The following is a 115343-nucleotide window of genomic DNA, read 5'->3' as shown; positions in this document are numbered from 1 at the left end:
GTCCGGCCTGACCCAGGCCGGGCGGCCCACCGCGACTCCGCCCTGCCCCGCTGGACTCATGAAGAGGCCATCCCGATCCGGGATGGCCTTTTTTTCGTGCGCATTCAAGCAGACGTTTCGAAACATGGGAAGAACGTTACGTAACAAGTGCCAGCTTTCCAGCGGGAAACCCTTGTTGTGTCCGGCAAAAGCGCTCCGAAAAACACGAGCAAGGCCCGTCAAGCCGCGAAAATCCTACGATGGAGCCGGTATATCACCCCCCCACCCCGACGCTGGAGTGCTTCTTGCAGTAACCCCTGGACTTACGACTCAATGACGACAGGGAGAACAACATGACGCTCCGAACAGCGGGCACCCGACCCTCCGGCGACACGAAAGGCCGCATTCTGGACGCCGCGGAAGATCTTTTTATCGAGCATGGTTTCGAGGCCATGTCGTTGCGGCAAATCACGTCTCATGCCGACGTCAATCTCGCCGCAGTCAACTACCACTTCGGCAGCAAGGAATCGTTGATTCACTCGATGCTCGCGCGCCGACTCGACAAGCTCAACGAGGAGCGGCGGCTGCTGCTCGACCAGTTCGAACGACGTTTTGCCGACAACGGCAAAGGCAATGGCCTGAGTTGCGAGCACGTGCTCGGCGCCTTGTTCATCCCGGCACTGCGCCTCTCACGCGATCCGCAGAACGGCGGGCGCGCCTTCCTGCGGCTGCTCGGGCGCGCCTACACCGATCCGTCGTCGTTCGTGCGGGCGTTTCTCGCGGCGCACTATGCATCGGTCTCCGACCGGATTTTCGAGGCTTTCGCACGCGCCTTGCCGCATTTGCCAAAGGAGGAACTCGGCTGGCGCCTGAATTTCTCGATCGGCGCGCTCTCGGGCGTACTCGCGGGCAGCGACCCCACCAAACTGCTTGCACCGTTTGCGCGCGGCGAACCGATGAACGACCTCCATCTGATTTCCCGGCTCGCTTCGCTGATGGTGCCCGCGCTCAAGGCGCCGCTGCCCGACGAGACCGCGTTCGCCACGCTATCCGCCGTGCTCGACGACGCGAACGCCATCGAGGCCGAGGCGGCTATCGAGGCCGCTGCAGCTCGGGAAAGCGAGCTTGAAACCGAACGTAATGCGCAGGGTTTGAACTCCACGCCGCCTGGCGCCGTCAATCACCCGGGCAGTGCGGAGTCGCGCAAACCGGACCGTGCCGATCGTGTGGACGCGGGCGCCTCATCCCATGGCAACACGCCGCGGGAGCCCGGCGGCGGCTCACGGTCGGCACTCAGTTGGCCCGGCGGTACGACGGCGGGCGGCTTCCGTTATCGGGTGTTCTGAGCGTACTGCGGCCGGCGCGTGCGCACATCGCGTTCGACTCCTGTCCTGCCCGCGGCCCGCGGCGCCTTGTGAAGAGGCGCGCGCGGACGCACACTGACGGCATGAACAGGCATCGGGAGCGGATATGGCGTGGTTTGCTGGACGGGCCGTGGGTATCACGGCCAGCGGAGCGCCCGCATGGGCTCGTGCGTACGCCCACGCGTGGGTCTGCTCGTGGGCTCGTGCGTGGGCCGCTCTGGCCGCTCTGGCCGCTCTGGCCGCGCTGGCCCTGCTGGCACTCTGCACGACTCTGCCGGCACACGCGCAGGACATCCCCCCGGGACTGTCGGCGATGGACGCCCAGGCCCAGGCCGACTGGCTTACCCAGGCCGCTCGCGACGGCCGGCTCGAGGCGCTCGACGATACCCAGCTCGTGAGCCTGTTCAGGTCCGTCTCCGCCGACGGACTCGCGGCCTACGTCAAGCAAGGGGTCAGCAATCTCGACGAATACGAGTTCGAGATGTGGCGCCAGGAACGGATCAACCAGCGCTGGGCGGCCCGGCCCGAACATCTGGAGGTACGCTACCGCCGCTCGCCGATGCAGATCTATGCGAAGTGGCTGCCCGACGGCCCGCACAAGGGGCAGGAAGTCATCTACGACGAAACCCAGAGGCCCGACCAGATGTATGGCCATCTCGGCGGCCTGCTGCGCGCGCTGTCCTTCTGGATCTCGTTAGACGGCGCCATGGCGCAGACCCAGTCGAACCATAGTCTGCGCGACATCGGCCTTCAGTATGTCGCCGACAGCTTCGGGGCCGAACTCGCGAAGTTCCAGGCAGCGGGCATTCATGCTCCGTCGCAGATCGATATCGAGGAGCAGCGCGGCACACGCCTCGTCGTCTTCACTTGGGAGTCGCCCACCGGCCGCCCCGCGTTCTATGCGAAACGCGAACGTGTCGGCATCGACCTTCGGCATCCGTGGATTCGCCTGGTCGAGTCGTTCGACAACGATGGCGAGCCGTTCGAAAAGATCTTCTACGACAAGGTCGTCGCGCGCCGCTTCGGCGACTTCGCCTTCGACCCGAAGAACCCCGACTACCGGTTCTAGCGGCCGGCCAACCCGGCGACCACGCTCAGCAGTTCGAGCGGATCGACGGGCTTGGCCAGATGCGACTGGAAGCCCGCCATCAGCGCGCGCTTGCGATCCTCGCTTCGAGCCTGCGCGGACAAGGCGGCGGCCGGCGTCAGGCCGCCGAGCACCGCATCGCGAATCCGCACCTGGCGAATCAGCTCATAGCCGTCCTGCCCCGGCATGTCGAGGTCGCTCACGATCACATCGGGGCGCTCGCGATCGAACGCGGTGAGCGCCTCGAACGTGTTCGAGGCCACCCATACCTGCGCGCCGGACGCTTCGAGAATCTGGCGGGTGAGATCGCGCGCATCGTCCTCGTCCTCGATGACCAGGATGCGCAGGCCTGCGAGCTTCGAAGGATCATCGGGCTCGGGATCGGCCGCGGGCACCACCGCACGCGCCGAGCGCGCGACCGGCAACACGACGTGAAAGGTCGCGCCGCGGCCCTGGCCTTCGCTGTCGACGCTGATCAGGCCGCCATGAAGCTCGGTCAGTTGCTTGGCGATCGACAGCCCGAGCCCGAGTCCGCCGAACTGGCGCGTCGTGCTTGCGTCTGCCTGCCGGAAACGCTCGAACACATGAGGCATGAACTCGGGCGAGATACCGAGCCCCGTATCCTTCACGGCGATCTCGACCGAGCCTTGGTGTTCGAACAGCTTGACCGTCACGCTGCCCTGCCGGTCCGTGAACTTGATTGCGTTCGACAACAGGTTCCACATCACCTGCTGAAGTCGCGACGGATCGCCCTGGATCATGCCGGTCTCGCCGAGTTCGGTCGTCACGACGATTTCCTTCGCGTCGGCGGCCGGCTGCAGCGAGCTGATTACATCGTCGATGACCTGGTGCAGATTGACCTGCTGGATGTCGAGTCGCAGCTTGCCCGAAATGATCCGGCTCAGGTCGAGCAGATCGTCGACCATCTGGGCCTGCAGGCGCGCATTGCGATCGATGACCTCGAGGCCCTTGCGCACGCGCTCGGGGTCGCTTGCATCGCGTAACAGGAACTGCGCCCAGCCGACGATCGCATTGAGCGGCGTGCGCAGTTCATGCGAGAGCGTCGCCACGAATTCGTCCTTGACGCGCGCCGCGCGCTCGGCTTCCGAGCGGGCCGCACGTTCGGCGTTCAGCAGCCCCTCGCGTTGCTCGGCGACACGGCGCTGTGCGTCGATGTCCGTGCTCGTGCCGAACCACTTCCTGATGCGGCCTGCCTGATCGCGCAATGCGCGCGCGCGCGAATGGAACCAGCGGAATTCTCCGTCCGCGCCGCGCAGGCGATGCTGACATTCATACTCGTCGCGGGTCGCCACGGCATTGAGCCAGTTCCGCATGGTGCCGTCGAAGTCGTCGGGATGGAGCAGCCAGCGCCCCCAACCGTGGCCAAGCGCTTCGATCTCCGGGCGGCCCGTGTAGTCCACGAACTGCTTCGACACGTAGTCGATGGTGCCATCGGGCTCGGTGGTCCAGACGAGTTGCGGAATCGCCTCGGCCAGCAGGCGATAGTGCTGTTCGCGCTCGCGCACGCGTTCGGCCTCGGCGAGTTCGCGCTGCAACCGCACCTGGGCCAGCACGCGATCGATCGCTTCAGGCAGGAAGTCGAAATAGTCGGGCGTCTTCGGCACGACATCGCCGACCCCCGCGCGCAGCGCCTCGATCACGCGCGCCTCGTCGGCAAAGCCAGTGGCAAGCACGGCGGGCACATTGATGCCCTGAGAACGCAGCGAGCGCAGGAATTCGAGTCCGGTCTCATGGCCGTCCAACTGGTAGTCGACCACCATGACATCGGGCGCGGCTTCGGCGATAGCAGCGCGCGCCTGCGCGATCGTCGCCGCGGCCGTCACATAGTGGCCGCAGCGCTGAAGCGCACGACCCGCGAGTTTCAGCAAACCCTCGTCGTCGTCGATGAGCAGGACATGAACGGCTTCGTGGACAGCGGTATGAACGTCAATCATGCGCAAGGCGGACCACCCGCACCTGTTCGGACAGCGTCATGCCGCGGCCTCCGCGGCCGCGGCCGGAGAAGCAGCAGCGGACACCGCCGGTAGTGTCATATAGAAAGTCGAGCCTTTGCCCTCCGTCGATTCGACCCAGAGCCGGCCCCCATGTTTTTCGATGAGACGCCGCGCGAGCGCGAGCGCCACACCCTCGCCTCCGCCTTGCGCCCGATAGAAGGTCGCGAAGACCCTCGGCAATTGCGCGGCCGGAATGCCGCGGCCATTGTCGGCCACATACAGCGTCAGCGCGGCAGGTTCCCTGTCCCGCGGGTCGAGACGTTCGCGGTAGTCGCCGCCATCTCTCACGCCGATCTCGATGCGCGGGGCACGGCCATGCTCGACGTTTTCGAGCGCGTGATCGATGAGCCCGGTCAGCACCTTGTCGAGCGCGACCGGATCGGCCTCGACGGTCGGCAACGGATGCACCACGAGCCGCCCGTCGAGCGCCTCGAGCCGCGCCTGGTAACTCGCCGCGGTTCGCTGCACGAGCATACTGAGATCGACCCATTCGGAGCGGTATTCCGCGCGGCCCGCGCGCGACAGGGTCAGCAGGGCGTCGATGATATCGGCTGAGCGCATCACGGCCGTCTGCAGGAAATGCAGCGACTCCGCGATCTCGTCGTCGACGAGCTGCCGGATGTGTTCGCGCTCGGCCTGCGGCAGCTCGAAGCGTTCCATCCGGTCGCGCAGGATGTCGCAGGCCTGCGCGAGCTCGCGAGAGAAGCCTTGCAGATTGACCAGCGGCGAGCGCAGATCGTGCGAGACACTGTAGATGAACATCTCGTTGTCAGCGGTCTGCTGGCGCAGATGCTCATTGGCGCGGTCGAGCTGCAGGGCGCGGCTTTCGAGATCGCGTTTGGCGAGGTCGCGCGCGCGGTCGGCCGCCGTGAGGCGGCGGCTCGTCGTGTGCAACACCTCATCGAGCTCGGCGACTTCGTCATCGCCCTCGAGTACCGGCGGCAGCGGGCTGTTGTCGGCGAGACGCCGGGCGTTTTCGCCGAGCGCCAGCAGCCGGCCGCGGAAACCCCGGACGAACAGATACAAAGCGATGCCCGCGACCAGGATCGAACCCAGTACCGCGCTGAACAGGAGGCTGCGCTGGCGTTCGCGCGCCTCTCGCACGGTGTTCGCGCGGGCATCGTCGAGGCGCCATTCCTCGCGCTGGAAGGCGTGGAGTTCGGTTCTGAACTGGTCGACGAGCCACATGGCGCCGGGATCGCGGAACTGCGCAATCAGCTCGTCGCGCTGGCCGCTCTCCATCAGTTCACACACGTGCGTCGACCACTGGCGGAACTGCTGGATAGTGTGGCGGATCCTGGCCGCGCGTTCGACCTGCAGCGGATTGTCGGCAACGAGTTCGGAGAGACGGTCAATGCGCCGGTCGAGCTCGGTCCACAGCGCCGACTCGTCGATCGCGGCGGGATCATTGGCCAGCACCGCCTCGCGCACGTGCACGGCCTGCATGAGCATCGGCTCGAGCACCTCGTTGGTCTGGCTGATCACCAGCTTGCTGTAAGCCGCCCAGTCGCCCGCGACCTCGCTCTCCCGGTGGGTGCTGTATACGAGGCCCAGCAGGCCGATTTCGACCACGCTTGGAATAGCGATCAGCAGCAGGCCTTTCGTGAACAGTCTCATGCGTTGGACGACTTCCCTATGCGTGGCTCATGAATGACCGCAATCGAATCCGCGTGTGCTGCCCGTCCGGCAAGGACGCCGCGGGACGGCGCCGTCGAAGCCGCCCGCGGGTGACGCACCACCCGGCCACGCGCCTGTGTGCGGTGCCGCATATTATCCCGTGCTTTGCCTGATTTGCAAAAGCGCCCGCCAATTGGCGCATAAAGCCTGTCTGAAAAGCCTAGGTACTCATCATAGGCCCACCACGCCTTGGCGTCGCACCGGCGACTGCCACCCAGGATCTCGTGCGCGCAAGACACGAATTGTCAAGCTTACGAATCGTAATTTCTCGAAAGAATGCATTGCTGGACGATGCCCCCTTACGGACGTAGCATCTCGTGATTTGACCCTTCCTGCCATGCGGGAGGACCGTTGACGCAATAGGCTGGCACGTGTACCGGTTCGGCGTATCTTGCCGTACCGCGCGAGTCCGACGTACCGGCGCCTGATAAAGGCGCCCTTTCGACGCCCCTTACGACGCCTTTTCCCCGATGGACGACAAAGACCGCAAGCCCGCCGTACCCCCCCAACCTCCCGCAGCGACGTCGCCGCGGCCCCGGCGCCGCGGGGTCTGGATTGTATTGGTCATCCTGGTCGTCATCGCCGTCGCGCTCTGGCTGCACTGGCGCCATACGGCGCAGGCCGCGGCAGCCGAGAGCGGGGCTGGGGCAAGGGGAGCGTCATCGGCATCATCGGAGTCCGCCGCATCGGCCGGGGCCCATGCCGGCCGAAGCCGCGGGGGCGGCCGTTTCGCGTCCGACCAGCCACAGGCCGTCGCGGTCGCCAAGGTCGTGACCGGTGAAATGCCGGTGACGCTCAACGCGCTCGGCACGGTGACACCGCTTGCGACCGTCACGGTCCGCACGCAGATCGCCGGCACCCTGGTCGACGTCGCGTTCCGCGAGGGCCAGATGGTCAAGAAAGGCGATTTCCTTGCCCAGATCGATCCGCGTCCGTACCAGATCCAGTTGCAGAACGCGCAGGGCGCGCTCGCGCGTGACCAGGCCCTGCTCGAACAGGCCCGCAACGATCTCGCGCGCTACCAGGTGCTGATCAAGCAGGACTCGATCTCCCAGCAGCAGGTGGACGACCAGGTTTCCCTCGTCAAGCAGTACGAAGGCACGGTCCGCACGGACCAGGCCACGATCGACACCGAGAAGCTCGACCTCGTCTACGCGCATATCACCGCGCCGGTGTCGGGTCGCATCGGGCTGCGCCAGGTCGATCCAGGCAACTATGCGCAGACGAGCGACACGAACGGCATTGTCGTCATCACGCAGATGGAGCCGATGAGCGTGCTGTTCACGCTCGCCGAGGACAACCTGCCCGCGGTGCTCAAGCGCGTGAACAGCGGCGCGCGGCTCTCGGTAACCGCATACGACCGCAGCGGTTCGACCGTGCTCGAGAGCGGCCATCTCGACACGCTCGACAACCAGATCGATACGACGACCGGCACGGTCAAGCTGCGCGCGCTGTTCGATAACAAGGAAGGCTTGCTGTTTCCGAACCAGTTCGTCAACACCAAGCTGCTCGTTAATACGATCGAAAACGCCCTGATCGTGCCGAGTGCCTCGGTACAGACCGGCTCAGTCGGCCAGTTCGTCTATATCGTCAAGCCGGATGACACCGTCACGGTGCGCGTGGTCAAGGTCGGACCGATCGACGGCGAACGCACCAGCATCACCTCGGGCCTGCAGGCCGGCGAGACCGTCGTGATCGACGGCGCGGACCGCCTGCGCGAGAACGCCAAGGTCGTCATCCCGGCGGCGCACGCGGCAAACGACGTCGGCGGGGCCAGCGGTGCTTCCGCTGCGCACGCGCACCGGCACCACCACGCGAGCGACGCTCAGTGACGAGTCGCGCATGAACCCCTCTCGCCTGTTCATCCTGCGCCCGGTCGGCACGGCGCTGCTGATGGCCGCGATCATGCTCGTCGGCCTTGTCGCGCTGCGCTTTCTGCCGCTCTCCGCCCTGCCCGAAGTCGACTATCCGACCATCCAGGTGCAGACGTTCTATCCGGGCGCGAGCCCCGACGTCATGACCTCGTCGGTGACCGCGCCGCTCGAGCGCCAGTTCGGCGAAATGCCGAGCCTGAACCAGATGTCGTCGACGAGTTCGGCCGGCGCATCGGTGATCACGCTCCAGTTCGCGCTCGACCTGCCGCTGGACATCGCCGAGCAGGAAGTGCAGGCCGCGATCAACGCGGCGGGCAATCTGCTGCCGGCCGACCTGCCGGCGCCGCCGATCTACGCGAAGGTCAATCCGGCTGATGCACCCGTGCTCACGCTCGCGCTGACCTCGCGGACCATGCCGCTCACGCAGGTCGAGGACCTGGCCGAGACGCGCCTCGCACAGAAGATCTCGCAGGTGTCGGGTGTGGGTCTCGTCAGCATCAGCGGCGGCCAGCGACCGGCCGTGCGGATCCAGGCCAATCCGCGCGCGCTCGCCGCCTACGGCCTGAATCTCGACGATTTGCGCACCTCGATCGCCAACCTCAACGTCAATACGCCGAAGGGCAATTTCGATGGCCCGAGCCGGGCCTATGCGATCAACGCGAACGACCAGCTCATGAGCGCGGCCGAGTACCAGAGCGCGGTGATCGCCTACAGGAACGGCCGGCCGGTGATGCTCACGGATGTCGCGACGATCGCCGCCGGGGCCGAAAACGAACGTCTTGGCGCCTGGATGAACGGTACGCCCGCCGTGATCCTGAATGTGCAGCGGCAGCCGGGCGCGAACGTGATCGCGACGGTCGACTCGATCCAGAAGCTCCTGCCGCAGCTGCGCCAGACACTGCCCGCGGCACTCGAGGTCACGGTGCTGACCGACCGGACGACGACGATCCGCGCCTCGGTGCGCGACGTCGCGTTCGAGCTCTGCATGTCGATCGCGCTCGTCGTGCTCGTGATCTTCGTGTTCCTGTCGAACGCCTACGCAACGATCATTCCGAGCCTGTCGGTCCCGCTCTCGCTGGTCGGCACGCTCGGTGTCATGTATCTGTGCGGCTTCTCGCTCGACAATCTCTCACTGATGGCGCTGACCATCTCGACCGGCTTCGTCGTCGACGATGCGATCGTGATGATCGAGAACATCGAGCGCTACGTCGAGGCAGGGGATCCCCCGCTCGAAGCGGCGCTCAAGGGCTCCAAGCAGATCGGCTTCACCATCATCTCGCTCACGGTCTCGCTGATCGCGGTGCTGATTCCGCTGCTCTTCATGGGCGATGTGGTCGGCCGGCTGTTCCATGAGTTTGCGATCACACTGGCGGTGACGATCGTGATCTCCGCGGTGGTGTCGCTGACGCTCGTGCCCATGATGTGCGCGCTGCTGTTGCGCCGCAACCCGCATCGCGACCAACGCAGCTTCGAGTCGCGCACGCGCGCCTTCTTCGAGAACGTGATCGCGATGTATGGCCGCGCGCTCACGGTCGTGCTCGATCACCAGCGGCTGACCCTGTTCGTCGCGCTGCTCACCGTGGTCGTGACCGCCCTGCTCTACGTACTGATTCCGAAGGGCTTTTTCCCGGTACAGGACACGGGTGTGATCCAGGGCATCTCGCAGGCCACGCAGTCGACTTCGTACAAGGCCATGGCCGACCGCCAGCAGGCCCTCGCCGCCGAGATTCTCAAGGACCCCGACGTCGAAAGCCTCTCGTCGTTCATCGGCGTCGACGGTGCGAACGTCACGCTCAACAGCGGCCGCTTCCTGATCAACCTGAAACCGTTCGATGAACGCGAGGCCAACGCGAGCGACATCATCCGGCGCATCCAGCAGCGCACGAGCCAGGTCCCCGGCATCACGCTCTACATGCAGCCGGTGCAGGACCTGACGATCGACTCGACGGTCAGCGCGACGCAGTATCAGTTCATCCTCGAGGATGCGAACGCGGCCGACTTCAACACCTGGGTGCCGAAACTCGTTGACCGGCTCAAGCGGGTGCCCGAGCTCGCCGACGTCGCGAGCGATCTCCAGCAGAGCGGCCGCTCGGTGTTCGTCAACATCGATCGGCAAACAGCCGCGCGTTTCGGCATCACGCCAGCGACCGTCGACAGCGCGCTCTACGACGCGTTCGGTCAGCGGATCATCTCGACGATCTTCACGCAGACGAACCAGTACCGCGTGATCATGGAAGCCGACCCCAAGCTCCAGCACACGATCGCCTCGCTCGGCGACCTCTACCTGCCTTCGTCACTCTCGACCACGGGCCAAGTGCCGCTGTCGGCGATGGCGACCTTCACCGAGCAGACCGCGCCGCTCGTCGTGAGCCACCTCGGCCAGTTCCCCGCCTCGACCATCTCGTTCAACCTTGCACCGGGCGCTTCGCTTGGCGCGGCGGTCGAGGCGATCCAGCAGGCGGAGCGCGAGATCGGCCTGCCGGCCTCGTTCGCGACGCGCTTCCAGGGGGCCGCGCTCGCGTTCCAGTCGTCACTGTCCAATGAACTGTTCCTGATCCTCGCGGCCATCGTCACGATGTATATCGTGCTCGGCGTGCTGTACGAGAGCTTCATCCATCCGATCACGATTCTCTCGACGCTGCCTTCGGCGGGTGTCGGTGCCCTGCTCGCGCTGATGATCGCCGGCAAGGATCTCGACGTGATCGCGATCATCGGGATCGTGCTGCTGATCGGCATCGTCAAGAAGAACGCGATCATGATGATCGACTTCGCGCTCGAGGCCGAGCGCGACCAGGGCAAGTCGCCGCGCGAGGCGATCTACCAGGCCAGTCTGCTGCGCTTCCGGCCGATCCTGATGACGACGCTCGCGGCGCTGCTCGGCGCGCTGCCGCTGATGCTCGGCTGGGGCGCGGGTTCGGAGCTCCGGCATCCGCTCGGGATCGCGATCGCGGGCGGCCTGATCGTGAGCCAGCTGCTGACGCTGTTCACGACACCGGTGATCTATCTGGGCTTCGACAGCCTGGGCCGCCGCCTGCGGGCCCGCTTTGGCGGCGGCCCGCGCTCGGCGGACGCCGATGCTTGAGGCGCGCGCGATGGCCATGAACGCGATGCCGGAGGCGATGCGCAAGAGGGAACCGGCACGCGTGCCGGCCGGCCTGGCAAGGCCACGCCGATGAATATCTCGAAGCTGTTCATCAGCCGCCCGGTCGCGACCACCCTGCTGTCGATCGGTATCGCGCTGGCTGGCGCCTTTGCCTTCGTCAAGCTGCCGGTCTCGCCGCTGCCCCAGGTCGACTTCCCGACCATCTCGGTCCAGGCGAGCCTGCCGGGCGCGAGTCCGGAGACGGTTGCGACCAGTGTGGCGAGCCCTCTCGAACGCCACCTCGGCTCGATTGCGGACGTCGCCGAGATGACCTCGATAAGCTCGCTCGGCACGTCGCGGATCACGTTGCAGTTCGGGCTCGACCGCGATATCGACGGCGCGGCGCGCGATGTACAGGCCGCGATCAATGCGGCGCGCGCCGACCTGCCGACCGCGCTTCGTTCGAACCCGACGTACCACAAGGTCAACCCCGCGGATGCGCCGATCATGGTGCTCGCGCTGACTTCAAAGACGCGGACCCGCGGCCAGCTCTACGATTCGGCCGCGACGGTCCTGCAACAATCGCTGTCGCAGGTCGCCGGCGTCGGCGAAGTCGACGTGAGCGGCTCGGCGAACCCCGCGGTGCGCGTCGAGCTGCTGCCCCATGCGCTGTTCCACTACGGGATCGGCCTCGAGGACGTGCGAGCGGCGCTTGCCTCGGCCAATGCGAACGCGCCGAAGGGTTCGTTCGAAGATGGCACCAGTCATTTTCAAATCTACACGAACGACCAGGCACGTCAGGCGAGCCAGTATCGCGATCTCGTGGTCGGCTACCGCAACAATGCGGCCGTCCACCTGACCGACGTCGGCGAAGTCGTCGACTCCGTCGAAGACCTGCGCAACCTCGGCCTGTTCAACAGCGAGCCGGCCGTGCTCGTGATTCTGTACCGGCAGCCGGGTGCCAACATCATCGAGACGATCGACCGGGTCAAGGGCATGCTGCCGCAGCTCAAGCAATCGATGCCGGCCGACGTCGACATCACGCCCACGGCCGACCGGTCGATCACGATTCGCGCGTCGCTGCGCGACACCGGGATCACGCTGATCGTCGCGATCGCACTCGTGATCCTGACGGTGTTCGCCTTCCTGCGCAGCGTGCGCGCGACGCTGATTCCGAGCGTCGCCGTGCCGATCTCGATCGTCGGCACCTTCGGCGCGATGTACCTGCTCGACTACAGCATCGACAACCTCTCGCTGATGGCACTGACGATCGCGACCGGCTTTGTCGTCGACGATGCCATCGTCGTGCTCGAGAACATCTCGCGCCATATGGAAAACGGCATGTCGCGCATGAAGGCCGCCTTGCTCGGCGCGAAGGAAGTCGGGTTCACGGTCGTCTCGATGTCGCTGTCGCTGGTGGCCGTGTTCCTGCCGATCCTGCTGATGGGCGGCATCGTCGGGCGCTTGTTCCGTGAGTTCGCGATGACGCTGTCGCTCGCGATCGGGGTATCGCTGCTGGTCTCTCTGACGACCACGCCGATGATGTGCGCGCTGCTCTTGCGCGTGCCGCTCAAGAAGGGCGTCGAGCCCGATGCGGACAATCACGACGGGCACTTCAACGAAAAACCGCCGGGCCGGCTGTCGCGCGCCTTCGAGGCGGGCTTCGACCGGCTCCAGAACGGCTACCGGCGCACGCTCGAGCTCGCACTGCGCGTTCCGCTGCTGGTCATGCTGATCCTGCTCGCGACCATCGTGCTCAATGTCTACCTCTATATCATCGTGCCAAAGGGCTTTTTCCCACAGCAGGATACCGGCAACATGGTCGGCGGCATCCAGGCGGACCAGAGCATTTCGTTCCAGGCGATGAAGGTCAAGTTCAGCGAGCTGACCAAGATCGTCACGTCGGACCCTGCGGTCGAGAGCGTGGTCGGCTTCACCGGCGGGCGCGCGACCAACGCGGGCTTCATGTTCATCACGCTCAAGCCGCTCAGCGAGCGCAAGCTCTCGGCGGACCAGATCAACGCGCGCCTGCGGCCGAAGCTCGCGCGTGTCGCCGGCGGCCAGACCTTCCTGGTCCCCGTCCAGGACATCCGGATCGGCGGCCGCCAGAGCAGTGCACAGTACCAGTTCACGCTGCTCGGCGACTCGAGCACCGAACTCTATGAGTGGTCGAACAAGCTGGTGCTTGCCCTGCAGAAGAATCCCGTGCTGGTCGACGTCAACTCCGACCAGCAGCAGAAAGGCCTCGACATCCAGCTGAATATTGATCGCGCGACCGCCGCGCGCTACAACATCACGCCGAGCCAGATCGACAATACGCTCTACGACGCATTTGGTCAGCGGCAGGTGTCGACCATCTACAATCCGCTCAACCAGTACCACGTCGTGATGGAAGTCGCGCCCCAGTACTGGCAGAGTCCCGAAACGCTCAAGGACATCTATGTGAGCACGTCGGGCGGCAATGCGACGGGCAGCCAGACCACCAATGCCCCGGCGGGTACGGTCACGCGACCGCCCTCGTCGTCGGGCGGCACCGGTTCCGTGACGGCCGGGGCGGCAGGCTCCGCAGCGAATTCGGCAAACTCGGCGGCCTCGATCGCGGCCGATTCCGCGCGCAATGCGGCAATCAACTCCATCGCAACGAGCGGCAAGTCGAGCAGCTCGAGCGGTTCGCCGGTCAGCACGGCGCGGGAAACGATGGTGCCGCTCTCCGCATTCGCGAGCTATGGGCCCGGCAATACCCCGTTATCGGTGAGCCACCAGGGCCAGTTTGTCGCGACGACGATCTCGTTCAACCTGCCGCCGGGAAAATCCTTGTCCGACGCGACTCAGGCCATCGACGACACGATGAACGAGATCGGCGTACCGGCGACGATCAACGGCCGCTTCAGCGGCGCCGCACAGGCGTTCCAACAATCCCTGCAGGACCAACCGGTGCTGATCCTCGCTGCGCTCGCGGCCATCTATATCGTGCTCGGCATGCTGTACGAAAGCTACATCCATCCGATCACGATTCTCTCGACGCTGCCGTCGGCAGGCGTCGGCGCCCTGCTCGCGCTGCTCGTGTTCAAGATCGAGTTCAGCATCATCGCGTTGATCGGCGTATTCCTGCTGATCGGGATCGTCAAGAAGAACGCGATCATGATGATCGACTTCGCCATCGACGCCTCGCGCCGCGGCATGAACTCGCGCGACGCAATCTTCGAGGCGTGCATGCTGCGCTTCAGGCCGATCATGATGACGACGTGTGCCGCGTTGCTGGGCGCCTTGCCGCTCGCCTTCGGCCACGGTGCGGGATCCGAGTTGCGCGAGCCGCTCGGGATCTCGATCGTCGGCGGCCTGATCGTGAGCCAGGCGCTCACGCTCTACACGACGCCGGTCGTCTATCTGTATCTCGACCGCGCACGCAGCTGGGCCGCGCGGCGGCGCGAGAGCCGCAACCTGCGGCGCACCTGACACGCGGCCGGCAGGTCCGGCGGCAACACTCGCCGCTCCGCCCTTCAAAGCCCTCCCCTCGCAGTCGGGGATCTTGAAGGGCGCCAGCTACGAAGCCGCGCCTTATTCCACCCTGCCCCGTCTTGCCAGTACGGCCTTGAGTTCGGCGATCATCAATGGAGCGGCTTGCGTCGGTTGCAGGGTTATCAGGGGTCGAGGCTGAACGAGTTTCGGTGCTTCCACGACTTGCCCGGCGAAGTTGATCGCAGGCTCTGAAGCCGCCCGCCGTATGTCGCGGGGCGCGAGTGAAGTGCGCACATGTTGAATCGAGGGCGCGTCGGCAAAATCCTCCGGGGTTGGTAATAGCGGCCCGTCGTCGGAAATCTCCGGAGGTGTGGCTAAAGCGCTGTCGGTGGGGGGGGCCCAGAAGACGGGAAGGCAATAGGTGAACACTGGCCTGGGAATGCGGAATATACCTAGGGCCTCGATCGGGGACGGTATGTCGCCGGACGCGATTGAAGTGCGCGCAGATTGCATCGAGGACGCGTCGGCAAAATCCTCCGGAGGGGGTAATAGCGGCCCGTCGTCGGAAATCTCCGGCGGTGCGACTAAAGCGTGCCTCCTGGTCGGGAGCGGTGTCGATGCAAGGCGGGGAAGAATTTGCATCGACACGTCCCTTGTAGCGCGTCGGTCGATGTCCTCAATCGAGGGCGTCGAGCTGGCGAGAGACACCCGCGACTCTCTGACAGTCAGGCTTGCGAAATGCTTTTCGAGTTCCCAAGTCACGCATTTCCGCACCAGTGCCATCAGTTCTTCGCGACTCGCCATCATCCTGTGCGAGTCGAGTGAAGACTCCAGGGGAGAAGTCTCAAGGGCAGCCTCGCAGTCGGCACGGCTGGCATTGCAGTCGGCACAGCTGGCATCGCGGTCGGCACGGCTAGCTTCGCAGTCGGCACGGCTAGCCTCGCAGTCGGCACGGCCAGACTCGCGGCCGGTCCTCCCAGGCGAGGGTAGCAGATAGAAAGCGGACCCCCTTGCCAGTCTGGCTTCCACGTACGGAAATTGCACATTGTCCTGCTTGAGATACTCGCGGAAAAAATGTCGCGCGTAAGAGTCCTCCTTGAGCACCGTCTTCAGCCGACTGATCGTCGCGTCCCATTTGCCGACGGCCACACGACCGCCCCAGATCGACGATCCCGGCACGCTCGTCGCTCGCAGCGGCGCGGCGCGACTGACCGCTTGCGAGACCTGGACCAATTTGCGGAGCGCCCGGTCGGCCTGCTGAGGATGCAGCAACGCCGCGAACGCGCCGACCCCGCGCAGCACGTTGTACTTGTTGAGCAGCACGACATTGTTGGAACGGTACAAATCCGTCATTCTTAGGAGATCGAGGCGAGACATTCAAGTGGCTCCTGTTCAATTGAACGCCTTCGGCTCATCACAGGCGAGGCGGCGACGCCAACTATCGCCGCTGTACGCCAATCCCGCTTTCAATTTCCACTCATGATGACACTGAAGCAGCCGAATCTCGTAGAATCCATTACCCTCCCCGCGCACGGCGTCGCGCGAGCTTGGGCTGCCTCACCCACACTGGAGCCCCCTTGATGCATTGCCCCCGCATTGAAATCGCCCCGCAGGGCCCGATCCTGTCCTGCGTCACTGCCGGCATGTGGCGGCTCGGTGAATGGCAGATGAACCCCGCGCAGCGTCTCGATTACATCGAACGTTCGATCGAACGCGGCGTGACAAGCTTCGATCATGCGGACATCTATGGTGGCTACACCGTCGAGGCTCTGTTCGGCGAGGCCATCGCGCTCAAGCCTTCGGTGCGCCAGCAGATCGAACTGGTCGGCAAATGCGGCATCGCACTGCCAGGCCCAAACCGTCCCTCGCACACACTCAAGCACTACGACACGAGTACCCAGCACATCGTCGCCTCGGTCGAACAGTCGCTGCAATCATTGCGCACTGACCGGCTCGACATGCTGCTGATTCACCGGCCCGATCCCCTGCTCGATCTGGACGAGGTCGCCGAAGCCTTCCAGCGGCTGCGACGCGAAGGCAAGGTGCTGCATTTCGGCGTATCGAACTTCACCCCCTGGCAATATCAGGCACTCTCGACCAGCGTGCGGCTCGTAACCAACCAGGTCGAGTTCTCGCCGCTGCGGCTAGACCCGCTGACCGACGGCACCTTCGATCAATTGCAGTCGCTCGGCACCTCGCCGATGATCTGGTCGGCGCTTGGCGGCGGCCGCCTGTTCGGGCCCGACTGTGAGACGGCCACGCGCGTACGCGCAGCCGTCGACACGCTTGCCGGCACGCTCGGCGTCAGCGCCGCGACGGTGGTGTATGCGTGGATCTTCAGATTGCCGAGCAAGCCCGTCGTGCTCACGGGCTCGCAGCGACTTGGCGTGCTCGACGAGGCGATCGCGGCGACCGGCCTGAAGCTGACCACACAACAATGGTTCGCGATCTATGAGGCCTGCCTCGGCCACGAAGTCCCCTGAGGCGCACGAACCGCAACCTCACGGTTCACCTTGCGGGAGCGCTCAGGGGCTCGGTCGTCGACTCCAGTGCCACGGAGCCGCCTCCCGTGTTTGCGACTACCCGATGGAAGTCCCGGAGCAGCGGCTCGATCTCATCGAGAAAATAGGCCGCTGTCGCGCGTTCGTCGAGAAGTGAGACAACGTGGTCAATCGAACCGAGGCGCGTGACGGTGACGCTCCCGTCGAATTCAGTCGACACGACAGCCAACAGCAGGTTCTTTGCGCATTGCCCGCAACGGCCATACTGTTCTTCGTCGAGACTTGTGAGGGCCTGCATCCACGTCACGAACGGCCGCATGACCGTATTCGTGAACGAGGCGTCCGCCAACCTGAGCTCGCCGGTGACGACCGCGCGGTAATGATCGCGGATCAGATTCAGCCGCCTGAGATTCATATCAAGCGGCGTGGGCAGCGCCATATCGACCGCGGACAGAACAAGCATGCGCTGCAGGGTCGGTGCCGCGGCGTCCGCCCCATTCACATTCGGGGCGATATTCCCCCCCGGCTCACCCATGGCCTCATAGACGGGTTCGTACCGGTCGTCGGGTGAGGCGGGAGACAGTGCGCTCTCGCTCGAGGCGTGCCTCAATTGCTGCACACCCGCGGCCTCACCGAGCGGTTCGCGGAAGTTTGTAGGAACCGGCCAGCAACTCCTGCGTATTGTCGTCGATGATGCTCGGCCAACGCCAAACGCCTCGTGCTCCGACACGTTCCTGACACCCAGCAGTGTGACAGGAGATTCGAGCGATGCTCGGCGCGCCAAGTCATTCGCATCGAGGCGCGTTCTGAAGAACAGATGGATTCTGTCGATTAGCATGATTGTTCCCGGTGGCGCCACCTGCGACCCCATGCGAATGCCCGTCGGCATTTGCCGGTGTGGACGGCAACGTGCAGCTAACTCTAGGCGTACGGGGCCGATCGCGCATGCACAAAGCGGCTCAAACGAAATCCTTCGCCCCCCCCCAAAAAAACGCGCCCGCCATGCAAAACACCCCAAACGTTGGATATATGTCCAACTTTTGGGGTGCTGTTCACGCGAGGGCGCCCTCCAGGGTCAGCCAAGCTCCAGCCGGCACACCGTCAGAATGGCGAATCCGGGAAGTAATACTCTTTCGCGTTGTCCTTCGTCACGAGCGGTGCACTGAGAATGTAGGTACCGCGCACCGGCAGTTTGCCGGTGAGATTCGACGCGGTGATGTTCATCGCCGTGGCGACCATGCCGGGCGGATAGAGCACGTCGACCGGGATCATCTTGTCGCCGTCGGCGACGCGCTTGATCATGTCCTTCATGCCCGCGCCGCCAACCACGAACTTGATGTCGGTGCGATTCGCCTGCTTGATCGCCTCGAGCACGCCGACCGCGATGTCGTCGTCCTGGCACCAGACCGCGTCGATCTTCTTGTGCTTGGACAAGAAATCCTGCATCACCTTGAAGCCGTCGTCGCGGTTCCAGTTCGCGTACTGCATGTCGATGATTTTGATCTTCGTACCCTTGATCGCCTCCTGGAACGCTTTCACGCGCTGGTCGTCGATCACCGTCGCGATGCCGCGCAGCACGACGATGTCGCCCGACGGCAAGTTCTTCTTGAAGTACTCGCCCGCCACGCGGCCGAGTTCGGGGTTGTTGCCGGCCACGTAGAGATCCTGGATCGACGTGTCCTTCAGGCCCCGGTCGACCACCGTGATGAAGACGCCCTTCTTCTTGACGTTCGCGAGTGTCGAAGTCAGTTCGTCGGAATTCTGCGGCAGCACGACCAGTGCGTCGATCTTCTGGGTCGAGGTCATGTCCTCGATCGCGCTCGCCTGGTCCGCGCCCGACGGCGAGGTCTTGACGATGATCTTGAGGTTCGGATAGGCCTTGCGCAGGGCGTCAGCCTCGCGGTTGGTAAAGTAGACGACGCCGCCGGTCCAGCCGTGGTCGGCCGCCGGGATTGAGACGGCCATCGTCTGCGCGTTGGCCGCCGCGGCCGGACCGAAGCCGAGTGCGAGCCCGACGCCCACGCTCAGTGCTGCACCTGCGATCGCCTTGCTGTATCGATTCTTCATAGTCCCCTCGCAATGAGTTGTGTATGGGGTCCCCTCCAGTCCCGCAACCGCGGACCCCCGGCGGCCAGATTCGTGTTCATGTCTGCCTGCGGTGCAGCGCGCGCTGCGCGAGCATCGCGACGATGATGATGATCCCCTGCACCGCGCCGATCAGGTACTCGCTGATATGGGTCGAGAGCACCATGATGTTGCCGATCACCTCGAGGATGATCGCGCCGAGCACGGTGCCCCAGATCCGCGCCGAACCACCGCGCAGCGCCGTGCCGCCGATCACCACGGCAGTGATCGCCTGGAGTTCCCAGAGCAGGCCCGTGGTCGGCGTCGCGGAGCCCAGCCGCGGCACGTAGATGATGGTCGCGATGCCGACGCACAGCCCCTGGATCACATAGGTCAGGGTCCGCACGCGCCAGATCGAGACGCCCGAATACCGCGCGACGTCCTCGCTCGAACCGATCGCGGTCACATGGCGGCCGAAAGGTGTGCGGTACATCAGCAAGGAGGCGATCAGCGCAACGATCACGAACACGAGCACCGGAACCGGCACACCGAGCACATTGCCGAAATACACGGGCCGATAGAAGTCGCGGAGCGCCTGCGTGTTGATCGAGATCGTCCCGCCGTCGCCGAGATAGGTGATCAGCGCGCGAAACACGCCCATCGTACCGAGCGTGACGATAAACGGCTCGATGCGGCCGAAGGTCGTGATCAGCCCGTTGGCGAGGCCGCACCCCGCTGCGAGCGCAACTGCCACCAGCATCGGCAGTGCGAGCGTGCCGATAGCCGGCTCGCCGCTGCCCGCGTTCATCGTCATGATCATCACGCCAGCGACGAACGCCGTCATCGAGCCAACCGACAGGTCGAGCCCGCCCGCGCCGATCACGAAGGTCGCGCCGATCGCGACCAGCGCAATGAATGCGCATCGTGTGACGACATTGAGCAGGTTGTCGACGCTCATGAAATTCGGATTCACGAGCGTGCCGACCACCAGCAGCAGCAGCAGCGCGATCAGCGGTGCCAGTGACGCGAGATCGGGACGCCAGCGCCGCCGTACGGTCGTCGTAGCCGTTGCGGGCGCGCCCATCATTGCACCGCCTCGTCCTGCGCGGCTCCCGTTGCATACACCACGATTCGATCCTCTGTCATGTCGTCTCCCGAGACTTCGCCCACGATCCGGCCGGCCCGCATCACGAGGATCCGGTGGCACAGCCCGATCAGTTCCTGCATTTCCGATGAAATGACGATGCACGCCTTGCCGCTCGCGGCGATCCCGGCAATAAAGGCGTAGATCTGGCTCTTGGTGCCGATGTCGATGCCGCGCGTCGGCTCGTCGATCACGACGATCGACGGCGAGAGCAGCAACATCTTCGCGAGCATCAGTTTTTGCTGGTTGCCACCCGACAGCTGGCGCGCAAGCAAGTCGCGCCGTCCCGCGCGGATATCGAAGCGGCCTTGTGACTCGGTAAAGCCCTGCTGTTCCTTGGCGCGATCGATCAGCGGCCCGCTGCAAAAGTCGTCGAGCGCCGCCAGGGTCAAGTTCGGCACGAGCTGCTGGTTCAGCATCAGGCCCTTGCCCTTGCGGTCTTCGGTCAGATAGGCGAGACCCGCATCGAATGCATCGCGCGCGTCGGAGAAGTGGCAGCGTTTGCCAGCGATCTTGAGTTCGCCGACCCGCGAGGGGCGCAGCGCAAGCAGCCCTTCGAACAATTCGGTGCGGCCGGCTCCGATCAGGCCGGCGAAACCGAGCACCTCGCCCTGGCGCAGCGTGAACGAGGCCTGCTCGACATGCCCCGGCACGACGATGTCGGAGACCTCGAGCACATGGGGCGCCTGCGCCGCCGGCAGTGGTGGCTTGGGCGGATAGAGTGTCGACATGTCGCGGCCGACCATGAGCCTCGCCATGTCGAGCTGGCTGAGGCCCGCAGCCGGTCGCGTCGCGACGTGGCGGCCGTCGCGCAGCACCGTGACGACATCCGCGATCTGTTCGATTTCGTTGAGACGGTGCGAGATATAGAGCACGGCCGTGCCCGCGCGCTTGAGCTTCGCGATGATCGCGAACAGAGCCTGTGCCTCGTGCGGCGTGAACACCGCCGTCGGTTCGTCGAAGATCACGACGCGGTGCGGCTCGAGCAAGGCGCGCGCGATCTGGACCAGTGCGCGGTCGGCAATCGGCAGGTCGCGCACGCGTGCATCCGGCGACGCGCGGCAGCCAAGTTCATCGAGCTGCGCGGCGGTGATACCGCGCATCCGGCGATCGTCGACAAAAGGACCGCGCCGCATCTCGCGGCCCAGAAACAAGCTTTGCGCAACGGTCAGGCTTTCGGCGAGCAGGATTTCCTGATGAATCAGCACGACGCCATGCTGCTCGGCCTCGACGGGCGTGCGAAACACGATCGGCTTGCCGTCGAGCCAGATCGCGCCGGCATCGGGTTGGTAATGGCCCGAGAGGATGCGCATCAGCGTCGACTTGCCGGCGCCGTTTTCGCCGAGCACCGCATGGACTTCGCCAGCGCGGACTGCGAGGTCGATATCCCGCAGCACCGTCACGGGTCCGAACGACTTGGCAATGCCCTCGGCGCGAAACAGCGCCTCGGCCGTCGCGGCCGGGGAAATCGCCACCGGGGAATCAAGGTCGCCCATCGTGTCTCCGCTCGCGTGCGAGGCTCGTCGACGGTTGGGAACCGTCCTTGACGTCGCTTTCAGTTGTGCTACTCAGTGCGGTGGGTTTCGCTACTCCTACGGCTACTCCGTGCCATTGGGCCGGCTTGCGCAAACACAACCAAACCTCTGCCCGCGCGCGAGCCGGCCGCGCGGGCAGCTTTCAAGCTGCTACAGCTTCACCCAGGTGCCACCCTTGCCGGACGACTTGACCGCCGCCTCGATAAACGCGACACCCTTCAGGCCGTCGTCGACCGTCGGGAAGGTCACGGCGGGGTCGAGCCGGGGCGCCTTCTTGCCCTTGCCACGCTTCCCACCCGAATCGTCACCGCGGTGCGCACGAATCGCGCGGGCGATCTCGGTGTAGATATTCGCGAATCCTTCGAGATACCCTTCCGGATGACCCGCCGGTACCCGCGAAACGCGCGCGGCCGGCGGCAGCGCCGCGCCGGCGCCCCGCCCGATGATCTGGGGCGGCTGGCCGAACGGCGTATACAACAGGTGGTTCGGCTCTTCCTGGCGCCACTCGATGCCGGCCTTGCTGCCGTACACGCGAATCGACAGATTGTTCTCATTGCCCGGCGCAACCTGGCTCGCCCAGAGCATGCCGCGCGCGCCGCTCTTGTAGCGCAGCAGGATCTGCGTGTTGTCGTCGAGCTTGCGGCCCGGCACGAAGGCGCTGAGGTCCGCGAGCAGCGACTCGACCTCGAGGCCGGTGATGAAATCGGCAAGATTGAATGCATGCGTACCGATGTCGCCGATGCAGCCGCCGGCACCCGAGCGTTTCGGATCGACACGCCACTCAGCCTGCTTCTGGCCCGAAGCCTCGAGCGATTCGGTGAGCCAGTCCTGCGCGTACTGAACCTGCACGACACGGATATCGCCGAGCTGGCCGCGCCGGATCAGCTCGCGCGCATGGCGCACCATCGGATAGCCCGTGTAGTTGTGCGTGACACCGAACACGAGCCCGCTCGATTCCACGAGCTTCTTGAGCTTCTTCGCATCCGCGAGTGTCGTGGTCAGCGGCTTGTCGCAGATCACATGGATACCCGCTTTCAGGAATGCTTCGGCAGCCGCCGCGTGCACGTGGTTCGGGGTCACGATCGCGACCGCCTCGATGCCGTCCTCACGCTGGCTCTCTGCCTTGGCCATGGCCGCGAAGTCGGCATAGGTGCGCTCGGGATCGAGCCCGAGCGCGAGCCCCGAAGCCTTGGCCTTCTCAGGTGTCGACGAGAGCGCGCCGGCCACCAGTTCATACTCGTCGTCGAGGCGGGCCGCGATCCGGTGCACCGCCCCAATGAATGCTCCCTCCCCGCCGCCGACCATACCAAGCCGGATCCTGCGGCCGCGCGTACCGGCGCCGCTTGCTTCAATTGCCATGAACACTCCTTCCCTGATGGGATGTTTGATGTTGTAGCGTCCCGCGCGCTCGGCCGCCAATAGGGGTAAGCGCGCAGCGAGCCGCAAGGAGCAAGCGTACGCGAATCCGTTACACAAATCCGCGCGCTCATGCTTCGCGCACTCGCGATGCGGGATTCGCCCCGCTTAGTCAGATTCCGAGCATGCGCCGGTTCGCCGCGTCGTCGACGCCCGAAGCCGCGAAATCGTCAAACGCGCGTTCCGCTACCCGGATGATATGGTCGGCGATGAAGCGCGCGCCTTCGGCTGCGCCGTCTTCCGGATGCTTGAGTGCGCACTCCCACTCGAGCACGGCCCAGCCCTCGAAGCCGTATTGCGCGAACTTCGAGAACAGCGCGGGGAAATCGACCTGGCCGTCACCGAGCGAGCGGAACCGGCCGGCCCGATCGACCCAGCCCTGATAACCGCCGTAGACGCCCTGCCGGCCGGTCGGCCGGAACTCGGCATCCTTGACGTGAAAAATGCCGATGCGCTCGTGATAGATATCGACGTAGTCGAGATAGTCGAGCTGCTGAAGCACGAAATGGCTCGGATCGTAGAGCAGCCGCGCGCGCGGATGGTCGCCCACGCGCTCGAGGAACATCTCGTAGCTCACGCCGTCGTGGAGGTCTTCGCCCGGGTGGATCTCATAGCAGATGTCGACGCCCGCTTCATCGAACACATCGAGAATCGGCTTCCAGCGTTTGGCGAGTTCGTCGAACGCGGCCTCGACCAGGCCCGCCGGACGCTGCGGCCACGGATAGACGTACGGCCAGGCCAGCGCGCCCGAGAAGCTCGCGTGCGCGCTCAGGCCGAGACGCCGGCTGGCCTGCGCCGCATACTTGAGCTGCTGGACCGCCCACTGCTGGCGTGCCGCGGGATTCCTGCGGACCGACTCGGGCGCGAACCCGTCGAAGGCATCGTCATAGGCGGGGTGCACCGCGACAAGCTGGCCCTGCAGATGGGTCGACAGCTCCGTGATCTCCAGACCGTGCGAGGCCAGCTTGCCCTTGACTTCGTCCGCGTAGGTCTGGCTCTCGGCCGCCTGCTTGAGGTCGAACAGCCGGCCGTCCCAGCTCGGCAGCTGGACGCCCTTGTAGCCGAGTCTCGCGGCCCATTTGCCGATCTCGTCGAGCGAATTGAACGGTGCTTCGTCGCCGGCGAACTGAGCCAGGAAAATGGCCGGACCCTTGATCGTTTTCAATGCCACTTCGTCTCCTCCGACACGATCCCGCCGGTGGCGGGGCCTGTCTCCAATTAGTGTGGGTGCGCAACGACATGCTGGGCTTCCTGAGAAACACGCAGCGCCGAGCTCAGAACTATCCTCTCCCGCCGGCCGTCGAGACGCCGCCAGCCAAGCATCGAAGCCCTGCACGCGCCGCGGCTAATCTTACCGCCGCGCGCGCGGGGCATCGATGCCTGCGAAAAATCGCAGCGCCTCAACGTGATTTTCGCAACAGGGTCAACCCGAGATCGGAACGTAGAAAACCCTGATCATCAAATGAGAATTGTTTGCATTCAATACCGAGTTGAGGCATGCTCTCGTCCATTCCTTAATCGTCCCTTACAAAGGAAGCGCGCAGTCCGGCGTGCCCTGCGTGGGTGGACGCCTGCCTGGACCGATGTCGTGCATCTGACGTTTCGCCATCCGAGTTTCGAATTAACCGGTGCAACGCAGCCCACCGCACTCTGGACTGCATCGCCGGCCGCCGTCGCCGTGTTGAGGCACATTGCCACGCGCGAAACGCGCGCGCAGTTCGCGAAGCGCTGGTCGGTGCCGGCGGCGCTCGTCGTCGGGCTGCATATCGTTGCCGGCATCGCCGTGCTCAGGCTGGTCGACCGGCCGCCGCAACCGCCGGTGGCTGTGCCCGAACTGACCATCGCGCTGATCGCGCCGCCCGCCCCGCCTGCCCGGGTCCCGGTGGCGCCCCCCGATCCGAAACCCGTACCGAAGTTCACGCCCAAACCCGTCGTCAAGCATGTGACGCCGCGCCCGCAGCCCGTCGTGCCGCCAAGCCCCGTGCTCGCCACTCAGGCTCCCGCGCCGACGACGGTCGCCGCACCACCCGCTGCACCGGCTGCGCCCGCGCCGGCCGAGGCCAAGCCCGACGCCGCGGCCGCGCCAAGCACGGCGCCGAGTCACGCAAGTACTGGCGCGCCGCTCAGCGTGGCGCATCTCACCTGCGACGGCGAAGCACCCGCCTATCCGATGCTTTCGAAACGGCGTGGCGAAACCGGCACGGCGGTCATCGCGATCACCGTCGACACGCAGGGCGTGGTCCGTTCCGCGAGCTTGCGCACGAGCAGCGGCTTCCCGCGCCTCGACGACGCCGCGCTGCAGGCCGCGCGCGCGCGCAGTTGCCAGCCTTACGTCGAGAACGGCACCCCGGTCGTCGCGACCGCGCTGCTTCCGTTCGCCTTCCATCTGCAGGACTGAAACTGAACCTGTTTCGATTCAACTGATTTTCTATCTGGAGCACCGATGCAATCGTATGGAATCGCCCATGTCTGGGCTGAGGGTGACATCGTGACGCACGCCATTGGCATCCTGCTGGCCGCGATGTCGATCATCTCGTGGACGGTCATCGTGCTGAAGCTGGTCCAGCTCTGGCGCGTGCAGCGGATCACGCAGCGCACCGAAGCGCAGTTCTGGAATGCGAGCGACTACACGAGCGGCCTGCAGGCGCTGGACAGCGTGCCGAACAATCCGTATGCAGCGCTGGCCTCGAGCGGCCACGACGCGGCGGTACATCACGCGGCCAGCGCACCGCAGTTGCGCGACCGCCACGATATCAGCGAATGGGTCACGCGGGCGCTCAAGAATTCGATCGACGACACGATCGCGCGACTACAAGGCGGCCTCGCGGTGGTCGGCTCGATCGGCAGCGTCGCGCCGTTCGTCGGGCTGTTCGGCACGGTCTGGGGCATCTACCACGCGCTGCTGTCGATCGGCGCGAGCGGACAAGCGTCGCTCGACAAGGTTGCCGGTCCGGTCGGCGAGGCGCTGATCATGACGGCTTTCGGCCTGTTCGTCGCGATCCCCGCCGTGCTCGGCTACAACATGCTGACGCGCGGCAACAAGAGTTTTGTCACGCGACTCAATCGCTTTGCGCATGCCCTGCACGCGCTGCTCGTCACGGGCGGCCATGTCGGCAGCGAGAACTTCGGCGTCAGCGGGAATCTCGGGCTGAACTTGGGCATCGGCAAGCCGGCCGGCGCAGGCGGCATGGGCGCGCACGGCGCGAAGCGCGGTGTGTCCGCGGCGAAGCAGGCCACGAGCGGAACGTCTGGAACGTCGGCGACATCCGCAACATCCGCGACTCATTAGGCTCCGGCAAACGAGACAGACAATCATGGCAGCCTCAAGCTTTTCGTCGGACGACGACGACGCACTGATGACCGAGATCAATATGACGCCGCTCGTCGACGTCATGCTGGTGCTGTTGATCGTGTTCCTCGTGACGATTCCCGTGCTCAACCACGCGGTCAAGGTCAATCTACCGCAGGCGGTCAGCCAGCCTCAGGATCTCAAGCCCGAGCACGTCGACCTGAGTGTGCAGGCGGACGGCAGTGTCTGGTGGAACAAGAAGGAGATGAACCCCGCCGAACTCAAGGCCGCGATGGCGGCAGCCGCGACGCAGACGCCGCAGCCCGAGATTCATCTCTATGCGGACCGCGCAGTCCGCTACGAAGCGGTGGCCGACGTGATGTCGGCAGCCCAGGCCAACGGCCTGTCGAAACTCGGCTTCGTCACGCAGCCGGCCGGCGCGGCGCAATAGCCCCGCGGCCAGATCGGTTTTGCTCGCCTTTCAAGCTAGGTCGTAGGGCGTTATTAAATCGCCCCGCATGCGCGACCGATGAAGATTCTCCTGGCTGCTGCCCTGAATATTTTCGATAGACCAAATCAGCGCGCACCGGATATGAATAAACTCCGAAAACGCGCGAGTTTTATCGTTTCAGGCTTGAAACGATAAGCGATATTTCCGCGTCCCCAATCCTGTCGCGCACCGCTTCGGCATTCACGCGCCGATTCGCCATGTACGGCATTCGCCGGTGTGCCACCCCTCTTCGACCTCTTCCCCCGCTCTGGTCCGAGTCTTGCTCTTGCTTCTAATCTCGAGCACGGCTTGAGGGCCGGGCGTGTTCCCAAAAAAGAGCGGATTGCCACCGGATGCGGCGATCTATTCCCAATGGATGCACAAGAACTGCCGGACGTGGCTCAGCTTGACGCGGTGTCCGGACGGAGCGAGACCCTATCGAACAATTCTTGGAAATACTGAATATGAAAAGTAACGACTCGGCATTTGCGTCGCCCCTAAATTTTCCCTTACAGCGGCCGTTAGTCATGGCATGACCTTTACCGTGTCGTGAGCCCAAATATTAAAATGAAATCCCTCAAGAACCTCAAGGTCGGTACCCGTCTCGGTGCCGGATTCGGCATTTGCCTCGCCCTGCTCGCCGTCGTGTCAGTCTCGGCGTTCGTCATGATGACGCGCCTGCGCGACGACGTCACGATCATCACCGACGACCGCGTGGTCAAGGTCGTCGAACTCCAGCAAACGCAAGATCAGATCAACGCGGTCGCGATTGACATGCGCAATGCGCTGATCACGGGCGACATCGACGTGGCGGCTGTCGGCAAGGCCCGCACGGCGATCGCGAACCGGCTCAAGCAGATCCGCGCAACGCTCATGTCACCGGAAGGTATCCGTCTGTTCGACCAGATGGCTGCGCTCGGCCGCCAGTACGACACCAAGATCGACGCGGTCACGCCGCTGATCGAACAAGGCCGCCTCTACCAGGCGAAGCCAGCGCTGACGGAGGACATCCTGCCGATCCAGCGCCGCTATTTCAAGGCGATCGACGACATGATCGCGTTCCAGATCACGCTCAACAACAAATCGGCCGCGAGCGCCAAGGCGGCCTATACGATGGGGATCAGCATCATCTCGGGGGTGAGCGCACTCGCCGTGCTCATCGGCCTGTTCTTGGGGATAGGGATCTCGCGCTCGATCACACGGCCGCTTCTCGAGGCCGAGCAGGCGGTAAGCGCGCTCGCGCGCGGCGAATTGACCACGCGCATGAGCGCGCACTCGGATGATGAAGTCGGCAAGCTCATGAGCGCGCTGGCCATCGCGATCGGTAACCTGTCATCGCTCGTCTCGCGGATTCAGAACGCCTCGACGACGATCGACGGCGCATCGGGCGAGATCGCCGCGGGCAATACTGATCTCTCGCAACGCACCGAACAACAGGCGGCGTCGCTCGAGGAAACCGCGTCTTCGATGGAAGAACTCGCAAGCACCGTGCGCCAGAATGCGGACAATGCACGACAGGCAAGCCAGCTCGCGATGGGGACCTCGAGCGTCGCGCAACGCAGCAGCGATTCGGTCACAGCGATGGTCGGCACGATGAACGAGATCGCGTCTTCGTCAGGCAAGATCTCCGAGATCATCGGCGTGATCGAAGGCATCGCATTCCAGACCAATATCCTGGCCTTGAACGCCGCGGTCGAGGCCGCGCGCGCGGGCGAACAGGGCCGCGGCTTCGCGGTCGTCGCCGGCGAAGTGCGCACGCTCGCGCAGCGCTCGTCGGTCGCGGCCAAGGAGATCAAGGACCTGATCACCGGTTCGGTCACCCGCGTGACGGCAGGCGTCGACCAGGCCCAGTCAGCAGGCAAGACCATGGCCGATGTGCTCGCCTCGGTCAAGCGTGTCGATAACCTGCTCGCCGAGATCGCCGCCGCATCGAGCGAACAATCGAACGGCATCGAGCAGGTCAACCGCGCGGTCACCCAGATGGACGAAGCCACCCAGCAAAACGCCGCACTCGTCGAGCAGGCGGCTGCCAACGCCCATTCGCTCAGCGAACAGGCGAAGGACCTCAAGCAGGCAGTGGCTGCGTTCGTAGTCTGAACGCAGACCCCGACAGACTGAATGCAGCCTGCCGCGCGCGCGACAGGCTGCGTAACTCGTGTCCGAACGCGACGACGACCTGCAGCGTGATACTCTCGCCACCACTCAGATCACCGCCTGCCGTCGATGTCGCACTTACCACCCGATGAACACCATCCCCGTACACGCCTGCTGTTCGCACTGACAGCAGAACGGCTTTCGGCCTACTACGAACATGGCGTCTGGATCTCCGATGTCCAGACGGTGCAACTGGCGAGCGTCTGGCAGACGAGCACACGCATCGCGCTGACGGTCAAGGAGAAGCGATCGATCGCCGAACTCAGCGCCGCGTTTGCACACGAACTCGCGGCGACGGTCTCGCGCGAGGCGGGACTGTTCATTTCGCATGAACTCATGCAGGCGCTCGACCCCTCCTATCAGTCGGCGATCGCGATCGACGTGCTCAACGAGTGCGATGCCAAACTCCGTGAGGCGGGGCTGCTCGGCACCGCGCAGGCGGAATAGAGCCTGCGGGGGATTGCCCGCCGGCGCGTGTCGCAGGCCCGGCGCAATTTGGCAGACCGCCCGCCCTTCCAGGCATATTTTTTGCGCTCCCTTTTGTCAGAGCTTTTGTAAGAGCTTTTGTCAGAGCTTTTGTCAGCGCTTTTGTCAGCGCTTTTGTAAGGCATTTTGTAAGGCGGCCAGCAGACAATCAGCCTCGACGGCAACGTGGCACATGGGGCCCGAACAGGCGATTTGTCAGTCTTGCCCGTCTCCGAACCGACTTGTAAGATGCGCGCTGACCTGCGGCCGGACCCCGCGGTCGGGCAGGTGCCGGGGGTCGCGGGCCGCGGCGAACACGAAATTGCGGGGTGGACAGGGCTGGACGTCCACCCGGTGTTTGAAACGAAGGACCTGACGCCTGACCCAGCGATAGCCCTGCCCATGAGCCAATGTATAACCGACATGGCAGCGCGTCCCGCGCTGCGCAGTCCTCGATTTTCGGTGCCCTATTGAACGCCATGCCTAAGCGTCCCGCACTGGAGAGCCGATCCGCCAGACCGCGGCATTCAAACCGGATGCCGCCCGCCCTCGTGGCACTGGCTGTCGTGCTCGCCGGCTGTGCGCTCTATTCATTGACCCGCGGCCTGCTGTCGCACGGGTCCCAGCAGGGGACCCCCATCGCCGCCGGCCTCTGGCAGACACTCGTCGCCGTCGCGCCGCCGGTCGCCTTCCTGCTGATCGCGATGCGCGGGCTCACGGCGCGCTGGCGCTATGCCGGCATGCTCAGCGTGCTGGCGGCGGCCATCGCCGCCGTCTGGATCGCGCATGCCGACGGCACCTTGCGCTATATCCGGCTCGCCTATCTTGCCGACCATGTGGTCGCGAACCTCACGTTCGCTCACTGGTTCGCCCGCACGCTGCGCCCGGGCGTCGAACCGCTGTGTACCGAGGTTGCCCGGCGCGTGCACCGCAATCTGACGCCCCGCGTCGAGCGCTACACGCGCGGCGTGACCGCGACATGGACCGCCATGTTCGCCGCCGTCGCGATGGCATCGGTGATCCTGTATATCGCGGAACCGTTTCAGGCCTGGACGCACTTCGTCTGGTTCTCGACTGCGCCTCTGACGGCCGCCTTCTTTGTCATCGAATATGCAATCCGCTGCATGGTCATTCCGGCAAGCGAACGGTCGGCCGCCATCGATACCTTCCGAGCGCTGGCGATGATGCCGCCGCCAGGTACGCCAGATCCATCGCGCGCCGGCTCACGTTGAGGTGGCGGATGCGAGATTTCCCGCTGATTTCCCATACCCATGGCGAGGCAGTCGTCGCCTGGCGCCACGGCGAGCCGATTCGCGCCGCCCGCTTCATCGCGGACGTCCGGACGGTTGCCGCTGCATTGCCGCCGGGCCTCCATCTGCTCAACGCCTGCAGCGATCGCTACGCGTTCGCGGTGACGCTCGCTGCCGCCATGATCGGGCGCCGCATCACCTTGCTGCCGTCGACCTACACGGCCGAGGCCGTGCGCAAGCTCACCGAGTTCGCACCCACCGCGTTCTGCGTGGCCGATTCGGACAACGACGGCATTCCCTTGCCGACGATTCGCTATCCGCTGGCTACGCTTGATACGCCCGATTCGCCTGGCACGTCCGACGTGCCCGATACGATTGACTCGCGTGGTGGTCCCAACGCACTCGATGTCCCCGGCGCGCCTGCCATAGCCTCCCCGTCCGAAACGCTCGGGCGAACCCTTGCTGGCCACCGCAGCCAACCGTTCGAGGTGCCACGGATCGAAGCTGACCGCGTGGTCGCGTACGTGTTCACCTCCGGCTCGACCGGGGTGCCCGTTCCGCATCCGAAGACGTGGGGGCGCCTGGTTCACTGCGTCCATGTCGCGATGACGGCGCTCGGCCTCGACGCGGAGCGTCCATGTACCCTTGTCGGCACCGTCCCTGCGCAGCATATGTTCGGCTTCGAGTCGACCGTGCTGCTCGCGCTGATCGGCGCCCAGGCTTTCGATGCGTCGCGGCCCTTCTATCCGGCCGACGTCACCGCCGTGCTCGAGGCCGCCCCGCGGCCCCGTGCGCTGATCTCGACACCGGTCCATCTGCGCTCGCTGCTGTTGAGTCTCGATGGGCAGGACGCGCGTCTGCCCGAACTCGACCTCATCCTCTCCGCGACCGCCCCACTCTCCCAGGAACTTGCCGTGCGGGCCGAGCAGGCCTTCCACGCCCCGCTCATGGAGATCTATGGCAGCACCGAGACGGGCCAGATCGCGACTCGCCGCACCACGCAGGGCGATACGTGGCAACTGATGCCGGGCATTCATCTCGAATGGCGCGAGGGCCAAACCTGGGCTTCGCAAGGTCATATCGAAACGCCCACTGCGCTCGGCGACCTGCTCGAACCGCGCGGCACGCTCGATGCGCAAGGCCATGCGACTCAGTTTGCCTTGACCGGCCGCACCGCGGACCTCGTCAACATTGCGGGCAAGCGAACCTCGATCGGCTATCTGAATCACCAGATCACCGCCATCGAGGGCGTGCTCGACGCGGGCTTCTTCATGCCCGACGACGAACGACCCGGCGTCGTCACGCGGCTCGCGGCCTTCGCCGTCGCACCCGGGATGACTGTGTCGACGCTGCTCGCGAGCTTGCGGGAACGCATCGAACCGGCATTCCTCCCGCGTCCGCTCGTACTCGTCGATGCGCTGCCTCGCAACGACACCGGCAAGCTCGTGCGCGCCACCTTGAAGTTCCTTTACGATCAGCACGTCGCGTCGCGGCGGCATAGCGTCAATACGCTGTCCGTCCCGGTCGATCATCCCGCCTATGCGGGTCACTTTCCCGGGCGGCCGGTCTTGCCCGGCGTCGTGCTGCTCGACGAAGCGTTGAGTGTGATCAGTGCTTCGACCGGTTTGCCGCTGTCGGCTTGCGAGCTCGCCTCGGCCAAATTCCTGAGCCCGGTGACACCCGGCGAGCCGCTTACGCTCGAACAGCGCACGCTGCCTTCAGGCTCGATCGAATTCGAGATCCGTGCCGTCGAGCGCCTCGTCGCGCGCGGCACGGTCGTGCCATGAAGCCGCTCGCAGGTCGCACACTTCAGCGTGGCCGACGTCAAGTCTTATGTGGCTGTTTGAATCTGTTGGCACATTCGGCAAGAACTTGTTACACCCATGCGCCGATCGGCAGGGTATGTTGAGGACATGAGTTCGACCCCCGATATCCACCCCCAGCCGCAGGCCGGCCGGCCCTCACGCGAGGATCCCGCCGCCCCTGCCCAGGCCCCGCAGGCGCCCCGCGCGACGCCAAGCGACGGCCTGCACGCCGATTCGCCTTCCCGTGCCCCACGTGCCTCGATCTGGGCGCGCAGCCCGGAGCGCAGCACCTTATGGGCGTTGCGGACGATGGCAAGACTGTCGCTCCTGATCGGCCGGCCGCTCTCGCGGCTCGCGATCTATCCGATCACTGCCTACTTCATGTGCTTCGCGCCCAGCGCACGCCGTGCCTCGCTCGATTATCTGCGGCGCGTGCTCGGTCACGGGGCTTCGCCGCTCGATGGGTTCCGCCAGGTCTCCACGTTCGCGGGAACGGTTCACGACCGAATCTTCCTGATCAACGATCGCTTTCATCTGTTCGATATCCGCATCCATGGCGGCGCAGTCATGCAGGCCCAGCTCGCGCAGCGGCGCGGCGCCTTCCTGATCGGCGCGCATCTCGGCAGCTTCGAAGTCCTGTCGGCCGTTGGTCGGCAGATGGCGGGCATGCGGGCATCGATGCTCATGTATGAGGAGAATGCCCGCAAGATCAATGCGACGATCGAGGCGATCAATCCGAAGGCCCTGCTCGACATCATCCCGATGGGGCGTGTCGACTCGATGCTCAAGGTGCGCCAGCGGCTCGACGACGGCGAGATGGTCGGCCTGCTGGCCGATCGCACGCCGGCCGACGAGACGACGGTCGAACTGCCGTTTCTCGGCGCACCCGCACCGTTCCCGGTCGGGCCCTTCCGGCTGGCCGCGCTGATGCGCCGGCCGGTGATCTTCATGACCGGCATCTATTCGGGCGGGAACCGCTACGATGTCCACTTCGAAACGCTCGCCGATTTTTCGGCGGTCTCGCGCGCCGACCGCGATGCCGCGATCGAGGCCGCGATGAAACGATACGTGGCATTGCTCGAAAAGCACTGCCGGGCCTCTCCCTACAACTGGTTCAATTTCTTCCCGTTCTGGTCGGAGCAGTCGGACAACGATCTTTTTTGCGAGAACCTCTGATGCACCTTGCGTCGCATGAAGCTGTGTCGCGTCCCCTGGCAACGCGGGCGATGGCCACGTTGATGCTGGCCATGGGCGTTTGTGTGGGAACCGGGGTGGGGCTCTGTGCCGCGAGCGGACCCGCATGGGCGGCAACACCTGCCGCCGGGGCAGGCGCCAATGCAGCGGACAATGCGACGGCCGACACCGCATCGTTCAGCGTCGATACGCTGATGCATGCCTTCGCTCAACGCAAGTCGGGCGAGGCGCACTTTACCGAACTCAAGTACCTGTCGAACCTGAAGGGTCCGGTCGAATCGTCGGGCACCCTCATGTTCCGCGCGCCCGATCATTTCGAACAGCAGACGCTCACACCGCGCGCACAGTCCCTGGTCGTCGACGGCGATACCGTGACGATGTCGCGCGGCGGCAACCAGCGCGTCGTATCGCTTTCGCAGTACCCCGAGATCGCGATGCTCGTGGACAGTATCCGTGGCACGCTGACTGGCGACCGGAGCAGCCTCGAGCGCGTCTACACGCTCACGCTGGCCGGCGCCCCCCGCGCCTGGCAGCTGACGCTCAAACCGTCCGATCCATCGCTCACGAAGAGCGTCGACCGTATCGTCGTCAGCGGGGGGGAAGGCACCGATCATGTCGCGCAGATTCATACGATCGAAACCTTCCAGGCCGACGGCGACCGCTCCGTCATGACGATCGAGACCGACACGCCATGAGTGCACCCGCGCCGCGCCTGCCCGGCCGCCGCGTCGGGGTGGCACTGACGCTTTGGGTCATCTTCCTCGCGGCCTGCCTGCTCGTCGTGGCCCGCACGACGTTCACGACCGACTTGTCGGCCTTCCTTCCGCGCAACCCGAACGCCGAGCAACGGGTGCTCGTCGAACAGCTCAAGGACGGCGTGCTGTCGCGAACCCTGCTCGCTGCCGTCTCGGGCGGCACCCCGCAGCAACGTGCGAATGCATCGCTTGCCCTCGGCACGCGACTGCGCACCGATGCGCAGTTCGAGTCGGTCGTCAACGGCGCGCTCGATCCCGCACAGCGCGATCGTGACGGCGCGCTGCTGTTTCGCTATCGCTACCTCCTGAGTCCGGCGGTGACTCCCGCGCACTTCACCGTCGACGGACTTAAAGCGTCGTTCGCCGATACACTCGATCTGCTAGCGTCGCCCGCGGGCCTGGCGCTCAAGCCGCTCGTCAATCGCGATCCGACCGGCGAGATGCTGCGCCTCGCCGATGTGCTCGATGCGGGCGGCCACCCGCCTGTCGCCTATGGGGCCTGGTCATCGCGTGACGGCCAGCGCGCGATGATGCTGCTGACCACGGTCGCGAGCGGTTCGGACACCGATGCGCAGGAGCACGCGATCCAGACCTTGCGCACCACCTTCGACGCGCTGCATTCCGGACTGACGCTCGAGATCACGGGTGCGCCGACCTTTGCGGTCGACAGTCGCGCGATGATCAAGCACGAGGTCGCACGCCTCTCGATCGTCAGCGCGGTGCTGATCGTCACGATCCTCCTGTTCGCCTACCGCTCGGTGACGATGCTCGGCCTGAGCCTGTTGCCGGTCCTGAGCGGCGCGCTCGCGGGTGTTGCCGCGGTCAGTCTCGGCTTCGGCAGCGTCCATGGCATCACGCTAGGCTTCGGAACCACGCTGATCGGCGAAGCCGTCGACTATTCGATCTACCTGTTCATCCAGTCGGGTGATGCCACGCGACGCGGCGAGCCTCATCCCGCCGCGCGCCGGGCCAATCGCGATGCGCGGCTGCGCCGCTGGGTCGCACGTGCATGGCCGACGGTCCGGCTCGGTATGCTCACGTCGATCTGCGGTTTCTCGGCGTTGACCTTCTCGAGCTTCCCGGGGCTTGCACAGCTCGGCGTGTATTCGATCGCGGGCCTTGTCGTCGCAGCTGCGGTCACGCGCTGGGTGCTGCCGGCGCTCATGCCGCTTTCGCTGACCATGCGCGACATGAGCGGCATTGGCGACCGGCTCGCACGTATCGCGAACGCCGCACGGCGCTTTCGTTGGATCGCGATCGCGGCGCTGTTCGCCTGGGTACTCGCGGCGGTGCTGTTTCATCCGAAACCCTGGCTCAACGACCAGCTCAACGCACTGAGCCCCGTGACGCCCGAGGCGCAGGCACGCGATGCCGCACTGCGTGCGCAGATCAACGCGCCCGATGCACGCTATATGGCCGTCGTCTCCGCGCCCACACTCGATGCCGCGCTCGAGGGCGCCGAAGCCGCCGCGCCCATGCTCGACCGGCTGGTCGCCTCCCATGCGATCGGCGGCTACGAGACCCCTGCCCGTTATCTGCCGAGTGAAGCCGCCCAGCGCAGCCGGCAGGATGCCCTGCCGGCTGCGCCCGATTTGCGGGCACGGGTCGCACGGGCAGTCCAGGGCACGCCCTTCGATCCAAAATCGCTCGAGGCATTCATCAGCGATGTCGACACGGCACGCAACGAGCCCCTGCTCGATGCCGGATGGCTGCGCGGCACCTCGCTCGGCGTCGGCGTCAACGCCCTCGTCAATTGCTCGCCGGGTCGCTGCGACGCCCTGCTGCCGCTGCGGCTGCCCAATGGGCCGGGCGCTCGCGAAATCGATGCCCCGGCGGTCCGCGCCGCGCTTGCCGGTCTGAACGACACGCCCGCTCGCATCACATTCGTCGACCTCAAGGGCGCGAGCGACTCGATGTACGATAGCTACATGCATGAGGCGGTCAAGCTTTCGCTCGCGGGGCTGGTGCTGATCCTCGCGCTGCTCGCACTGATGCTGCGCTCGGTCGCGGGACTGCTGCGCGTGATCGGGCCGCTTGCCGCGGCAGTCATCGCGGTAATCGCCGGGCTCGCGCTCGCGGGGATTTCGCTGACCCTGCTGCACGTGATCGGCTTGCTGCTGATCGTCGCGGTCGGGTCGAACTACGCCTTGTTCTTCAACCGGAACTTCGATCGCGATATGCCCGAGGCCATCACGTTCGCATCGCTCGCCGTCGCAAACCTGACGACCGTCGCCGGGTTCGGCGTGCTCGCACTGTCATCGCTGCCCTTGCTGCGTGCGTTCGGTGAAACCGTCGGCCCGGGCGCGATCCTCGCACTCTGGATGTCGGCACTGCTTGCGCCGCGACATACTGTCGAGCAGCCGGCCGCGCGAGAGGCAGGCACGCTGCCTGCGGACGACCCGCCTGCCCGCTCTGTTCCATCGGCGCGCTCCGATCAACCCAATGCCGCCCGCGAGGTGTGAACATTCCGATGACTGCCGCTCACTCAACTCCGCAGACACCGCAGACACCGCACCGGCGCGTCCGGCAGACGCCGCTCGTCAGGGGTTCGGTCGGCTTTCATATCGGCGCCGGCATCGTGACGATGGCCGTGCCGCAACTCTGGCCGTGGACGCTCGGCGCAATCGCCGTCAACCATGGGCTGCTTGCGTTCGGCGGCCTCTGGCCGCGCTCGCGATGGTATGGCAGCAACTGGGTGCGGCTGCCCGCCGAGGCGGCTGCACGACGGGCGATCTCGCTGACGTTCGACGACGGCCCCGACCCGGCGGTCACCCCGCGCGTGCTCGACATGCTCGACCAGGCGGGCGTCAAGGCGACCTTCTTCTGCATCGGCACGCGGGTGCTCGAACACGCCGCGCTCGCGCGCGAGATCGTCCAGCGCGGCCATGCGCTCGAAAACCACTCGCACCGGCACGTGCACACCTTCTCCCTCTCGGGGCCGCGTGCGATGCGCCGCGAGATCGTGGGCGGGCAGCAGATCATCTCGGACGTCACGGGCACCGAGCCGCGCTGCTTCCGCGCGCCGGCCGGCCTGCGCAATCCTTTTCTCGATCCCTTGCTCCAGCAACTCGATCTGCAGCTCGTGAGCTGGACACGGCGCGGCTTCGACACGCGCGAGCGCGATCCGGCGCGTGTCGCGGCGCGCCTGCTCGACGGCCTCGCGGCACGCGACATCCTGCTCTTGCACGACGGCCATGCGGCGCGTACGCAGAGCGGCCAGCCGGTCGTGCTCGACGTCCTGCCGGGCCTGCTCGACGCCGTGCGGCGCGCGCAACTCGAACCTCTTCTTCTGCGCGAACTATTATGAGCGGCATCTATCGCCCCGCCCAACTGCCCTTGCTGGTATCGCACTACACGGCGACGAGTTGCGCGGGCATCGGCAACGAAGCGCTCGCCGAGTCGCTCAGACAAAGGCGTGGCGGCCTGGTCCGCGACGCCTTTGCGGAAACCGATCTCGACACCTTCCTCGGTCCGGTCGCGGGTGTCGACGACATCGTGCTCGATGCGCCGCTCGCGCCGTTCAACTGCCGCAACAACCGGCTTGCCCAGTTGGGCCTGCTCGCCGACGGCTTTCTCGACCAGGCGCGCCTCGCGGTCGCGCGTTATGGCGCACAACGCGTCGGCGTGATCATCGGAACCAGCACCGGCGGCGTACTCGAGACCGAACTCGCTTACCGGCATCGTGTCCCGCAGACCGGCGCGCTGCCATCGGGCTTCGACTATGGCGCGACGCACAGCCCCTATTCGGCCGTCGACTTCGTGCGCAGGCTCACCGGCGCGCGCGGCCCGAGCACGGCGATCTCGTCGGCATGCTCGTCGAGCGCCAAAGTGTTTGCGTCCGCGGCACGCATGATCGCGGCCGGACTCATCGACGCGGCGATCGTCGGCGGAGTCGATTCGCTGTGCCAGACGACGATCTACGGTTTCAATTCACTCGAACTGCTCTCTGCGCAGGCCTGCCGCCCCTACGATCCCGATCGCAACGGCATTTCGATCGGCGAGGCGGCCGCTTTCGTGCTGCTCGAACGCTGGCCCGGGCGCCCCGACGCCGGCGGAATGGCGCTCGTGGGCTATGGTGAGTCGAGCGATGCGCATCACATGTCGACGCCGCACCCCGAAGGGCTCGGCGCGCAGATTGCGATGCGCGGCGCGCTCGTAAGCGCAAACCTCGACGCCTCCGATATCGACTACATCAATCTGCACGGCACGGCCACGCCCAGCAACGACATCGCCGAAGGGCTCGCGGTCTCGAAGGTGTTCGGCATGACGCCCTGCAGTTCGACCAAGGGTGCGACCGGCCATACGCTCGGCGCGGCCGGGGCCCTCGAAGCCGTGGTGTCGATCCTCGCGCTGCGCGAAGGCATGATGCCAGCCGGAATCAATTCGCGGCGTGTGGATCCGACGCTCAATGTCAACTATCTGCTCGAGAACCGACTCGCCGAAATGCGCTATGTGCTAAGCAATTCCTTCGGCTTCGGCGGGACCAATTGCAGTCTCGTGTTCGCCAATGTCGCGGGCGTTTCCGACTTGCTGCGCGAACGCGACCAGGAGGCGCCATGACCGTGCTCAGCGCTTATGTCGAAGCGATCGGCGTGCGCGGTCCCGGGCTCGCCGACTGGCCGTCGACGGCCGACATCCTGCGTGGCGCCGCGTCCTACGACAACGTACCCACCGAGTTGCCGCCGCCCGGGCAATTGCCCCCGGCCGAACGGCGGCGCGCGGTACCGGTCGTGCGCATCGCGTTTGCGGCAGCGGAAGAGGCCATGCGCATGCTAAGGGCGAGGCCGGAGCTTGCGCGGCAAGACGCGTCGGAAGCAGAATCAAGAGCCGAATCACAAGCTGGATCGCCAGCCGAATTGCAAAGCGATCCGCACCGCGAATCGCGCAATACGCCGCGAGACGGACTGGCCGACGAAGGTCCCTTGCCGACGGTGTTCGCCTCGTCGGGCGGCGACGGCCTCAACTATCACCAGATCTGCGAGACGCTCGCGTCCGACGACAAGAAAATCTCGCCCACACGGTTTCACAACTCGGTCCACAACGCGCCGTCCGGCTACTGGAGCATCGCGACACGCGACATGGCGAGCTCGAACGTGCTCTGCGCGCACGACGCCAGTTTCGGCGCGGGCCTGCTCGACGCGCTCGCGCAGATCGTCTGCGAGGGCACCCGCGTGATGCTCGTCGCCTACGAGTCGGACTACCCCGAACCCCTTCATTCCGTGCGGCCGCTTTCCGCCACGTTCGGGGTGGCGCTCGTGCTGGCCGCCGAGCGCTCGGCGCAGACGCTCGCGCGCCTCGACGTGACGCTGACCGACGCGCGTCCCGACACCCTGGCCGACCCGGGGCTCGAGTCACTGCGGCGCGGCGTGCCGTCGGCGCGCAGCCTGCCCTTGCTGGCCGCCCTCGCGGCACTTGCCGCAGGCGATACCCGTGGGCCCGTCGAACGCGTCATCGAATATCAGCCGGACGGCGCCCTGCATGTTACGGTGAGGCCATGCTGAAGTTCCGCACCTCACTTCCGGAAATCAGTCCTGACGATCCGGATGCCGCGTCGCCCGTCGCGATCCTCCATGATCATGACTGGATCGCCGCGCATATTCCGCATCAGGGTGCGATGTGCCTGCTCGACTCGGTGATCGAGTGGGACGCGCAGCATATCGTCTGCCTGGCAAGCAGCCATCGCCGCGCCGATCATCCCTTGCGTTCGCGCGGCCGGCTGTCGGCCGTCGTCGCCATCGAATATGCGGCACAGGCGATGGCCACGCATGGCGCCGTGCTCGCGCATCGCAATGCGGCGCCGGGCGCGGGCTTTCTGACGGCGGTACGCAGCGTCCACTATGGCGTCGATCGGCTCGACCCGCTCGACGCGGCCCTGCGCTGCGAAGCGACGCGCCTGTCGGGCGATGCCCGCAATATTCTCTACGCCTTCGAAGTCAGCGCAGGCACGCACTTCATAGCGAGCGGCCGGGCAACCGTCATGCTCGACGCGGGCCCCGCTTCGGGCGGCCGCCCCAACCCTTCAAGGAACTGACATCATGCATCCGCTCGCCCAGGCCGCTGTGCATACCCCGTCGAGCACGGTCCATCAGGCCGAAGCGATGCTGTTCCTGATCCTGCTGCAACTGACCATCATCGTCCTCGCGGGCCGCTTGGGCGGCGTGCTCGCGCGACGTTTCGGCCAGTCCGCGGCGGTCGGTGAAATCATCGTCGGCCTGATGCTCGGACCGTCGCTGTTCGGCGCGCTCGCACCTGAGACCTTCGGGTATGTGTTCCGCACCGCGCCGCCAGGGCCGATGCAGATGCTCTCGCAGATCGGGCTGCTCCTGCTGATGTTCCAGATCGGGCTCGAATTCGATTTCATGCACCTGCGCGCATCGCGCAACCGGACCACGACCCTCGCCGTCGCGATGGCCTGCATCGCGCTGCCCTTCGCCCTCGGCCTCGTGCTCGGCTATTACAGCGCACCGATCCTGTCGCCGGCCGCCCCGCCGCTCGCCGCAGCGCTGTTCGTCGCGGTCGCGCTGTCGATCACCGCGCTGCCGATATTGGGCCGAATATTGATGGAACTCGATATGACGCGCGCGCCGCTTGGCGTGATCGCGATCAGCGCGGCGGCGATCAACGACGTAATCGGCTGGCTGCTGCTCGCGCTGATCACCGCGCTCGTATCGACCGGGCTCGAGTGGAAAAGCTTCGCACTGCGCGTGGCCCTGGTCATCGCATTCGCCACTGTGAGCCTGGTGGTCGTGCGGCCGCTGATGAAACGCTTCGTACGGCAATTCCACGCATCGCTCGAGCGCACCGGACAGCTCGACCCCACGCTGATGGGCGGCGTACTCGCAGCAATCTTCCTGTCGGGCATGGCGACCTATCGGCTCGGCATCTTTGCAATCTTCGGCGGCTTTCTGATGGGTGTGCTGCTCCATGACGAGCAGGCCTTTGTCGACGCGTGGCGCGAGACGGTCGGCCGCTTCGTGCTGGTGTTCTTCCTGCCGATCTTCTTTACCTACACGGGGTTGCGGACCAATATCGGCGGACTCGACTCGCTGGCGCTCTGGGGCTGGTGCGCGCTGACGGTCCTGCTGGCCACGGTGGGAAAATACGGCGGCGCCTGGCTTGCGGCGCGCGCCTGCGGGCATGATGCCCGCGAGTCCCATATTCTCGGCGTGCTGATGAACACCCGCGCGCTCATGGAACTCATCGTCATCAATGTCGGCTACGACCTCGGGGTGATCTCGCAGAACGTCTTCACGATGCTCGTGATCATGGCGCTCTTCAGCACGGTAATCCCGATGCCCTTGATCCGCCGTGCCCTCGCACGAGGCGTGCGCGATGCGAAGCAGGCATTGCACACGCGATGAGCCCGTGGACTACGTTTGTCCGTTCGCGTGTGTGCCGCGGCTCCGGTTGCGTCTATTCAGCAACTGCGGCAGGCGCACGATAAAACCCGCGAACAAGCGCAAGTGCATGCGCATCAGTAACAGATTGTCGCGTATGTAGTTGAAATGCGAGACGCCACCCTCGTCTGCCCGGAAGTAGCGCACCGGCGCGCTGAGGCTGATCGGCCGCACGCCACTCCAGCAGAGCCGCACGGCGGCCTCGGGATCGAAGTCGAAGCGCCGCATGCCGCGCTGGCCCTGCATCACGCGACGCAAAGGCTCGACGGGATAGACGCGAAAGCCGTAAAGCGAGTCGCCGATACCGGCCCAGAGTGTTTCGAGATCGGTCAGACCGTTCGAAATCTTGCGGCACAACACGCGTTCGAACGGCGCGCTCGAATCGAAGACCGGCCGGCCCAGCACCATGGCATCGGGTGCCTTGGCCGAAGCCTGCATGAACTGGGGAATCAGATCGGCCGGGTGCTGACCATCGGAGTCCATCGTGAGCGCATGCGTATAGCCTGCGTGGGCGGCACGCTCGAGCCCGTGCAGCACGGCTGCGCCCTTGCCCGAATTCTCGGCCAGCACCACGATCTCGAGCCCGTCGTCGACTTCGGCAAGCGCGGCCAGTTGTTCGGCGGTGCCGTCCGTGCTGCCGTCCACGATGACCCAGACCGGGTTCCACTGCCGGCGCGCCGCCCGCACGGTGTCGAACACCTTGCGGCCCGGGTTGTAGCTGGGGATCAACACCAGATGTGTGCTCGAGCGGATCGTGCTCGCCATGGCTGCGAACGGTTCGGTCATGTCATTCATGATGAATCGCCGGGCGCGGCGCGCCCTGCTCCACTTGCCTCGATTTCGACCAGCAGATCGGGCCGGCAAATATCCCCCCGCACCTCGTGATGCTGGATGGCGCCAAGCTGCGTCTCGACGACCGCGCGCACCGCCGCGAAATCGGATGCCCGGCGAATGTAGATCCGGTAGGCGAGACGATCGAGCGAGAACGACGCCTTGCCGACGCGCTCGTTCGCTGCGGCCACGAGCGCCGACAGGTTGGCGATGGTCTCGCGGGTCTGGGCGGCGACATCGCCGGGATGCACGGTCTGGTGACCGACGATGCTCGCGGTGCCCGAGATCAGCAGCAAGGGCGCCGGCTCGATCGGCAGCACGACCGCTCGTGCAAAAGTCGGGCTTTTCGGCCCGTACTGCGGCGGGTAGTGAAATGCGCTGACCTGACGTGGGTTCTCGATCGGCAGGGCTCGGATGCGCGATGCGATGAAGTAGATCTGGAGCCGATGCGGGACAAAACCGGCGACGGGTTCGGCGTCGGAGTCCACGCCGGGGTTCACGCAGGAACCCTCGTCGGAATCCGCATGAGCCTCCGCCCTTCCGCTCCCGCCGCGATCCGCGTCCAGACCGATCCCCGTCGCGGCCGGCACATCCCCCGTCACCGTGCGGCCCGCGGCGGCGAAGGCCGCCTGCCGCGCGACATTGAACAGGCGATAGCGCTCCTGGCCGCCCTGCTCGCCGATGATGTCGGGAATGAAGTTCCAGATGCGCGCGAGATAGGGAAAGCCTTCCGCCGCCACGCAGGCGAACAGTGCATCGTAAGCCTGCCGGGTGACCGCCTCAACCGGCAGCACGCGAGCAGGCGCTCCCGGTTCGGCGGCCGCGCGGACGAACCCCGCGGTCAGTGGCGCCTCATCGAGTTCGATCACGCCGAACAGCACAGTGTCATTGCGCACAAAACGCACGCAGCCCCGGCGGCCTTCGACAGTCGCATCGAGCCGCTCGGGCAAGCCCGTCGCGAATCGGTCCAGCACGCCATGTGCGACCCAGCGCGGGTCCCGCAAAACCTCCATCACACACTCCTGCCCAGCGGCTCCGCGACCTCGCGGATATTGTTGCGGCGCCGCCGGTACGCGGTCCAGGTGCGCTTCGGATGAAACGCCGACGCCAGGTAGTACACAGTCTTGAACGCGAAGATCGAAGGCCAGATCGGCGTCTTGCCAAAAATATCGCCGGCCAGCACGGACAGCAGCGCCTCTTTCATGCGCAGACTGTTCCTCGGGTCCATGAACAGCTCGCGCATGGTCGGATTCGTGACCCGATAGATAAACCACGAGAACGCTTTCGGACCGTGCTCGAGCATACGGTCGAAACGTCGGAACGCTGCCGGCGCGGACGCGGGTGAGGTAAGCCATGCATCGACCGCATCGGCGGCCGCGAACGCACCGTTCATCGCCAGCATCACGCCCGACGAGAACACCGGGTCGATAAAGGTGAACGCGTCGCCGACGAGCAGGTAGTTCGGGCCGCGCAGGCGATCGCATTTGTAGGCGAAATTGCCGGTCGCCTCGGGACCGCTGACGAGCGTCGCCTCGGACAGGCGCGCGGCGAGCGGCGGACACATCGCGATCGTCGCGCGGAAGAATGTCTCGAGCGAGGTTTTCCGCGATTGAAGATAGTACGGCCAGACCACCGCGCCAACGCTCGTGGTGCCGTCCGAGAGCGGAATGAACCAGAACCAGCCGTGTTCGAACCAGAAGACGGTAATGTTGCCGGCGTCGCTGCCCGCGTTCAGCTCGGCATTCACGAAATGGCCGTAGAGCGCGGAACTGTTGTGGCGCGGATTACGGACCTTCGCCTTGAAACGGCTGCCGAGGAAGGTATCGCGACCCGAGGCGTCGATGACATAACGGGTGTGGAATTCGAGCAATTCGCCATCTTCGCGGCAGGCCTTCACCACCGCGCCGCTCTCGTCCTCGAGAAAGCGTACATCGGTCACGCGGCAGCCGTCGAGCGCGGTCGCACCGACCGTGCGTGCGCGCCGGAACAGGATCTCGTCGAAGTCCGCGCGGCGAACCTGATAGGCCGCCGGCATCGATTTGTCCCAGGCCTCGGCGAAATAGAACGTCTGTTTGTGTTCATGCCATGGCGAGACAAATTCGGCACCCCGCTTGTCCATGCCGATCGCCCGGATCTCGTCGCCCACGCCGAGCTGGTCGAACAGCGGCAGGTTCGCGGGCAGCAGCGACTCGCCAATATGAAAACGCGGATGGCGCGCCTTGTCGAGCACCACGACCCGATGGCCGCGCTGCGCGAGTCGGATCGCGGAGGTCGCACCTGCGGGGCCACCGCCGATCACGAGCACGTCGCAGGGCGGCTGCAAGGAGGGTGTCCCCTGCGTTTCGGTCCGCGCCCCCCCCTGCGCCCCTGTGGGGAGCCGTTCGCCCGGCGAAGCTGGCTGCGCGCCCGATGCGCGCTCGACGTCGTCCATGCCTGTCCTATGTGGCCCGGTGCGCGGCAACATGCGCCGCAAGTCGGCCGAGGGAGCTGAAGATCACCTTGTTGTCCGGGTTGTCGGAACGCAGTTCGAATCCGTACTTCTTCGAAATCAGCAATGCGATTTCAAGAATATCGATTGAATCGAGGCCGAAGCCTTCTCCATATAAGGGTGTCCGTGAATTGACGTCGGCAAGCGTCACGTCCTGCAAGTTCAGTTCGCCGATGATCAGCGCGGCCAGTTCGGTTTCAAGTTCGTTCATATCGTCTTGGGGATCGTTGCGTGCCGGGGACAGCATGGATTCGATTATACGGACGCCCCTTTGCCGAGCAATCACCGAAGCATTTGGATACGTCCGGTAAAACTGGCTACAGTATGCGCAAGGTATGTGCCTGATGCGTCTTGCCGAAGATCCTTAAGGGATCGTCCCGCAAATCCCATGGCTTCCCGGGCCGATCCGGTGCCTGAACGTGCGCAGGGCGACCGAATCGGACACAATGGTACGACGCATCTTTCATCCGGCTTCCAGTTCGAGCTACCACCTTGGCGAATAACGGCGCACCCCCGGGGCTTCGGCACGATGGCAATGTGAGCTGGCTGCCGGTTACCCCCGTAGGACAAACAAGGAGACACGATGGCAATCCAACGCATCGGCGCGGTGATCGGCATCGATCCGCACCAGATCGAAGAATACAAACGCCTGCATGCGACTGTCTGGCCCGATGTGCTCGCGGCCAACGAACGCGCCAATATCCGCAACTATTCGATCTTCCTTCGCCAGATGCCGGACGGTAGGCCCTACCTGTTCAGCTATTTTGAGTATGTCGGGAAAGATCTCGATGCGGATATGGAGATGCTTGCGCAAGACCAACGGGTCCAGCAGTGGTGGAGCATTTGCAAGCCGATCCAGCGCCCGCTTGCCGATCGCAACGAAGGCGAATGGTGGGCATCGATGGAAAGCGTGTTTTACGCGCCCTGAGGGGCATCCTGAAATACCCCCGACACGCCCCACAACCGGCCGCGCGTCCTGATGCCAGTGTGCGGGCGCCGCCCCCCGGCCCGCCTCGAATGTCCGGGCGTGCCGGGCGCTCTCAATTGAGACTGAAGTCGACCCGTGTCGTCGGGCCCTGGTCCGTGATGCCGTCCGCATCGAGCTTCGGCGAGACGATGTAGACGCGCCCAAGGTCAGTCTTGCCCTGGAAGTATTGAAGCACCACCGATGCCCGGCGCTGGGCAAGCTGGCGCAGTTGCTCGGCGTCGACCGTCGTATGGTCGAGCAGCATCTGCTTCATAGTGTCAGCGGGTTGGGATTTCGTCAGTCCGACGAGGTTGGTTTCTTTCTTGAAATCCGCCTCCTTCCAGGCGCGCGTCAGGTACTTGTCGTATTCGTCGGGGGCGATCGTGATTTCGTCGGTATCGATGCTCTCGCCCTTGCCGACGACATCCTTGATCTTCTGCGCCTTGATCTGCCGATCGACCGACACCTGCCGCAACGCCGGCTCGTCGACCTTCGGATCGACCCGGCCGATCAGGTCGAGCTTGATGCTGGTCTTGTCGTTGAGCACCTTCGCGACGGTGTCGAGTTTCGTCTTCTGCTCATCGGACAGTTTCGCGCGACCAGGCGGGAATTCGACGTAGCCGAGGTCCTCGCCGTGGCCGCCGCCGCCGCTGCCGCCGAATGCGTTCGCGATCAATGAGAACGGCGCCGTGATCGCCTTCTGGAGCAGGTTCAGCACGGCCTGCCAGATCAGCGCACCGACGCTGAACTCCGGGTTCGACAAGGAGCCCGACACCGGAATATTGACGTCGATCTCGCCACGCGAATTCGACAGCAGCGCGACCGCGAGCTTGACCGGCAGCTTGGTCGCCGTGTCGTTGTCGACGTGGTCGCCGAAGGTCAGCTGATCGATGAACAGATGGTTGTCGGCTGACAGGTGATCGTTGTCGAGCACGTAGTGGAGATCGACATTGAGCTTGCCCTTGGTGATCGGGTAGCCCGCATATTTCGTCGAGTATGGCGTGAGATGGGTCAGCTCGACGTCGTGGGCCGCCGCGGTCACGTCGAGTGCGGGAATCCGCGTGAGCGGATTGATCGAGCCTTTGATCGTCACCGGTCCGTTGGCGGCGAGCTTGGCCTCGATGTCGACCGGCGCGGGCGTGGTCGAGCGCGTGCCGAATGCACCGATGGTGCCGTTGATATCGACCAAGCGCGCGGTGAAGTTGGGCTGGATGAAATTGTCCGCGTAGACGGCCCGGCCCTTCTGCAGCACGAGCTGGTTGAAGCGGAGGTCGAGGTCGGGTTTGGCGACATTCGCTACCTGCACCGGCGTGCCGGGGGTAGCCGCCGCGGTACCAGTTGCAGTACCCGTTGCAGTAGCGCTCGAGGCAAGGGGCGCGGCGGCCACCGGGGCCTCCACTGAGCTTGTCGCCGGACTTGCCTCGACGCGCGACGCAGCCCCCGCGGAGGACACCACCTTCGATTCCGTCTCGCGCGAAGGCTTCGAGTCGGCCCGGGTCGACGAAGCCGAAGCGGCCACGTCGGTCGCCATCGACTTCTTCGGCGCACCCGGTTCGGCAAGCACGTCCTTCAGATTCAAACGCCCTTGTTTGTCGAGCACTACGCTTCCGTAGAAGCTCGCAAAGGTCACGAGCCCCGCCGACACGCTGGTGTGCTTTTCGTCATGGCTCACCGCGAGTTTCGAAAACGACAGCGTGCCCCAGCCGCCGAACGGCTGCGAGGTGAGCTTGTCGAGCATGCGCACATCGATCATCGCGGCATCGCCCTTGTAGCCCGTCTTCATGGTCGGACCGCTGCCCGACAGCGTGAGCTCGCCGCTCGCGTTGACACGCGCGCTCGCGACGGTCACGTTGAGGTACCGCCCAAAATAGGGCTCGACGGCCGCCACATCGAGCCGCTTGCCGTTCAGACGGAGGGCGACATCGAGCGGCTCGAGCGAGACGCGGCCGTCTGCATCGAAGGTTCCACTGCGATTCAGCGTGCCCGCCGTCGAGATCTGCCACGGCTTGCTGAAGTCATCGCTGAGTCCCTTGAGCGTGAAATCGAGCGGCTCGATCATGACAACCACGGGCTTCGCCGTGGTCCGGTCGGTGAATTCGACACTGGATTTCCGCAGCGCCAGCGAGTCGATCCGGTAGTGCCAGGGCTGTTGCTCGGGTGCGCCCTTGACCGCCTTCGCTGCCGCTTGCAGGGCCGGCGCCTGTGCGGGTCCGGGCGCCGAAGCGCCGGAGCGCTGGAGCTTCATCAGGTCGATCGTTCCATCGCTCAGGCGCTGGCCCTTCACTGCGAGACCATCGAGCTCGACGGAGGTCACGACAGCCTCCCGCGCGCCGAGATCGACATGATCGATGTGCGCGAGCGCATGGCCGATTCCGAGCACGGGCTGCCTGCTCTCTTCCGCGACGAGCTGCAGATCGTCGAGACCGACCGAGGCGTTGCCGACATGCAGCGCGAGCGGCGCCTTCGACCAGTCGACATCGAGCGGTGCGCTGAGATCGAGCGTGCCTTTGGTAACCGTGCCCGCGAGAAAGGGGCTCAGATACGGCTGCTGGGGAGCGAGCGCGATTCGCTTCGCATCGAACTGGAGGCGCGTGCGGCCGGCGCCGAGCCAGAGATCGCCCGCCGCCTTGATCGAGGCACCATCGTTGAAGCCGCTCGTGAGCGTGTAGTGGGCGGGGTCCTTCGACAGCGTGGCGAAGCGGGTGACGCCGACATCGAGGTTCGTCACCTCGAAGCGCATCGGGCCGTTCGTGGGCAGCTTGTCGACGACGTGAATCACGGCATCGTTGATCGACAGCTTCGCGACAGCAAAATCGACCGGTGGTGGTGTGGCGGCGTCCTTGCTCGCGGAAGCGGAGGATGCCGAAGCGGAAGCGGAAGCAGAAGCCGACGCCGCAGCAACGACCGAGGCGGAGGAAACGGGCGCGGCCGCCTGCGAAGCTGACTGCGCCGGTGACTGTGACGGTGACTGTGAAGCAGGAGCCGGGACCGGCGCCGCAGCCGCAGTGGAGTCCGATGCGGGCGCGGCCGCTCTCGCGGCCACGGGCGGCGGCGCAGGCAGGGACAACACGTTGAGCTTGCCTTGCGCGTCGCGTGACAGATTGACGACTGCCTTGTCGAGCCGGACCTCGTCGAAATGAAACACCCGCCGCAACGGTTCGACCGATGCGGCGGCCACGTGGATTGCCTCCGCGTTCGCAAGCGCGGTGCCGGCATGGTCCGTCACCGCGAGACCTGTGAGATCGACGGTGCCCGTCACGGTCAGGATCGGCCCGTTTTTGTCGATGAGGAAACGGATGTCCAGATCCGACGACAGCGCCCCCTTCGTGACCGCCACGGGCAGCGGCGCCGGCGAATAGGAGAGCAGCTTCGGCACATCGAGCCCCTGGAACTGCAAGGCGATATCCGATTCGCGCGAGCTCGCGAAAGGCTTGGTCTTGCCGGTGATCGATAGAGGACTGCCGTCGATGCGCATCTTCAGCAGCGGCTGGACGTAGATATCGGTCTTCGACTGCAACGTCGCGATAAACGGCACGCCGAGCTGCCAGTCATCGATCACATGCTGTGCATCGAGCACGCGGTCGTCGAAATCGATCCGGCCGTCGACCAGCTTGATGTTCGAGACGGAGAATCCAAGCGGCTTGACGGCGGGCTGCGGCGATGGCTTCGAGAACTTGTCGACGAGATCGGAAAAGTTGAAGCGTTGCGGCGCGGTCCGCACGATATGGAAGTGCGGTGCCTGGATCGTCAATTCGTTGACGACCGGCGCAAGCCTGAACAGCGAGCCCCATGAAGGCCGCATGATCAGCTTGTCGAGCGAGATGAACGGTCCTGTGTTGCCGCGCTCCGCGATCGCGACCCGGTCGGCCTCGAAATTCAGCGTATAGGGGTTCAGTGCGATGCGCCCGATCGATACGGGACGCTCGAGCATCTTGCCGAGCTGCTGTTCCGCGACATGCCGAATCAGCGGCGGTGCGGCGAAGAAGCCGAGCAGTCCGAAGACCGCGATCGCGATGAGAACTCCGAGCAACCAGCGATGCGTACGGCGAGACTTACCGATCCGGACCAGATGCTGTTTGACTTCGGCAGGCGATAGCTTGTGCGTCGTCGACATGAAATGGCTCGCGGACAGATCGGGGAGTCGTCTCCTCTCGCGAGTATAACAACCACCCGTATCCGTGCGTGCCTAGAATGTAACGCCCGCGATCAGCACCAGGTTCGCATAGGGAGTGCACTCGCCCGTGCGGATCACGGCGCGCGCATGGTAGGCAAGCTTCTTGATCTCCTCATGTGAAACGATCTGCCGCGTGCCGAGTTGAGCAGCCGGCAGCCGTTCGAGCCAGCCGTCGTTGCGTGCGAATGTTTCGTGCGCAACGATATGCGACTCGACCTGCATCTCCGTCAACAGCACCTCGGTCGTCACGACGAGACCCGGCATGCCGGGCGCCAGCGCGAGATCGATGATCTCGACCGGGGTGCCATGTGGCGTGGGCATGCCCGCATCGCTCACGAGCACCATGTCGCCATGACCCAGGCTCGCGATCAGGCGCGAGAGCGCGGCATTCAACAATTGGGTTTTCTTCATGGCACGGGCACGCCCGGGGAGCTCTCGATTTCATGCAGATAAGGAATCGAGGGCTGCGCACCCGCACGCGTGACCGACAGGGCCGCCGCGGCAAGACCGAAACGCACCGCATCGTCACTCGCGCGTCCGGCTGCGAGCGCGGCGCAGAAGCCACCCACGAAGGTATCGCCGGCCGCGGTCGTATCGATCGCCTCGACGCGGCGCGCGGGATAGTGTCGCCCGCCCTCCCGGCCCTCGTCGGCGCCGAGCACGAATACGCCCTGCGCGCCAAGCGTGACGATCACATGACGAGCACCCTGTTCGCGCAAGGCCCAGGCAGCGGCGCGCGCGGTCTCCGGGGAGACGACCTTGACGCCCGAGAGTTCAGCCGCTTCGATCTCGTTCGGAATCAGGAAGTCCACCGTCTCGAGCCAGGCTCGCGTGAGCGGGCCGGTCACCGGGGCGGGATTGAGCACGACGACACAGCCGTTGCGGCGCGCGATCTGCATCGCCTCGAACACGGTCTCACCCGGCGATTCGAGCTGACAGACCACCACGGCAGCCTGTGCAATGGTCTGCTCATGTTCCGCGACCGCCTCCGATGTCAGCGCGCCATTGCTGCCCGCGACGATCACAATTGCGTTCTGGCTTGCATCATCGACGGTGATCACCGCCACGCCGGTGGGCAGATGCGGATCGCCCGACACACCGGTACAGTCGATCCCTTCTTTCTCGAGCCCCTGCTTGAGTTGATTGCCATTCGCGTCGTTACCGACGCGTCCGATCATCGATACCTGCGCGCCGAGCCGCGCGGCGGCGACGGCCTGATTGCCGCCCTTGCCGCCAGGCACTTGCGCAAACGATTCACCGACCAGGGTTTCACCCGGATGGGGCATGCGTGCAGCGCGCACGACGAGGTCCATATTGAGGCTGCCGATCACGACGACCCGGCCGTGGCCGCTATGGGTTGATGTGTTGTTGTTCTTGTTCATTGCTTCGAATCATGCGTTGTGAAAAAAGGAATGCCCGGCGGGGCGCTCGACTCGCGCACCACCAGGCGCGGCTCGATCATATGCTTGCGCACGGGTCCCGTGACGGTACCATCGATGCGGTCGAGCAGCGTCCTTGCGGCCATCTCGCCAAGCCGCAGGATCGCCTGCCCGACAGTCGACAGTGAAGGGTAGACATAACGGCTCAGCTCGACGTCGTCGAATCCGACGATCGAGCAATCGGCCGGCACGCGTATGCCGCGCTCGGCCGCGGCGCGCAGCGCACCAATGCCCATCAGGTCGTTGCCCGCGAAAATCGCACTCGGCGCGATCCCGTCGAACAGGATCGACGCGGCCGCATAGCCGCCCGGGCTCGAGAAGTCGCCTTCGACGACCGCGCCGGGGGGCACCTCGAGACCGCGCTCGGCCATCGCGAGCCGGAAGCCCGCGACACGCATCGCGCTGACTGCCGTCGTCGCGGGCCCCGCGATACAGCCGATCCGCGTATGGCCCAGATCAACGAGATAACGCGTGGCCAGCGCGGCCCCCGCCTCGTGGTCGATCTGCACTAGATCCGCCGGCAAGCCCGCGATGGGACGGTCGACGATCACGACGGGCACGCCCGCATGGCTCAACGCATACGAGGCGTGTTCATCGTCGCCCGCCGATGCGACGATCAGGCCGTCGATGCGCTTCTCGTGGAGCACGCGCAAGTATTCGCGCTGGGTGGCGACGTCGTTGTCCGAGTTGCAGAGAAACACGCAATAGCCATGGCGCCGGAAATACCCCTCGATGCCCCGTGCGATTTCGGCAAAGTAGGGATTCGTGTTGTTCGGCACGAGCAGGCCGATCGTCGCGGTCGCCTGGGCCTTGAGCGATCGCGCGACCGCCGAGGGCACGTAGTTGAGCTCGGCGATCGCCGCCAGGACGCGCACGCGCTTGTCGTCGCTGACAGGCCGCGAGTTGTTCACGACGTGCGACACGGTCGTATACGACACGCCCGCACGCACCGCAACGTCCTTGATGGTCGACATAAATCCCCTGCTCCGCCGCGCCGTTCAGGCGCTGCGTTTGGCGCGATGGCTGCGGTAGGTGTCGAGCACCACCGCGACCACGATCACCGCGCCCGTAATGATCCGCTTGGTCGGTTCGTTCGCGCCGATCTGCGCAAGTCCTGCCGCCAGCACCGAGATGATCAACACGCCGAAGAAGGTGCTGATCACCGAACCGCGGCCGCCCATCAGGCTCGTGCCGCCGATCACGACCGCCGCGATGACCTGCAGTTCGACGCCCGAGCCCGCATTCGGGTCGGCGGCCTCGAGCCGCGAGATCTGAAACAGCGCCGCCAGTCCCGCGAGTGCACCCATCAGTGCGAACACGATGATCTTGTACGGCCGCGGGTCGATGCCCGCGAGACGCACCGCTTCCTCGTTCGTGCCGATGCCGATCAGGTAGCGGCCGAATACGGTGCGCGTCAGCACGAGCTGGGCGACGATCATGACGAGCACGGCGATGATGAAGGCGGGCGAGATCCCCACTGCGATCGGATTCGCGAGCCAGTCGAAGGCATCGCCGATATACGAGGTCCGCGAGTTCGTCAGCTGATAGGCCAGGCCGCGGGCCATCTCGAGCACCCCGAGCGACACGATGAACGAGGGGATCCTCCAGGCGACCGTCACGGCGCCCGTCAGGCTGCCCGCGAGCGCGGCGATCAGCAGGCCCGCGAGGGCGGCCGGGATCGGACTCCAGTGCCATTGCAGCGACGCGACGCTGACCGCCGACGCGGCGAGCGCGAGCACCGAGCCGACCGACAAGTCGATGCCCGCGATGATCAGCACGAAGGTCATGCCGACAGACATCACGACGAGATCGGGAATCTGATTCGCGATCGTGATGAAGGTGTCGTAGGTCAGGAAGTGCGAGCTCAGCGTCGAGAACAGCGCGATCATCGCGAGCAGCGCGCCCGCGAGGCCGAGATAGCTCGTGAGCCCCATGCGGGTACCGGCGTTGACAGTACGCGCCGGCGGAGGAACCACCGCTTCGGCCGGCTTGTTGGAGGAGGTCGTCATGATGTTTCTCTTGTCAGTAGTTCTTCACGCTTCGCGTAGCCGGAAAAGGCCGCGGCCAGCAGACTGTCCTGCGTCCATTCGTCGCGGCCGAAGGTCTCGACCATCCGGCCGGCCGACATCACGCCGATCCGGTCGCAGATCAGCATGAGCTCGCGCAGATCGCTCGACACGACGACCAGGGCCTTGCCGCTGCGGGCCTGGGCACCGAGCAGGCCATAGATGTCGAACTTCGCGCCGACATCGATGCCGCGCGTCGGCTCGTCGAACAGCAGCACCTCGCAGTCGCGTTCGAGCCAGCGGCCAATCACGACTTTCTGCTGGTTGCCGCCCGAGAGCTCGCCCACCGGCTGCTGCCAGCTCGAGGAGCGGATATGCATCGCATCGATCTGGCGATGCGAGAGCGCGGCCTCGCGCTCGCCGTCGACGACGCCGTATCGCGACACGGCGTCGAAATTGCCGAGCGCAAGGTTGGCACCGATCGACTGCGTGAGCAGGAGGCCTTCACCTTTGCGGTCTTCGGTGATCATCGCGATGCCGTGCCGGACCGCATCGGACGGCGACTTGATCTTCGCGGGTACGGGCGGCTCGCCGAGCGAGACCGTGCCGCTGTCGGTCGGGTCCGCGCCGAAGATCATCCGCAGCAGCTCGGTGCGGCCCGCGCCGATCAGACCGCTGATCCCGAAGATCTCGCCGCGCCGGACTTCGAACGACACGTCGCGCACGACCGTGCCGCGCGTGAGCCCGTCGACGCGCAATACCGGCGCGCCGATGCGACGCTCGCCGAGATCGATCTTCTCGCCGATTTCGCGCCCGACCATCAGCGTCACGAGGCGGTCGGTCGCGTAGTCGGCAATCGCGCCCACGCTCACGAGCTTGCCGTCGCGCAACACGGCAATGCGATTCGCGATCCGCGCGAGCTCTTCGAGCCGGTGCGAAATATAGATGATCGCGACGCCCTCGCGCTTGAGCCGTTCGACCTGTTCGAACAGCAGGTCGACCTCACGACCCGTCAGCATCGCGGTCGGCTCATCGAGAATCAGCACGCGGCAGTCGCCGATCAGGTTGCGGGCGATCTCCACCATCTGCTGGTGGCCGATGCCCAATGCGCTCACCGGCGTATCGGGATCGAGCGAATCAAGACCCACACGCGCCATCGCGGCTCGCGCGTCTTCACGCAGCTTGCCGCGCGAGATCCAGCCGAGACCTTTGATCCTCGGCAACTGATTGAGGAACAGGTTCTCGGCGATCGTCAGCGTAGGCAGCAGGTTGAGTTCCTGCATCACCATGCGCACACCTTGTGCCTCGGCGTCGCTGCGGCTCACCGGCGCGAACGGCGCGCCCTGATAGTTCATCGAGCCGTGCGTCGGCGAAACAAGGCCGCCGATGATCTTCGACAAGGTGCTCTTGCCCGCGCCATTCTCGCCGGTCAGTGCGAGCACTTCGCCGGAAATCAGTGTCAGGTCGATGTCCGACAGGACCGGTTCGACATAGGTCTTGCCGACTCCGGCAACCGTGAGCACCGGCTCGCCGGGCTGCGGTTCGCGTGGTCCGGTATCGCGCGCTTGCGTACCGGCCAGGCGGGAAGATGCCACTGCACTCATGCCGTCTCCTTCAGCCCGGAGCAGCGCCGACTTCGGCATGCCGCCCCGGTTTCACGTCAGATCAAACGCATTTGCTTGCTAGATACAGCTTACTTCTTGGTAACGAGTTCGACCGGCGTCTCGACGATGTCCGAGAGATCGTTCTGCTTCTTGTGATCGTGAATCGCCTTGAGCGCCGTGTCGATACCAAAAACGGCCTGCTTCGCGGCGAACTGGTCGGCGGTCGCGAGCACGCGGCCGTCGGCGAGCATCGGCTTGATCGCCGCGATGTTGTCGTAGCCGACGACGGCGACCTTGCCCGCACGCCCCGCCGCGCGCACGGCGGAGACCGCGCCGATCGCCATATTGTCGTTGCCGCAGAGAAGCGCCTTCATGTTCGGATATTCGTTGAGCATCGCCGACGCGACGGCATTGCCCTTGTCGATTTCCCAGTCGCCCGATTGCAGTGAGACGACCTTCGCGTTGACCGTGGCCATCGCATCCTTGAAGCCGGCCGAACGCTGCTGCGCATTGGTCGTGGTCGAGACGCCCTCGACGATGCCGACTTCATCGCCCGCCTTCAGCGTCTTGGCCAGATAGTCGCCGACCAGGCGCGCGCCCTTGCGGTTGTCCGGGCCGACGAACGGCACCTTGATGCCCTTCGACTGGACGACCTCGGGGTCGAGCCGGTTGTCGATGTTCACGACGATGATGCCCGCGTCGACCGCCTTCTTGATGACGGGCACCATTGCCTTCGAGTCCGCGGGAGCGATCACGATGGCATCGACTTTGGAGACGATCATCTGTTCGACGATGCGGATTTGCGCACTCGTGTCGGTCTCGTTCTTGATCCCGTTGGTGATCAGGTCGAAATCGGCGGTGTGCTGTTTCTGATAGTCCTTCGCGCCGTCTTCCATGGTGAGGAAGAACTCGTTGGCCAGCGACTTCATGACCAGGGCGACCTTGGGCTTATGGTCCTGCGCCTGCGCGCCGAGCGGCAGCATCGAGGCGGCGGCCAGCGCGACGCCGGCGGCCAGAATACGACGGCGGATGAGGTGGTTCATGAAGCGTCTCCTGTTTGAGTGAGTGCGGTCCGGCTTTGCCGTTGGCCGCAGTCACATATTGTGGCGTCCGCGCGCGGAATACGCGACGTACGCAATGACAAAATTTCCGCAAACGTTTGCGAATGGGATGATCGTGCGGAATATGGAGAAAGTCAATCGGGGGATGTTTTGCGGCGCATCAGATTCGAGGCTGCTCGTTGACGACATTCTGGACACGAATTTCAGAGAGTGCTCCGCCCGACGGGCGTCGGCGGAAATCGTGCCGCGTTTCGGGGTGCGATCGACCGGACACGCCCCGCCGTTTCCTCGGTATTTCCCCTAGGGAAGTCGTGGCGCGGACATGCGACACGTGAACACGGTCGGCCCTCATGTTCGCACTACTGATACGTGACGGTCAGTGAGGTCACGGCGGTCAGGGCACCGGGCTTGACGGTGGTCAGGGTCTGGTAGTAGCGCGCACTGAACGTGAGGGTCGCTGTCGCGTTGACGTCGCCGCCCACGTCATAGCTGGCACCGATCTGGACCATAACGGGCCAATTCATCGATCCATTCGATCGATATGTATTTAACAATCGTACAAATAAGGATCACGAAGAATACTCAGCATGGAGTTCGGTGGCTTGCCATCCGCGAACGGCCTTCTCTACGCAAAAAGACGCCTGAAACCAGCGATCACTTGCACGAATCCCATCAGCCCGACTCCAAACGCGGAAAGCACCGCGATTGCCGCGATCCAGTGCGCGGGAATGCGCGTGCGCAGCAAGGCGCTCGCCCCGCTCAGGCAGAGCCACCATGCGGCGGACCCGGCAAAAACCCCGGTCACCATGATCGCGGGTGCGAGCCACGCCCCCGCCGAGCTGGACGACACACTCGCCCCGAGCGCGGCGAACATCGCGACGAAGGACAGAATCGTCATCGGATTCGACAAGGTCAGCACAAAGGTCGACGCGAAAGCGCGCCGGCCGCTCGCCACAACCGGTACAGGGGCGTCCCGCCGCGCCCGGCTCCGAAAAATCGTCCATCCGAGCCAGACCAGGAACGCGCCGCCGCCGATCTGAAGGAAGTCCGTCAAGACCGGGAACCGCATGACGATACCCGCGACGCCGACCGCGCCCAGCAGGCCATAGACGGCGTCCGCGCAGGCCGCGCCGAGCCCTGTCGCGATGCCCGGCCTGAAGCCGCCGCTGAGGCTGCGCTGGATGCAAAGCATGCCGATCGGCCCCACGGGCGCGGCGATACAGAACCCGATCAGCAACGCGTTCAGAAACAACATGGCCCGCTACCCCGATGGCTGAAAAAGATGGCTGACAAAGCCGGGTCATGAATTGCCCCGACAGCTCCGCCTCGCGACGCGGGCGAGGTCTTGATACGCCCCCATAGGCAAATCCCGCACACTACGCCTATACTCAATTGAGTTCCTACAAGTATGCATTCAGCGAGGCTCGTCACCATGTCTACCATGACCCGACGCCAGTTCCTGAAAGTATCGGCGACCACCTTGGCCGGCTCGAGTCTCGCCCTGATGGGCTTCTCGCCGGAACCTGCGGTCGCGGAGGTCAGGGCCTACAAACTGACGCGCACGACGGAAACGCGCAACACCTGTCCCTACTGTTCGGTCGGCTGCGGCATCCTGATGTACAGCCTCGGCGACAACGCCAAGAACGCCAAGTCGAGCATTATCCATATCGAAGGCGACCCCGACCACCCGGTCAACCGCGGCACCCTGTGCCCGAAGGGCGCGAGCCTGCTCGACTTCATTCACAGCCCGAGCCGGCTCGAATACCCCGAATACCGCGCGCCAGGCTCCGACAAGTGGGAGCCCATCAGCTGGAACGACGCTCTCGGGCGCATCGCGAAGAAGATGAAAGAGGACCGCGATGCGAACTTCATCGAAAAGAACGAAGCGGGTGAGACGGTCAACCGCTGGCTCACGACGGGCATGCTTGCCGCGTCGGCTAGCAGCAATGAAGTGGGTTACCTGACTCACAAGACCGTCCGCAGTCTCGGGATGCTGGCATTCGACAACCAGGCGCGTGTCTGACACGGTCCGACGGTGGCAGGTCTTGCCCCGACGTTTGGCCGTGGTGCGATGACGAATCACTGGGTCGACATCCGCAATGCGGATGTGATCCTCGTGATGGGCGGCAATGCCGCGGAAGCGCACCCGTGCGGGTTCAAGTGGGTCACTGAAGCGAAGGCGCATCGCGGCGCGCGGCTGATCGTGGTCGATCCGCGTTTCACGCGTACCGCGTCGGTCGCCGATTTCTACGCACCGATCCGGACCGGCAGCGACATCGTGTTCCTCGGCGGCGTGATCAACTACCTGCTGACCCAGGACAAGATCCAGCACGAGTATGTCCGCAGCTACACGGACATGAGTTTTATCGTGCGCGAGGACTTCGCGTTCAACGATGGCTTGTACTCCGGGTACGACAAAGACAAGCACATGTACGTGGACAAGTCGTCGTGGGACTACGACATCGGCGAGGATGGCTTCGCCAAAGTCGATCCGACACTTCAGGATCCGCGCTGCGTCTACCAGTTGATGAAGACGCATTACTCGCGCTACACGCCGGAGATGGTCGAGAAAGCCTGCGGCACGCCGAAGGAGAAATTCCTGACCGTCTGCGAGATGCTGGCGAGCTGCTCGGTGCCGAGTCGTGCCGCGACGATCCTCTATGCGCTCGGCTGGACCCAGCATTCGGTCGGCTCGGAGATGCTGCGCACCGGCGCGATGGTCCAGTTGCTGCTCGGCAATATCGGCATCTCGGGCGGCGGCATGAACGCGTTGCGCGGCCATTCGAACATCCAGGGGTTGACCGATCTCGGCCTGCTGTCGAATGCGCTGCCCGGCTATATGACGCTCGGGCTCGACCGGGAACAGAACTTCGACGACTACATCAAGACGCGTGCGCCGCAACCGCTGCGGCCGAACCAGCTCAGCTTCTGGAAGAACTACAAGGCTTTCTTCGTGAGCTTCATGAAGAGCTGGTGGGGCGAGCACGCCAACGCCGACAACAACTGGGCCTACGATTACCTGCCGAAGTACGACCGCCTCTACGACCTGCTCAACACGATGGAGGAGATGCACAAGGGCAAGATCAACGGCTATATCGCGCAGGGCTTCAACCCGCTCGCCGCGGTATCGAACAAGCAGAAGAACATCGAGGCGCTGTCCAAACTCAAATGGCTCGTCATCATGGACCCGCTTGCGACTGAGACCTCTGAGTTCTGGAAGAACTATGGCGAGTTCAACGATGTGAAATCCGCCGATATCCAGACCGAGGTATTCCGCCTGCCGACCACCTGTTTCGCCGAGGAATTCGGTTCGCTCGTCAGTTCGAGCCGGGTCCTTCAGTGGCACTGGCAAGGAGCGGACGGCCCGGGCGAATCGCGCAGCGATCTCGCGATCATGGGTGAGCTGTTCATGCGGATCCGTGCGATGTACCAGAAGGACGGCGGCAAGTTCCCCGACCCGATCGTCAACTTGAGTTGGCCCTACGCCAACCCGAACAGCCCGACGCCTGAAGAGCTCGCGAGAGAGTTCAACGGCAAGGCGCTCACCGAGCTGACCGATCCGAAGGATCCCGCGAAAGTGCTGGTCAAGGCCGGCGAACAGTTATCGGGCTTCGGACAGTTGAAGGACGATGGTTCGACGGCGAGCGGCTGCTGGATCTTCTGCGGCGCCTGGACCCCGGCCGGCAACCAGATGGGCCGCCGCGACAACAATGACCCGACCGGTAACGGCCAGACGCTGAACTGGGCCTGGGCATGGCCCGCGAACCGGCGCATCCTGTACAACCGGGCGTCGTGCGATACGAGCGGCAAGCCCTTCGATCCGACCCGCAAGCTGATCGCCTGGAACGGCAAGGCCTGGACCGGCTCCGACACGCCCGACTACAAGGCCGACGAACCGCCCGAGAATGGCATGGGTCCGTTCATCATGAACGCCGAGGGCGTCGCACGCTTCTTCGCGCGCGACGGCATGGCCGAGGGTCCGTTCCCCGAGCACTATGAGCCGTTCGAGACGCCGCTCGGCTACAACCCGCTGCATCCGGACCATGCCGAAGTCACCAACAATCCGGCCGCGCGGATTTTCCCGGACGACAAGGCGTCGCTGGGCAAGGCCGCGGACTATCCACACACCGCGACGACCTACCGGCTCACCGAGCATTTCCACTACTGGACCAAGCATGCGCGGCTCAATGCGATCATCCAGCCGGAGCAATTCGTGGAGATCGGCGAGGATCTCGCGAAGGAAGTCGGCGTCGTCGCGGGCGATCGCATCAAGGTCTCGTCCAAGCGCGGCCATATCATCGCGGTCGCGGTCGTGACCAAGCGGATCAAGCCGCTCATGATTGACGGCAAGAAGGTGCAGACCGTCGGCATCCCGCTGCATTGGGGATTCAAGGGTTTGACCAAGCCCGGTTACCTGGTCAATACCCTGACGCCCGCAGTCGGCGACGCGAATACCCAGACGCCTGAGTTCAAGTCTTTTCTGGTCAAAGTCGAAAAGGCCTGACACCCAAGGGAGCCCGATATGGCATTGCAATCGCTCGATATCAAACGCATGTCGGCCACGACCGTCCCGGAGACGTCGATCCGCGAGCCGGCCACCGGCGCGGTCGCGAAGCTCATCGACGTGACCAAGTGCATCGGCTGCAAGGCCTGCCAGACCGCGTGCATGGAGTGGAATGACCTGCGCGACGACATCGGCACGACCACCGGCATCTACGACAATCCGCGTGACTTGAGCGAGCACTCGTGGACGGTGATGCGCTTCGCGGAATACGAGAACTCGAATGGCAACCTCGAATGGCTGATCCGCAAGGACGGCTGCATGCACTGCGAGGACCCGGGCTGCCTGAAGGCCTGTCCGTCGCCGGGCGCCATCGTCCAGTACACGAATGGCATCGTCGACTTTCACGAGGAAAACTGCATCGGCTGCGGCTACTGCATCGCGGGCTGCCCGTTCGACGTGCCGCGGCTGTCGAAGAAGGATCACCGTGTCTATAAGTGCACACTGTGTTCGGACCGGGTCGCGGTCGGCCAGGAACCCGCATGCGTCAAAACCTGCCCGACCGGCGCGATCATGTTCGGCACCAAGGTCGACATGAAGGTGCACGCCGAGGAACGCATCGTCGATCTCAAGGACCGCGGCTTCGAGCATGCGGGACTCTACGATCCCGCGGGCGTCGGCGGCACGCACGTGATGTACGTGCTCCATCACGCGGACCAGCCGGGGCTGTATAGCGGCCTGCCGAAAGATCCGCACATCAGCCCGATGGTATGGATCTGGAAAGGTATCGCCAAGCCGCTCGCGCTGGCCGGCATCGCGTTCGCGGCCTTGGCCGGGTTCTTCCACTACACGCGGGTCGGGCCCAACGAAGTGGGAATCAACGACGAGCTCGACGCGCAGGACGACCTGCGCCGTGCCCGCGAAGACGACAATGGCGGTGTGCGCCGCGATGAGGAGCGCTACGATGTCTGACCCCTTGCACGACCCGGAAGCCCCGCCTCGCGCCGGCCACCGCCGCTATCGCGACCGCCCCCGCGTGGTCGAGGATTCGATCGTGCGCGATGCATCGCTCGACGGACGCGATCTCATCGTCCGCTATACGCCGAACGACCGCAGCAACCACTGGATCACCGCGATTTCGTTCATCCTGCTCGCGCTCTCGGGTCTCGCGATGTTTCATCCGGCGATGTTCTGGCTGTCGTCGCTGTTCGGCGGCGGCCAGTGGAACCGGATCCTCCATCCGTTCATCGGCGTCGTCATGTTCGTATCGTTCGCGCTGCTCGCGATGCGCTTCTTTCACCACAACCTGCTCGACCGCGACGACATCCAGTGGCTCAAACGGATGGACGATGTGATCGTGAACCGCGAGGACAGGCTGCCCGAAGTCGGGCGCTACAACGCCGGGCAAAAATTGTTGTTCTTCACGATGATCGTGTGTCTGTTGCTGCTTTTGCTCAGCGGCATCGTGATCTGGCGCCGCTATTTCTCGTTCTATTTCCCGATCGAAGTGATCCGGTTTGCCGCGGTGGTTCATGCGGCGACCGCGTTTGTGCTGATCGTGGGAATCATCATCCATATCTATGCGGCGATCTGGGTCAAGGGCTCCATCGGCGCGATGGTGCGTGGCACCGTCACGCCCGGCTGGGCGCGCAAGCATCATCCGCGCTGGTTCCGCGAGGTGGTCAAGTCGGAACGGCGCTGAATCGAGCGTTGGCCCCCGGGGTGCTTCCGGCATGACTTCGGGGGTGCCTCCGGGTTGACCCCGAGGGTAGACCCAGGGGGGTGGACCCGGCTAGCGGTCCGCGTGCACTTCACGTAGGATTCCATACAGGCCAACGCCTGCTCGCGAGCATGGGTGAGTGAGCTTCCTGGACTCAGGAAGCGGTGCACAGGTGAGCGGGATCCGTGCGGGTTTCGCGCGTACGAACCTGACGTTGTCGTTCCTGAAGGGACCTCATGCAACGTATCCTTGAACCGGGCGAGATCCAATCGCTCGATGCGACCGCCCTGCCACGCGTGCGGCTGCCCCAGCGCGCGGACGTATTCGCCGCGCGTGCGCGGCGTCTGCGAGAGCTGGCCGGCGGCAATGCGATCGGTGGTTATCTGCGCCTCATGGCAATCCTGGTCGACGCGCAGCAGCAGGTCCTCTCCGGACTCGACGAACCCGTGTTCGACGTCGCATCGACCCTGCTCGCGCAGCGGCACGGCATGCCGATCGTACCGGCCGTGGCCCCATCGCTCAGGCCTGAATGGCGCACCGTACTCGGCGAACTCGTCGAACGTGTTGCGACACAAGTCGCGGCGGCGGACAAGCTCGCGGCAAGCGCGGAGATCGCAACGGGGACCCCGGCAGGGACCTCATCGGCCCCGACAAAAACAGCCGCGGCAGCCGCCACACCCCCTTCGTTCATCGCCTTGCTAGCGCGGCTTCGAGACACGTCCACGGCCGAACTCGATGCACAGGCATCGGCCCTGCTGGAACGGCAACTCGATGAAATCGACGCGGGCACCGCCCCGCTCATCTACGCCGCCCTGCAGATCGTCTGGACGCAGCGCGCCTGCGCGCTCGCGAACGAAGACATGCCCTACCTCGATGCGCCGGGCTTGTGCCCAGTCTGCGGATCACCGCCGATTGCGAGCATCGTGCGGGTCGGCGGCGCCTATGACGGCTATCGCTATCTAGAGTGCACGCTCTGCGCGACACAAACCCATTTCGTGCGCGTCAAATGTTCGCATTGCGCGTCGACCAAGGGGATCGCCTACCAGAGTATCGAAGGCAGTTTCGAGGGAACGCGGGCGGAATCGTGCGAAGAATGTCACTGCTATCGGAAGATCTTCGCCCAGAACAAGCTCTTCGACGCAGAGCCGTTTGTTGATGACCTCGCAAGCCTGTCCCTCGACCTCATGATGAACGAGGCCGGTTATCACCGCCCTAACCCTCATCCGTTTCTCTGGCCCGCCCGGGACGAGGGGGAGCACGCGTGAGTGAGGACGGAGGCAAGACCCTGGACGGCCTCGCGCGAATTCCGTCGGTCGAGCGGCTGATGTCTTCTGCGCCGTTCGAGTCCTTGATCGCCGTGCATGGACGAATTCAGACGATCGCCACGCTCAGGCGCGTGCTCGATCAGTGCCGTGAGGCCGCGCAAAGCACGCCCACCTCCCTCGCGCAAACGAGCTACGAATTCTTCGCGGCCCAAACGTCTGCCTTGCTCGACGCCGACGCCCGCTTGCGTCTGCGTCCCGTTTTCAATCTCACGGGCACCGTCCTCCACACGAACCTCGGCCGTGCGTTGCTTCCCGATAGCGCGGTGCAGGCCGTCGTCGACGCACTGTCGCGGCCCGTCAATCTCGAATTCGATCTCGACACGGGGGCACGCGGCGACCGTGACGATCTGGTGGTGCCGGTGCTGCGGGAACTCACGGGCGCGCAGGCGGCCACGGTCGTCAACAACAATGCGGCTGCCGTCCTGCTGATGCTCGCAGCGCTGGCACCGGGAAAGGAAGTCGTCGTCTCGCGCGGCGAACTGGTCGAAATCGGCGGCGCATTCCGCATTCCCGACATCATGTCGCGTGCCGGCGCCAGGCTCCGCGAAGTCGGTACGACCAATCGCACCCATCTGCGTGACTACGCCGAGGCGATCGGTCCACGTACCGCCCTGCTCATGAAAGTCCATGCGAGCAACTACGCGATCGAAGGCTTCACGCATGAAGTCGAACTCGGTGCCCTTGCGAGATTCGGACGCGAACACAGTCTGCCCGTCGCAGTCGATCTTGGCAGTGGCTCCCTCGTGGATCTCGCGCATTACGGCTTGCCGAAGGAGGCCACGGTCCGCCAGACACTCGAGGCCGGCGCCGACCTTGTCGCGTTCAGCGCGGACAAGCTGCTCGGCGGTCCACAGGCCGGCCTCATCGTGGGGCGCAAGGACCTGATCGCAAAGATCAAGAAGCATCCGCTCAAGCGCGCGCTGCGCGTGGGCAAGCTCACGCTTGCCGCTCTCGAACCCGTGCTGCAACTGTACCGAGCGCCCGAATTCCTGCGCGAGCGCCTGACCACACTGCGTCTGTTGACACGTCCCACAACAGAAATGCAGGCCGCGGCCGAGCGTCTGCTGCCGGTGTTCGAGCGGGCGATCGGACCGACCTACACCGTACGGGTCGAACCGATGCTCAGCCAGATAGGCAGTGGCGCGTTGCCGGTCGACCTGCTGCCGAGCGCCGGACTGGTCGCGCGGCGCGCGGACGGCAAAGCGGGAGAACGCGTATTGCTCCGACTCGAGGATGCGCTGCGTGCCCTGCCGCGCCCCGTGATCGGCCGCATCGCGGACCATGCGCTGCGGCTCGATCTGCGTTGTCTCGAAACGGCCGACGAGGCGGTGTTCGCTGCCCAGCTCGCGTCGCTGCGGCTCTAGACAGTCTCGTACGAACGTCCTTCGATGATCATCGGAACCGCGGGCCATATCGATCACGGCAAGACTACGCTGGTGCGCGCGCTGACCGGTGTCGACACCGATCGCCTCAAGGAAGAGAAGGCGCGCGGCATCTCTATCGAACTCGGTTATGCCTACACGCCGCTCGCCAATGGGGAGGTACTCGGCATCATCGACGTACCCGGGCATGAACGCTTTATCCATGCGATGGCGGCCGGCGCCTGCGGAATCGACTTTGCACTGCTCGTCGTCGCGGCCGACGATGGCGTGATGCCGCAGACGCGTGAACACCTGGCGATCCTGCAATTGTTAGGCATCACGTCCGGCGTGGTCGCCATGACGAAGGTCGACCGGGTAGATGAGGCGAGGCGCGCCGAGGTGCGCGCGGAGATCGGGCATCTGCTCGAACCTACGCCGCTAGCCGGCGCTCGCATCTTTGAAACCAACGCGAACATGGCCGGCGACCCCGGTGTCGCCGCGCTCGATGCCGCGCTGCGCGAAGCGGCTGTCCATTGGCAGGCGCGGCGCGACGACGGTCTGTTCCGGCTCTCGGTCGACCGCGTCTTCACGCTCGCGGGTCATGGCACCGTCGTCACCGGCACAGTCTTCGCAGGCCGCGTCGCCAGCGGCGACACGCTGCGGCTCGCCCCTTCGGACGAACCGGTTCGCATCCGCGGTATTCATGCGCAAAACCAGCCGGCCGACAGCGGGCATGCGGGCCAGCGCTGCGCGCTGAACCTCGCGTCGATCGACAAGGACCGGATCCATCGCGGCGACTGGATCGTCGATCCGCGCCTTGCTCAGTCATCCGAACGCCTCGATACCGAACTGACGCTGCTCGCGGATGCGCCCTCGCCGCTTGCGCACTGGGCACCGCTGCACGTGCACATCGGCACCTCGCATCAAGTTGCGCACGCAGCTTTGCTCGAAGGCGAAACACTCGCACCGGGGGCGACCGCGCGCGTGCAGCTCGTCTTCGAACAGCCGGTCTGCGCGGTACCTGGGATGCGCTTTGTCGTTCGCAATGCGCAGGCCACGCGGACCCTCGGCGGTGGCCGCGTGCTCGACCCGTTCGGGCCGGAGCGCAAGCGACGCTCGTCCGAGCGGCATGCCTGGCTCGATGCGATGACGGCCTGGCTCGACGAGGGTCGTTTCGAGGTGTTGCTCGAAGCCGCACCGCTCGGCTTGCCACATGCGCGCGCCGTTCATCTCGCCGGCACGGCGATCGGCGAAATGCCGAACGCACAGATTCTTCCCGGCAGCACCGCTGACGATGCCGTCCTGATCCTCGACGAACATCGGGACCGGCTCGCGCAACGCGTGCTCGCCGCACTGCGCAGCTTCCACGAGCGCAGCCCGGACGAAGCCGGCCCTGACAGCACCCGGCTGCGGCGCATCGTCGCACAGGTCTGGCCTGATCCGCTCTGGAATGCCGTGCTCGACACCTTGATCCGGACCGGCGTGATCCAGCGCTCGGGCCCCTGGCTTCACCTTCCCGGACATACACAGGACGTCGGCGAGGATCAGCGGCGACTCGCTCAGCGCCTGCTGCCCCTGGTGCTCGCCGGCGGCTTCGATCCACCGTGGGTCCGCGATCTCGCCTCAGCGGCCGGCGCGGACGAGGAGCCGGTGCGTGAGGCCTTGCGGCGTCTCGCCCGGGAGGGGGCGCTTTATCAGGTGGTGCGCGACCTGTTCTACCATCCGGCATCGATCGGCAAACTTGCGGCGATTGCCGGCTCAATCGCGGGTTCCATCGCAGGCCCGGTTGGCGGCTCAGTCACCGGTGCAGTCACCCAATCGGATAGTGACTCGATTGGCGATTCAGTTGGCGATTCAGTCGGCTCCTTAGCCGCCCATTCAATCGCCGGCCGCCCCTCACGGCCCATCAATGCGGCCGCCTTCCGCGATGCAACCGGTCTAGGGCGCAAACGCGCGATTCAGGTTTTGGAGTTCTTCGATCGGCTTGGCTATACTCGTTTCCACCGCGACGCCCATTGGTTGCGCGGACCGCGCGGAACCCATCCGCTCGAACAACTGGACCCCGCGCATCCGGTCCGGTAACAGTTTCAGCGTTGGCGAAGGAAGGCATCCGCATCCGGTGGTGCGGCTGGGCTTCAAACTCAGTGGGGGGTGTCAGACACTCCCAGGTAGGTTCGACTCCTGCTGCCTTCCGCCATCAAGATTCCGGGGATCACCAACCGTGTTGTGGTGTGTCGACTTACCAGCGACTGCGCTTTCTTCGAAAGTGCGGTACGCCTCGATGGAGCCCAGAGTGGCTTTCCCTTGCTGGCGTATCGATGTGACCCGTCGCGGCGACGACCCTACTGCGAACTGCGAACTGTGAACTGTGCAGCTCAAGCAGTTCCAGCAGGCGCGGGGCCGCGACTGGCTTTCTGAGAAACGCCGCCACCCGAAGATGAGGCGGCGGTGTCGCCACCGAAGAGTTCAGAAGAACAGGAATCGTTGCAAACTCTGGCTCGGCTGCGAGCGCGCTGATGAGGGCGGGACCGTCCATGACCGGCATCATGAAATCCGAGACAACGATGTCTGGTCGCTTTCGGCGCGCTGCATGCAGTGCCTCGTCCCCGTTCGACGCAGTCATGACCTCGTAACCTTCCCCGCAAACCAACGTCTCAAGCGCTTGAAGCTGGTTTGTGTCGTCGTCGACCAGTAACACCATCACCATGATCCATCCCCAATGCGGTGATTTTTCACTTCGTCTGTTTGCCGGTAACCGCTATTGCGCTGCTCGCCCGAGTTGATAGCAGTCCGTTGGACGGGAGCGTTCTCGCGGCAGCTGACACTGCCGATAGCACCGTCTGTGCTCTCGTCGTCATCAGACGCGCGTGTTTGCCGGTGGGTCGCGCGCAATACCGCGACAAGCGATGCCCGACGTTCCGACGCTGACTTTCCGCCTGCGAGCAATTCCTGTTCGAACGCTCGTTGCAGAAACTCGGGGACCGCGTCGCTTAGCGCCTGCGACAGACGGTCGAGCATAGGCTTCCTTCTGTCGTCGAGAACGCCTGCCAACAGCGCCGCGAGTTCTTCCGTCAGTGCGGTGGAAATGGGCGCGAGCTGTGTTTTGAGGTCGTCAAGCGGAGGAGGCGTTCCCGGTTGGTTGATGCTCCTCAATGCAGACTTGCGCTTTGCGGCCATTGTGGGCTTCCCAAAATCTTTCGGTAGCGTGCGCCTGCGCGTTGAGTCCGTGTCAGGAGCCATAAAAATGCCAACAACCTGCACAACAGGGATTCACAGCACGCGACCCGAGGTCGGATCATCCCTCTTTGCGCTGTCATAACGGCGAGTGCTGCCTCGATGAGAGAAGAGTAAGTTTGGACGAAGGGCGAATCTACTCTACGGTAGGATATGTCGATGCCGCGTTGGTGTAGCTTGCCTATACGGGCGTATAACCGGAACGTTGATTTCCGAGCGGAGTCGATCTGCGAAACACCGTCCGTCGGCTAACGCGAAGGGACGACGGCCGCATGTCGCCGCGTCGAGGGGCGAAGTTAAAGACGAAACCGGCAACGTGAATCTGATTGTCCGACTATTCACGAGGCTAAACGAACGGGTTATCAACCGTACCGGTCGGAGCCGGCGGCTCGTCGACGATGTGTTCCGGCAACGACGGGTCTGCCTGCAGCACATCGACGACGCTTCCGATGGCCTGCTGCAGCGCGAGTGCGGCCTTCAGTCCAACCCTGTCGCGAGTGAGTTCCAGTGTGCCCGTTATGACAATGCGTACCGGGTCGTTGGTGACGGTCAACGCGTCACCGTGAATGTTCAGGACGTCCGTGTCATTCCCAAATGCCTCAAACACCATTCAGCCCTCCGATTCGCTTGTCCTTCAGGGACTCCGGAATGCCGGGGAAACGCAGACCGCTCGCCGCTTCGAGTTCGTGAACGCTCTCCACGTCGTACCGATTCGTGGCTTCATTATTCACCACAATGGCAAACGCGAGCTGCTGCGACTGGACGTATACGACTTTGAACAGCTGAGTGGGTACGAAGACGCCTGTTGCACCGATAGTCTTCAGTTGACGACCCGTGAACATGGGGCCGGTGACAACATAGGTATCGCCTCCATCGATGGCCATACGGCGAACCGCTTCTTCAATGTGAGCCCACAAGCGACGGTTATTCGTCGGATTCTGTGGGACCATGTTTGCGAGCGTGAACGATTCCGCCATGGCTTCGTCATTCCACTGGTCGCCGGCGGGACTCATGTGACCCCGGTCATAGCCGCTCTTTCGGTAGTCGGCGAGTGTCGCACCCTCGCCTTCCGGTAAGGTCGTCTCCGCATGAAACCTGTTTGTACGGAGTTCGCCTTTGGCCGCCATCAGGTGAGCTCGCGTCAGATACTCGGCCGACCACAGCGGCCCGTGCGTCACGCCGGAATGAAGCACCGCGAAGTCGGAGTAACAAAGCATCCGCGTTTTTGCCGCCAATTTGGCGTTCGCGAGTACGGGGGGTTGCCCACTAGGGCTGAACTGTCGACATTCCGGGGCGGCAGAAGCATAGGTTGCCACTGCAACCAGGAGAACAGCTAAGAGTCTCTTCATTCGCATTGGGTATGCAGTGATGGCACGGGCAAGTATCGCCAAGCAATAGTTGAACTCAAACGCATGTGGGAGAGATGCCATTAGTGTCTTGTTATCGGTACGCCATCGCATCCATGATTGCATGAAGCATGCGCATCCTTCCGGTCCTGCGAGTTTGCGAATGCTTCATGAGCGTGTCGTTTTCGAGCAGCCTATCTCACCATGCTGTTTGTTTACCGGAATCACTAAAGGATTCAGTCGTCGTTGCCGTAAAACCATGTGCCGCGCGCGGCTTACCGCCCATAACAACGACAGTAGGTCGAGTTCATTTTTGGTGACGAGGAGTAGACAGTTGATTCAGCGAATTTCCGCTTTTTTTACTCAGGTGGTGCACAGGATTTTGCCCGACCCCCTGATATTTGCCATCCTTCTGACCGTCGTGACCTTCGCGCTCGCGCTTGGTTTGACGCCTAAGGCTCCAGCCGATCTCGTGATGCTATGGGGCTCCGGCTTCTGGAATCTGCTCGCATTCTCGATGCAGATGGCGATGATTCTTGTGACCGGTCACGCTTTGGCGAGTTCGGGCCCGGTCAAGCGAATGCTGTTTGCTTTGGCGAGCTCCGCGCGTACACCGGGCCAAGGCGTGATGCTGGTGGCGTTCGTAGGCGGGGTTGCCTGCGCCATCAACTGGGGATTCGGTCTGGTCCTTGGTGCGATGCTTGCTCGTGAAGTCGCTAGACGCGTTCCGGGAACGGACTACCGCCTCCTCGTCGCAAGCGCCTACATGGGGTTCCTGACGTGGCACGGTGGCTTGTCCGGGTCGGTCCCGCTCGTGGCAGCGACCAAAGGCAATCCCATGGAGAAGACAGTCGGGCTGATTCCGGTCTCCCACACAATTTTCACGGGTTACAACGCGTTTATTACCATTGGCCTCATCATTCTTTTGCCGATTCTGGCGAGACTCATGATGCCGAAACCTGAGGATGTCGTCACAGTTGACCCAGCCCTTTTGCAGGACCCACCGAGCGTTGAGCGCAAACTTTCTCCTAACGCAACGACGGCCGAGCGGATGGAGGAAAGCCGTGTACTAGCGTTCCTCGTGGCCGCACTGTGCGCCGCGTTTCTGGTGATCCGATTCGTCAAGAAGGGCTTTGTACTCGATATCGATACCGTCAACCTCGCGTTTCTCGCGGCAGGTATCGTGCTTCACAAGACGCCGATGGCATACGCGCGCGCTGTAGCCGGTGCAGCGAAGGGCGCGTCCGCCATCATGATCCAGTTCCCCTTCTACGCGGGTATTCAGGCCCTCATGGACCATTCGGGGCTGGCCGGCGTCATCACGAAGTGGTTTGTCGACATCGCGAACGTCCACACCTTTCCGCTTCTGGCGTTCCTGAGCTCGGCACTCATCAATTTCGCCGTGCCATCAGGGGGCGGTCATTGGGTCGTGCAGGGACCATTCGTCATGCCGGCGGCGCAAGCGCTCGGCGCGGACCTCGGCAAGTCCGCGATGGCAATTGCTTATGGCGAAGCGTGGACGAATATGGCGCAGCCGTTCTGGGCACTGCCTGCGCTTGCGATCGCCGGTTTGGGCGTTCGAGACATCATGGGCTACTGCGTGACAGCGCTTCTGTTTTCAGGCGTGATTTTTGTGGCGGGCTTGTACTTGTTCTGAAGGTCGCGGTCCGCCTCAAATGAGGTGGGCCGCCCAGGAAGGCAAGTCTTCTTCCGTAGCGGACCGGCTCGCTTCACTCGCGATAACGAGCCGGTGTCGGACGGTGTCTATTTTTCCGACGCACGCGCCGGGAGCGCTTCTTCAAGTACTACGCGATGCCGCGTCAAGCTGGTCAAGACAATCTCGCTGAGGCCTTCCCCTGCGCCCCGGTCCAGATGATCCACCATCGCTTGCCGCATGCGTGGTTCCCAGAATTTTCGCATGTGATCGACGATATCCGCCATCGCGCGATCCCGGTTTGGCATTGCCTCAAAAAAGTCGCCAATGCGATTGGCCATACGGACCAGGCTCTGGCTATCCATCTTCTTCCCCTCATTACCCTTTTCAGTCGTATGCCGGCATGCGCCGGCTCCACCCGCCTCGCGACTTCTCGCAAGCGGATCACTCCCCTGCTGCGGTCGGTACGCGCGCGCGCTCCAGCAATTCCTCCTGGATCTGCGTGAAACGCGAGTACTCGCGTTGCCACTCCGAGGGCTGCGTCACCGGCATGACCTGCACCGCCGTGACCTTGTACTCGGGACAGTTGGTCGCCCAATCGGAACTGTCCGTCGTAATGACATTGGCCCCCGACTCGGGGAAATGGAACGTGGTGTACACGACGCCGGGTTGCATGCGCTCAGTCACGAGCGCTCGCAATACGGTCGAGCCGGCACGGCTTTCGATACCGACCCAGTCACCATCGACAATCCCACGATCCTCCGCATCGACCGGATGAATCTCCAACCGGTCCTCGGCGTGCCACGCGTTATTCTCGGTGCGACGCGTCTGGGCTCCAACGTTGTATTGCGACAGGATCCGGCCGGTGGTAAAGAGCAGCGGGTACTTGCGCGTGACTTTCTCGTCCGTGGGTACGTACTTCGTGATCAGGAAACGGCCTTTGCCCCGCACGAAGCGATCGACGTGCATCGTGTCCACGCCTGCTTCCGGCGTGTCGTCGTTACAGGGCCACTGGACACTACCCAGGCGTTCAATCCTCTCGAACGATACCCCACGGAACGTGGGTGTCAGCGCGGCTATCTCGTCCATGATCTCGCTGGGATGCGCGTAATTCATCGGCAGGCCGAGTGCGTTGGCAAGTTTGACTGTCACCTCCCAATCGGCATAGCCCGCCAGCGGCGGCATCACCCGGGTTACGCGCGAAATGCGGCGTTCCGCGTTAGTGAACGTGCCATCCTTCTCGAGAAAGGACGAGCCAGGCAGGAATACATGCGCGTACTTTGCGGTCTCGTTCAAGAAGATGTCCTGCACGACGATGCACTCCATTGCCATCAATGCCTCGGCGACATGCTGCGTATCGGGATCGGACTGCACAATGTCCTCCCCTTCGCAATAGAGTCCGAGGAAGCTGCCCGACACCGCGGCGTCGAACATGTTGGGCAATCGCAGACCCGGCTCCGGATCGAGCGTCACACCCCAAGCCGCTTCGAATTCGGCTCGAGCCGTGCTGTCCGAAATATGGCGATAACCCGGCAGTTCATGCGGAAACGATCCCATGTCACAGGATCCTTGCACATTGTTCTGGCCTCTGAGCGGGTTCACCCCCACCCCTTCCCGTCCAATATTGCCGGTCAGCATGGCCAGGTTCGCGATTGCCATGACTGAGGTCGCACCCTGGGCATGCTCGGTCACGCCGAGGCCATAATAGATGGCCGAATTCGGTCGATGCGTGGCGACATCAGCCGCCGTACCTTCGCTTTTTCCTGTCGAGTAGAGTCTCGCCGCGGCACGAATCGTTGCCGCTGGCACGCCACAGACCGACTCCATCGCTTCCGGCGAACTCTCCGGCTGACGAACGAACTCGAGCCATTCGGAAAAACTCTGCGCGTCGCAACGCGCGGCAACGTAGGCTTCGTCCCACAGACCCTCGGTCACGATGGTGTGCGCCATCGCTGTCAACACAGCGACGTTGGTCCCGGGCCGCAACTGCAGATGATGTTCGGCACGAATATGCGGCGACTTCACGAGATCGATCACCCGTGGATCGATGACGATCAAGCTGGCCCCTTGGCGCAGCCGCTTTTTCATGCGCGAACCGAATACCGGGTGGGCATCCGTCGGGTTGGCACCAATGACGAGCACCACGTCCGACTTTTCGATCGACTTGAACGTCTGCGTTCCCGCCGACGTGCCATACGCCTGCCCCAACCCGTAACCGGTCGGTGAATGGCAAACCCGTGCGCACGTGTCGACGTTGTTGTTGCCGAACGCAGCGCGCACGAGCTTCTGCACGAGATAGGTCTCTTCGTTCGTACAGCGCGATGACGTTATGCCGCCAACCGATTCGCGACCGTGCTTCGCCTGGATCCTTTTGAACTCGCTCGCCGCGTAGCCAATCGCCTCGTCCCAGCTGACCTCCCGCCAGGGGTCCGTGATCTTCGCGCGGATCATCGGCTTGGTAATGCGATCCTTATGTGTCGCATAGCCCCATGCGAACCGGCCCTTGACGCACGAATGCCCCTCGTTCGCCTTGCCGTCCTTCCAGGGCACCATGCGGACGACCTGGCTGCCCTTCATTTCGGCCTTGAAGCCGCAGCCCACGCCGCAGTACGCGCATGTGGTAATGACGCTGTGTTCGGACTGGCCGAACTGGATGATCGACTTTTCCTGCAGCGTAGCCGTCGGACATGCCTGAACGCAGGCACCACAACTGACGCACTCGGAGTCGAGAAAAGACTCTCCCATCCCCGCCGAGACACGCGAATCGAAACCGCGCCCGCTGATCGTCAGGGCAAACGTCCCCTGCGTTTCCTCGCAGGCTCGCACGCACCGGTTGCAAACGATGCACTTACTCGGATCGTAGGTAAAGTAAGGATTGGATTCATCCTTTTTGCTGTTCAGGTGGTGTGCGCCGCCATGCTGGTCTCCCACACCATACCGGACGGCGCGCAGGCCCGTCACGCCCGCCATGTCCTGGAGTTCGCAGTCACCGTTCGCGGCACAGGTCAGGCAGTCCAGGGGGTGATCGGAGATATAAAGCTCCATCACGCCCTTTCGCAACTCCTGCAGCTTCGGTGTCTGTGTGCGCACCTTCATGCCGGCTTCGGCCGGCGTCGTACACGAGGCGGGGAAGCCCTTGCGGCCATCGATCTCGACAAGGCACAGGCGACATGAACCGAATGGCTCCAGACTATCCGTCGCACAAAGCTTCGGAACCTGGACCCCGGCGTCCACGGCTGCCCGCATCAGGGACGTACCTTCGGGAACGCTAACGCTGACACCGTCGATTTCCAACGTCACTTCCCTCTCCGCTTCGCGTCGGGGTGTGCCGTAGTCGGTGTGTTTAAGATGATCGAGCATGTTGTTTCCTCTTCTCAGGCGATTGCTCAGACGTCGGACGACACGGCAGTCTCGACAATGCCGAAATCCGAGGGGTAGTGATTCAAGGCGGACAGCACGGGGTAAGGTGTCATCCCACCCATTGCGCAAAGCGAGCCGTTCAGCATCGTGTCGCACAGGCTGCGCAACAGCGTGACCTGTTGCTCTACAGCTCCGGACTCGCCAGCAGCGGCGATGCGGTCGATCACTTCAACGCCGCGCGTCGATCCGATTCGGCAGGGCGTGCATTTTCCGCACGACTCCAATGCGCAGAACTCCATCGCATAGCGGGCCAGCTGCGACATATCAGCGGTGTCGTCATGCACGACGATGCCGCCGTGCCCGACGACCGCGCCGACGGCAGCGTAGGCCTCGTAGTCAAGCGGCACGTCCCATTGACTCTCCGGCACGTAGGCGCCCAGGGGGCCACCGACCTGCACGGCCTTGACAGGCCGGCCGGAACGCGTGCCACCACCGAACTGATAGATCAGCTCACGTAGCGTGACGCCGAACGCCTTCTCGACCAGCCCGCCGTATTTGATGTTGCCCCCCAACTGGATCGGCAACGTGCCTCGCGAACGGCCCACGCCGTAGTCGCGATAGAAATCCGCGCCGCGCGCCAGCACGAGCGGGACACTGGCGAAGGTAATCACATTGTTGATCACCGTGGGTTGCCCGAAGAGGCCGTGCAAGGCGGGCAGCGGAGGCTTGGCCCGCACGACACCCCGCCTGCCCTCGATGCTTTCGAGCAGAGCCGTCTCCTCCCCGCACACATAGGCACCTGCCGCCTTGCGTACGAAGAGCCGGAACGACCGGCCCGATCCTGCCACGTCATCACCCAGGAATCCCGCCGCCTCTGCCAGCCGGATGGCTTCTCGCATCGTTGAGATCGCGTGAGGGTATTCCGAGCGAATGTAGACGTAACCTTGAGTCGCGCCAACAGCGAGTGCGGCGATCGCCATGCCCTCGATCAACATGAACGGATCACCTTCCATCGTCATGCGATCGGAGAAGGTGCCCGAATCTCCCTCGTCGGCGTTACAAACGATATATTTTTGTGACCCGGCAGCGTTCTGGACCGTCTTCCACTTGATGCCCGCCGGAAACGCCGCTCCACCGCGACCTCGCAGTCCGGATCGCGTCACCTCTTCGACGATCGCCTCAGGTGTGAGGGTCGCAGCGCGCCGCAGTCCCGCGAAACCGTCCAGTTCCTCGTAGTCCGCAATGGCCAACGGATCGGTCACTCCCATGCGTGCAAAAGTCAGCCGCTCCTGCATCGCAAGGTAAGGAATGCGCTCCGTGAGACCCAGTCGCAACGGGTGCTCAGCGCCCGAGAGCATGCCTGCCTCGAGCAACCCAGGCACATCCGCGGCCGTTACCGGTCCGTAGGCGATCCGCCCAAGCGGCGTGGCAACTTCCACGAGCGGCTCGAGCCAGAACAGACCGCGAGACCCATTACGTACCACGGATACCGGCAGGTCGCGGGCAGTACATTCAGCCAGCAGCTTTGCGGCCACCTCATCGGCGCCGCAGGCGAGCGATGCCGAGTCTCGAGGGATATAGACTTTGACGATGCTCATGACCCGACCTCCAGTTCCGAAACGAGGTTGTCGAAGCTATCCGGTGTCACCCGCGCGTAAGGACGTCCGTCCAGCGTCAGCGCGGGCGCCGCGCCGCATAGACCCAGGCAATACACGGGCTCGACACAGAATTTGTTCGACGGATCGCTGTCGGACCCAGAACATCCGAGCCGCGCCCGGATGTGGCTCACCAGTGCGTCGGAGCCCATCGCCTGACACGCTTCAGCTCTGCAAACCTGAACGATATGGCTCGCGGGTGGCTCTGCGCGAAAATAGTGGTAGTAGGTTACGACACCATAGACTTCTGCCCGGGACAGGTTCAGTGCCTGCGCGATCCTGGAGATCGCGTCGCCCGGAATATATCCGAGGGCATCCTGAACGTCGTGCAGAATCGGCAGCAAGGCGCCGGGGATGGCGATATGCGCGGTGATGGCTTCGTCCACGGGATCTGCACCGCGGCTAGGGACTGTCATCGAAAGAATCTCATAAGCTGCTTGTAGGGAAACCGCATTCCAATGCTGGCTCTAGCCAAACGGGGGTACCTGTCCTCCCACGTCGACTGAGTCATGACGGCCATGTTAGGGCGACAGTCATTCACGCGGAAGTACCAGTTGACACCAAAACGAGCGCAGCAGCGCCGATCCGAGGCAAAGATCGGCGCCAGGCAGGATAGTAGATCGTCCGCCTTTCGTTTGCCCGTCAACTGATGCTGAATGAAGGTTAATGCGTGCTTTCTTTGATTGCAATTCGATTTCCGGGGGCTAAGCGCCCTGCGCAGTTTCAACATTCGAGCTTGTCAGTCCGGAAAACGTATTTCTCTTCCGCGCCTGCGCCTCCTCACTAACGCTATTCGACGTGAGGAGGTGTTTCAAATGAATGAAATGGCACCGGACTTGGCAAGGTCCACTCCAGACCCTCCGCACCGTCCCACGGCTTAGCCTGAGCCATTGCGTGCCCCGTTCCGCGATAGGTAGGCAACGCCACCCAGAACAGGAAATAGACCTGCAAAAGACCGAAACCGAAAGCGCCAATCGTGGCAATCTGGTTGAAGTCGGTGAATTGCGCGGGATAGTCCGCATAGCGGCGGGGCATGCCCGCCAGACCGAGGAAGTGCATCGGGAAAAAGGCGATGTTGAAGAAGATCATCGAGCCCCAAAAGTGAATCTTGCCTCGCACCTCGTTGTACATATAGCCGGTCCACTTCGGCACCCAGTAGTACCAGCCGGCGAAGATGCTGAACAGGGAGGCCGCAACCATCACATAGTGGAAGTGCGCGACGATGTAGTACGTGCCGTGCAAGGCGACGTTCAACGGCGCCATCGCCAGCGTCACGCCGGTCAAGCCGCCCACGAGGAACACAAAGATGAAGCCGATCGCGAACAGCATGGGCGTTTCGAAGGTCAGCGAGCCGCGCCACATCGTTGCAACCCAATTGAAAACCTTGACGCCGGTGGGAACCGCGATCGTCATTGTCGCGTACATGAAGAACAACTGGCCCGTGACCGGCATGCCGGTCACGAACATATGGTGAGCCCAGACCATGAACGACAGAATGCCGATCGAAGCCGTCGCGTAAACCATCGACCCATATCCGAACAAACGCTTACGCGAAAAGGCGGGCACGACCTGCGAAATCATCCCGAAGCCCGGGAGGATCATCACGTAGACCTCGGGATGCCCGAAGAACCAGAAGATGTGCTGGTAGAGCACCGGGTCACCGCCGCCGGCCGCGTTGAAGAACGAGGTCCCGAAATGGCGGTCGAACAGCACCATCGTGACCGCCCCCGCGAGCACTGGCATGATTGCAATCAGCAAGAACCCGGTGACTAGCCAGGTCCACGCGAACATCGGCATCTTCATCAGGGTCATCCCAGGCGCGCGCATGTTCAAGATCGTTACGACAATGTTGATCGCTCCCATGATCGACGATGCACCGGCGATATGGATCGCAAAAATCGACAAATCCATGCCCGAGCCCATCTGAGTGGACAGCGGCGCATACATCGTCCACCCTGCTGCAGGCGCCCCACCTGACACCCAGAACGAACTGATCAGCAGCACGCTGGATGCCGGCAGCAACCAGAAACTCAGATTGTTCATCCGGGCAAACGCCATGTCGGATGCCCCGATCTGCAGTGGAATCATCCAGTTTGCAAGGCCGACGAAGGCCGGCATGATGGCCCCAAAGATCATGATCAGCCCATGCTCAGTCACAAGCTGGTTGAAAAACTCCGGCCTCATGATCTGCAGCCCAGGCTCGAACAATTCGGCTCGAATCAGCAGCGCCATCACCCCACCGATCATCAGGTTGGTGATCGAGAACAAGAGATAGAGCGTGCCGATGTCCTTGTGATTCGTCGCCAATAGCCATCGGCGCCAACCGACAGGAACGTCATGCGAATCATGGTGTTCAGCAACGGTGCCGGAGGTCACTTCACTCATTTTTATTCCTGTGCCAAAGTTTTAATGTGACTCGATGCCTTCATGCGCTCCCATCGCTTGCGACGCCGTAGAGACATGACGTATCCGATCGGGTTGAAAAAATTCAGAATCAGATACAACAGCTTCGCTCGATGCCGCGCGACCCGTTCTTCGAACTCCTCAACTCTCACACCTTCGTGATCCGTCGGTACCGGCAGTACGTCAGCGCCCTGAAACTGGAAGGCTTGCAGCGCGCCCAGATAGGTCGGTGCCTCGACCGCAACGCCGTCACCCAGATGACCAGCACGCGTGTGATCAAGTCGATAACGCGACGTGACGCACTCGCATACGGTAATGTTTCGATAGTCAATTCAGGCTGGCTTCCAATAGCCGCATCCAAATGATCAGGAAGGACGGCAATCCTTCACAGTGGCCCGCACGACGACGCTTTTCTTCTGACACGAAGCATAGGAAAATGACGGATCTAGTCATAGCAGCAGATAGCGATTCTTTTACGGCAGCAGTTTCCTGTGCGCGGATGATGGTAGGTTCGATGAACAGATACGAAGTGCTGGCCAATGCAATGGCCGCGGAAATTCGCTCGGGCAGTATCGCCGTCGGCTCGCGCATGCCCTCTCTGCGCCAGATCATCGCGCAACACGGTGTGAGTCAATCCACGGTGTTTCGTGCGTACTGCCTGCTTGAGGAGTGGGGCCTGGTACGTGCACAGGAACGCTCCGGCTATTACGTAGCGCCCGGCGCGAATGTCACCGCCGCGCGAGCGCCTCATGTGGCTGCGCTCGCCGAATCAAGCAAAGTCGACATCAGTGACCTGGTGTTTTCCGTGCTCGACGCAGCAAAGACGCCGGGCATCGTGCCGCTGGGCTCGGCCTTTCCTTCCCCTCATCTCTTCCCACTACCGCGTCTTGCGAAGTCGCTCGCACAGGCCTCGCGACTGATCAGTCCGTGGAGCACCGTGGTCGATCTGCCGCCGGGCAATGAACACCTGCGCCGTCAGATCGCTATGCGTTACATGGGCATGGGCCTGTCGCAGCCCATGGAGGAAATCGTCATTACCAACGGCGCGCTGGAGGCACTGAACCTTTGCCTGATGGCGGTCACCCGTCCTGGCGACGTGGTCGCCGTAGAATCGCCGGGCTTCTACGCTGCGCTTCAGGCCATCGAGCGGCTGGACTTGCGGGCCGTCGAAATCCCGGTTGATCCCGTGACTGGCCTCGATCTCGACGCGCTCGCCGACGCCTTGAAGAAGCATCCGATTCGGGCCTGCTGGTTTATGACGAACTTTCAGAACCCGACCGGGGTGACACTCTCGCTTGAGAAGAAGAAGGCCCTCGTCGAATTGCTCGCGCAGCATGAGGTGCCGCTGATCGAAGATGACGTCTACGGCGAACTGCATTTCCAGCCCGAGTATCCAGTGCCTGCATTGGCATTCGACAAACAAGGGCTCGTCATGCACTGCAGTTCGTTTTCGAAGACCCTCGCGCCAGGCTACAGAATCGGGTGGACGTCTGCCGGCCGGTTCACGGACAAGGTTCAGCGGCTAAAACTGATGACCACGCTGTCGGCCAGCATTCCGGTACAAGCGGGTCTTGCCGACTATCTCCAGCATGGCGGCTACGACAGGCACCTGCGCAAATTGCGTGCAGCCTTGAACCAGCAACTGAGCGAAATGGACAGCGCCATCGGACGTTGGCTACCTCACGGGACTCGCCGCACGCATCCGAGCGGCGGCTATTTTCTCTGGCTGGAATTTCCCGAGGCGATCGACGCGATGGAGTTGCACCGTCTTGCAATCGAGCAAGGCATCAGCCCTGCTCCGGGCCCGATCTTTTCCGCCACGCATGCATTCGAACACTATGTGCGACTCAACTTCGGTCATCCGTGGAGTTCCAAGATCGACGACGCGATCCGGGTACTGGGCGACCTACTCGGCCGCCCGTCGGTGCGCGCCAAATAGCAACACCCTCCCCGTCGCGCATTTGATGATCTTCTTGCTTTCCACGCCTGATTCGCGTGAAGAACCAGCGTCCCCGCAATCTTATGTCAGTTAGTCAGGATCGAGCGACGCTTAAAGGTCAGGCAAAGTACTCGTCGGAAAGCAGGAGGTCTTCGAAGAATGCGCCGAAGCGGCCCTCCGGATCGCGTACGTGTATTTCGAGAATCCACCGCATGGCCGATGGACTGGCGTCAAATTCTGCGAGCGAACCAGTATAAATGGCCGCGTGAGGAAAATCTGATACGCGGTGACCCGGTAGATCGAAGTTCAATTCCCACCCCATCGAACGTGCCTTGCTGTCGGCGAAGGCGTACAGTGCCTGCCCCGTCAGCTTATCCTTGGTCCAGACGTGACGTACCTCATGAAACAGCGTCTCGGCATCCCGCGCGCAACGCTCATATTCGCTGTTCTTCCCCACGGTGAAAGAGGCACCACCATCCCCCTCCCAAGCTTGTACGCGTGGAGCGATATCCAGGAAGAAGATATCGTTTTCCTGCAGGATCACGCCCGGCACCGACGCCTGCTTCATGGGCTTGATGGTGTTGATGCCGAAGCGCACACGGGTCGGGTGCCAGGTCAATTCCATGCCTGAATCGATTAGCGTTTTCTTTGTAAGCTCGACCGCATCTTCTTCCACCATCCCCGGTTCAATGAGTGCCGAGACGTCCTGGATTGCCTGGCGGGTTTTCTGACGTGCCAGCAACATGCCATCGACGGAAAACGCAGGTCCAACTCGTTCGGCCGCAACTTCAGCAGAAATAGCCATGTTGTAGATCTCCGTTATACGGCGCAGGCGGGATGCCGCGCCAATACCCTGGAGTATGAAAGGACTACTGGTAAAGCAGAACCGCTTCGAGGGGCATAAGAGCGCCACATTGAGGGCGTATCAGGCCAACCATGCATGACGCGAGGAGAGAGCGTAAGTAGCAACAACTGTGTGTGTACGTTCTCTGCCAAAGTGATGCTAAATGCGGTCACCGGTACTGACTAGACCGCTCTTCCCATCATGTTTCAGTAACCTACTGATTCACTCCGTTTACTCTTCACACCGATCTCCCCCCATGAGAACCATTGCACTGGTCGCCTTTTCCGGAGTCCAATCGCTGGATGTCAGTGGACCCCTCGATGTCTTCGCGGAAGCTAACCGGTTCCTGTCGCCTCAAGCGTCCTACCGACTGGAAATCGTGGGGCTCGAGCATGGCCCGCTGCAATGCTCAAACGGTATGCGAATCGTCGCGGACTGACCTTGCCCCTGTTTCGCGAATCCCATAGCTGAAGAATTTATGCGGCTCGTCCCTGCTGAGCTGCGAACCAGTTTTTCTCGAACGTCATCGGGCTGACGTAGTTCAACGTCGAATGTAGACGACGTGAATTATAAAAGCCGAGCCAGTCGACGATTTCATCCATTGCCGCCCGCCGGGTCGCAAAGTGCTGTCCATGTAGACGTGCAACCTTCAGCGAACCCCACAGACTTTCCGTCGGGGCATTGTCCCAACAATCACCGCGCCGGCTCATCGACGAGCGCATGCCGTAGGCCTTCAACGTGCGCTGGAACAGCCCGCTGCAATACTGGCTACCGCGGTCGCTATGCACAATGACGCCAGCCCGTGGACGGCGCCGGAACCATGCCATACGCAGCGCATCTGTGACGAGCTCCGCTCTCATGTGTGGCTGCATCGACCAGCCCACTAACTGTCGGCTGAACAGGTCGATAATGACCGCCAGATAGACCCAACCCTCGGCTGTCGCACAGTACGTGATGTCGCTCGTCCAGACCTGGTTCGGTGCTGTCGCCGTGAAGTTACGCTCCAACAGATTAGGAGCCACCGGCAGGTTGTGATTCGAGTTCGTTGTCGCGATGTACTTGCGCTTGTGTTTCGCGCGGATACCATGCTGCGCCATTAGCTTGCGAACACGCTCCTTGCCCACACGCACGCTGCGCGCAACCAGTTCTTTCCACATGCGCGGCCAGCCATATTCGCCCTTGACCTGCGCGTGAATTGCCTTGATGTGCGCGAGCAGGGCATCGTTGCTGATACAGCCTCTGTGCGGCTTGTCGCCGCCGGTGCGCTGCTGGCGCTGATGATATCCGCTGGGGCTGATTTCCAGCGCTTCACACAGGACTGAGACTGGCCAGTGGTGTCGATTCCGGTCTATGAACGCGCACTTCACATCGACTCCTTCGCGAAGTACGCTGCCGCTTTTTTTAAAATATCTCGCTCCATTTTCAAGCGAGCCACCTCCGCACGTAACCTCGCCAATTCCATCTGCTCTGGACTGACTGGCTTCGCACCGGCCCCGACCAGTTTGCCTTCCCGGTCCGCCTTGACCCAGTTGTGAAGGGTCTGTTGCACCACGCCCAGCGTCGCCGACACTGCCGCCAAGCTTTGACCGCTCTTCACCAGTCGTACTGCTTCCAGTTTGAATTCGAGCGTGTACTGCGCCCGCTTTGCCTTGCCTGTCATCGTTTCTTCTCCTTGCTTGAGTTTACACACTCAGCAAGGGATTCGTTTTTCGGGGGCAAGCTCATTTAGTCTTTTCACCGGCCTGGCGCTAGTCATCACGTACGCGTTGCTCGGCTGCTGCTGGTTGATCTCGAAAACCGAAGGCGACTTGCAACGCCGGCTCTATCGTGTCGTCCTTCCTCTCACGGTCCTACAACTTCTCACGATCGCGATCGTCACGCTCTGGACGCCGCTTCTCTCCCCAATGGTTGCGGCCAGATGGTTCGATTCCGCGCTCCTACGCTGGCTGCTCCCAGTGCCGATCCTTGTGGCGGCATGCACATGGGGGATGCGCAAGGCGGTGCATGCACGGCACGGAATCACTCCGTTCTTACTCGCACTAGGGTTTGTGCTGCTGGGCTATATCGGCTTGCTGGTCAGCGTCTGGCCGGACGCGATTCTGCCCGGCATCACTATCTGGCAAGCGGCGGCCCCGCGCTCCAGCCAGACTTTCACGCTAGTCGGCGCCGTCATTATTCTGCCGATCATCTTGGCATACACGCTGCTCGGCTACCGGGTCTTCCGAGGTAAAACCAATCATGCTGAACTGCATTATCACTAGGGAGCGACCGGCTATCCGGCGCGCACTCTGGTTCGTCGGCCTCTGGTGCGCAGGTGTCGCTGTTGTCGGAGCAGTGGCATTGGTTTTTCACGTGCTCTTGCTCAATGGCTAGGTCCTCCTTACCCATTACAAATGCAACACGCCGCCCATTGAACTCCGTCACAACAACGAGAACTCAACAGTGATCACACTTCCAACCCCTACGCATCCGCACGACCTCCATCTCGGGTTTGCTTCCGCGATGCATACGTGTCCCCTGATCGCAATACTGCGCGGGTTGACCCCAGACGAAGCCGCGCCTATCGGCCAAGCGCTTTTTGAGGCAGGTTTCCGCGCGATCGAAGTCCCACTAAACTCCCCTGCGCCTCTGGAGAGCATCCGGCGGCTGCGCGCCGCGCTGCCGCGAGAGGTTCTGGTCGGCGCGGGCACGGTAATTTACCCCTCGCAGGTAAGGGAAGTTGCCGATGCCGGCGGTTCGCTCATAGTCATGCCTCACAGCGATCCGGAAGTGATCCTCGCCGCTAAGGCGGCGGGCCTCGCCTGTACGCCCGGCGTGGCTACAGCTACCGAAGCATTTGCGGCGCTCTTCAATGGCGCCGATGCGCTAAAGCTGTTTCCCGCCGAGCAACTGTCCGTGGCAACGTTGCGCGCATGGCGAACCGTGTTGCCGCAGGAAATGCGGCTCATGCCTGTCGGCGGTGTGACGCCCGCCAACCTTGAGTCGTTCGTCACGGCAGGTGCCGGAGGGTTTGGATTGGGCGCGGCTCTGTACCGCCCCGGCTATAACGCAAGCCGCGTTAGCGAAAACGCGAATTTGTTTGTCGCTTGCTTCGAGGCCGCAGTTGCCAATCAGGCTTGAAACGAAGCCCGCGCTGATACGTCGACTACCAACCAGATCACCAGCCTGCTCGGTGGTTCCCGACGCGAGGTCACGTCCTATCGTCGGGGATTGAACTGATGCGACGCCATTCGGTGCCATCTGCTTCTCGACATTCGGTGCCATCTGCTTCTTGTATCGGGCGCATGCTTCCCTTACCTTAGGGCACTGCCCACTGACAACAACATGTGCCCGATAGGGCCGCAGGATCGCGTCGACAATGTACCAATACACCGAATTCGACAAAGCCTTCGTGCGCAGCCGAGCTGCTCAATTCCGCGACCAGGTCGAACGGTGGCAGAGCGGAAAATTGAGCGAAGACGATTTCCGTCCGCTTCGCCTGCAGAACGGCTGGTACGTTCAACGCCATGCGCCGATGCTGCGCGTGGCCGTGCCATACGGCGAGTTGTCGAGCGCACAACTTCGTACTCTAGCCCGTGTGGCCCGGGAGTACGATGAACCCGAAGCGGAGGTGTATCGCCTCGCGTCTGAGGCCCAACGGAAGCTCGGCACCGAGCGTCTGCCGACCCACTACGCCCACTTCACCACGCGCACGAACGTCCAGTTCAACTGGATTCCGTTGTCAAAGGCGGCCGACGTGATGGATCTCCTGGCGAGCGTCGACATGCACGGCATCCAGACGAGCGGCAATTGTATTCGCAACATCTCCTGCGATGAACGTGCCGGTGTTGCACCCGACGAGGTCGCCGATCCTCGGCCCTTTGCGGAAATCATGCGCCAGTGGACGACGCTACATCCTGAATTCGCATTCCTGCCCCGCAAGTTCAAGATTGCCATTACTGGCGCGACCGAAGACCGTGCTGCCACGGACTGGCACGACGTGGGCCTCCATTTGCTGCGCAATGATTCTGGCGACCTGGGCTTTCGCGTGTCTGTCGGGGGTGGCATGGGCCGCACGCCGGTCATTGGAACCGTACTGCGTGAGTTCCTTCCCTGGAACCACATCATGAATTACATTGAAGCGGTCGTACGCGTCTACAACCGGTACGGCCGCCGCGACAACAAGTACAAGGCGCGCATCAAGATCCTGGTGAAAGCCGAGGGCCAGCGATACATCGATGAGGTGGGAGAGGAATTTCGCCAGATCGTCGAGCACGATGGTGGGCCGCATACACTCCCACAAGCAGAACTGGACCGCGTGAGCGCATCTTTCCTTCCGCCTCACTTGCCGGGGCGCTCAAAACCAACTGCCACTGATTCTCTCCATACGTTGAACGCCAGGGCCGAGCAGTACCCGCTTTTTGAACGCTGGCTGCAGCGCAACGTCGCTCTGCACAAGCATCCGTCGATGCGCATCGTTACACTCTCGTTCAAGCGGCTCCTTCAGGCGCCAGGCGATGCGTCAGCCGATCAGCTCGAGATTGTGGCAGGACTCGCCGAGCGCTTTTCGGCAGGCGAAGCGCGCGTGACACACACGCAGAATCTCGTGCTCCCGTGGGTGCATGTCGACGACCTGTTCGCGCTTTGGGAAGCCGCGCGCGAGGCGGGCCTTGCAAGCGCGAATGTGCATCTGCTTACTGACATGATCGCTTGTCCTGGCGGCGACTTCTGCGCTTTGGCGAATGCACGCTCAATCCCGGTAGCCGAAGCGATCACCGAGCGCTACCAGGATCTCGACGAGCTCAATGATATCGGTGAAATAGACCTCCATATCAGCGGCTGCATCAACTCGTGCGGTCATCACCATAGTGGCCATATTGGCATTCTCGGCGTCGACAAGGACGGTAAGGAGTGGTACCAGGTTACGCTGGGCGGATCGGATGGCTCGGTCACGAGCGGGGCCGCACAACCGGGCAAAGTGGTCGGGCCGTCTTTTTCGGCACCTGAAGTGCCCGAGGTCATCGAGGCCGTCCTCTCGACGTACCTGGCCATCCGGCAAGCCATCGGTACACGGCAGGAACTCTTCATCGAGACGGTAAGGCGCGTCGGGCTGGACCCCTTCAAGGCGGCGGCGAATGAAGTGCGCAAGAATGAGGAACGAGTCGCATGACGAATGCTGCACACATAAGGCTTCTTACAACGCTTGAGCACTCGCTGGACTCAGGCCAACAGGTGGTGTCGCTCACCAATGACGAAGATCCGCTGACGCTGAAAGACCGCGTTGACCGCATCGAACGCATTGAACTGCACTTCCCTCATTTCACGGATGGCCGTGCCTACAGTCAGGCGTACCTGCTGCGCCGCAGGCTCGGCTTCAAGGGCGATTTGAGAGCGACCGGTGATGTGCTGATCGACCAACTCATCCAGATGAAGCGCACTGGGTTCTCCAGCGCCGTGTTGAAAGACGGCGTCGATCCAGCTGACGCACAGCGTCAATTCGAGCGGTTTCCGGCGTTCTATCAAAGTGATGTTGCGAGTGAAACGCCTGTGCTTCGACCAGGTGCCCTGGAAAAACCTGAGTAAGCGAGCCGAATCGCAGCCTCCGAGCGTAATCACTGTGGTGCTCTCCCTTGGTTACGACACGCAATGAACGATCGTCCGCGTCAACCCGGTGATTGCCCAAACGCGCCAACGGAGGGTGCGTGCCAAGTAGTGAAACCGGTTCTGTCGCAGTAAGGCGCTCTGCTCGTCGTTCGACTGCGGCCGTGGCCTCAACCCTTGCGTTCCTGCAATAGATTTCCACCGTCGACGACAAGCACCGCGCCATTGACATAGCTCGCTCCGTCAGAAGCAAGGAACACCACGGCCGACGCAACTTCATCGGGACGGCCGGCACGTGCGAGCGGCGTCTTCTTCCCAGCGAGACGCTCTTCGGGCGTCGAGGCCCCAGTATCGATCCAGCCGGGCGCCACTGCGTTGACGGTAACGCCCGCCTGTCCTGCTTCAAGGGCCAAGGTATGTGTGAGCCCCACCATACCGGCCTTGGCCGCCGCATACGCCGATTCCCCGACGTTCGCGGCCAGGGGCCCGGTAACCGAAGCGATATTGACAACGCGGCCATGCCCCGCCCCAATCATGTCGGCAAGGAAAGCACGCGTCACCAGAAATGCCGTCTTCAGTGTCACGGATATTCCATAGTCCCAGTCGGCCTCGTCGAGATCGATCAGAATCCCATCGACGGCAGGTTGCTTGATCGTGCCCATTCCGGCGTTGTTGACCAGGATATCGACCGCGCCGGTCATTTCGCGAAGTTGCGCGACCTGATGTGCCGATGTCAGATCGAAGACGCTCGATGACACGGAGAATCCCTCTCCAGCAAGCTCGGCGGCACGCTCATGGACCCGCTCGCTCGCGCCCGTGATGTTGACGGTCAGGCCCGCCTGGGCTAGAGCGCGTGCGATGGCAAAGCCGATACCGTCACGCGCCCCGGCACCCGTGACGAGCGCGGTTCGCGGACGGTCGAACAATTGATACGCCATGGATTGGATGCCTTCTTTTGAGGTTAGTCCGGATTGGCAGCGGTTGCCTTAAGCAGCTCTGCGGGGCCACCCCTGATGATTGGATAGCTTACCGCAGCGCACTCGATCCTTGCCCGTCCATCACGGAACACGGCTTGTCATGTAATTCTCTCGTGCAGCATCGTCTTCATGTCCGGCCAGTCAGGTAAACCACGCATGGCGACGGCAACAGCCACTTCTTAGTATCGAACGTTGCCCCTAGGCATGCAACGTCAAGAATCGATTCGACGTAGCGGCCTGGTCACATTACAAGGAAAAAATGATGCGCGCTCGGGGGACCTCGCTACGCCTGTTCTACATCGCCCTGACCCTGAGTTCGGTTGCCTGGGCCGCTGACTTCGCGAACGGCCAGACGTCGCCCGCACATGACGGTCCGCCGCTGGCAGCGACACCCGGCGCGGAGCCACCCCCGCTCAGAAGCGTCATGGCCAAGCATTTCCTGGTTGGCACGGCGATCGAGCCGGACTCGATAGACAGTCCGGCTGACGCCGCCCTGTTGGCAGCGCAGTTCTCAAGCCTGACCGCCGAGAACAAGATGAAGCCGGGCACGATTGGCGTTGCCGAAGGCAGATATGACTTCGAACCGGCCGACAAGATTATCGCCTTCGCCCACGCACACGGCATGGCAGTGCGGGGCCACACACTCGTCTGGCACTTCCAGAGCGGGAATTGGAAAGAGGCTCCGGACTGGTTCTTTGCCGGAGCACGCGACGAACCGCAGTATCGCGATATCGTGGCCGCGCGCCTGCGGAAGTATGTGACCGATGTCGTCACACACTTCCGCGGCAAGGTCTATGCATGGGATGTCGTCAATGAAGTCATCAGCGACAATTCGAATCAGGTCTACCGCGAAGATAGTCCATGGTATCGCGCTTTTGGGAAAGACTACATAGCGATCGCCTTCCGAGCGGCGCGTGCGGCCGACCCGGACGTCAAGCTCTATATCAACGAATACAATACAGATGATCCGAACAAGCGCGAGAAACTGCTGACCGTGATTCGCGAATTACGCGCCGAAGGAGTGTCGATCGACGGCGTCGGGCATCAAATGCATATTAGTGTCAACAGGCCGCCGCTGGCGAACATCAAGCAGGCACTCGACGACGTCGCCGCACTCGGACTCGAGAACCAGGTGACGGAACTCGACGTGAGTCTCTATGCCGATTCGGGCGAATGCTGGCGCAATCCGCATGCATGCCTTCCCGACCTCGGTCGTTCAGTGCCGAACGACGTGATGCGTGCCCAGGCGCTTCGCTATCGAGCCGTGTTTGACGTATTCGAGCACGAGCCCAGCATCAAGGCCGTGACGTTTTGGGGCTATTCGGACAAGCATACCTGGCTGAGTTCGACGCCAGTGTCGCGGACCAATCTGCCGCTACTGTTCGATGCCGACCTGCGGCCGAAGGCGGCTTACTGGACGATTGTCGATCCCGCCTACCAGCCATAGCGACACCAGCACAGGTATCGACGCAATCGAAAACCCCGTGCTGATGATGTGCCGCCAGCTTTCCAGAAAATTGACCGCCTCAGCTTTAGCCGGCTTCGGCGGCTCGTGTCACACGAACGGATGGGATGCGGGTCCCTTCAGGGCCGCCGTGGCGGGTGCCCGAAGGCGCGCCGGAGCCGCCGCGTGCGTTTGTGCGACAGCACGCGTGGCACCGGCCTCGTGCGAGGCGCCCAGTCTGAACATCGACACGGAGGCTTTCAGATCGCCTGCCTGCGACTCGAGCGAGCTGGCAGCCGCCGCCGCCTGCTCGACCAACGCCGCGTTCTGCTGCGTGACGACATCCATCTGCGTGACGGCCTGGTTGACCTGGCCGATGCCCTTGCTCTGTTCCCGCGAGGCGGCGGTGATCTCACCCATGATGTCGGTTACGCGCCTGATCTCGTGCGTGATCTCGCGCATCTTCTCACCCGCCTCCCGCACATGGCCGGCACCTGCCTGCACGCGCTGCACGGAATCATGGATCAACTCCTTGATTTCCTTCGCCGCCGCCGAGGAGCGCTGGGCCAGCGAACGCACTTCCGAGGCCACCACTGCAAAACCTCGTCCCTGCTCACCCGCCCGCGCCGCTTCGACGGCCGCGTTCAATGCGAGGATGTTGGTCTGGAAGGCGATGCCCTCGATGATGCCGACGATGTTGGTGATCTTGTCCGAGCTGGCGTTGATGCCCTCCATCGTTTCGACCACGCGCGACACCACGGTGCCACCTTCCTCCGCCACGTGGGCAGCCTGCGCAGCGAGCTGGTTCGCCTGACTGGCGTTGTCGGCGTTCTGGCTGACCGTCGAGGTCAGTTGCTCCATGCTCGACGCTGTTTCCTCGAGCGAGGCGGCCTGCTCTTCGGTGCGCTGTGACAGGTCAAGGTTGCCTGCGGCTATCTGGTGCGTGGCGGTAGCGATCGAGTCGGCGGATAGTTTGATCGTGCCAATCGTTTGTGCGAGCTGCTCCTGCATGCGCTTCATCGAAAACAGCAGGCTCGAGTGGTCGCCCGGTGCCGTCTTCACCACCGCGGTCAGATCGTTACTGGCAATCTGGTTGGCAATCTCGGCCGCATAGGACGGCTCACCGCCCAGCGAGCGGACGATGCCGCGGTTGAGCACCACAACGACCGCGCACAAGGCAAAGGCCAGTACCGCCAGAATCCCGAGGCTCTGGTACAGCGTTGCGCGGAACGCCGCATCGATATCGTCAACGTAGACCCCCGTGTTGAAAATCCAGTTCCACGGCTGATAGATGACGTTGTAGGCAACCTTCGTGGAAGGAGCGGTTTGTCCCGGTTTCGGAAACGGGTACACGGTAAAGCCTTGGCCGTCACGCTTGATAACGTCGAGCGTCGCCCTGAAAGGGTGCCCCCCGTCCGAATCCTTGTAGTCGAGGATGTTCCTGCCCACCATCTGCCGTTGCGTCGGGTTCATCAAGACGGTGAACTGCGGATCGAAGAGCGCGAAGTAACCGTCTTGGCCGAACCGCATGTCCCCGATGATGGCCATGGCCCGCTTCTGGGCTTCCGCTTTGGTCAAGGCGCCGGAAGCCACCTGAGCGTCCATGGTTTTGGCGACATTCACCGCGAGTTCCGCCGCGTGTACGAGGTCGGCTTTACGTTCGTCCATCCGCATTCCCCTCGTCTGGTAGGCGTTGTAAATCGACGCGCCGGCCAGGCAAACCAGGCTCAGGATCAGCGGCAACCAGAGCTTCTGGGCAAAAGTTAGCTTCATATATCTTCGAACATTTTATGTTTGACAGGAACAAGCAAAGCACACGCTTGTTTTCTCTAGCACTGCTCTATCGAAAACGATGTCGCCCACGCGTAGATCGTGGTGGTGCGTCGCATGGACGGCCGACGCTGATTCCCCTAGAGGCTCGGCCCAACTGCGGGTCGAGCGCCTGCGACGGACTGCGCCACATATCTCACGTCAAACCACGCGCTCGAACAGCCAAGGTTCGATGCATCGACGTTCCTGCTCGAAGGCGCGGATGGCCGCGGCGTCCTGCAGAGTAAGCCCGACTTCGTCGAGTCCGCGCAGCAAGCAGTCCTTGCGAAACGGATCGATCTCGAAGGCCGTGGCAGAGCCGTCCGGCCGCGTGATGTACTGTGCTTCCAGGTCGATCCGCAGTCGATAGCCAGGCGTGGTTTGCACGGCGGTAAACAGGGCGTCCACGAGCTCAGCATCGAGCCGTATCGGCAGGAGCCCATTCTTGAAGCAGTTACCATGAAAGATCTCCGCGAAACTCGATGCAATGAGGACCCGGATTCCCCAGTCACGAAGCGCCCATGGGGCATGTTCGCGACTCGATCCACAGCCAAAATTCTCGCGCGCCAGCAAAATTTGCGCGCCGTTGTAGCGAGGCTGATTCAGTGGAAAATCTGGATTGAGCGGGCGCATTGAGCAGTCCTGGCCGAACTCACCTCTGTCGAGATAACGCCACTCATCGAACAGAAACGGACCAAAACCGGTCCGTTCGATCGACTTCATGAATTGCTTGGGCAAAATGGCATCGGTATCGACGTTGGCGCGATCGAGCGGTAGGACAAGCGAGTCAACAGGCAAAAAGGGCTGCATTCGAATCTTCCTTCAAAGCTGGCTGACATCGACGAAGTGACCCGCGATAGCGGCGGCGGCCGCCATCACGGGGCTGACCAGGTGCGTGCGCCCGCCTGACCCCTGACGGCCCTCGAAGTTACGGTTGGAGGTCGAGGCGCAGCGTTCACCGGGCGACAATCGATCCTCGTTCATGCCAAGGCACATTGAGCATCCGGGATCACGCCATTCAAAACCTGCCGCGAGAAAAATCTTGTCGAGTCCTTCGGCTTCGGCCTCGCGCTTGACCAGGCCGGAACCCGGCACGACCAGTGCCTGCGCAATACCGGCGGCCACACGCTTTCCCCGGACGACCGCGGCGGCGGCCCGCAAGTCTTCCAATCGAGCGTTGGTACAGGAACCGATGAAAATCTTGTCCAGCGCGATATCCGCTATGCGGATGCCGGGCGTGAGATCCATGTAAGCGAGTGCGCGTTCCATTGCTTGCCGCTTGACCGAGTCTTGCTCGGCGGCGGGATCCGGCACCAGGCCGTCGATCGAGGCGACCATTTCCGGCGATGTGCCCCAGCTGACTTGCGGGCGAACGGTCGCCGCATCAAGTTCCACAATCCGGTCGAAGCGTGCGCCCGGATCGCTGTGCAGGGTCCGCCAGTACTGCACGGCTTGATCCCGGCGAAGGTCGCGGGGAGCGTATGGCCGGTCATGCAGATAGGTGATCGTCGTCTCGTCGACTGCAATCATCGCGCAGCGCGCGCCGGTCTCGAGCGCCATATTGCAGAGCGTCATGCGCGCTTCCATGCTCATGCGCTCGATTGCCGAGCCGGCGAATTCCAGCGCGTGCCCCGTCGCGCCCGATGTGCCGATTTGAGCGATCAGGGCGAGCGCCAGATCCTTTGGCGTGACACCGCGCCGGGTCTCGCCTTCAATGCGTACCTGCATCGTCGCGGGCTTTTTCACGATCAGGCATTGCGTGGCGAGCACATGCTCGATTTCCGAGGTGCCGATGCCGAACGCAAGAGCGGCGAACGCTCCGTGCGTGGTGGTATGCGAATCACCACAGACGATGCTCATGCCGGGCAGGGTCGCACCTTGCTCAGGCCCCACCACGTGCAGAATACCTTGGCGCGCGTCGTGCATCGGAAATTCGGTCAACCCGAATTCAGCGCAATTGCGGCTGAGTGCCTCGACTTGGCGCCGCGCCATCAAGTCTTTGATTCCAATTATCCGATTCGCGGTCGGCACGTTGTGATCAGCGGTGGCCAGCACCGATTCACTACGCCACGGCCGCAAGCCGTTCATGCGAAGTCCGTCGAAAGCCTGAGGGCTCGTCACCTCATTGACGAGATGTTGATCAATGTAGAGCAGCGTGTGTCCATCCGGCGTCGTGTTCACAGCGTGACGCTGCCACAACTTGTCCAATAGCGTGCAAGGAGTCGAGTGAGAGTAGTCAGGCATAGTCTTGATATGCAGGGTTGTTGAAGGTGCGTGTCTTATCGGCAACCAGCACGCACGCATTCGTGTAGTTCAAGCCTTCCCCGATGCCACGATTCGCCCGTTCGTCCCGATCCGGTGTCACCGGCCTTGAACTCGCTCGCCAACACTTGGCCATCAGCCTGGTTTCGCGATCGGCCTTTGTTCCGCTCATCATGCGTGAACCCGGATCGGGACTACGACGACCTATACCGGTCGCATCAACTTAAAACCGGGTTCGCATCCCTGCTACCACCAGGTTCTGGTTCGAACTCGTTGACGGAGATACCGCATAGATTGCAGCGACCGCATAAGGTCCCGAGGCCGTCTGCAAGGAATCGGTGAGGTAGACGTCGGTGCGCTTGGACAATTGGTAATCCACACTCACCGATGCCGTGTTCCAGTGCGGATTCGCGTTGACGCCACCATACTTACCAGCCGAGTAAACGTAGGCCGCCGAGAAGGACAGCGCATGCGTCAGGAAGTAGCTGAACGACGTGTCGTAGTTGGTCTGGGTGAAGCTCGTACCGTCCTGGTACTCGAAGTGCACCACGTCAACGATCGCGTTCCAGCGCAAACCGTGTCCAAAGTCATACTGCCCCCCGACGCCAAGATTGCGCTGCCTTGATACGCCCGCATTGGCGTCCACAGGGCTTGTACGGAAGAAATAGAACGGAACGCCGCTGTAGTCGTTACTGACCGCACCGTTCAGATTCAAGGTCCCCGGCTCATCGAGCTCGGTGAAAGCCAGCGCGAGCTTCAGCGGACCACCGTGGTAGCCTGCGCCAGCGCCAAAGGCCCGATTCATCGCAAAGTCGCCAGCCTGATTGCTGAACGCGTAGAACGCCTCGGCATTCAGGCCGTTCCAGGTTGGCGACACATACTTCACCGAGTTGCTGTAGCGCCAGCTGCCCATCAGGTTGTCGGCATCTCCCGGGTGGTCGGCCAAGCCATTGGCCACCACAGCCGACATCAGCGGCGTGAGGTAGTCCCAGAACATGTCGTACTGCCGGCCCAAGGTCAGCGTACCGGCCGTGTCGCTGCCCAAACCGACATAAGCCTGGCGCCCGAACATGCGACTGCCTTGTTCCAATTTGCCGCTGGTGATGTCAAATCCGTTTTCGAGCACCGCAACCGCACGGTCTCCGCCACCCAGGTCCTCAACAATGTTGACGCCGAAGCGGTTGTTCAGATTTGTGCCGCTCATCATCATGAAGTTGTGAGAGCCACCCTCGTTATTCACCCAGCCAATGCCTTCCGCAATGAGTCCATACAGCGTTACGCTGCTTTGGGCATGGGCGCTCGACGATACCGATGCAATGACAGCAGCGGCGCAAAGCGCCTTATAAAGCTTCGTTTTTTTCTGCTTCACAACTATTAGTCTCCTTCTACCTTGTCGTAGGAAGGTGGTTACCCCGAAGGGAAATGCCAACCGGCGACCGTACTTCCCCCGAGGTCGCTGGTATGGACAGAGAAAGCGCTTTGTGTCAGGACAGCGCCAATTTCTTGTATTTGGAGTCCACTGCGGATCTGCTTGCGTGGCCTAAAACCCAAACGACTCCTGCCAGTCGTGGAAAAGATTGCGGATGACCAACCGGAACCACCCCTGGGCGATGTCGTCGTCATCCTTTGGGTGCCAGAGCAAATCGATCGCCAAAGACAATCCTTCAATCGGCAGCGGACATGTCGCGAAACGCCTGAAGTCTTCCAGTCCGGTCCAGTGGTGCGGCACCGCCGTAATCAGGTCGGTGGTCTCAATGACATGTTGCATCTGAAGCCAGCTGGGCACCGTCACCGCAACCTTGCGTACCAGCCCCATGGCGGCAAGGGCGTCGTCGATGGCATTGGTTCCAACAGCCGTGTTCGCGACCTTGAGGTGATGAAGGCTCAGATAGTCTTCCAGCGTCAGCGGCGCCCGCGCGTAAGGGTGCTCGCGATTCATCATCACGGAGAAGCTGTCCTCGAGCAAAGGTGCGCAATAGGCGGCGGGTATCCGGAAGGAATTGAACGCGGCGCGAACATGCACCTCACCCTGCGCGACCGAGTCTTCCCCGCTGCGTGGATCGAAGTGCTGGACGTTCAGCTGCACGCCGGGTGCAACCTCGCGCAATCGACTGATCAACCGCGGCAGCAGGACCACGCCCGCGTAGTCGGTCAGTCGCAAGTTGAAGCCCCGGATGGCGCTGGCAGGATCGAACGTCCGCCCGCCCTCGACAGCCCGTTCGATCTGCCGCAGCGAACCGCTGATCACGCTGGCAATCGAGATTGCATAGCTGGTCGGAACCATTCCCTCTGGCGTGCGCACGAACAGTTCGTCTCTGAACGTGGTCCTCAGGCGTCTCAAGGCATGGCTGACCGCCGACTGGGAAAGACCGACTTTCTCGGCCGCACGCGTCACGCTGCGCTCAGTCACAAGGGCTTCGAGAACGACAAGCAAATTCAGATCAATACTGCGCAAATTCATGTCGGGCACTCAACTCGTTACTGCAACTACTACCCTGCCGAAAGTGGCGCCCGGTCGCGATCGAGAAGCGTGCCGAATCCCGCGACGGGGTCTTGCACACCGCAGCCTCGAAGGGCGTACCAGACCATTGCCTGGTTACTGGTAATCACGGGCCGTTTCAACGATGCCTCGAGCGCCTCGATACATTCAGCGGACCGCACCGCCGTGCAACTGATCAGATAGGCGTCGGCGTCATCGCGCTGGTTTCTCAGCGCCATTTCGATGAATGTGGACGGCGGCAGCTCTGCCATCTCCTTGTTGGTATTGATCTGGAGACCCTCGCAGGCGATCACCTCGAACCCGTGATGCGTGAGGAACGCCACCTCACGCTCGTTTACCGGCTCGATGTACGGCGTTAGCAACACCACACGCCTGGCATCGACGCAGCGTAGCGCGTGAACGATGGCGTCGGCTGTGGCGAAGCTATGCGCTTTCTCGGACACCTGTACCTGGCGATTGATCAAGTCATTGAGCTCAACGCTATAGGTTGATGCCGCGGTACAGTGAAAAGCAAGACACTCCACACCTGCATCGGTTAGCAGGTTAGCGGCTTGACGTGCTTGCGACGCCATGTTGATGAGTTCTTCCGAAGAACTCCCCAGCAGGGGCAGGCGCGTGACATAGGCTTGAACACCCGGCGGCAGCATCGCTCTGATTTGCGGTTCAGCGACGCTATTGCCTGAGGGAACGATCACACCGATCCTTCCCCTCGATCCGTAGTCAATGCTTTCGGGTACCGACATGCCCCGCTCCCTTACACCGACTGCTGCGAACCTAGAGTGCGGCGAGCCTGCTCCAGATATTTTGGGTTGATGTACTCCGCGGCACTTGTCTTGGCGCGGCCCGGAAGTGCACGGATCAGGGAGCTCACGTCAATGAGCGCCTGGATCGATTGGACGTTGGCGGCAGCGTCGCGCGGGAAAATCTCACGTTGCGTATAGTCGTCCCAGGCGCGATCGGCGTAGTCCGCGGAGATGCCACTGTGTTCCATGGCGATCGAACGGCAGCCCGCCTTGTTTGCATAGAACCAATCGTGCGCGCGAACGAATGCCCGAAGGAAAGCCACCGTCGTCTCTTCATTGGCTTCGGCCCATGCGCCGGCGACGTTGAGCGAGGTGAACTGGAACCAGGGAAAGTCGTCCAGCGGCTCGCAAAGCGACACATAGCCTTGATCGAGCGCGACGTAGTTCAACGGAATACCCTGCAGTCCAGCGTCAATCTCCCCGCTTTGCAGCTTGTTCCAGCGCGACAGAATGGGACCGACCGCGACGATCTTGTAGTCGCGTGGGTGCTCCAGCCCATGAGCGGAGAGGATTTTCATGACGAGGGAGGAGCTTCCTGCCTCGAGCGACGACACGCCGACGATCCCTCCGCGAAGGTGTTCCGGCTTGGTGATGTGAGGACGCGAAATGAACGAGAAAGGCAGCCGGTTCACGTTGCCCGCGAGGATCTCCAGACCTCCCCCGCTCTCGCTCTCGAGAATGACATGCTCGGTGACGCCGAGCGACAACTGGAGCCGCCCGTCCTTCAAACGATTTGTTACTTCGTCAATGGGCTCGTAAAGTTCGATCGACACGTCCAGGCCGGCTTCTTCGAAAAAGCCCTGGTCCTTGGCAATCCAGAGCGGCATATTGAAGTAGTTTCGCGAGACGGCGCCAACTTTAATGTGCTTCATTACGTATTCCTTAAAAAATGCAAGTCCACGTCCGGGCTGGGTCGAGCAGTCCGTCGGACGTGGTGATCTACTCTGCGTTCGCGGGCAAGTGCCCGGCGACGTTTGACTGGAAGGCCGCGCCGCTGGTCGAGATCGGCGAACGGGTCAGCAGTATGCAGATGAGGGCGCCCACGAGGAGCAGCACACCGGCAATCATGAAGGCGACAGAGAAGTTGCCGGAGAAGGACACGGCATAGCCGGTGGCGATCGGCGCCGCCAGCCCGAACACGTTGCCGCCGAATATCAGTGTCGCGACCGCAAGCCCTTCGCTTGATGAACCGCGCAGCAGGTCAGTCGTCAGCGCGATGTTCATCGACATTGCAGTCGAGACACAGGTCAACGCGACGGCCACAATGGCAATGATGACAACCGTGGATTTAACCATCGGTATGAAGAGCACCACTGCGGCGACCAGCAGCATGACGCTGATCAGGTTACGGCGCGCACCGCGCTTGCGGCTCTCCTCCGTCAGGAGCGCATCGCTGAGCCAACCCAGAACGATGCCGAATACACAGGCACAAATATAGGGGCCGGCCATGAAAATGCCGCTTTTCAGGATGCTCACTCCCCGGTCGCGCTCGAGATACGCGGGAAGCCAGGTGAGAAAGAGGTACAAGGTATAGCCTGCACACCCCTGGGCGAGAGCGAGCCCCCACATGGTCTTGCTCACAAGCAATGCCTTGAACGTCTGAAGGCCCTGCTTGGCGTCGACGCGGTCGACGGTCTTTCGCGGCGCCACGGCGTCATTCGGCCTGAGCAGCGCGCGTTCTTCCTTCGATATCCAACGCGCTTGCTCGGGCGTTCGATATAGCAGCCACCAGAGAATACCCAGCACCACGCCAAAACCGCCGGTCACCACGAACGACCCACGCCAGCCCATGGTCGTGATCAGCCAGCCGACCATAATCCCGCCAAGCGCCGGGCCTGCGTAGGCACCCGCGTTGAGAATGGCTGCTGCCAGCCCGCGCTCGGCGCGAGGCGCCCAGTCCCGGATGATTCGTCCACCGACCGGATAACTGGCGGCTTCCCCGATGCCCAGGATCAGGCGCGAGCCGAGCAGCTGAACGAAGGTCGAAGCCCCTCCACTGAGCAGGCTACCCACCGACCAGATCGTCAGCGCGGCCGCGGTCACATTGCGAGCGCCAAAGCGATCGGCCACTACGCCCGCGGGCAATACACAAAGAAGATAGGTCCAGAGAAACGACGAGAACATATATCCCATCTGGACAGGCGTCAGCCTAAATGTATCTGCAATGGATGCAGCCCCCATCGACAGGTTGATCCGGTCCGCGTAATTCACCATATTCATGATGAACATCGCGAGATAGACCACATGGCGTTTGCCTACGACCATCGCTTGACCCTTAGGTTATTCGTATGTTTGGTTAGCGTTCAAGGCCGGTAGTTTGACACAGGTGAAATGCAGAACGCATGCGAAGTTGTCATCCCCAACATGAACGCAATTCATGGACATCAGGCATTGTCAGCGGCGTCAAACTGGTTCGAGCGGTTTTTTTTTGGCGATATCTTTTTGATTCAATTACGAAGGTGTCGCGTCGCGGACATTCGTGAATCACCGATGCGACATGCGTAAAATTATGAGTAACGCTGGCTGACGATGTGGGGACCCAACCCGACGCAGCCTTTCAAACGGCTTTAGTAGTCTGCCGCCCTAAGCCACCCATCGCACGACCTGCGTCACGCGCTCCTGCGCGCCGCGCCACTAAGAGGACAGTTCATGCTCGATCGCCTCACCCGCTTGTTCCCGCTCTGGGCCGTGCTGCTTTCGGTCGTCGCCTACCTGAGGCCCGCATCGTTCAGCGGCATTGCCCCGCACGTCACCGTGCTGCTCGCCCTCGTCATGCTGACCATGGGCGTGACCCTGTCGTTCGACGATTTCAAGCGCGTCTTCACACGGCCTGCGCCGGTGATCGCCGGCATCGGCCTGCACTACCTCGTCATGCCGCTCGCCGCCTGGGCGATCGCGCATGCGCTGCATATGCCGCCCGATCTCGTCGCGGGCATGGTGCTCGTGGGCAGTGTCGCGAGCGGCACTGCATCGAACGTGATGATCTATCTCGCGCGTGGCGATGTCGCGCTGTCGGTCACGATCAGCGCGCTGTCGACCGTGGTCGGCGTGTTCGCGACTCCCTTGCTCACGCGGCTCTACATCGACGCCTCGATCGCCGTCGACGTGCGCGGCATGCTGATGAGCATCGTTCAGATCGTCGGCTTGCCGATCGTCGCGGGCCTCGTGATCCATCATGTGTTCGGCGGTGTGATCCGCCGCATCGAGCGCTATCTGCCCATGCTTTCGATGGTCGCCATCGTGCTGATCATCGCGTCGGTCGTCGCGGGCACGGCGAACAGCATTGCCTCGGTCGGCCTGCTCGTGATGGTCGGCGTGATTCTCCACAACAGCATCGGCCTGCTTGGCGGGTATTGGGGCGGACGCCTGCTGGGCTTCGACGAAACAGTCTGCCGGACGCTCGCGATCGAGGTTGGCATGCAGAACTCCGGCCTCGCGGCAACGCTCGGCAAACTCTATTTCTCACCGCTTGCCGCTTTGCCGGGTGCGCTGTTCTCGGTCTGGCACAACCTGTCGGGGTCGGTGCTCGCCGGCGTCTGGGCCTCCCGCCCCGTGCGGCATTCAGCAAGCTCGCCAGATAGCGCCATGGGCTCTGACCATTCGGCTTGATCTGTGAGCGTGAGCGATTGAACCCAGTGAGCGAGTCTTAAGCAAGGATTTATGAAATCGGCGATCATCGCGTGCGCCGTCCTGCCCGAGGCTCTACCCGCGCGACGCCCGTCGCGCAGATTTACGACTCATTCATGACAGACCTGACCGCTCTCGATCGCCGCTCGCACCGTCTGGCACTGCTTGTCGCCGCGACGTTCTTCATGGAGTACCTCGACACCACCGTCGTGGCAACCGCCCTGCCGCAGATGGCCCAGTCGTTTCACGTCGGGCCGAACGACCTGAGCATGGGGATGTCCGCCTATATGCTCGCGCTGGCCGTGTTCATTCCGGTCAGCGGCTGGATCGCCGACCGTTTCGGCACGCGCACCGTGTTCGCCGGGGCGATCGCCTTGTTCACGATTGCGTCGGTGCTGTGCGGCCTGTCGAACAGCACCGGGGAGTTCACCGCCGCACGTCTTCTGCAGGGACTCGGCGGCGCGATGATGGTGCCGGTCGGACGCATGATCGTGGTCCGCAATACCGACAAGAGCCGCCTGATCCAGGCAATTTCGACCATCACGTGGCCGGCCATCATGGCGCCCGTGATCGCACCGCCGCTTGGGGGGTTCATCACTGACGCCGCCTCGTGGCGCTGGATCTTCCTGATCAATGTCCCGCTCGGGCTGATTGCGATCGCTTGCGTGTTCGCGATGGTCAGGAACGAACGCGACGAGGCCCAGCGCGGTCTCGACCTCGTGGGCTTCCTGCTCAGCGGCGGCGCGCTCGTCTGCCTGATGTGCGGCACCGAACTGGCGAGCCGGGAGTCGGGCGGCACCGTGGTGCCGCTCAGCCTGATGGCCGCCGCTGTGATCGTCGGCGTGGGCTCGTACTGGCATGCGGCTCGTCATCCGCATCCGCTGGTCGACTATGCGCTGCTCAAGGTCCCGACTTTCTCGGTAACCGTTGTAAGCGGCTCGCTGAGCCGAGTAGGCATCAACGCGGTGCCCTATCTGATGCCGTTACTGTTTCAGATCGTCTTCGGCATGTCGGCATTCCGGTCCGGCTTGATCCTGCTCGTCAGCGCGCTCGGCAATTTCGGCATGAAGGCGCTGACCACACCGTCGATGAAGCACCTGGGCTTCCGCTTGACCTGCCTGCTCGGCGTGGGGGGCAGTGCCGTGTTCACGATTGCATGCGGCTTGCTGAGGCCCGACACGTTGATATGGATCACGCTGGTGGTCGTGTTCATGTACGGCGCGATGCGTTCGCTGACATTTTCGACGCTCGCGACACTCGCCTACGTCGACATGGACAAACCGCGCATGGGTGCGGCGAGCACGATATGGAGCACGGCCCAGCAGATGACCATCGGCATGGGCATTGCGTTCGGCGCGCTGAGCTTGCGCGGCGCCACCCTGTTCAATCATGGTGGCGGAGGCCCGGGCCATCCGCATACGCTGGTCGAATTCCGCTGGGCCTTTTTCGCCTGCGGCATCGTGACGCTGCTGTCCCTGCCCGGCTTTCTGCGCATGGCACGCGACGCAGGGCATGCCGTGGGTGGTGGCGCGGGGGCGACGCGGTAGTTGCCGCTCACGGCTCTAGGCCGTTGATACCGGCTCATCTCATCGTCACGCCCGATCGAGCTACTGCAAGATTCGCCGCGCGATTCGATTCGCGCGGCGCCTTCCACTACGGCATGATCTGTCCGCCGTTCACCTCGATCACCTGCCCGGTCACATACCCGCTCGCGGCCTCGCTTGCGAGAAACAGCAGCGCGCCCACGCATTCGTCGGCGGTGCCGAGCCGGCCCATCGGAATGCTCTTCGCGAAGGTCTGCAGGATATCGGGCGAAGAAATGCCTTCATGAAATGGCGTCTCGATCACGCCCGGCGCGAGCGCGTTCACCCGGATTTTCTGGGGCACGAGTTCCTTTGCCATGGTCCGCGTGACGGTCGAGACAAAGCCCTTGCATCCCGCATAGAGACTCGCACCCGGGCCACCGCCGGTGCGCGCCGCCTGCGAGGTCACGTTGATGATGCTGCCGCCATGCGGCGCCATCAACGGAATCACGCGGCGGCTCACGGCGATCACCGAGCGTGCGTTCAACTTGAACACTTCGTCGATCAGCTCGTCGTCGATATCGACGACATTCGAACGCCGCACCATGCCGCCCGCATTGTTGATCAGCACATCGATCCGGCCGAAGTGCGCATGCACATCCCGCACCATCCGGTCGGCGTCGGCCGTGTCGGTCAGGTCCGCCGGGAACGGCTTCGCCTCGCCACCAGCGGCGGCAATCGAAGCCACCACCTGATCCGCTTCGTCCTTGCGGCTCCGGTAGTTGACCGCCACGCGTGCTCCAGCCGCTGCGAACGCGCGCGCCGCCGCCGCACCGATACCCGTGCTGGCACCCGTGATCAACACAACCTTGCCTTTCAAATCTTGCATTCCCACTCCTCTTGAAAGCGAAGCGGCGTCGGCCCGCAACGGGAGACGCCGATGAGACCCACCACAAACGGCGCATCGCGCAAGACGCGTGACGCCACCTCCAGCGAAAACATGCTCAGGTAATCGCCCCGATTTGCCAAGGCACGAATTCGTTCTGTCCATAACCATGGACTTCACTCTTCGAGCGCTGGCCGGAAGCCGTCGCGAGCATCATCTGGAAGATGGCTTCACCGACTTCGTCGACACTTTGCTCGCCATCGAGAATGCGGCCGCAATTCAAGTCGATGTCCTCCTCCTGGCGAACCCACAATGGCGTGTTCGTGCCGAACTTCAACGACGGCGACGGTGCGCAGCCGTAGGCAGATCCCCGGCCTGTCGTGAAGCAGATGAGGTTGGCGCCGCCCGCGACCTGCCCGGTGGCGGACACAGGATCGTAGCCCGGCGTATCCATGAAGACGAGTCCATGCGCACTCACCGGCTGTGCGTATTCATAGGTCTCGACGAGGTTCGTCGTGCCGCCTTTCGCGACCGCACCCAGCGATTTCTCGAGGATCGTCGTCAGGCCGCCCGCCTTGTTGCCGGCCGACGGATTGTTGTTGAGGTCGGCGTTCATCCGCGCACAGTACGCTTCCCACCAGTGAATTCGCGCAACGAGCTTCTCGCCGACTTCACGCGAAACCGCACGGCGCGTGAGCAAGTGTTCGGCACCGTAGACCTCGGGTGTCTCCGAGAGGATCGCGGTCCCCCCGTGTGCGACGAGCCTGTCGACGGCCGCGCCGAGTGCCGGGTTCGCCGTGATCCCTGAATAGCCATCGGAACCACCACATTGAAGACCGACGGTCAGGTACTTCGCGTCGACGGGTTCACGCTTGACCTGGTTCGCCTCGGCCAGCAGGGACTTGATCTGTTCGATACCCGATGCGATGGTGCGTGAAGTCCCGCCGGTCTGCTGGATCGTCATGGTGCGCAGCGCTGCGCCACGCTTGAGCCCCTGTGATTCGACCAGCCCGTCGATCTGGTTTGTCTCGCAGCCGAGGCCGATCATCAGCACGGCGGCGAAATTCGGATGACGCGCATAGCCTGCGAGCGTGCGACGGATCAGCGTGAGCGCCTCGCCTTCGGAATCGATCGCACAGCCCTGCCCATGCGTGAGCGCGACCACACCGTCGACATTGGGAAAATCCGCAAGCGCCTCAGGATGGATGTCGCGACGGAAGTAGTCGGCGATCGCCCGCGCGACCGTGGCCGAGCAATTGACCGACGTCAGAATACCGATGTAATTCCGCGTTGCGATACGTCCGTCGGCGCGCCGGATACCGAGAAACGTGGCGGGCTTCTCGACCATGTGCGTCGGATGCGAATCCACGCCATACGCGTAGTCGCGTTCGAAATTGCCCATCGCCATATTGTGCGTGTGGACGTGCTCGCCCACCGTAATGGCGCGCTTCGCGAAACCGATGATCTGACCATAGCGACGTACCGGCTGCCCCTCGGCTACGGCATGCACGGCGACCTTGTGACCTGCGGGAATCATGCCCGTGACGCGCGCATCGGCGCTCAGAGGGCCCCCAGGAAGCAGTTGCTGGCGTGCAATCGCGACATCGTCGCGCGCGTTGAGCAGGATCAGCGACGAAGCCAGCCCTTCGATCGCTGGGCGCGCCGTGACGTCGCCCGGTTGTGATGTGACGTTCGACATGGTGCTTCCTAGGTTGCGGCGCCCCGCACGCCGACATACAGCGAATAGAGCGAGGTGCTTGCCGCGATAAACAGCCGGTTGCGATGCAGTCCGCCAAAAGTCAGATTCGCCACCGGTTCCGAAATCAGGATCTTGCCAAGCAGTTCACCTTTGGGTGAATAGCAATGTACGCCGTCTTCCGCGCTGGTCCAGACATTGCCGAACTCGTCGAGCCGCAAGCCGTCGGGAATGCCCGGCTCGATGTCGACGAACACGCGATCGTTGCTGAGCCGGCCATTCGTGCCGACGTCGAACACGCGGATATGGTGCGGACCGTCCTCGACGTGCGAAGCGCCAGAGTCGGCGATATAGAGCTTGCTCTCGTCGGGCGAGAACGCGAGACCATTGGGCTTGACGAAACCGTTCGCGGCCAGCTCGACCTTGCCTGTGTCCGGCGAGACCCGGTACACATTGCACGCGCCGATTTCACTGTCGGCACGGTAGCCTTCGTAGTCGCTGAGAATCCCGTAGTCGGGATCGGAAAACCAGACCGAGCCATCGGAATGGACGATCACATCGTTCGGCGAATTCAGCGAACGCCCCTCGTAATGCGAGGCGACCACGACAATGCTGCCGTCGTGCTCGGTCCGCGTGACGCGGCGCGTGCCGTGTTCGCAGCTGACCATGCGCCCCTGCCGGTCACGCGTATTGCCATTGCTGAAATTCGAGTTCGCGCGAAACACGCCGACGCCCATGCCGGGTGCCCAGCGCATCATCCGGTTCCTCGGGATATCGCTCCAGACGAGAAAGTCGCCAGCCGGAAAATAAACCACCCCTTCGGCCCACATGCTGCCCCCGTCGAGCTTCTCGAGGAAGGCATTCGGCTGGATCAGCGTCCGGAAGCGTCGGTCGTGTACTTCGTAGTCTTTTGGGTTCATCGTGTTTCGGATCCTGTCCTTGTCTTCAATAACTGCGGACCCTAACGGGCGGTCCGCCCACCGGCGGCGACGACCACCGCGATAATCAGCACGCCATACACGACCGAACGAATCCCGGCTCCCGCACCGACGGCATTGAGAATCGCATTGGTCAGAAAGAGGAACATCGCGGCGCCCCAGACGCCTGCGACGGTTGCCTTGCCGCCCGTCACCTGTGTGCCGCCGATCACGACGACCGCAACCGAGATCAGCATGTACTCGACACCCATGTCGAGCGATGCGCCTCCCGAGACTCCCGAGAGCAGCAAGCCGGTCAAGGCGGCGATCATCGACGACATCACATAGGTCAGGCAGCGCGTGCGCTCGACCCTGACGCCAGCGAGCCGCGCGGCACGCGGGTTCTGGCCGAGCGCCGAAAGGCTGCGGCCGAATACCATCCGGTGCAGGAGCACGGCCAGCACGATCGACAGCGCGAAGGCAAGCAAGGCGATATTCGGAACGCCAAGCAGGCGTCCGGTTGCAAAACTGCCGAGCGCGGGCGGTGGCGGCGGCATGCCGCGGCTCTGGGTAATTGCAATCGACTGGATGATGAAACTCGACGACAGCGTCGCGATGATCGGCGGAATCCGCAGCGCGCGAATCAACAGGTAGTTCGCCACCCCGATCAATGCACCGACGCCGAATGCCACGGCGATGCCCGTCACGATATGGCCGTTGTTCCCGCCCATCACCTGCACCGCAAGCACGCCGCACAGCGCGATGGCCGAGGGGACGGACAGATCGATATTGCCCGGTCCCGCGGTGATCACGAGCATCTGGCCCAGACCGACGAGGACCATGAAGATGCCGAAGACGAAGGCTGTTGCGACGACATTGCCCGCGATCGAAAACCCGAAGACGAAGATTGTGACGATCCAGACCGCAATCGCGCCCGCGAACGACCATGCCCACGGCGCGCGAACCGCCTTGAAGCGTTCGGCAAGGGTGGGAGGCGGCACGGCCGCATGGTCAGAGGCCGCGGACGGCGGCTGCACCGCGGCGCCGGGCGCGGCTTGGCGGGTTTCAGTGAGACGATTCATTTTTGCTCTCCGCCGCGCTGAAGCAGCACGCGCAACGACAGTACGATGATCAGGATCGCCCCTTGCATGCCGACCTGCCAGTCCGGCGAGATATTGAGGAAAGCGAGAAACGACGCGGCGAGTGTCAGCGTGATCGCGCCGAGAACCGCGCCCCAGACCGAGACACGCCCGCCGACGAATTCCCCGCCACCGAGGATCACCGCGGCAATCGAAAGCAGGGTATAACGCAGCGCGAGATTCGCGTCGGCCGAGGTGGTCAGCCCGAGCAGGCACAGACCTGAGAGCACGCCGAAGATCCCCGCGACACCGTACAGGGTGGCCTTGCTGCGCACGAGCGACCAGCCGAAACGCCGGACCGCGCGCGGGTTGCCACCCGCCCCGCGCACTCTCACTCCGGCCGAAGAGCGCATCAGCAAGGCATGGCCGATCACGGCGATCAGGATCGACCAGGCGATCGGCGCCGCGACCACCGGAGTCTGAAACGTCATCAGCCCCAACAGCCAGCCTGGGCTCGTCCCCCCGGGTGAGGGCAACAGCAGCACGGCAAGACCGCTCCACACGAACGAGAGCCCGAGCGTGACGACGATCGAAGGAATTTGCCGGTACTCGACGAGCGCGCCGACCGCCGCATAGAGCAGCACGCAGCCAACCAGCGCGGCGACGCCGAGCAAGGGATGCTCGACGAGCAAAGTCGCGCCGATACACGCGACCAGGCTCACGAAAGAGCCGATCGAGAGATCGAGGTCGTTGACCGTGATGATCGCGAGCTGCGCGAGTGTCGCGAGGACGATCGGCACGGCGAGGTTGAGCAACAGGCCGATGCCGAAGTAGCTGAAGGTCGCGGGCTGCAGAAAGAAAATCGGCACCAGCACGGCCACCAGCGAGAACGCCGGCAACATGGCGCGCAGGCGAGCCTGGTCGAGCGTAAAGGTCATGCGGGTTGCTCCTCGAAACTTGCGGCGAGCAGCGACTCTTCCGTGCACTGCTCGGCGTCGAGCACGCGGGTGACGCGGCCCAGACGGAAGACAAAAGTCCGGTCGCAGTACGCGAGTTCGTCGTTCTCGGTCGTGTACCAGATAAAAGTGCGGCCTTTCGCGGCCTCGCTGCGCACCAGTTGATAGATGTCGCGCTTGGTGCCGATATCGACGCCGCGTGTCGGGTCGTCCATCAGAATCAGATCGGCGTCGGAGGCGAGCGCGCGGGCGAACAGCACCTTCTGCTGATTGCCGCCGCTCAGCGACAGAATGCCCGCGTTCATCCCTGCGCCGCGGATACCGATGCGTTCACGCCAGGTCTGCACGAGCTCGCGCATCGCGCGCAGGTCGAGCATCATGCGTGCGCGGCCGGCCTTGCCGCCGCTCGCGGCACCGGCATCGCGCGCGGCCTCGTCCAGACCGCCGAACAGCCAGCGGATATCGAGATTCTGGGCGATCGACCACAGGGGGAATACGCCGTCGCGAGCCCGGTCGCCGGCCACGAATGCAACGCGTTCGTGGGCGCGACGCTTTGTCGCGGCCTGGAAGATCGCAAGCAAGGCTTCCGTCTGTCCCTGGCCCGCGAGCCCCGCGAATCCGATGACTTCGCCGCGCATCGCATCGATCTTGAGATGGCCGCCAGGGCCCAGGGCCCATTCGAAGCGCCGGGCCGTCTTTTTCTGATCGCCTTCAAGGCGTGTGCGCGCTTCGGCGGAGGCGTTCTCGACTTCAACGTGCTGGCCCATCGCGCGGACGATCGCGTCCTGCGTGAGTCCCTCGCGTGGCAGCACGCCGGCAACCGTGCCGTCGCGCATCACCAGCACGCGGTCGGCAACGCGTTCGATTTCACGAAGCATATGACTGATCAGAATCGACGCGATGCCGCGCCGCGCAGCCTCGCGAATGAACACGAGCAACTGGTCGGCCGTATGGGCATCGAGACTCGAGGTCGGCTCGTCGAGAATCACCAGCTTGACAGGCGCCCCGACCACGGTAAAACCACGCGCGATCTCGACCATCTGCCGTTGCGTGAGTGTGAGGTCCGCGACGAGTTCATGGCCCTTGAGCCCGTGACCGGGAAAAATCGCATCGAGCTGCTCGATCATGAGTGCCGTTGCACGGCGGCGCCAGCCCCTGCCCTGTAGTTCGGGATGCACGATGCACATGTTCTCGGCAACGCTGAGATTCGCGCACAGGGACAGTTCCTGGAACACGCAGCGAACACCGGCGGCACGCGCGGCATTCGCGTCATATCCGGTGGCCTGCTGGCCGTCGATCGACAGCGCGCCCTGATCCGGCTGGAACACCCCCGCGAGGATGGCCATCAGGGTCGACTTGCCCGCGCCGTTATGTCCCGCGATGCCCACGCATTCGCCGGACCGGAATTCGAAATGGATGTCGGACAGCGCCTTGACCTGCCCGAATGTCTTGCTGATACCCGCAAGCTTGACCAGCACGGGCGAGTGCGCAGCATGCATGGGTTGCGGGGGCGACGCCGAAGTGGAAACGTTCAAGCTGAATCTCCTGCTACCCGAAAGCGATGAGTGTCTGGCGCGATGCAGGTCGCGCACATGTAGAGCATCCGATCGATGTCGAGATCGATATCGCAGTCACGGCACCCCACCGCACGGGCCGCGACTGCGATCGCTTCGCCAGCTCTCATGCTGGCGAAGCGCGGGTTGCCTGCTTGTTGAACTCTATTTCGCGGTCACTTCGCGTCGACGATCTGCAGCACTTCGTCGCGGGTATATTCCTTGTTCGCGAGCGCGCCCTGCGGCGTCTTCGCGAGCACGGCATCGAGCTCGCCGGCCTGGACCTCGAGCAAAGGCATCTGGATTTCATGCGGCAGCTTCTTGCCCGCCAGCAGTTGTTGCGTGACCCAGAACGCGAATGTCGAGCAACCCGGCGGAATCGTCACGGACATGGTTTCATATCCGGACTTGCGCTGATCAGCCCACCAGGCGAGTTCTTCCTGGCGATTGCCGAGGATGATGATCGGCGTCGGACGGCCCGCGTCCTTAATTGCATTTGCCGTACCGAAACCGTCGCCGCCTTGCGTGAGCACGCCGTCGAGCTTCGGCAGTGTCGGCAGAATGCCTGCGACCTGCTTCTGCGCGACCGTCTGCGTCCAGTCCCCATGGACCGAACCGACGACCTTCAGGCCTGGATACTTCTTGAGCTCGTCGACCATGCCCTTGTGGATTTCATCGTCGACCGAGACACCCGCAAGGCCGCGGATTTCAAGCAGATTGCCCTTGTTGTTCAGGCGCTTGGCCAGATAGTCGACCTGCATCGCGCCGACCTTCTGGAAATCCACCGCGATCCGGTATGCGCACGGCTCGGTGGCGATCCCGTCGAAGGAGACGACCGTCACGCCGGCCGCACAGGCCTGCTTGATCACACCGTTCAATGCGGTCGGTGAGGCGGCATCGACGACGATCGCCTTGAAGCCCTGCAGGATCAGGTTCTGGATCTGCTGAACCTGTTCGGTCGCCTGGTTCTCGGCCGTCGTGAACGTCGGTGCTGCGGCGACGAGGCCTTGCTTGACGGCGGGGTCGGTGATATCCGTCCAGCTCTTGAGCATGGTCTGACGCCAGCTATTGCCGGCGTAGTTGTTGGACAGGGCGATTTTCATCGACGCAGTGTTGCCGGTGGCGGCCTGCGCGAAAACGGGGCCGGCCGCGGCGGCCGCGCATAACCCAATGACTGCTGAAGCCAGGAATGAACGCACGTATTGTCTCCTCATGTGATGTGAAGCGAAGCGAACGGCAGGCCGGATCGGCCAGCGTTCGCCCGAATGCCGTCATCGCGGCCGGGCATCGGGACCTCGCGGAACCGTCTGGGCCCATTGCAGGCCCGAACCGGTGGCAGTCCGCGGGGCGATCGTGCCGGCTTCGCCACGACAGCGTGCGAGCTCGGCGGAGACTCTCCGGTCCCATCCGACGCTCAACGGCCACTAATATACTAATCAAATTAAATTTGCGCGATATATTTCGGACAGCGGCACATGAGCGGGCCACGCCGTGGGATCGCACAGCCGCTGGTTCCTACTAGAAGATCGGAAGTGGCGGGCTTTTCACCAGACAAACCAGCGCTCATTCTTCTATAGAACGACGCGCCTCAAGACACACGACACGGCGAAACGACAGCCGCCACGTCGGACGTGCAGCGACCTCTTCTTCCCCATTTCACACTAACGTTTGACGTTAATAACGTACGACGTTACTATTTCCATGATTTCTTCGTTCGCTTGTTCAGACTGTCGGGAAACGGAATTCGTTGGACTGGCGTGCAGTTAGCTGGACTCGAAAGTACGGAATTGACTGGACTGCCCGGAATTAACCGTGATAGGTCGGTCTCACTGTGCGGCGGGCCGAGGTAGGAACTGCGGCCGGCTCAATTGGCTCTCGAAAACGGCGGCAGAAGACGGTTGCGCCTATCGCCTCTCTGAACAATGCCTCATCGTCGCGCGGTTTTGCCTATCGGCAGGTATTCGGCCCCAGCGAACGGCCGTTGCTGAAGCCGCGTGATTGTTAAAATCGTTTTTTCCGAGAATCGCATCAAGCGACCACAGAGTGGCGTCTAGGGCTTCCTCGTTATCGTCAGGGCTTGATAGAACGCCGGATTGACGACATAAGCAGCACTCGGTTTAGCTTTCAAGAATCCCGTCAACATGCGCGTGCTATAACTAAAGTCGTATATGTACCTCACCTCTTCGGTGTCGACCTGAACTCCCAGAAAGCCGTACCACAACAAAAGATCGATAACGCCGGCGATATTCGATGACGAAATACCAAATCTTTCCAGCAACTCCACTACGCACTTACTGTCCATGATGCTTGGAGAGTCAATAAATGCATAAAGCACCTCACCGGAGCCAGGAGAAACGTCATTTATCTCGTATTCAACGTCAGCGAGGATATCGACCGAGAATGTTTTCAGACCCTTTTCGATATCGCTTTCGTCTATTTTTGCGTGGCGATGGTTTACAGCTGATGCCTTACACTGGTTAATCAGGTTAAGCAAAAATCTCGGCCTCATAAGCGATCTGTCGATGAGATATTGCAGGCTGTCCTCCCCTTTATAGTGCGACACGCAAATCATCGGCCAGACGGCTTCAATAGACAAAAAATCATTCATCCCGTTGGCCACGATGCGCAGGCGAACTAATTCTCGCAATAAATCCTGATCTGTCCAGTCAAGCATCACGTTCCCTTCCTTGCCCCGATCCGATGTCTCCTGAACAAGTAACTCGAAAACGTCATTGCGAAGGAAAACAACGGTACTTACCGCGACATCTTGCCTAGAGAACTCTCGTTCGATTTTTCGACAGGCGTCGATCAACCCTCTTATTATCATCAGGTCCGCGTGTTCAAGCCCTGTCGTCGGCCAGCCTTTATCTACGTTATCAAATAAAAGCCACAAAGCGCCCTTATACTTCATGTACTTCGTGAGTTCTACTTCAAGGCGCTTTACGTCGTGTTGATATAAAAGCTCGGTTACCTGCGCCGAATCGAGTTCGACGTCATGTTCACCATCATATTTTTCGTGAAACTTTGCCTGTATCTTTTCTATTAAAGCACCAATTCGCTCTGAAAAATCCCCTTCGGAAAAATACATTCGCACATGATAGAGATCCTCCAGTTTCTTGTACGAATCAAAGAGATCATGATCGTTGAGGTGACGTTTCTCATCCTTTTCCAGCACTTTGTAGCAAATTTCGAGAAGTAATACGTAGTTCCAGAACGCGGTTATAGTATGCTGTAAAGTGCCTTCCCTCATAAACCTGAGCATCATCTCCTTGAACTTAACAAGCTTGTAACCTTCGGGTTTGAGGTCCAAAACTATATTTTGACTTGGATTTCTTGACCTCTCCCGATCTCTCAACTGAAGGAACACTGCTGATTTTCCCGAACCTTTTCGTCCGACTACCAGGTGTGCTTCCCCCCGAATCGATTTTAGAAATGCGTCTGTTATCAGGTAATATTTCCCGAGCGTGCGCATTTCGTTTTCAGCGGACGATGATCCAAGATCCATCGTTTGCAGGAATGTCGCCTTAGGGGTATGTAGGGGAACGTGGTCCTCTTGAAACGCCTCGGCAACGCGCGACGCGAATTCCGCCACGATCTCATTTACATCTTCGACTCGTTGCGCCGTTTCAGCAACGTCACGGAGATCCACCGGCACCGGTCCGTCGCCTTGCTGCAATATACAGCGAGCTTTTCCCATGCCGGCCGCCAAACCAGCAATAAATGCGCCGCGCAAGTTGTGAACAATCGATCCGTCCTGCGCGGTAGAGATGAGCGGAACCAAAACGCCATACGATTGACCTACATGATTTATCGCGTCGTACGCTGACAGTCTCGGCGATTCGTTTGGATCGAAATTTCGAAAGATGTAGCGCGCCTTCTTTACCCGAGAAATCACTCTGGACATCCAATCCGTCTTGTGTTTCGCTTCGAGAACGTAGACAGGCGCTTTTTTATTCAACGTTGCTGAGAGCTCGATTGGAACGTCCGCAGAAAAACTTGAAAACAACTGCCTCAGTTCTTCAGCATTTGCATATTCGCTATAGCCGAGCGTATCGAATATACCGACCTCCCTTATGCTAGGAGGCATCTCCTGAAAGCTTCGATTCCGAACAAGAAAGATCCGCTTCCCCTTGCCTATTGCGAATCCGATCTCATAAGTGACATTGAAATTGAGGAACGTAATGTCGGCGACTAAGTAGCTGGCCTCTTCGAGTTGCTTTTCAATTTCCAAAGATATGAAATGGCCCGCTATATCAAGAGCCTTCCACGAGAAAATTTGAGCGAATCCGTTGAGTGTTCGCGCTTGATTGAGAGCTCTCTCAATGGTTTCGCCTAAAGCACCCGGCGTTGCCGTATAAGCGAAGAAAGCAGTTTTACTCATGTCATTGGTCCCCGTTTTCCGTAGATTAGCACCAATGTCCCTGCAGTCAGATTTTTCCGCTTCGTCCGAGGCCGCGAATGACGTGCCCTGTACAAAGGTCCGTTTTTGAGCGGACGCCGACGTCCGCGTCTGTCTCGTGCGAGCGTCCGGAGTTGGCCAATTGGTTAACTCCCTTCCGTCTGCGCAGGTTGAACCGGCTCGTCACAAGAGCGATGTTGGAACCCGCGTGGATGCGGCGACGGCGACAAGCCAATCTAACGAATTGGGTCACAAATCCGGCCGGTCCAACTATTTCAGTCGGGGTCGGGTGCGGGGTTTGACCGAAAAGGTTAGACAGCCATTGAGCAATATGGAAGCGCAGTCCAACGAATGTGAACCCGCCAGTCGGTTAGCTGGACTCCGAAGGCGAGGAATTGGCTGGAATTGCGCGCCAGTCAATCGATTCTAAACAGCAGCGAGTAATCCGTGCCCGTTGCCGCACATCAACTCCCCTCGGTGGCGCGACCGCGCTTTTACTCCCTGCGTGCCCCTTCGGCGAGACAGGCACATCGGCGGTGTCGCCCAAAGCACAGTATTCACCCCCCGAAAACTTTGGGTCTTTGACTCGATTCCGCACCAACTTTTCGCGGTACATTTCCCACGACCAGTTGGGGGGGAAGTTCTTGAGTTGTACTGGCACGACGCGCGGTTTGCCTGCTCGCCTCTGCCGTGCGTTCTCATCCCATGCAGATTGGCCGAAAGCTGTGACCCCCCGATAAACGGTTTCTCTAGTCGCTTTCGGGACCTCGCTTTCTTTCATGGCGATCATGAACAGATTGTCCGCCTGCTGGCGCGTACAAAGTTGTGACCAGTAGAGGTAGTCATGGATTACCGATGCTCGACTGTATTGGTCATGAGGGCTGTATAAGCTCCAGAGCGGCCGAGGGATGCTCGCATAGTCTGTGACGAATCCCGCCGGGACCGTGATCTTTACTCCTGTCGACCCGACTTCATAGATCATCGGTTCGAGCAATATGAATGCTCGATTGTTTCCTGAAGGCCTGACGCCCGGGCTCGGCGGGGCGTTGGAAAGTTCGCCGTGACACGCGCGTACACACGATTGATTTATCGTACCACTCGGGTAAAGACCATCCCCATCACCGTTACCGCATCGCAGTTTGCAAACGTCAGGCACTCGGGTGAGTATGTCTACGGCATATGATGACCGGCACAGGCACGTCAGTGCGCAAAGCACTGCAATACTCGAAAATTGCATCGCTTCTCCTGTGACTGCGGCGCGGAATGACGGTTCAGAGCTCGCCAACGGTCAGATGCGCATGTCAGCACCCGGTTCTAGGGATGGTGTTCAAAACGGTTGAGCGCCCAGATTTTCAAAGGCTGGAATGCTTGGCAGAATGAGGGCATGAAACAAGCCGACCTGAACCTCGATTTGAGTAACCGGC

87 protein-coding genes, 1 tRNA gene and 2 pseudogenes (1 of these 90 running past the window's edge) are annotated in these 115343 nt (G+C 62.8%); 39 read left to right on the top strand and 51 right to left on the bottom strand.

The annotated features are described in order from the left end of the window. From HV670_RS07810 to HV670_RS07800, 3 genes are all read left to right on the top strand, one after another. Positions 1–11, top strand: the 3' end of a protein-coding gene (locus tag HV670_RS07810; RefSeq protein ID WP_175104185.1) for an MFS transporter. 1222 nt of this gene lie to the left of the window's left edge; the window shows 11 of its 1233 coding nt (coding positions 1223–1233); the start codon falls outside the window, past its left edge; it ends in the stop codon at positions 9–11. A gap of 321 nt (positions 12–332) precedes the next feature. After that, entirely contained in the window at positions 333–1325 is a 993-nt protein-coding gene (locus tag HV670_RS07805; protein WP_175104184.1) for a TetR/AcrR family transcriptional regulator, read from the top strand. 124 nt (positions 1326–1449) lie between these two features. Then, positions 1450–2412, top strand: coding sequence for a DUF1571 domain-containing protein (locus HV670_RS07800; protein WP_175104183.1), 963 nt, complete (start codon positions 1450–1452; stop codon positions 2410–2412). Here the strand turns inward: HV670_RS07800 and HV670_RS07795 are convergent. Next, complete coding sequence (locus tag HV670_RS07795) at positions 2409–4385, bottom strand: ATP-binding response regulator (protein ID WP_175104182.1); 1977 nt, start codon at positions 4383–4385, stop codon at positions 2409–2411. The two genes, HV670_RS07800 and HV670_RS07795, sit on opposite strands and share 4 nt — an antisense overlap. Before the next feature lie 36 nt (positions 4386–4421). Then, the gene (locus tag HV670_RS07790; RefSeq protein ID WP_175104181.1) at positions 4422–6062 is read right to left on the bottom strand and encodes a sensor histidine kinase; all 1641 of its coding nucleotides are present in this window, start codon (positions 6060–6062) and stop codon (positions 4422–4424) included. Positions 6063–6592: 530 nt separating this feature from the next. Here HV670_RS07790 and HV670_RS07785 point away from each other — a divergent pair. The 3 genes from HV670_RS07785 to HV670_RS07775 all read left to right on the top strand — a co-directional run bounded on the left by HV670_RS07785 (position 6593) and on the right by HV670_RS07775 (position 14534). Next, the gene (locus tag HV670_RS07785) at positions 6593–7954 is read left to right on the top strand and encodes an MdtA/MuxA family multidrug efflux RND transporter periplasmic adaptor subunit (RefSeq protein WP_175104180.1); all 1362 of its coding nucleotides are present in this window, start codon (positions 6593–6595) and stop codon (positions 7952–7954) included. 10 nt (positions 7955–7964) lie between these two features. Next, on the top strand, positions 7965–11078 hold the full coding sequence (locus tag HV670_RS07780; protein WP_175104179.1) for an MdtB/MuxB family multidrug efflux RND transporter permease subunit: 3114 nt from the start codon (positions 7965–7967) through the stop codon (positions 11076–11078). Between the two features lie 90 nt (positions 11079–11168). Beyond that, entirely contained in the window at positions 11169–14534 is a 3366-nt protein-coding gene (locus tag HV670_RS07775; RefSeq protein WP_175104178.1) for an efflux RND transporter permease subunit, read from the top strand. Positions 14535–14636: 102 nt separating this feature from the next. Here HV670_RS07775 and HV670_RS07770 read toward each other — a convergent pair whose 3' ends face one another. Beyond that, positions 14637–15914, bottom strand: coding sequence for a hypothetical protein (locus HV670_RS07770; RefSeq protein ID WP_175104177.1), 1278 nt, complete (start codon positions 15912–15914; stop codon positions 14637–14639). A 203-nt stretch (positions 15915–16117) separates the two neighbouring features. Here HV670_RS07770 and HV670_RS07765 point away from each other — a divergent pair, with 203 nt between their 5' ends. Next, positions 16118–17020 (top strand): aldo/keto reductase, encoded by a 903-nt coding sequence (locus HV670_RS07765; RefSeq protein ID WP_175104176.1) that lies wholly within the window; start codon positions 16118–16120, stop codon positions 17018–17020. Between the two features lie 25 nt (positions 17021–17045). Here HV670_RS07765 and HV670_RS07760 read toward each other — a convergent pair whose 3' ends face one another. The 6 genes from HV670_RS07760 to HV670_RS07735 all read right to left on the bottom strand — a co-directional run bounded on the left by HV670_RS07760 (position 17046) and on the right by HV670_RS07735 (position 24362). Beyond that, on the bottom strand, positions 17046–17876 hold the full coding sequence (locus tag HV670_RS07760) for a hypothetical protein (protein WP_175104175.1): 831 nt from the start codon (positions 17874–17876) through the stop codon (positions 17046–17048). 263 nt (positions 17877–18139) lie between these two features. Beyond that, positions 18140–19105, bottom strand: coding sequence for a substrate-binding domain-containing protein (locus HV670_RS07755; RefSeq protein WP_175104174.1), 966 nt, complete (start codon positions 19103–19105; stop codon positions 18140–18142). Positions 19106–19181: 76 nt separating this feature from the next. After that, entirely contained in the window at positions 19182–20189 is a 1008-nt protein-coding gene (locus HV670_RS07750) for an ABC transporter permease (RefSeq protein ID WP_246257121.1), read from the bottom strand. Further along, a complete protein-coding gene (locus HV670_RS07745) occupies positions 20186–21742 on the bottom strand; it encodes a sugar ABC transporter ATP-binding protein (RefSeq protein ID WP_175104173.1) in 1557 nt (518 codons plus the stop codon). Before HV670_RS07745 ends, HV670_RS07750 begins: the two co-directional genes overlap by 4 nt. A gap of 189 nt (positions 21743–21931) precedes the next feature. Continuing rightward, the gene (locus HV670_RS07740; RefSeq protein ID WP_175104172.1) at positions 21932–23140 is read right to left on the bottom strand and encodes a Gfo/Idh/MocA family protein; all 1209 of its coding nucleotides are present in this window, start codon (positions 23138–23140) and stop codon (positions 21932–21934) included. 169 nt (positions 23141–23309) lie between these two features. After that, positions 23310–24362 (bottom strand): sugar phosphate isomerase/epimerase family protein, encoded by a 1053-nt coding sequence (locus HV670_RS07735; RefSeq protein WP_175104320.1) that lies wholly within the window; start codon positions 24360–24362, stop codon positions 23310–23312. Positions 24363–24785: 423 nt separating this feature from the next. Between HV670_RS07735 and HV670_RS07730 the strand changes: the two genes are divergently transcribed. From HV670_RS07730 to HV670_RS07660, 15 genes and pseudogenes are all read left to right on the top strand, one after another. Continuing rightward, on the top strand, positions 24786–25595 hold the full coding sequence (locus tag HV670_RS07730) for an energy transducer TonB (protein ID WP_175104171.1): 810 nt from the start codon (positions 24786–24788) through the stop codon (positions 25593–25595). A 45-nt stretch (positions 25596–25640) separates the two neighbouring features. Then, positions 25641–26315, top strand: a pseudogene (locus tag HV670_RS07725) (MotA/TolQ/ExbB proton channel family protein); the annotation flags it as partial. 196 nt (positions 26316–26511) lie between these two features. Beyond that, positions 26512–26937 carry an ExbD/TolR family protein gene (locus tag HV670_RS07720; RefSeq protein WP_175104169.1) on the top strand — a complete coding sequence of 142 codons (426 nt, stop codon included), beginning with the start codon at positions 26512–26514 and terminating at the stop codon, positions 26935–26937. Positions 26938–27543: 606 nt separating this feature from the next. Further along, a complete protein-coding gene (locus tag HV670_RS07715; RefSeq protein ID WP_175104168.1) occupies positions 27544–29073 on the top strand; it encodes a methyl-accepting chemotaxis protein in 1530 nt (509 codons plus the stop codon). A 126-nt stretch (positions 29074–29199) separates the two neighbouring features. Next, positions 29200–29577, top strand: a complete 378-nt coding sequence (locus tag HV670_RS07710; protein WP_175104167.1) for a hypothetical protein — start codon at positions 29200–29202, stop codon at positions 29575–29577. Between the two features lie 554 nt (positions 29578–30131). After that, positions 30132–30827, top strand: a complete 696-nt coding sequence (locus tag HV670_RS07705; RefSeq protein ID WP_175104166.1) for a COG4648 family protein — start codon at positions 30132–30134, stop codon at positions 30825–30827. 8 nt (positions 30828–30835) lie between these two features. Then, on the top strand, positions 30836–32632 hold the full coding sequence (locus tag HV670_RS07700) for an AMP-binding protein (RefSeq protein ID WP_175104165.1): 1797 nt from the start codon (positions 30836–30838) through the stop codon (positions 32630–32632). 126 nt (positions 32633–32758) lie between these two features. After that, positions 32759–33826: a lysophospholipid acyltransferase family protein gene (locus HV670_RS07695; RefSeq protein ID WP_246257113.1), complete on the top strand. Its 1068-nt coding sequence runs from the start codon at positions 32759–32761 to the stop codon at positions 33824–33826. Beyond that, a complete protein-coding gene (locus HV670_RS07690) occupies positions 33826–34539 on the top strand; it encodes a LolA-related protein (RefSeq protein ID WP_175104164.1) in 714 nt (237 codons plus the stop codon). The genes HV670_RS07695 and HV670_RS07690 overlap by 1 nt, the downstream gene beginning before the upstream one ends. After that, positions 34536–37061, top strand: coding sequence for an MMPL family transporter (locus tag HV670_RS07685; protein ID WP_175104163.1), 2526 nt, complete (start codon positions 34536–34538; stop codon positions 37059–37061). The genes HV670_RS07690 and HV670_RS07685 overlap by 4 nt, the downstream gene beginning before the upstream one ends. Positions 37062–37069: 8 nt before the next feature. Then, complete coding sequence (locus HV670_RS07680; protein WP_175104162.1) at positions 37070–37906, top strand: polysaccharide deacetylase family protein; 837 nt, start codon at positions 37070–37072, stop codon at positions 37904–37906. After that, entirely contained in the window at positions 37903–39159 is a 1257-nt protein-coding gene (locus HV670_RS07675) for a beta-ketoacyl-[acyl-carrier-protein] synthase family protein (RefSeq protein ID WP_175104161.1), read from the top strand. Before HV670_RS07680 ends, HV670_RS07675 begins: the two co-directional genes overlap by 4 nt. Then, positions 39156–40100 (top strand): beta-ketoacyl synthase chain length factor, encoded by a 945-nt coding sequence (locus HV670_RS07670; RefSeq protein WP_246257111.1) that lies wholly within the window; start codon positions 39156–39158, stop codon positions 40098–40100. Before HV670_RS07675 ends, HV670_RS07670 begins: the two co-directional genes overlap by 4 nt. Then, positions 40094–40630, top strand: a complete 537-nt coding sequence (locus HV670_RS07665; protein WP_246257109.1) for a hotdog family protein — start codon at positions 40094–40096, stop codon at positions 40628–40630. Before HV670_RS07670 ends, HV670_RS07665 begins: the two co-directional genes overlap by 7 nt. 4 nt (positions 40631–40634) lie before the next feature. Then, positions 40635–41960: a cation:proton antiporter gene (locus HV670_RS07660; RefSeq protein WP_175104160.1), complete on the top strand. Its 1326-nt coding sequence runs from the start codon at positions 40635–40637 to the stop codon at positions 41958–41960. 9 nt (positions 41961–41969) lie between these two features. On the opposite strand, the gene HV670_RS07655 is transcribed toward HV670_RS07660, so the two are convergent. From HV670_RS07655 to HV670_RS07640, 4 genes are read right to left on the bottom strand one after another with little or no spacing between them, the layout of a single operon-like run. Then, entirely contained in the window at positions 41970–42791 is an 822-nt protein-coding gene (locus HV670_RS07655) for a glycosyltransferase family 2 protein (protein ID WP_246257106.1), read from the bottom strand. Beyond that, positions 42788–43840: a chorismate transformation FkbO/Hyg5 family protein gene (locus tag HV670_RS07650; protein ID WP_175104159.1), complete on the bottom strand. Its 1053-nt coding sequence runs from the start codon at positions 43838–43840 to the stop codon at positions 42788–42790. The genes HV670_RS07655 and HV670_RS07650 overlap by 4 nt, the downstream gene beginning before the upstream one ends. Beyond that, the gene (locus tag HV670_RS07645) at positions 43840–45258 is read right to left on the bottom strand and encodes an NAD(P)/FAD-dependent oxidoreductase (protein ID WP_175104158.1); all 1419 of its coding nucleotides are present in this window, start codon (positions 45256–45258) and stop codon (positions 43840–43842) included. Before HV670_RS07645 ends, HV670_RS07650 begins: the two co-directional genes overlap by 1 nt. Positions 45259–45265: 7 nt before the next feature. Next, entirely contained in the window at positions 45266–45526 is a 261-nt protein-coding gene (locus tag HV670_RS07640; protein ID WP_175104157.1) for a phosphopantetheine-binding protein, read from the bottom strand. Positions 45527–45898: 372 nt separating this feature from the next. Here HV670_RS07640 and HV670_RS07635 point away from each other — a divergent pair, with 372 nt between their 5' ends. Then, complete coding sequence (locus HV670_RS07635) at positions 45899–46243, top strand: L-rhamnose mutarotase (RefSeq protein WP_343054355.1); 345 nt, start codon at positions 45899–45901, stop codon at positions 46241–46243. A 112-nt stretch (positions 46244–46355) separates the two neighbouring features. Here the strand turns inward: HV670_RS07635 and HV670_RS07630 are convergent, their stop codons facing one another. The 9 genes from HV670_RS07630 to HV670_RS07590 all read right to left on the bottom strand — a co-directional run bounded on the left by HV670_RS07630 (position 46356) and on the right by HV670_RS07590 (position 57821). After that, positions 46356–50396: a DUF748 domain-containing protein gene (locus HV670_RS07630; RefSeq protein WP_175104156.1), complete on the bottom strand. Its 4041-nt coding sequence runs from the start codon at positions 50394–50396 to the stop codon at positions 46356–46358. 72 nt (positions 50397–50468) lie between these two features. Beyond that, positions 50469–50867 (bottom strand): D-ribose pyranase, encoded by a 399-nt coding sequence (rbsD, locus tag HV670_RS07625; RefSeq protein ID WP_175104155.1) that lies wholly within the window; start codon positions 50865–50867, stop codon positions 50469–50471. After that, complete coding sequence (gene rbsK / locus HV670_RS07620) at positions 50864–51838, bottom strand: ribokinase (protein ID WP_175104154.1); 975 nt, start codon at positions 51836–51838, stop codon at positions 50864–50866. Before rbsK ends, rbsD begins: the two co-directional genes overlap by 4 nt. Further along, complete coding sequence (locus HV670_RS07615; RefSeq protein WP_175104153.1) at positions 51835–52869, bottom strand: LacI family DNA-binding transcriptional regulator; 1035 nt, start codon at positions 52867–52869, stop codon at positions 51835–51837. The genes rbsK and HV670_RS07615 overlap by 4 nt, the downstream gene beginning before the upstream one ends. A 24-nt stretch (positions 52870–52893) precedes the next feature. Continuing rightward, positions 52894–53904: an ABC transporter permease gene (locus HV670_RS07610; protein ID WP_175104152.1), complete on the bottom strand. Its 1011-nt coding sequence runs from the start codon at positions 53902–53904 to the stop codon at positions 52894–52896. Continuing rightward, positions 53901–55505, bottom strand: coding sequence for a sugar ABC transporter ATP-binding protein (locus HV670_RS07605; RefSeq protein ID WP_175104151.1), 1605 nt, complete (start codon positions 55503–55505; stop codon positions 53901–53903). Before HV670_RS07605 ends, HV670_RS07610 begins: the two co-directional genes overlap by 4 nt. An 89-nt stretch (positions 55506–55594) precedes the next feature. Next, a complete protein-coding gene (locus HV670_RS07600) occupies positions 55595–56548 on the bottom strand; it encodes a sugar ABC transporter substrate-binding protein (RefSeq protein ID WP_175104150.1) in 954 nt (317 codons plus the stop codon). A 377-nt stretch (positions 56549–56925) separates the two neighbouring features. After that, positions 56926–57090 (bottom strand): hypothetical protein, encoded by a 165-nt coding sequence (locus HV670_RS07595; RefSeq protein ID WP_175104149.1) that lies wholly within the window; start codon positions 57088–57090, stop codon positions 56926–56928. A 101-nt stretch (positions 57091–57191) separates the two neighbouring features. After that, complete coding sequence (locus tag HV670_RS07590; RefSeq protein ID WP_175104148.1) at positions 57192–57821, bottom strand: LysE family translocator; 630 nt, start codon at positions 57819–57821, stop codon at positions 57192–57194. 177 nt (positions 57822–57998) lie between these two features. On the opposite strand from HV670_RS07590, the gene fdnG reads away from it, so the two are divergent. The 7 genes from fdnG (at position 57999) to HV670_RS07555 (ending at position 67670) form a co-directional block, all read left to right on the top strand. Continuing rightward, positions 57999–61070 carry a formate dehydrogenase-N subunit alpha gene (gene fdnG / locus HV670_RS07585; RefSeq protein WP_175104147.1) on the top strand — a complete coding sequence of 1024 codons (3072 nt, stop codon included), beginning with the start codon at positions 57999–58001 and terminating at the stop codon, positions 61068–61070. Between the two features lie 18 nt (positions 61071–61088). Next, on the top strand, positions 61089–62039 hold the full coding sequence (fdxH, locus tag HV670_RS07580; protein WP_175104146.1) for a formate dehydrogenase subunit beta: 951 nt from the start codon (positions 61089–61091) through the stop codon (positions 62037–62039). A gap of 64 nt (positions 62040–62103) precedes the next feature. Beyond that, positions 62104–62769: a formate dehydrogenase subunit gamma gene (locus HV670_RS07575; RefSeq protein ID WP_246257156.1), complete on the top strand. Its 666-nt coding sequence runs from the start codon at positions 62104–62106 to the stop codon at positions 62767–62769. 254 nt (positions 62770–63023) lie between these two features. After that, on the top strand, positions 63024–64052 hold the full coding sequence (locus HV670_RS07570) for a formate dehydrogenase accessory protein FdhE (RefSeq protein ID WP_175104144.1): 1029 nt from the start codon (positions 63024–63026) through the stop codon (positions 64050–64052). Beyond that, the gene (selA, locus tag HV670_RS07565) at positions 64049–65476 is read left to right on the top strand and encodes an L-seryl-tRNA(Sec) selenium transferase (protein WP_175104143.1); all 1428 of its coding nucleotides are present in this window, start codon (positions 64049–64051) and stop codon (positions 65474–65476) included. The genes HV670_RS07570 and selA overlap by 4 nt, the downstream gene beginning before the upstream one ends. 24 nt (positions 65477–65500) lie before the next feature. Further along, positions 65501–67555 carry a selenocysteine-specific translation elongation factor gene (gene selB / locus HV670_RS07560; protein WP_175104142.1) on the top strand — a complete coding sequence of 685 codons (2055 nt, stop codon included), beginning with the start codon at positions 65501–65503 and terminating at the stop codon, positions 67553–67555. 19 nt (positions 67556–67574) lie between these two features. After that, positions 67575–67670, top strand: a tRNA-Sec gene (locus tag HV670_RS07555). 42 nt (positions 67671–67712) lie between these two features. On the opposite strand, the gene HV670_RS07550 is transcribed toward HV670_RS07555, so the two are convergent. The 4 genes from HV670_RS07550 to HV670_RS07535 form a co-directional block, all read right to left on the bottom strand. Then, positions 67713–68180: a response regulator gene (locus HV670_RS07550; protein WP_175104141.1), complete on the bottom strand. Its 468-nt coding sequence runs from the start codon at positions 68178–68180 to the stop codon at positions 67713–67715. Continuing rightward, positions 68174–68650, bottom strand: a complete 477-nt coding sequence (locus HV670_RS07545; protein WP_175104140.1) for a hypothetical protein — start codon at positions 68648–68650, stop codon at positions 68174–68176. Before HV670_RS07545 ends, HV670_RS07550 begins: the two co-directional genes overlap by 7 nt. Before the next feature lie 403 nt (positions 68651–69053). Beyond that, a complete protein-coding gene (locus HV670_RS07540) occupies positions 69054–69314 on the bottom strand; it encodes a hypothetical protein (RefSeq protein ID WP_175104314.1) in 261 nt (86 codons plus the stop codon). Beyond that, on the bottom strand, positions 69307–70056 hold the full coding sequence (locus HV670_RS07535) for a DNA/RNA non-specific endonuclease (protein ID WP_175104139.1): 750 nt from the start codon (positions 70054–70056) through the stop codon (positions 69307–69309). The genes HV670_RS07540 and HV670_RS07535 overlap by 8 nt, the downstream gene beginning before the upstream one ends. 331 nt (positions 70057–70387) lie before the next feature. Here HV670_RS07535 and HV670_RS07530 point away from each other — a divergent pair, with 331 nt between their 5' ends. Beyond that, on the top strand, positions 70388–71710 hold the full coding sequence (locus HV670_RS07530) for a TIGR00366 family protein (RefSeq protein ID WP_175104313.1): 1323 nt from the start codon (positions 70388–70390) through the stop codon (positions 71708–71710). A 107-nt stretch (positions 71711–71817) separates the two neighbouring features. Here HV670_RS07530 and HV670_RS07525 read toward each other — a convergent pair whose 3' ends face one another. The 5 genes from HV670_RS07525 to ctaD all read right to left on the bottom strand — a co-directional run bounded on the left by HV670_RS07525 (position 71818) and on the right by ctaD (position 79107). After that, a complete protein-coding gene (locus HV670_RS07525) occupies positions 71818–72072 on the bottom strand; it encodes a formate dehydrogenase subunit delta (protein ID WP_175104138.1) in 255 nt (84 codons plus the stop codon). Positions 72073–72151: 79 nt separating this feature from the next. Continuing rightward, complete coding sequence (fdhF, locus tag HV670_RS07520; protein WP_175104137.1) at positions 72152–75067, bottom strand: formate dehydrogenase subunit alpha; 2916 nt, start codon at positions 75065–75067, stop codon at positions 72152–72154. A gap of 26 nt (positions 75068–75093) precedes the next feature. Beyond that, positions 75094–76665 carry a formate dehydrogenase beta subunit gene (locus HV670_RS07515; RefSeq protein ID WP_175104136.1) on the bottom strand — a complete coding sequence of 524 codons (1572 nt, stop codon included), beginning with the start codon at positions 76663–76665 and terminating at the stop codon, positions 75094–75096. After that, entirely contained in the window at positions 76662–77138 is a 477-nt protein-coding gene (locus HV670_RS07510; protein WP_175104135.1) for a formate dehydrogenase subunit gamma, read from the bottom strand. Before HV670_RS07510 ends, HV670_RS07515 begins: the two co-directional genes overlap by 4 nt. Positions 77139–77511: 373 nt before the next feature. Continuing rightward, the gene (gene ctaD, locus HV670_RS07505) at positions 77512–79107 is read right to left on the bottom strand and encodes a cytochrome c oxidase subunit I (protein ID WP_175104134.1); all 1596 of its coding nucleotides are present in this window, start codon (positions 79105–79107) and stop codon (positions 77512–77514) included. Positions 79108–79639: 532 nt separating this feature from the next. On the opposite strand from ctaD, the gene HV670_RS07500 reads away from it, so the two are divergent. Next, positions 79640–81064, top strand: a complete 1425-nt coding sequence (locus tag HV670_RS07500) for an aminotransferase-like domain-containing protein (RefSeq protein WP_175104133.1) — start codon at positions 79640–79642, stop codon at positions 81062–81064. A 118-nt stretch (positions 81065–81182) separates the two neighbouring features. On the opposite strand, the gene HV670_RS07495 is transcribed toward HV670_RS07500, so the two are convergent. Together HV670_RS07495 and HV670_RS07490 are read right to left on the bottom strand one after the other, a co-directional pair. Then, positions 81183–81869, bottom strand: a complete 687-nt coding sequence (locus HV670_RS07495) for a M24 family metallopeptidase (protein ID WP_175104132.1) — start codon at positions 81867–81869, stop codon at positions 81183–81185. A gap of 515 nt (positions 81870–82384) precedes the next feature. Then, positions 82385–83568 (bottom strand): IS3 family transposase gene (locus tag HV670_RS07490; protein WP_175104131.1). Its coding sequence is split into 2 segments (ribosomal slippage): positions 82385–83301 and positions 83301–83568, totalling 1185 coding nucleotides; the frame shifts between segments, so codons are not numbered across the junction. Between the two features lie 37 nt (positions 83569–83605). Here HV670_RS07490 and HV670_RS07485 point away from each other — a divergent pair. From HV670_RS07485 to HV670_RS07465, 4 genes and pseudogenes are all read left to right on the top strand, one after another. Next, positions 83606–84169, top strand: a pseudogene (locus tag HV670_RS07485) (cytochrome d ubiquinol oxidase subunit II); the annotation flags it as partial. 241 nt (positions 84170–84410) lie between these two features. Continuing rightward, on the top strand, positions 84411–85028 hold the full coding sequence (locus HV670_RS07475) for a 2-dehydro-3-deoxy-6-phosphogalactonate aldolase (RefSeq protein ID WP_175104312.1): 618 nt from the start codon (positions 84411–84413) through the stop codon (positions 85026–85028). A gap of 238 nt (positions 85029–85266) precedes the next feature. Further along, a complete protein-coding gene (locus tag HV670_RS07470) occupies positions 85267–87057 on the top strand; it encodes a nitrite/sulfite reductase (protein WP_175104128.1) in 1791 nt (596 codons plus the stop codon). Then, positions 87054–87470, top strand: a complete 417-nt coding sequence (locus HV670_RS07465; protein ID WP_175104127.1) for a DUF934 domain-containing protein — start codon at positions 87054–87056, stop codon at positions 87468–87470. The genes HV670_RS07470 and HV670_RS07465 overlap by 4 nt, the downstream gene beginning before the upstream one ends. Before the next feature lie 188 nt (positions 87471–87658). Here the strand turns inward: HV670_RS07465 and HV670_RS07460 are convergent, their stop codons facing one another. Next, positions 87659–88426 (bottom strand): SDR family oxidoreductase, encoded by a 768-nt coding sequence (locus HV670_RS07460; protein ID WP_175104126.1) that lies wholly within the window; start codon positions 88424–88426, stop codon positions 87659–87661. Positions 88427–88724: 298 nt separating this feature from the next. Between HV670_RS07460 and HV670_RS07455 the strand changes: the two genes are divergently transcribed. Then, a complete protein-coding gene (locus tag HV670_RS07455) occupies positions 88725–89912 on the top strand; it encodes an endo-1,4-beta-xylanase (RefSeq protein ID WP_246257104.1) in 1188 nt (395 codons plus the stop codon). 108 nt (positions 89913–90020) lie between these two features. Here HV670_RS07455 and HV670_RS07450 read toward each other — a convergent pair whose 3' ends face one another. From HV670_RS07450 to HV670_RS07415, 8 genes are all read right to left on the bottom strand, one after another. After that, the gene (locus tag HV670_RS07450) at positions 90021–91682 is read right to left on the bottom strand and encodes a methyl-accepting chemotaxis protein (RefSeq protein ID WP_175104125.1); all 1662 of its coding nucleotides are present in this window, start codon (positions 91680–91682) and stop codon (positions 90021–90023) included. Between the two features lie 198 nt (positions 91683–91880). Then, positions 91881–92528: a 3-isopropylmalate dehydratase small subunit gene (leuD, locus tag HV670_RS07445; protein WP_175104124.1), complete on the bottom strand. Its 648-nt coding sequence runs from the start codon at positions 92526–92528 to the stop codon at positions 91881–91883. A gap of 12 nt (positions 92529–92540) precedes the next feature. After that, a complete protein-coding gene (gene leuC / locus HV670_RS07440) occupies positions 92541–93962 on the bottom strand; it encodes a 3-isopropylmalate dehydratase large subunit (RefSeq protein ID WP_175104123.1) in 1422 nt (473 codons plus the stop codon). Between the two features lie 241 nt (positions 93963–94203). Continuing rightward, positions 94204–95349, bottom strand: coding sequence for a porin (locus tag HV670_RS07435; protein WP_246257102.1), 1146 nt, complete (start codon positions 95347–95349; stop codon positions 94204–94206). 171 nt (positions 95350–95520) lie between these two features. Next, the gene (locus HV670_RS07430; protein ID WP_246257151.1) at positions 95521–96441 is read right to left on the bottom strand and encodes a LysR family transcriptional regulator; all 921 of its coding nucleotides are present in this window, start codon (positions 96439–96441) and stop codon (positions 95521–95523) included. A 29-nt stretch (positions 96442–96470) separates the two neighbouring features. Continuing rightward, on the bottom strand, positions 96471–97223 hold the full coding sequence (locus tag HV670_RS07425) for a maleate cis-trans isomerase family protein (protein ID WP_175104121.1): 753 nt from the start codon (positions 97221–97223) through the stop codon (positions 96471–96473). A gap of 11 nt (positions 97224–97234) precedes the next feature. Then, positions 97235–98155, bottom strand: a complete 921-nt coding sequence (locus HV670_RS07420) for an ABC transporter substrate-binding protein (protein WP_175104120.1) — start codon at positions 98153–98155, stop codon at positions 97235–97237. A 67-nt stretch (positions 98156–98222) separates the two neighbouring features. Beyond that, positions 98223–99548, bottom strand: a complete 1326-nt coding sequence (locus tag HV670_RS07415; RefSeq protein WP_175104119.1) for an MFS transporter — start codon at positions 99546–99548, stop codon at positions 98223–98225. A gap of 384 nt (positions 99549–99932) precedes the next feature. On the opposite strand from HV670_RS07415, the gene panS reads away from it, so the two are divergent. Continuing rightward, a complete protein-coding gene (panS, locus tag HV670_RS07410) occupies positions 99933–100892 on the top strand; it encodes a ketopantoate/pantoate/pantothenate transporter PanS (protein WP_175104118.1) in 960 nt (319 codons plus the stop codon). Between the two features lie 134 nt (positions 100893–101026). Then, positions 101027–102457, top strand: coding sequence for an MFS transporter (locus HV670_RS07405; RefSeq protein WP_175104117.1), 1431 nt, complete (start codon positions 101027–101029; stop codon positions 102455–102457). 106 nt (positions 102458–102563) lie between these two features. Here the strand turns inward: HV670_RS07405 and HV670_RS07400 are convergent, their stop codons facing one another. The 9 genes from HV670_RS07400 to HV670_RS32200 form a co-directional block, all read right to left on the bottom strand. Further along, on the bottom strand, positions 102564–103322 hold the full coding sequence (locus tag HV670_RS07400) for an SDR family NAD(P)-dependent oxidoreductase (RefSeq protein ID WP_175104116.1): 759 nt from the start codon (positions 103320–103322) through the stop codon (positions 102564–102566). A gap of 115 nt (positions 103323–103437) precedes the next feature. After that, a complete protein-coding gene (locus HV670_RS07395; RefSeq protein WP_175104115.1) occupies positions 103438–105018 on the bottom strand; it encodes a UxaA family hydrolase in 1581 nt (526 codons plus the stop codon). 8 nt (positions 105019–105026) lie between these two features. Continuing rightward, positions 105027–105935 carry an SMP-30/gluconolactonase/LRE family protein gene (locus HV670_RS07390; RefSeq protein WP_175104114.1) on the bottom strand — a complete coding sequence of 303 codons (909 nt, stop codon included), beginning with the start codon at positions 105933–105935 and terminating at the stop codon, positions 105027–105029. 41 nt (positions 105936–105976) lie between these two features. After that, on the bottom strand, positions 105977–107014 hold the full coding sequence (locus tag HV670_RS07385; protein ID WP_175104113.1) for an ABC transporter permease: 1038 nt from the start codon (positions 107012–107014) through the stop codon (positions 105977–105979). Further along, positions 107011–107949, bottom strand: a complete 939-nt coding sequence (locus HV670_RS07380; protein ID WP_175104112.1) for an ABC transporter permease — start codon at positions 107947–107949, stop codon at positions 107011–107013. Before HV670_RS07380 ends, HV670_RS07385 begins: the two co-directional genes overlap by 4 nt. Further along, positions 107946–109466 carry a sugar ABC transporter ATP-binding protein gene (locus HV670_RS07375; protein WP_175104309.1) on the bottom strand — a complete coding sequence of 507 codons (1521 nt, stop codon included), beginning with the start codon at positions 109464–109466 and terminating at the stop codon, positions 107946–107948. The genes HV670_RS07380 and HV670_RS07375 overlap by 4 nt, the downstream gene beginning before the upstream one ends. A 230-nt stretch (positions 109467–109696) precedes the next feature. After that, a complete protein-coding gene (locus tag HV670_RS07370) occupies positions 109697–110623 on the bottom strand; it encodes an ABC transporter substrate-binding protein (RefSeq protein ID WP_425511400.1) in 927 nt (308 codons plus the stop codon). Positions 110624–111570: 947 nt separating this feature from the next. Continuing rightward, positions 111571–113901 carry a P-loop ATPase, Sll1717 family gene (locus tag HV670_RS07365; RefSeq protein WP_175104110.1) on the bottom strand — a complete coding sequence of 777 codons (2331 nt, stop codon included), beginning with the start codon at positions 113899–113901 and terminating at the stop codon, positions 111571–111573. A 388-nt stretch (positions 113902–114289) separates the two neighbouring features. Next, entirely contained in the window at positions 114290–114901 is a 612-nt protein-coding gene (locus HV670_RS32200) for a DUF1353 domain-containing protein (RefSeq protein WP_425511399.1), read from the bottom strand. Positions 114902–115343 lie beyond the last annotated feature (442 nt).

Source organism: Pararobbsia alpina (genome assembly GCF_902859895.1).
In the GTDB taxonomy this organism is placed as follows: domain Bacteria; phylum Pseudomonadota; class Gammaproteobacteria; order Burkholderiales; family Burkholderiaceae; genus Pararobbsia; species Pararobbsia alpina.
This window is presented reverse-complemented; position numbering and strand designations above follow the sequence as displayed.

Bases quoted from the DNA above. Each gene is read 5' to 3' on its own strand.
- HV670_RS07805 (WP_175104184.1), top strand. From the start codon at position 333: ATGACGCTCCGAACAGCGGGCACCCGACCCTCCGGCGACACGAAAGGC.
- HV670_RS07800 (WP_175104183.1), top strand. From the start codon at position 1,450: ATGGCGTGGTTTGCTGGACGGGCCGTGGGTATCACGGCCAGCGGAGCG.
- HV670_RS07795 (WP_175104182.1), bottom strand. From the start codon at position 4,385: ATGATTGACGTTCATACCGCTGTCCACGAAGCCGTTCATGTCCTGCTC.
- HV670_RS07790 (WP_175104181.1), bottom strand. From the start codon at position 6,062: ATGAGACTGTTCACGAAAGGCCTGCTGCTGATCGCTATTCCAAGCGTG.
- HV670_RS07785 (WP_175104180.1), top strand. From the start codon at position 6,593: ATGGACGACAAAGACCGCAAGCCCGCCGTACCCCCCCAACCTCCCGCA.
- HV670_RS07780 (WP_175104179.1), top strand. From the start codon at position 7,965: ATGAACCCCTCTCGCCTGTTCATCCTGCGCCCGGTCGGCACGGCGCTG.
- HV670_RS07775 (WP_175104178.1), top strand. From the start codon at position 11,169: ATGAATATCTCGAAGCTGTTCATCAGCCGCCCGGTCGCGACCACCCTG.
- HV670_RS07770 (WP_175104177.1), bottom strand. From the start codon at position 15,914: ATGTCTCGCCTCGATCTCCTAAGAATGACGGATTTGTACCGTTCCAAC.
- HV670_RS07765 (WP_175104176.1), top strand. From the start codon at position 16,118: ATGCATTGCCCCCGCATTGAAATCGCCCCGCAGGGCCCGATCCTGTCC.
- HV670_RS07760 (WP_175104175.1), bottom strand. From the start codon at position 17,876: ATGCTAATCGACAGAATCCATCTGTTCTTCAGAACGCGCCTCGATGCG.
- HV670_RS07755 (WP_175104174.1), bottom strand. From the start codon at position 19,105: ATGAAGAATCGATACAGCAAGGCGATCGCAGGTGCAGCACTGAGCGTG.
- HV670_RS07750 (WP_246257121.1), bottom strand. From the start codon at position 20,189: ATGATGGGCGCGCCCGCAACGGCTACGACGACCGTACGGCGGCGCTGG.
- HV670_RS07745 (WP_175104173.1), bottom strand. From the start codon at position 21,742: ATGGGCGACCTTGATTCCCCGGTGGCGATTTCCCCGGCCGCGACGGCC.
- HV670_RS07740 (WP_175104172.1), bottom strand. From the start codon at position 23,140: ATGGCAATTGAAGCAAGCGGCGCCGGTACGCGCGGCCGCAGGATCCGG.
- HV670_RS07720 (WP_175104169.1), top strand. From the start codon at position 26,512: ATGGCAGCCTCAAGCTTTTCGTCGGACGACGACGACGCACTGATGACC.
- HV670_RS07715 (WP_175104168.1), top strand. From the start codon at position 27,544: ATGAAATCCCTCAAGAACCTCAAGGTCGGTACCCGTCTCGGTGCCGGA.
- HV670_RS07710 (WP_175104167.1), top strand. From the start codon at position 29,200: ATGTCGCACTTACCACCCGATGAACACCATCCCCGTACACGCCTGCTG.
- HV670_RS07705 (WP_175104166.1), top strand. From the start codon at position 30,132: ATGCCGCCCGCCCTCGTGGCACTGGCTGTCGTGCTCGCCGGCTGTGCG.
- HV670_RS07700 (WP_175104165.1), top strand. From the start codon at position 30,836: ATGCGAGATTTCCCGCTGATTTCCCATACCCATGGCGAGGCAGTCGTC.
- HV670_RS07695 (WP_246257113.1), top strand. From the start codon at position 32,759: ATGAGTTCGACCCCCGATATCCACCCCCAGCCGCAGGCCGGCCGGCCC.
- HV670_RS07690 (WP_175104164.1), top strand. From the start codon at position 33,826: ATGCACCTTGCGTCGCATGAAGCTGTGTCGCGTCCCCTGGCAACGCGG.
- HV670_RS07685 (WP_175104163.1), top strand. From the start codon at position 34,536: ATGAGTGCACCCGCGCCGCGCCTGCCCGGCCGCCGCGTCGGGGTGGCA.
- HV670_RS07680 (WP_175104162.1), top strand. From the start codon at position 37,070: ATGACTGCCGCTCACTCAACTCCGCAGACACCGCAGACACCGCACCGG.
- HV670_RS07675 (WP_175104161.1), top strand. From the start codon at position 37,903: ATGAGCGGCATCTATCGCCCCGCCCAACTGCCCTTGCTGGTATCGCAC.
- HV670_RS07670 (WP_246257111.1), top strand. From the start codon at position 39,156: ATGACCGTGCTCAGCGCTTATGTCGAAGCGATCGGCGTGCGCGGTCCC.
- HV670_RS07665 (WP_246257109.1), top strand. From the start codon at position 40,094: ATGCTGAAGTTCCGCACCTCACTTCCGGAAATCAGTCCTGACGATCCG.
- HV670_RS07660 (WP_175104160.1), top strand. From the start codon at position 40,635: ATGCATCCGCTCGCCCAGGCCGCTGTGCATACCCCGTCGAGCACGGTC.
- HV670_RS07655 (WP_246257106.1), bottom strand. From the start codon at position 42,791: ATGAATGACATGACCGAACCGTTCGCAGCCATGGCGAGCACGATCCGC.
- HV670_RS07650 (WP_175104159.1), bottom strand. From the start codon at position 43,840: ATGGAGGTTTTGCGGGACCCGCGCTGGGTCGCACATGGCGTGCTGGAC.
- HV670_RS07645 (WP_175104158.1), bottom strand. From the start codon at position 45,258: ATGGACGACGTCGAGCGCGCATCGGGCGCGCAGCCAGCTTCGCCGGGC.
- HV670_RS07640 (WP_175104157.1), bottom strand. From the start codon at position 45,526: ATGAACGAACTTGAAACCGAACTGGCCGCGCTGATCATCGGCGAACTG.
- HV670_RS07635 (WP_343054355.1), top strand. From the start codon at position 45,899: ATGGCAATCCAACGCATCGGCGCGGTGATCGGCATCGATCCGCACCAG.
- HV670_RS07630 (WP_175104156.1), bottom strand. From the start codon at position 50,396: ATGTCGACGACGCACAAGCTATCGCCTGCCGAAGTCAAACAGCATCTG.
- rbsD (WP_175104155.1), bottom strand. From the start codon at position 50,867: ATGAAGAAAACCCAATTGTTGAATGCCGCGCTCTCGCGCCTGATCGCG.
- rbsK (WP_175104154.1), bottom strand. From the start codon at position 51,838: ATGAACAAGAACAACAACACATCAACCCATAGCGGCCACGGCCGGGTC.
- HV670_RS07615 (WP_175104153.1), bottom strand. From the start codon at position 52,869: ATGTCGACCATCAAGGACGTTGCGGTGCGTGCGGGCGTGTCGTATACG.
- HV670_RS07610 (WP_175104152.1), bottom strand. From the start codon at position 53,904: ATGACGACCTCCTCCAACAAGCCGGCCGAAGCGGTGGTTCCTCCGCCG.
- HV670_RS07605 (WP_175104151.1), bottom strand. From the start codon at position 55,505: ATGAGTGCAGTGGCATCTTCCCGCCTGGCCGGTACGCAAGCGCGCGAT.
- HV670_RS07600 (WP_175104150.1), bottom strand. From the start codon at position 56,548: ATGAACCACCTCATCCGCCGTCGTATTCTGGCCGCCGGCGTCGCGCTG.
- HV670_RS07595 (WP_175104149.1), bottom strand. From the start codon at position 57,090: ATGAATTGGCCCGTTATGGTCCAGATCGGTGCCAGCTATGACGTGGGC.
- HV670_RS07590 (WP_175104148.1), bottom strand. From the start codon at position 57,821: ATGTTGTTTCTGAACGCGTTGCTGATCGGGTTCTGTATCGCCGCGCCC.
- fdxH (WP_175104146.1), top strand. From the start codon at position 61,089: ATGGCATTGCAATCGCTCGATATCAAACGCATGTCGGCCACGACCGTC.
- HV670_RS07570 (WP_175104144.1), top strand. From the start codon at position 63,024: ATGCAACGTATCCTTGAACCGGGCGAGATCCAATCGCTCGATGCGACC.
- selB (WP_175104142.1), top strand. From the start codon at position 65,501: ATGATCATCGGAACCGCGGGCCATATCGATCACGGCAAGACTACGCTG.
- HV670_RS07550 (WP_175104141.1), bottom strand. From the start codon at position 68,180: ATGGTGATGGTGTTACTGGTCGACGACGACACAAACCAGCTTCAAGCG.
- HV670_RS07545 (WP_175104140.1), bottom strand. From the start codon at position 68,650: ATGGCCGCAAAGCGCAAGTCTGCATTGAGGAGCATCAACCAACCGGGA.
- HV670_RS07535 (WP_175104139.1), bottom strand. From the start codon at position 70,056: ATGAAGAGACTCTTAGCTGTTCTCCTGGTTGCAGTGGCAACCTATGCT.
- HV670_RS07525 (WP_175104138.1), bottom strand. From the start codon at position 72,072: ATGGATAGCCAGAGCCTGGTCCGTATGGCCAATCGCATTGGCGACTTT.
- fdhF (WP_175104137.1), bottom strand. From the start codon at position 75,067: ATGCTCGATCATCTTAAACACACCGACTACGGCACACCCCGACGCGAA.
- HV670_RS07515 (WP_175104136.1), bottom strand. From the start codon at position 76,665: ATGAGCATCGTCAAAGTCTATATCCCTCGAGACTCGGCATCGCTCGCC.
- HV670_RS07510 (WP_175104135.1), bottom strand. From the start codon at position 77,138: ATGACAGTCCCTAGCCGCGGTGCAGATCCCGTGGACGAAGCCATCACC.
- ctaD (WP_175104134.1), bottom strand. From the start codon at position 79,107: ATGAGTGAAGTGACCTCCGGCACCGTTGCTGAACACCATGATTCGCAT.
- HV670_RS07500 (WP_175104133.1), top strand. From the start codon at position 79,640: ATGAACAGATACGAAGTGCTGGCCAATGCAATGGCCGCGGAAATTCGC.
- HV670_RS07495 (WP_175104132.1), bottom strand. From the start codon at position 81,869: ATGGCTATTTCTGCTGAAGTTGCGGCCGAACGAGTTGGACCTGCGTTT.
- HV670_RS07475 (WP_175104312.1), top strand. From the start codon at position 84,411: ATGCATACGTGTCCCCTGATCGCAATACTGCGCGGGTTGACCCCAGAC.
- HV670_RS07470 (WP_175104128.1), top strand. From the start codon at position 85,267: ATGTACCAATACACCGAATTCGACAAAGCCTTCGTGCGCAGCCGAGCT.
- HV670_RS07465 (WP_175104127.1), top strand. From the start codon at position 87,054: ATGACGAATGCTGCACACATAAGGCTTCTTACAACGCTTGAGCACTCG.
- HV670_RS07460 (WP_175104126.1), bottom strand. From the start codon at position 88,426: ATGGCGTATCAATTGTTCGACCGTCCGCGAACCGCGCTCGTCACGGGT.
- HV670_RS07455 (WP_246257104.1), top strand. From the start codon at position 88,725: ATGATGCGCGCTCGGGGGACCTCGCTACGCCTGTTCTACATCGCCCTG.
- HV670_RS07450 (WP_175104125.1), bottom strand. From the start codon at position 91,682: ATGAAGCTAACTTTTGCCCAGAAGCTCTGGTTGCCGCTGATCCTGAGC.
- leuD (WP_175104124.1), bottom strand. From the start codon at position 92,528: ATGCAGCCCTTTTTGCCTGTTGACTCGCTTGTCCTACCGCTCGATCGC.
- leuC (WP_175104123.1), bottom strand. From the start codon at position 93,962: ATGCCTGACTACTCTCACTCGACTCCTTGCACGCTATTGGACAAGTTG.
- HV670_RS07430 (WP_246257151.1), bottom strand. From the start codon at position 96,441: ATGAATTTGCGCAGTATTGATCTGAATTTGCTTGTCGTTCTCGAAGCC.
- HV670_RS07425 (WP_175104121.1), bottom strand. From the start codon at position 97,223: ATGTCGGTACCCGAAAGCATTGACTACGGATCGAGGGGAAGGATCGGT.
- HV670_RS07420 (WP_175104120.1), bottom strand. From the start codon at position 98,155: ATGAAGCACATTAAAGTTGGCGCCGTCTCGCGAAACTACTTCAATATG.
- HV670_RS07415 (WP_175104119.1), bottom strand. From the start codon at position 99,548: ATGGTCGTAGGCAAACGCCATGTGGTCTATCTCGCGATGTTCATCATG.
- panS (WP_175104118.1), top strand. From the start codon at position 99,933: ATGCTCGATCGCCTCACCCGCTTGTTCCCGCTCTGGGCCGTGCTGCTT.
- HV670_RS07405 (WP_175104117.1), top strand. From the start codon at position 101,027: ATGACAGACCTGACCGCTCTCGATCGCCGCTCGCACCGTCTGGCACTG.
- HV670_RS07400 (WP_175104116.1), bottom strand. From the start codon at position 103,322: ATGCAAGATTTGAAAGGCAAGGTTGTGTTGATCACGGGTGCCAGCACG.
- HV670_RS07395 (WP_175104115.1), bottom strand. From the start codon at position 105,018: ATGTCGAACGTCACATCACAACCGGGCGACGTCACGGCGCGCCCAGCG.
- HV670_RS07390 (WP_175104114.1), bottom strand. From the start codon at position 105,935: ATGAACCCAAAAGACTACGAAGTACACGACCGACGCTTCCGGACGCTG.
- HV670_RS07385 (WP_175104113.1), bottom strand. From the start codon at position 107,014: ATGAATCGTCTCACTGAAACCCGCCAAGCCGCGCCCGGCGCCGCGGTG.
- HV670_RS07380 (WP_175104112.1), bottom strand. From the start codon at position 107,949: ATGACCTTTACGCTCGACCAGGCTCGCCTGCGCGCCATGTTGCCGGCG.
- HV670_RS07375 (WP_175104309.1), bottom strand. From the start codon at position 109,466: ATGCATGCTGCGCACTCGCCCGTGCTGGTCAAGCTTGCGGGTATCAGC.
- HV670_RS07370 (WP_425511400.1), bottom strand. From the start codon at position 110,623: ATGAAAATCGCCCTGTCCAACAACTACGCCGGCAATAGCTGGCGTCAG.
- HV670_RS07365 (WP_175104110.1), bottom strand. From the start codon at position 113,901: ATGAGTAAAACTGCTTTCTTCGCTTATACGGCAACGCCGGGTGCTTTA.
- HV670_RS32200 (WP_425511399.1), bottom strand. From the start codon at position 114,901: ATGATCTATGAAGTCGGGTCGACAGGAGTAAAGATCACGGTCCCGGCG.